This window comes from Fodinibius sp. Rm-B-1B1-1 (assembly GCF_038594945.1).
In the GTDB taxonomy this organism is placed as follows: domain Bacteria; phylum Bacteroidota; class Rhodothermia; order Balneolales; family Balneolaceae; genus Fodinibius; species Fodinibius alkaliphilus.
The window spans coordinates 1,499,457-1,614,799 of the sequence record NZ_JBCFYD010000001.1 but is presented as its reverse complement, the minus strand read 5'-3'; the positions used below and the strand labels follow the sequence as shown (position 1 = coordinate 1,614,799).

At 43.0% G+C, this 115,343-nt stretch carries 86 protein-coding genes, 1 tRNA gene, 1 pseudogene and 1 riboswitch (2 of these 89 cut by a window edge); of the genes and pseudogenes, 51 read left to right on the top strand and 37 right to left on the bottom strand.

The genetic code is table 11. The annotated features are described in order from the left end of the window. The 6 genes from AAFH98_RS07215 to AAFH98_RS07190 form a co-directional block, all read right to left on the bottom strand. Positions 1-228: the 5' portion of a rhodanese-like domain-containing protein gene (locus AAFH98_RS07215; RefSeq protein ID WP_342522025.1), read on the bottom strand. The gene continues 183 nt to the left of window position 1, outside the view; only the first 228 of its 411 coding nucleotides appear in the window; it begins with the start codon at positions 226-228; its stop codon lies beyond the left edge, outside the window. 18 nt (positions 229-246) lie between these two features. After that, positions 247-549: a rhodanese-like domain-containing protein gene (locus AAFH98_RS07210; protein ID WP_342522024.1), complete on the bottom strand. Its 303-nt coding sequence runs from the start codon at positions 547-549 to the stop codon at positions 247-249. A gap of 106 nt (positions 550-655) precedes the next feature. Continuing rightward, positions 656-1,414 (bottom strand): sulfite exporter TauE/SafE family protein, encoded by a 759-nt coding sequence (locus AAFH98_RS07205; protein WP_342522023.1) that lies wholly within the window; start codon positions 1,412-1,414, stop codon positions 656-658. A 61-nt stretch (positions 1,415-1,475) separates the two neighbouring features. After that, positions 1,476-2,888: an MBL fold metallo-hydrolase gene (locus AAFH98_RS07200; protein ID WP_342522022.1), complete on the bottom strand. Its 1,413-nt coding sequence runs from the start codon at positions 2,886-2,888 to the stop codon at positions 1,476-1,478. Positions 2,889-2,924: 36 nt separating this feature from the next. Next, positions 2,925-3,350 (bottom strand): DUF6691 family protein, encoded by a 426-nt coding sequence (locus tag AAFH98_RS07195; RefSeq protein WP_342522021.1) that lies wholly within the window; start codon positions 3,348-3,350, stop codon positions 2,925-2,927. 19 nt (positions 3,351-3,369) lie between these two features. Then, on the bottom strand, positions 3,370-3,930 hold the full coding sequence (locus AAFH98_RS07190; RefSeq protein ID WP_342522020.1) for a YeeE/YedE family protein: 561 nt from the start codon (positions 3,928-3,930) through the stop codon (positions 3,370-3,372). 148 nt (positions 3,931-4,078) lie between these two features. On the opposite strand from AAFH98_RS07190, the gene AAFH98_RS07185 reads away from it, so the two are divergent. The 6 genes from AAFH98_RS07185 (at position 4,079) to AAFH98_RS07160 (ending at position 15,144) form a co-directional block, all read left to right on the top strand. After that, positions 4,079-4,867 (top strand): GntR family transcriptional regulator, encoded by a 789-nt coding sequence (locus tag AAFH98_RS07185; RefSeq protein WP_342522019.1) that lies wholly within the window; start codon positions 4,079-4,081, stop codon positions 4,865-4,867. Between the two features lie 153 nt (positions 4,868-5,020). After that, entirely contained in the window at positions 5,021-8,221 is a 3,201-nt protein-coding gene (locus AAFH98_RS07180; protein ID WP_342522018.1) for a PAS domain S-box protein, read from the top strand. Next, entirely contained in the window at positions 8,214-8,867 is a 654-nt protein-coding gene (locus AAFH98_RS07175; RefSeq protein WP_342522017.1) for a response regulator transcription factor, read from the top strand. The genes AAFH98_RS07180 and AAFH98_RS07175 overlap by 8 nt, the downstream gene beginning before the upstream one ends. 193 nt (positions 8,868-9,060) lie before the next feature. Next, positions 9,061-9,450 carry a response regulator gene (locus AAFH98_RS07170; protein ID WP_342522016.1) on the top strand — a complete coding sequence of 130 codons (390 nt, stop codon included), beginning with the start codon at positions 9,061-9,063 and terminating at the stop codon, positions 9,448-9,450. 105 nt (positions 9,451-9,555) lie between these two features. Further along, positions 9,556-11,736, top strand: coding sequence for a PAS domain-containing sensor histidine kinase (locus tag AAFH98_RS07165; RefSeq protein WP_342522015.1), 2,181 nt, complete (start codon positions 9,556-9,558; stop codon positions 11,734-11,736). 228 nt (positions 11,737-11,964) lie between these two features. Then, a complete protein-coding gene (locus tag AAFH98_RS07160; RefSeq protein WP_342522014.1) occupies positions 11,965-15,144 on the top strand; it encodes a S41 family peptidase in 3,180 nt (1,059 codons plus the stop codon). Positions 15,145-15,226: 82 nt separating this feature from the next. On the opposite strand, the gene AAFH98_RS07155 is transcribed toward AAFH98_RS07160, so the two are convergent. Beyond that, positions 15,227-15,730 carry a cupredoxin domain-containing protein gene (locus tag AAFH98_RS07155; RefSeq protein ID WP_342522013.1) on the bottom strand — a complete coding sequence of 168 codons (504 nt, stop codon included), beginning with the start codon at positions 15,728-15,730 and terminating at the stop codon, positions 15,227-15,229. A gap of 247 nt (positions 15,731-15,977) precedes the next feature. Between AAFH98_RS07155 and AAFH98_RS07150 the strand changes: the two genes are divergently transcribed. Next, complete coding sequence (locus tag AAFH98_RS07150; RefSeq protein ID WP_342522012.1) at positions 15,978-16,991, top strand: hypothetical protein; 1,014 nt, start codon at positions 15,978-15,980, stop codon at positions 16,989-16,991. Positions 16,992-17,541: 550 nt separating this feature from the next. Here the strand turns inward: AAFH98_RS07150 and AAFH98_RS07145 are convergent. Beyond that, positions 17,542-18,330: an anti-sigma factor gene (locus tag AAFH98_RS07145; RefSeq protein ID WP_342522011.1), complete on the bottom strand. Its 789-nt coding sequence runs from the start codon at positions 18,328-18,330 to the stop codon at positions 17,542-17,544. After that, entirely contained in the window at positions 18,327-18,869 is a 543-nt protein-coding gene (locus tag AAFH98_RS07140; protein ID WP_342522010.1) for a sigma-70 family RNA polymerase sigma factor, read from the bottom strand. Before AAFH98_RS07140 ends, AAFH98_RS07145 begins: the two co-directional genes overlap by 4 nt. Positions 18,870-19,222: 353 nt before the next feature. On the opposite strand from AAFH98_RS07140, the gene AAFH98_RS07135 reads away from it, so the two are divergent. The 11 genes from AAFH98_RS07135 (at position 19,223) to AAFH98_RS07090 (ending at position 33,398) form a co-directional block, all read left to right on the top strand. After that, positions 19,223-19,780, top strand: a complete 558-nt coding sequence (locus AAFH98_RS07135; RefSeq protein WP_342522009.1) for a YceI family protein — start codon at positions 19,223-19,225, stop codon at positions 19,778-19,780. Positions 19,781-19,783: 3 nt separating this feature from the next. Then, the gene (locus tag AAFH98_RS07130; RefSeq protein WP_342522008.1) at positions 19,784-20,650 is read left to right on the top strand and encodes a DUF5777 family beta-barrel protein; all 867 of its coding nucleotides are present in this window, start codon (positions 19,784-19,786) and stop codon (positions 20,648-20,650) included. A 311-nt stretch (positions 20,651-20,961) separates the two neighbouring features. Next, complete coding sequence (locus tag AAFH98_RS07125) at positions 20,962-23,349, top strand: TonB-dependent receptor (protein ID WP_342522007.1); 2,388 nt, start codon at positions 20,962-20,964, stop codon at positions 23,347-23,349. Between the two features lie 50 nt (positions 23,350-23,399). Next, entirely contained in the window at positions 23,400-24,137 is a 738-nt protein-coding gene (locus AAFH98_RS07120) for a DUF4198 domain-containing protein (RefSeq protein ID WP_342522006.1), read from the top strand. 16 nt (positions 24,138-24,153) lie between these two features. Then, complete coding sequence (locus AAFH98_RS07115; RefSeq protein WP_342522005.1) at positions 24,154-25,371, top strand: PepSY-associated TM helix domain-containing protein; 1,218 nt, start codon at positions 24,154-24,156, stop codon at positions 25,369-25,371. Between the two features lie 3 nt (positions 25,372-25,374). Continuing rightward, the gene (locus tag AAFH98_RS15080; protein ID WP_407935480.1) at positions 25,375-25,698 is read left to right on the top strand and encodes a DUF6686 family protein; all 324 of its coding nucleotides are present in this window, start codon (positions 25,375-25,377) and stop codon (positions 25,696-25,698) included. 22 nt (positions 25,699-25,720) lie between these two features. Further along, positions 25,721-26,842, top strand: coding sequence for a PepSY-associated TM helix domain-containing protein (locus tag AAFH98_RS07110; protein WP_342522004.1), 1,122 nt, complete (start codon positions 25,721-25,723; stop codon positions 26,840-26,842). Positions 26,843-26,989: 147 nt separating this feature from the next. Beyond that, on the top strand, positions 26,990-29,284 hold the full coding sequence (locus AAFH98_RS07105) for a TonB-dependent receptor (RefSeq protein WP_342522003.1): 2,295 nt from the start codon (positions 26,990-26,992) through the stop codon (positions 29,282-29,284). Between the two features lie 21 nt (positions 29,285-29,305). Continuing rightward, positions 29,306-29,959, top strand: coding sequence for an HmuY family protein (locus AAFH98_RS07100; RefSeq protein ID WP_342522002.1), 654 nt, complete (start codon positions 29,306-29,308; stop codon positions 29,957-29,959). A 98-nt stretch (positions 29,960-30,057) separates the two neighbouring features. Beyond that, positions 30,058-31,032: a sirohydrochlorin chelatase gene (locus AAFH98_RS07095; RefSeq protein ID WP_342522001.1), complete on the top strand. Its 975-nt coding sequence runs from the start codon at positions 30,058-30,060 to the stop codon at positions 31,030-31,032. Positions 31,033-31,199: 167 nt separating this feature from the next. Beyond that, on the top strand, positions 31,200-33,398 hold the full coding sequence (locus AAFH98_RS07090) for a TonB-dependent receptor (RefSeq protein ID WP_342522000.1): 2,199 nt from the start codon (positions 31,200-31,202) through the stop codon (positions 33,396-33,398). Positions 33,399-33,404: 6 nt separating this feature from the next. Here AAFH98_RS07090 and AAFH98_RS07085 read toward each other — a convergent pair whose 3' ends face one another. From AAFH98_RS07085 to AAFH98_RS07075, 3 genes are all read right to left on the bottom strand, one after another. Beyond that, positions 33,405-34,061: a metal-dependent transcriptional regulator gene (locus AAFH98_RS07085; protein WP_342521999.1), complete on the bottom strand. Its 657-nt coding sequence runs from the start codon at positions 34,059-34,061 to the stop codon at positions 33,405-33,407. Positions 34,062-34,140: 79 nt separating this feature from the next. Continuing rightward, positions 34,141-34,650, bottom strand: coding sequence for a thioredoxin family protein (locus AAFH98_RS07080; protein ID WP_342521998.1), 510 nt, complete (start codon positions 34,648-34,650; stop codon positions 34,141-34,143). A gap of 8 nt (positions 34,651-34,658) precedes the next feature. After that, complete coding sequence (locus AAFH98_RS07075) at positions 34,659-37,262, bottom strand: PP2C family protein-serine/threonine phosphatase (RefSeq protein WP_342521997.1); 2,604 nt, start codon at positions 37,260-37,262, stop codon at positions 34,659-34,661. Positions 37,263-37,364: 102 nt separating this feature from the next. Here AAFH98_RS07075 and AAFH98_RS07070 point away from each other — a divergent pair, with 102 nt between their 5' ends. Next, positions 37,365-38,135 carry an NRDE family protein gene (locus AAFH98_RS07070; protein ID WP_342521996.1) on the top strand — a complete coding sequence of 257 codons (771 nt, stop codon included), beginning with the start codon at positions 37,365-37,367 and terminating at the stop codon, positions 38,133-38,135. A gap of 90 nt (positions 38,136-38,225) precedes the next feature. Here the strand turns inward: AAFH98_RS07070 and AAFH98_RS07065 are convergent, their stop codons facing one another. Next, positions 38,226-39,956, bottom strand: a complete 1,731-nt coding sequence (locus AAFH98_RS07065; RefSeq protein ID WP_342521995.1) for a Na+/H+ antiporter NhaC family protein — start codon at positions 39,954-39,956, stop codon at positions 38,226-38,228. 266 nt (positions 39,957-40,222) lie between these two features. Beyond that, positions 40,223-41,707 (bottom strand): glutamate--tRNA ligase, encoded by a 1,485-nt coding sequence (gene gltX / locus AAFH98_RS07060; RefSeq protein WP_342521994.1) that lies wholly within the window; start codon positions 41,705-41,707, stop codon positions 40,223-40,225. A gap of 182 nt (positions 41,708-41,889) precedes the next feature. Between gltX and AAFH98_RS07055 the strand changes: the two genes are divergently transcribed. From AAFH98_RS07055 to AAFH98_RS07040, 4 genes are all read left to right on the top strand, one after another. After that, the gene (locus tag AAFH98_RS07055; protein ID WP_342521993.1) at positions 41,890-42,567 is read left to right on the top strand and encodes a WbqC family protein; all 678 of its coding nucleotides are present in this window, start codon (positions 41,890-41,892) and stop codon (positions 42,565-42,567) included. A gap of 60 nt (positions 42,568-42,627) precedes the next feature. Next, positions 42,628-43,788, top strand: coding sequence for an aminotransferase class V-fold PLP-dependent enzyme (locus AAFH98_RS07050; protein ID WP_342521992.1), 1,161 nt, complete (start codon positions 42,628-42,630; stop codon positions 43,786-43,788). 649 nt (positions 43,789-44,437) lie between these two features. Continuing rightward, positions 44,438-46,363 (top strand): methyl-accepting chemotaxis protein, encoded by a 1,926-nt coding sequence (locus AAFH98_RS07045; RefSeq protein WP_342521991.1) that lies wholly within the window; start codon positions 44,438-44,440, stop codon positions 46,361-46,363. Positions 46,364-46,400: 37 nt separating this feature from the next. Continuing rightward, a complete protein-coding gene (locus tag AAFH98_RS07040; RefSeq protein ID WP_342521990.1) occupies positions 46,401-47,099 on the top strand; it encodes a DUF5020 family protein in 699 nt (232 codons plus the stop codon). A gap of 118 nt (positions 47,100-47,217) precedes the next feature. Here the strand turns inward: AAFH98_RS07040 and AAFH98_RS07035 are convergent, their stop codons facing one another. Next, entirely contained in the window at positions 47,218-49,710 is a 2,493-nt protein-coding gene (locus tag AAFH98_RS07035) for a zinc-dependent metalloprotease (protein ID WP_342521989.1), read from the bottom strand. Positions 49,711-49,942: 232 nt separating this feature from the next. Between AAFH98_RS07035 and AAFH98_RS07030 the strand changes: the two genes are divergently transcribed. Further along, on the top strand, positions 49,943-50,554 hold the full coding sequence (locus AAFH98_RS07030; RefSeq protein WP_342521988.1) for a class I SAM-dependent methyltransferase: 612 nt from the start codon (positions 49,943-49,945) through the stop codon (positions 50,552-50,554). On the opposite strand, the gene AAFH98_RS07025 is transcribed toward AAFH98_RS07030, so the two are convergent. The 5 genes from AAFH98_RS07025 to glmS form a co-directional block, all read right to left on the bottom strand. Next, positions 50,555-50,872, bottom strand: coding sequence for a phage holin family protein (locus tag AAFH98_RS07025; RefSeq protein WP_342521987.1), 318 nt, complete (start codon positions 50,870-50,872; stop codon positions 50,555-50,557). Positions 50,873-50,934: 62 nt separating this feature from the next. After that, entirely contained in the window at positions 50,935-51,300 is a 366-nt protein-coding gene (locus AAFH98_RS07020; RefSeq protein WP_342521986.1) for an Hpt domain-containing protein, read from the bottom strand. Positions 51,301-51,675: 375 nt separating this feature from the next. Beyond that, on the bottom strand, positions 51,676-53,928 hold the full coding sequence (locus AAFH98_RS07015; RefSeq protein WP_342521985.1) for a heavy metal translocating P-type ATPase: 2,253 nt from the start codon (positions 53,926-53,928) through the stop codon (positions 51,676-51,678). 124 nt (positions 53,929-54,052) lie between these two features. Further along, positions 54,053-54,625: an AraC family transcriptional regulator gene (locus AAFH98_RS07010; RefSeq protein WP_342521984.1), complete on the bottom strand. Its 573-nt coding sequence runs from the start codon at positions 54,623-54,625 to the stop codon at positions 54,053-54,055. A 109-nt stretch (positions 54,626-54,734) separates the two neighbouring features. Beyond that, a complete protein-coding gene (gene glmS / locus AAFH98_RS07005) occupies positions 54,735-56,579 on the bottom strand; it encodes a glutamine--fructose-6-phosphate transaminase (isomerizing) (RefSeq protein WP_342521983.1) in 1,845 nt (614 codons plus the stop codon). A gap of 134 nt (positions 56,580-56,713) precedes the next feature. Between glmS and AAFH98_RS07000 the strand changes: the two genes are divergently transcribed. Continuing rightward, positions 56,714-57,922 (top strand): putative sugar nucleotidyl transferase, encoded by a 1,209-nt coding sequence (locus AAFH98_RS07000; protein ID WP_342521982.1) that lies wholly within the window; start codon positions 56,714-56,716, stop codon positions 57,920-57,922. 19 nt (positions 57,923-57,941) lie between these two features. Here the strand turns inward: AAFH98_RS07000 and AAFH98_RS06995 are convergent, their stop codons facing one another. The 12 genes from AAFH98_RS06995 to nagB all read right to left on the bottom strand — a co-directional run bounded on the left by AAFH98_RS06995 (position 57,942) and on the right by nagB (position 75,269). Further along, positions 57,942-59,417 carry an SLC13 family permease gene (locus AAFH98_RS06995; RefSeq protein WP_342521981.1) on the bottom strand — a complete coding sequence of 492 codons (1,476 nt, stop codon included), beginning with the start codon at positions 59,415-59,417 and terminating at the stop codon, positions 57,942-57,944. Positions 59,418-59,451: 34 nt separating this feature from the next. After that, positions 59,452-62,133: an exo-rhamnogalacturonan lyase family protein gene (locus AAFH98_RS06990; protein ID WP_342521980.1), complete on the bottom strand. Its 2,682-nt coding sequence runs from the start codon at positions 62,131-62,133 to the stop codon at positions 59,452-59,454. A gap of 11 nt (positions 62,134-62,144) precedes the next feature. Next, positions 62,145-63,023, bottom strand: a complete 879-nt coding sequence (locus AAFH98_RS06985) for an ROK family protein (protein ID WP_342521979.1) — start codon at positions 63,021-63,023, stop codon at positions 62,145-62,147. Positions 63,024-63,041: 18 nt separating this feature from the next. Next, positions 63,042-64,307, bottom strand: coding sequence for a sugar MFS transporter (locus AAFH98_RS06980; protein WP_342521978.1), 1,266 nt, complete (start codon positions 64,305-64,307; stop codon positions 63,042-63,044). A gap of 226 nt (positions 64,308-64,533) precedes the next feature. Beyond that, the gene (locus AAFH98_RS06975; protein ID WP_342521977.1) at positions 64,534-65,394 is read right to left on the bottom strand and encodes a PIG-L deacetylase family protein; all 861 of its coding nucleotides are present in this window, start codon (positions 65,392-65,394) and stop codon (positions 64,534-64,536) included. A gap of 126 nt (positions 65,395-65,520) precedes the next feature. Next, complete coding sequence (locus tag AAFH98_RS06970) at positions 65,521-66,930, bottom strand: RagB/SusD family nutrient uptake outer membrane protein (protein WP_342521976.1); 1,410 nt, start codon at positions 66,928-66,930, stop codon at positions 65,521-65,523. 26 nt (positions 66,931-66,956) lie between these two features. Beyond that, on the bottom strand, positions 66,957-70,541 hold the full coding sequence (locus AAFH98_RS06965; RefSeq protein ID WP_342521975.1) for a SusC/RagA family TonB-linked outer membrane protein: 3,585 nt from the start codon (positions 70,539-70,541) through the stop codon (positions 66,957-66,959). 57 nt (positions 70,542-70,598) lie between these two features. Beyond that, positions 70,599-71,657, bottom strand: coding sequence for a FecR family protein (locus AAFH98_RS06960; RefSeq protein WP_342521974.1), 1,059 nt, complete (start codon positions 71,655-71,657; stop codon positions 70,599-70,601). Between the two features lie 93 nt (positions 71,658-71,750). Further along, positions 71,751-72,275, bottom strand: a complete 525-nt coding sequence (locus AAFH98_RS06955; RefSeq protein ID WP_342521973.1) for an RNA polymerase sigma-70 factor — start codon at positions 72,273-72,275, stop codon at positions 71,751-71,753. A 196-nt stretch (positions 72,276-72,471) separates the two neighbouring features. Beyond that, positions 72,472-72,717, bottom strand: a complete 246-nt coding sequence (locus tag AAFH98_RS06950; protein WP_342521972.1) for a hypothetical protein — start codon at positions 72,715-72,717, stop codon at positions 72,472-72,474. Positions 72,718-72,786: 69 nt separating this feature from the next. Then, positions 72,787-73,332, bottom strand: a complete 546-nt coding sequence (locus tag AAFH98_RS06945; RefSeq protein WP_342521971.1) for a PIG-L deacetylase family protein — start codon at positions 73,330-73,332, stop codon at positions 72,787-72,789. Positions 73,333-73,358: 26 nt separating this feature from the next. Beyond that, a complete protein-coding gene (gene nagB, locus AAFH98_RS06940) occupies positions 73,359-75,269 on the bottom strand; it encodes a glucosamine-6-phosphate deaminase (RefSeq protein WP_342521970.1) in 1,911 nt (636 codons plus the stop codon). 196 nt (positions 75,270-75,465) lie between these two features. Between nagB and AAFH98_RS06935 the strand changes: the two genes are divergently transcribed. From AAFH98_RS06935 to AAFH98_RS06915, 5 genes are all read left to right on the top strand, one after another. Further along, positions 75,466-77,682 carry a carbohydrate binding family 9 domain-containing protein gene (locus tag AAFH98_RS06935; protein ID WP_342521969.1) on the top strand — a complete coding sequence of 739 codons (2,217 nt, stop codon included), beginning with the start codon at positions 75,466-75,468 and terminating at the stop codon, positions 77,680-77,682. 149 nt (positions 77,683-77,831) lie between these two features. After that, positions 77,832-78,047 (top strand): cold-shock protein, encoded by a 216-nt coding sequence (locus tag AAFH98_RS06930; protein WP_342521968.1) that lies wholly within the window; start codon positions 77,832-77,834, stop codon positions 78,045-78,047. A 327-nt stretch (positions 78,048-78,374) separates the two neighbouring features. After that, positions 78,375-79,817 (top strand): Ig-like domain-containing domain, encoded by a 1,443-nt coding sequence (locus AAFH98_RS06925; RefSeq protein ID WP_342521967.1) that lies wholly within the window; start codon positions 78,375-78,377, stop codon positions 79,815-79,817. Between the two features lie 261 nt (positions 79,818-80,078). Then, positions 80,079-83,096, top strand: coding sequence for an Ig-like domain-containing domain (locus AAFH98_RS06920; protein ID WP_342521966.1), 3,018 nt, complete (start codon positions 80,079-80,081; stop codon positions 83,094-83,096). Positions 83,097-83,215: 119 nt separating this feature from the next. Further along, a tRNA-Leu gene (locus AAFH98_RS06915) sits at positions 83,216-83,300 on the top strand. 124 nt (positions 83,301-83,424) lie between these two features. Here the strand turns inward: AAFH98_RS06915 and AAFH98_RS06910 are convergent. Further along, positions 83,425-83,674, bottom strand: a pseudogene (locus AAFH98_RS06910) (transposase); the annotation flags it as partial. Between the two features lie 169 nt (positions 83,675-83,843). Here AAFH98_RS06910 and AAFH98_RS06905 point away from each other — a divergent pair. The 3 genes from AAFH98_RS06905 to sigJ all read left to right on the top strand — a co-directional run bounded on the left by AAFH98_RS06905 (position 83,844) and on the right by sigJ (position 85,838). Beyond that, positions 83,844-84,296, top strand: a complete 453-nt coding sequence (locus AAFH98_RS06905; RefSeq protein WP_342521965.1) for a hypothetical protein — start codon at positions 83,844-83,846, stop codon at positions 84,294-84,296. An 84-nt stretch (positions 84,297-84,380) separates the two neighbouring features. Next, positions 84,381-84,959 (top strand): carboxymuconolactone decarboxylase family protein, encoded by a 579-nt coding sequence (locus AAFH98_RS06900; RefSeq protein WP_342521964.1) that lies wholly within the window; start codon positions 84,381-84,383, stop codon positions 84,957-84,959. A gap of 12 nt (positions 84,960-84,971) precedes the next feature. Continuing rightward, positions 84,972-85,838, top strand: coding sequence for an RNA polymerase sigma factor SigJ (gene sigJ, locus AAFH98_RS06895; RefSeq protein WP_342521963.1), 867 nt, complete (start codon positions 84,972-84,974; stop codon positions 85,836-85,838). On the opposite strand, the gene AAFH98_RS06890 is transcribed toward sigJ, so the two are convergent. After that, positions 85,829-87,424: a bifunctional aminoglycoside phosphotransferase/ATP-binding protein gene (locus AAFH98_RS06890; RefSeq protein ID WP_342521962.1), complete on the bottom strand. Its 1,596-nt coding sequence runs from the start codon at positions 87,422-87,424 to the stop codon at positions 85,829-85,831. The genes sigJ and AAFH98_RS06890 overlap by 10 nt on opposite strands. 208 nt (positions 87,425-87,632) lie before the next feature. On the opposite strand from AAFH98_RS06890, the gene AAFH98_RS06885 reads away from it, so the two are divergent. Together AAFH98_RS06885 and AAFH98_RS06880 are read left to right on the top strand one after the other, a co-directional pair. Then, on the top strand, positions 87,633-88,553 hold the full coding sequence (locus tag AAFH98_RS06885; protein ID WP_342521961.1) for a DUF4412 domain-containing protein: 921 nt from the start codon (positions 87,633-87,635) through the stop codon (positions 88,551-88,553). A gap of 83 nt (positions 88,554-88,636) precedes the next feature. Continuing rightward, positions 88,637-88,978: a DUF3127 domain-containing protein gene (locus tag AAFH98_RS06880; RefSeq protein WP_342521960.1), complete on the top strand. Its 342-nt coding sequence runs from the start codon at positions 88,637-88,639 to the stop codon at positions 88,976-88,978. 5 nt (positions 88,979-88,983) lie between these two features. Here AAFH98_RS06880 and AAFH98_RS06875 read toward each other — a convergent pair whose 3' ends face one another. Beyond that, positions 88,984-89,172 (bottom strand): hypothetical protein, encoded by a 189-nt coding sequence (locus AAFH98_RS06875; protein ID WP_342521959.1) that lies wholly within the window; start codon positions 89,170-89,172, stop codon positions 88,984-88,986. Between the two features lie 141 nt (positions 89,173-89,313). Between AAFH98_RS06875 and AAFH98_RS06870 the strand changes: the two genes are divergently transcribed. Then, complete coding sequence (locus AAFH98_RS06870) at positions 89,314-89,709, top strand: DUF805 domain-containing protein (RefSeq protein WP_342521958.1); 396 nt, start codon at positions 89,314-89,316, stop codon at positions 89,707-89,709. Between the two features lie 225 nt (positions 89,710-89,934). Here AAFH98_RS06870 and AAFH98_RS06865 read toward each other — a convergent pair whose 3' ends face one another. After that, entirely contained in the window at positions 89,935-90,516 is a 582-nt protein-coding gene (locus AAFH98_RS06865) for an NlpC/P60 family protein (protein WP_342521957.1), read from the bottom strand. A gap of 94 nt (positions 90,517-90,610) precedes the next feature. Between AAFH98_RS06865 and AAFH98_RS06860 the strand changes: the two genes are divergently transcribed. The 10 genes from AAFH98_RS06860 to AAFH98_RS06815 all read left to right on the top strand — a co-directional run bounded on the left by AAFH98_RS06860 (position 90,611) and on the right by AAFH98_RS06815 (position 107,649). Continuing rightward, a complete protein-coding gene (locus AAFH98_RS06860; protein WP_342521956.1) occupies positions 90,611-91,339 on the top strand; it encodes a pyridoxine 5'-phosphate synthase in 729 nt (242 codons plus the stop codon). A 45-nt stretch (positions 91,340-91,384) separates the two neighbouring features. Further along, a complete protein-coding gene (gene era, locus AAFH98_RS06855; protein ID WP_342521955.1) occupies positions 91,385-92,272 on the top strand; it encodes a GTPase Era in 888 nt (295 codons plus the stop codon). 470 nt (positions 92,273-92,742) lie between these two features. Beyond that, a complete protein-coding gene (locus AAFH98_RS06850; RefSeq protein ID WP_342521954.1) occupies positions 92,743-94,458 on the top strand; it encodes a M1 family metallopeptidase in 1,716 nt (571 codons plus the stop codon). A gap of 38 nt (positions 94,459-94,496) precedes the next feature. Continuing rightward, the gene (locus tag AAFH98_RS06845; RefSeq protein ID WP_342521953.1) at positions 94,497-95,570 is read left to right on the top strand and encodes a sensor histidine kinase; all 1,074 of its coding nucleotides are present in this window, start codon (positions 94,497-94,499) and stop codon (positions 95,568-95,570) included. Positions 95,571-95,852: 282 nt separating this feature from the next. Further along, positions 95,853-95,966, top strand: a riboswitch (SAM riboswitch). Between the two features lie 125 nt (positions 95,967-96,091). Next, positions 96,092-96,589: a CoA-binding protein gene (locus AAFH98_RS06840; RefSeq protein WP_342521952.1), complete on the top strand. Its 498-nt coding sequence runs from the start codon at positions 96,092-96,094 to the stop codon at positions 96,587-96,589. An 18-nt stretch (positions 96,590-96,607) separates the two neighbouring features. Further along, a complete protein-coding gene (locus AAFH98_RS06835; protein ID WP_342521951.1) occupies positions 96,608-97,939 on the top strand; it encodes an O-acetylhomoserine aminocarboxypropyltransferase/cysteine synthase family protein in 1,332 nt (443 codons plus the stop codon). Positions 97,940-98,002: 63 nt separating this feature from the next. Beyond that, positions 98,003-99,049 (top strand): homoserine O-acetyltransferase MetX, encoded by a 1,047-nt coding sequence (gene metX / locus AAFH98_RS06830; RefSeq protein WP_342521950.1) that lies wholly within the window; start codon positions 98,003-98,005, stop codon positions 99,047-99,049. 2 nt (positions 99,050-99,051) lie between these two features. After that, a complete protein-coding gene (locus AAFH98_RS06825; RefSeq protein ID WP_342521949.1) occupies positions 99,052-101,463 on the top strand; it encodes an aspartate kinase in 2,412 nt (803 codons plus the stop codon). A 92-nt stretch (positions 101,464-101,555) separates the two neighbouring features. Next, on the top strand, positions 101,556-106,115 hold the full coding sequence (gene gltB / locus AAFH98_RS06820; protein WP_342521948.1) for a glutamate synthase large subunit: 4,560 nt from the start codon (positions 101,556-101,558) through the stop codon (positions 106,113-106,115). Positions 106,116-106,164: 49 nt separating this feature from the next. Further along, a complete protein-coding gene (locus AAFH98_RS06815; RefSeq protein ID WP_342521947.1) occupies positions 106,165-107,649 on the top strand; it encodes a glutamate synthase subunit beta in 1,485 nt (494 codons plus the stop codon). A 471-nt stretch (positions 107,650-108,120) separates the two neighbouring features. On the opposite strand, the gene AAFH98_RS06810 is transcribed toward AAFH98_RS06815, so the two are convergent. Further along, positions 108,121-110,511 (bottom strand): S9 family peptidase, encoded by a 2,391-nt coding sequence (locus AAFH98_RS06810; RefSeq protein WP_342521946.1) that lies wholly within the window; start codon positions 110,509-110,511, stop codon positions 108,121-108,123. Positions 110,512-110,902: 391 nt separating this feature from the next. On the opposite strand from AAFH98_RS06810, the gene mraZ reads away from it, so the two are divergent. The 5 genes in view from mraZ to AAFH98_RS06785 are tightly spaced (at most 19 nt apart) and all read left to right on the top strand, a layout consistent with a single transcriptional unit that may run on beyond the window. Then, entirely contained in the window at positions 110,903-111,373 is a 471-nt protein-coding gene (gene mraZ / locus AAFH98_RS06805; protein WP_342521945.1) for a division/cell wall cluster transcriptional repressor MraZ, read from the top strand. Beyond that, positions 111,360-112,295 (top strand): 16S rRNA (cytosine(1402)-N(4))-methyltransferase RsmH, encoded by a 936-nt coding sequence (gene rsmH, locus AAFH98_RS06800; protein WP_342521944.1) that lies wholly within the window; start codon positions 111,360-111,362, stop codon positions 112,293-112,295. Before mraZ ends, rsmH begins: the two co-directional genes overlap by 14 nt. Before the next feature lie 19 nt (positions 112,296-112,314). Continuing rightward, on the top strand, positions 112,315-112,728 hold the full coding sequence (locus tag AAFH98_RS06795) for a hypothetical protein (protein ID WP_342521943.1): 414 nt from the start codon (positions 112,315-112,317) through the stop codon (positions 112,726-112,728). Then, complete coding sequence (locus AAFH98_RS06790) at positions 112,729-114,891, top strand: penicillin-binding transpeptidase domain-containing protein (protein WP_342521942.1); 2,163 nt, start codon at positions 112,729-112,731, stop codon at positions 114,889-114,891. It abuts the gene before it with no gap. Continuing rightward, positions 114,888-115,343, top strand: partial view of a UDP-N-acetylmuramoyl-L-alanyl-D-glutamate--2,6-diaminopimelate ligase gene (locus tag AAFH98_RS06785; protein WP_342521941.1) — the 5' portion only. Its footprint extends 1,026 nt past the window's final position; only the first 456 of its 1,482 coding nucleotides appear in the window; its start codon is at positions 114,888-114,890; the stop codon falls past the right edge of the window. The genes AAFH98_RS06790 and AAFH98_RS06785 overlap by 4 nt, the downstream gene beginning before the upstream one ends.

Genomic DNA, 115,343 nt, shown 5'->3' with positions numbered 1-115,343 from the left:
CAATAAATTATAATGACGATCAACTTCGGCTAAATGCCCGTTATCATACTCTTCCTGCGTTCGCACATCAATGATAACACCCGCCTGTTGTTCTTTCTGCTGCTGAAATTGCTTACCAGTTAGTTCCTTGACTTCTGTTTGAGTTTGCTGCTCACCTTCTCCACAAGCTTGGATTAAAAGTATTCCTGAAATAACCAAGGCAAAAATTACAAAAGTACGTTGTATCATAATATTATCAATTCATTATTATTGCTTTTCAAATCCAGCTTCAATTAAAGCTTCAAGTCCACCAACATTATACACATTTTCAAAACCTTTTCGTTTCATAAGTTGGGTTGCCCTTTCGCTTCGAGCTCCCGAACCGCAATATAAATAGTAGGTATTATCCTTATTCAGTTCCTCAATATTCTGTTCGAAATCAGCTGATATATCAATATTGAAATCTACTTTTTTTAGATAGCCTTCCTCATACTCCCTTGGTGTTCTTACATCAATAATGATCCCCGGTTTTTCTTCAAGCAGTTCTTTAAATTTTTGTGGGGGGATCATGTTTGTGGAATTCCTCAGTTTATTTAAATAAAAAAGTGTGAAAGCCACTACAAATAATATTATTAGCGTTATGGTGTCCATTGTTTCAAATACATAATTGTTAAACTCATATATTCATTATTATGATGTAGCCTCCCATCAGAACCAAAAACACAGCAAATCCTTTCTTGAGATTATTATTGGATATCTTTGCTCCAACCGTTTTACCTACTAAACTTCCTACTGCTCCTATTAAACTGAATATAAAAATGAGCTCCCAGTTCATTGACAGATTAAGGTTTTCAAGCACCTCAATATATTTAAAAAATCCGCTAAAACTCTTCATGGCGATGATAGCCAAACTCGTTCCCACAGCAAGATGCATGGGTAATCCGCCAAGCAGTACCAAGGCAGGAACAATCAAAAAGCCACCCCCTACTCCAACGAGACCTGTTAAAACCCCTACGACGAGACCTTCTAAAACAATCTTCCACCAAGCGTGTTGAATTGATACCCCTCCTGATTGATTCATCTCTTTTTTATCCCGAAACATCATCACAGCCGCTATAAGCATTACAGCAGCAAATAGCATCAGCTGAAAAGTACCGGAAACATATCCCGCAATAATAGCCCCGCCATACGTACCGACCATCCCGGGAAGCCCAAATAAGATAACGCTTCTCCAATGCACCTGCTTTTTAAAAGCATACGGGATAAAGCCTGCCAAGCTGATGGCTCCCACAATACCTAATGACTCAGCAATCGCTACCTTTTCTTGCTCTCCGGCCAAGTAAATTAAAACAGGAACGGTCAAAATTGACCCCCCTGACCCCATCAAACCTAACGAAAGGCCTACAAGCAACGCCCCGATCCACGGTAAAATCATAATACTATTTCTTAAAGTAGGATAGCCAAAAATTGCCTTGGCTATCCTGTTTATAATTGATTTATTTAGCTGTTAATACGACCTCTTGAGGATAGCTTTCTTCCCAATCGGCAAACAGATCATCAACCCATTGGATATCATAACCTTCTTTGGCTAACAGCCCACTGGCGTATGAGGCTCGCTGACCACTTCCACAGTGAACCAGCAACTTTTTGTCCTTAGGTAATTGATCTAACTCATCAGCCAAACGGGTATGCGCAATATTGATCGCCCCGGGAATATGCCCTTCCTCATATTCGGTTGCTTTTCGTACGTCTAAAACCTGCACATCATCCTGATTTCGATTTTGCTCCAATTCATCAAAATCAATGGTCTCAATGGTTTCCAACTCACCAGACCAGTGTTCAAGCTCATTAGGGGTCGCGTATCCCTTAATGTTATCAAGTCCCACACGAATTAAGTCACGCACAGCTTCTTCCAGCTGATCTTCATCAATAATCAGATAGAGATCTTGAATAGCATCTGCATACGAACCTGCTATCGTATTGAAGTTGTTGTCAAAGGTGGTAAGGAGCGATCCCTTAATATGACCGTTCATAAACGCATGCTTCTGACGAGTATCAAGGATTGTTCCTTCTGCCTCTACAATGTTATCAATAGTCATTTTCTCAGGTTCAGGCAATGCTCCCAGTACAGCCGGTCCCTCCTTATTCACTGTCTTCATTCGCCCAAAGTACAGAGGCGGTTCTGGCTGACCATCCAAAATAAAATCGACAAATGCATTTTCGCTGGTGGATGCTTTAAAAGCAGGACTAAATCGAAGTTCGTACCCTACTGTTGATTCCGGTACTGCTCCAAGTGCTTTACCACAGGCACTGCCCGATCCGTGTGCAGGCCAAACCTGCAAATATTCGGGTAGGTTTTTAAAGTCCTGAACTGATTTGTATAACTCTTGGGCTGCAGGCTTCATCGCCCCTGTTTGACCAGCCGCCGTTTCTAATAGATCGGGACGACCGACATCTCCCACAAAGACAAAATCTCCCGATAATATCCCCATTGGCTCTTTGGCTGCAGCTCCATCCGTTACCAAAAAGCTGACTGATTCGGGAGTATGCCCCGGCGTATGAATAGTATCAAACTTGATATTTCCAATGCTAAAGGTATCGCCCTCGGTGATTAACTCGTAATCATAATCACTGTTGAGTAACCATTCGTACTTCCAGTCGGCGTCTCCTTCGTTTGAGGCATATACTTTTACCCCCTGCTCTGCCAGTTCTCGCAATCCAGACAGATAATCTGCATGGATGTGGGTGTCGGCCGCAGCCGTAATTTTTAACCCCTCTTGCTCTGCTATTTTGTGATACTGATCCACATCTCGCATGGGATCAATAATAATAGCTTCGCCCGCAGCTTGACATCCAATTAGGTAAGCATATTGGGCCAACTTTTTATCAAAAATTTGTTTGAAATACATAACGTTACCTTTTTTTGTTTAAAGTTCTGTTAGTTCTTAATGAGGTAATTTCGGTCGTAGCATACCATAGACATACGTTCCAAGGACAGCAGCTGCTATAGGCACAACCATCACCGTAAGTCCGCTACCAAATAATGCAAACATTGGTCCCGGACATGCACCAAGCAGTGCCCATCCCAAGCCAAAAATACTTCCCCCCACCAAATATCGCGTTACCTGCGATGAATCCTTGGGAGGAATCGATATGGGATTACCTTGGACATCTTTTATATGATACCGTTTTATCATTTGAACGGATATAATGCCTACCACTACAGCTAAGCCAATAATCCCGTACATGTGAATAGAATCGAAACGAAACATCTCTTGAATACGAAACCACGATACCACCTCTGATTTAACTAATACAAAGCCAAAGCCGGTACCTATGAATAAATATTTTAGATATTCTGTAAATCTCATTGTTGTTAAAATCTTTTCGTTATAAAATCAGTGGATATATGAAGTAGGTCATAATTAGTCCGCCAATGAAAAATCCGATGACGGCCAATAGTGATGCCAACTGTAAATCTGACAATCCGGAAATAGCATGGCCTGACGTACATCCCCCTGCATAGCGAGCACCAAAACCAACCAAGAATCCGCCCAGTGCCAGAACGATTATGCCCGCTGTTGAACCAAGTGATTTCCAAGTAAATAGATCGTTGGGAACGAGTCCGCTAAAATCCTGGATACCCATAGCCTGCAAATCTGCAATAGTTGCTGATGCCAGGTTAACCGGTTCAGGATTGGCAAAAACATATCCCCCCAGAAAACCACCAAGCACCGTCCCAGCCAAAAAAGTTAAATTCCACTTACCGGCCGACTTCCAGTCGTAATTGAAGAATGCTACATTCCCAAAATTACAAGCTGCACAGGTATGTCGAAGATTGGACGAAATACCAAACATTTTTCCTCCCAGAAATAGCAAAATGGGAACCGTTAAACCGATAACTGGTCCGGCTATATACCATGGCCACGGTTGGGATAATAAATCAATCATAATAATTCGCTTTTGTTACCTATGTAAATTTCAATATGAAATTAATTGTTCTTACTTGTAATTACAAGTATTGATAAATAGATACTTTCGAACTAACTTATAGAGAATATTGAACAAGCAAATAGCAAGAACCGTTACCAACAAGCTGATGAAATTAAAAGAAGGGTCGCCACGGCACGTACAAATAAGCAACTGGCTTCGCAAACAACTTGAGAATGGTGTTTACAAAGCCGACGAAAAACTACCTTCTGAAAATCAGCTCTGTGAAAAGTTTGATGTAAGCCGTGTAACCGTACGTAAAGCGTTGCAAACACTTGAAAATGACGGACTTATTTACCGTTCTCAGGGATTGGGATCGTTCGTGAGTGATGACCGTACAAGGCAATCATTAATGCAACTCACTGACTTTGAAGAAGATATGAAACGGGCTGGACTGGAATCCTCATCAAAGGTTATTCAGTTTAAGCCCGTTTCTGTTACAGAAAAAGTAGCGAGCATGCTCAATGTAGACCCAGACAGTACAGTCATTCGTCTTGATCGCTTGCGGTTAGGTGACAATCAACCTATTGCTTTTGACATTACCTGGCTGCCTATGTTTTACGGACAACTTCTGGAAGGATATAATCTACAAGAAAAAACAATTTATGGTATTCTTGAAGAAGACTTCGACATTCCTGTTAAAAAAGGTTTCTTTCGAATTGAAGCGGGAAATGCTGCTACTGATATAGCCGAACACCTTGGTGTTAAAAAAAGAGCTGCCTTACTTATAATTGATCGCCTTTCACTGACTGTTGGCGAAAAACCTATTTACTATCAACGACGATATTACCGAAGTGACCGTATTGTATATGAACTTACTGCAGAACGAGATTCTAAAACCAAAAGTAGTCCTGGGAATATGCCGCTTCGAGAATTTTCTCCCGTAATTAATAAATAACCTGCCCAAGTTGCAGTCATTAATTTAAGCATGCCAGCCCATCTCTGTACTATCTACAGGACTTCCCATCTAAATTAATTTACCTCTTACAAAAAAAACTCTTACACTATCATTTGACATAAAAGTCTAATCGACGTTAACCTGCAGGGATTTATGTCAAATGATGATCAATATATATCGCTGTCTCCGCTTAAGATAACCGCCATTTATCTTATTATTGCAATCTTATGGATTGCCTTTACTGACCGGCTTCTTGGGTCATTTGTTTCCGACACGAGTACCCTTTCTACCCTGCAAACATATAAAGGCTGGTTTTATGTACTAATCACTTCGCTGGGATTATACTATCTTATCAAGCGAAATGTGGATCAAATTAAAGAGAAAGAAAAACAGCTGCGTTCATCAGTTCAAAACCTGAAATCAGAAAAAGAGCTAACTGAAATTCTGTTCGAGCGTATCCCTATTCTCATTACAATTTATGATCCCGATCTGGAAAAGTTTGAAGTCAACAGAGAGTTTGAAAAAGTAACCGGTTGGACAAACGAAGAGATTGAAAACGAAGAGGTTGACCTAATGGAGGCGTGTTACCCGGATTTAGAAATACGGGAAGAGACTGTAGAATTTATGAATAATCCTGGCCTTGGCTGGAAAGAGTTTCCCCTACGAACGAAATCAGGTGAACCCATACCCACATCATGGACTAACATTAAACTCACCGATAATACCTCTGTAGGCATTGGTATCGACATGAGTGAAATTAAAGCCTCTCAGGCCAAGGTTCGCAAATCCAGGGAACTCCTTAAAAAAACATTTGAAAGCTTACAATCAAGCATCATTGTACTTGATATGGAAACCCGTACTATCGTTGAGTGCAACAAAGGTACCGAGGAGATGTTTGGGTATTCTCGCGATGAACTCATCGGTAGTTCTACACGCAAACTATACGAAAGTGCTGCCAAATTTATGCTCTTTGATGAGCGCAGCAAGAAAAAATTACTGCGAGAAGGAATTTTTGAGACCGAATTTACTATGCAACGGAAGGATGGCAGCATCTTTTATACTGATCATACCGTGTCGCTGGTTCGAGATGAGGATGATAACATCGAAAAGGTCGTTAGTGTTATTCGTAATATTAATGAACAGAAAAAATATCAGAGACAACTGGAACAACACAATGAGTTCATTAAAACGACTTTCAACAATTTACCTATTGGGGTTATTGTAACAAATATTGACACAGGAGAAGTCACCCTAATGAACGAACCGTACAGTGATATCCACGGTTGGCCGGAAGAGACCTTAAAAGATGAACAGGCATTTTATCATAACGCATTTCCAGACCAAGAATATCGCGAAAAGGTTCGTACTCAGATCCAACAAGATATAAACAGTCATAATCCTGATCGCATGCAATGGGATGGGTTAAAAATCCAAACCCAGGAGAAAGAACAACGAATTGTAAACGTCAAAAATATTCCCCTCTATGACCAAAACTTGATGATATCTACGGTTGAGGATGTCACCCAACGTAAAACGCTGGAAAATCAATTACTCCTTCAAAATAAAAAGCTGGAACGTACCCAAAAAGTGGCGGGTATCGGATATTGGGAATATGAGCTTCAGAGTAAGGAGCTTTTTTGGTCAGAAAACTTAAAACACATCTATGGCCTTTCAGCAGAATACAAGCCAGATATCGACACCTTTTTAAATATGGTGCCTCCAGAAGATCAGCCCAATTTTGACCACTTTGTTCGCAGAGTAATTGACGAAGAGATTATTCATGATATGTTCCGCCTTATTAAACCCAATGGAGAGGAGGGCTTCTATCACAGCCGCAATGAATTAATCAAAGATAACGAGGAACGTCCTAAGAAGATTTTAGGGATTGTCCATGAGATCACAGATTTAAAGCAAGCAGAAAAAGAACTTTCCAAAGAAAAACAACGATTCGAACTTGTTGCCCAAACAACCAGTGATGTTATCTGGGATCTGGATTTTAAAAAGAACGAGTTATGGTGGAGCAAGGGTTTTGAGGATACCTTTGGGTATCAACGACATAGCTTAAAAACAAATTATGAGATCTGGGAAAAATATATTCATCCTGATGATCGCGAAAAAGTAAGTGAAAGCTCAAAGAAAGCATTAGAATCTGATGCCCAAGAATGGGAAGAAGAGTATCGGCTAATTAAAGCTGATGGAACCATAGCCCATTTGATAGATCGTGCTATTATCATCCGTGATGAGAAGGGAGCCCCACTTCGCATGATCGGTACAATGGATGATATTACCGAACGAAAAAAAGCTGAAAAACAACTGCGCGAATCGGAAGAAAAGTACCGACACCTGTTCGAAGATAACCCCGAACCCATGTGGATTTATGATCCCAAAACATTACAACTTATAGAAGTAAATCACGCAGCGATCGAACATTATGGTTATAGTGAAGAGGAATTTCTGAACATGACCCTGCTGGATATTCGTCCCCATGAAGATGCTGAGGCCCTAAAACAAAATGTGAAAAAGAATGCAGGTACCAAGTCGTACTCAGAAGAATGGGTTCATATAAAAAAGGATGGAACTGAAATCATTGTTGAGATTTCGGCTGCAGATGTTAGATATAAAGAAGATAAAAAATATCGGCTGGTTTTAATTAATGATGTAACCGAGCAAAAGAGAATGCAAGAAAAAATTATTCAATCGGTGATTGAGGGAGAAAACCGTGAACGAAAGCGCATTGCCCATGAACTACACGACGGGCTTGGGCAATATTTGGTAGCCGCTAACATGAACCTTCAGTCTGTTCAAAACAACGCTGACCCCCTGCCTGAAAAACGGCGCAACCAACTTGAAACAGGTGTTTCTCTGTTAAAAAATGCCTTATCCGAAACACGAAGTATTGCTCACAATTTGATGCCCAAGGTCATTGCTGACTATGGACTGATTGCCGCCATCGACAATCAGGTTAAAGATTTGCAGAAAAGTAGTGATGTAACAATTCAATTTGAACATAACTGTGCGGAACTGGATCTAAAAAAACAGGTAGAAATTAATATCTACCGAATTGTTCAGGAAATCCTTTCAAATGCTATCCGCCACGCAAATTGTACGACCATCGACATTGAGTTGCAACTCAAAAAAGATACACTTACACTGGTTGTTCAAGATGATGGGATAGGAACAAACATAGAAGAAAACCACCAAGATAAAGGCCTTGGTTTGCAAAGTATTAAAACTCGTGTCAGTAATTTAAGGGGTTCTTTAGATATCGACTCCGAACACGGTATGGGAATGGTAATAACAGTTACTATCCCTAATATTGATAACCTAAAATCGGGTAGTTCCAATAATGGCTAATGTTAAAATTTTATTGGTTGACGATCACGATATTGTTCGGGATGGAATTCAAATGCTACTGGAAGATGAAATAGGCATTGAGATCACGGCTGAAGCCGAAAATGGCAAAGAAGCTATCGAAACATGCAAGAATCATGATATTGATCTTGTTATCATGGATATTAACATGCCGGAAATGGATGGTATAGAGGCTACAAAAAAGATTATCGAAGATTTTGACGAGATCAAGATTTTAGCCCTAACTATGATGGACGAAGACCAGCATATCCGGCAAATGATAAAAGCCGGAGCTTCGGGTTATATCCTAAAAAGTTCTAACAAACTTGAACTGGTTGATGCTATTACTACCATTTTAGATGGCAAACATTATTTTAGTGATGATGCTACCCATAGCGTTATGATGGATTTGGTGAAAGGAACTACCACAGAACAAAATTCAGATCCCGGTAATCTCACAGGCCGCGAGAAGGAAATACTCGAACTGATTGTAAAGGAAAATACCAATCAAGAGATTGCAGACCAACTATATATCAGTACTCGAACAGTAGATGCCCATCGGCGAAATCTATTGCAAAAAACGGGAGCAAAAAATACAGCTGGACTGGTTACCTATGCCATTAAACATAACCTGGTCGACATCAACTAACCTGAAGATATTATCTTCCTCCCTTCTCAACATAATAGTAATTGCACGCTTTACTTTTCCTTGTAGTAATTGTATCCCCATTCAATAAATCTGCTTATAGGCTTTTTCACCTATATCATATTTAGGCTTTTTTTGCGATATCAATCACCCACTAAATAAGATACATTAGGGCATATCATCTTAAAATAACGGCATGGAAATATTACTACTGGGGAAAAGCTCCACAATCACGGCTACCGTTAAAACAATGTTACAGTCGATTGACGATTGGATTGTCAGGTCGAACGTGGAGTTCTCTCCGTATCCCCAACTATCTACAGAACCCTATGAATATGACATTCTGATAGCGAATTTAGAAGATTTTAACACTTCTCCAATCCCTTTGATAGAAGAGATTTCAAAACAGTATCCCCAAACTCCACTGCTTATTATCTATTCCTATCGCAATAAAGAACTTATTACCCCTATACTTGCAGCTGGGGCCACGGGATATATCCAACAGGAGATGTCTGAAGAAGATCTCTTTAAAGCCGTCAACAAAGTATCCGAAAATCAAGAAATTGTAATAGCAGATTTCACCTAATCGCCCATACGCTTTTGACGGGATAAAAAAATTAGGTTTTTCACGTGTTTTAAAAACCCAACCAATTGATGATTATAATCCCAGATTATCATCAATCAGAAAAGTATGACTGACTCAAATAAAAAGACAAACGCAGACTCACCTCTCCTCGATAGCTTACTTGCTCATGTTGCTATTTTAGATACAGAGGGAACTATTCTTAAGTCGAATAAAAGCTGGCAATCGTTCAATAGCGAAAATACATTATTGAAACGTGCTAACATTGGAGACAACTATTTTAATGTTCTCCAGCATGCTATTGAAATGGGTGACGATTATGCCCTGAAAATATTACTTGGGGTCAAAAAGGTAATAGATAGAGAAAGTTCCTCTTTCTCCATTACTTATCCCATAGAAACCGAAACCAATTCATTTTGGTTTAAGCTTACCACCCGTCCTTGCAACACCGACCATACGCAATTTGTGATGATCCATGAGGATGTAACCCCCTCAATGAAAGCAAAGTACGAGAAGCAAGAGAACGAAGATCGTTTCCAGGTAAAATTCGAACAAAGTCCTGATGGTATTTTCATCACAGATTTCAATGGTAATATTATTGATGCCAACCAGACGGCAAGTACTATCTTGGGATGGTCTCGAAATCAGTTAAAGGAAATATCGATGGGAGCAGTAACCAACGTAGAAGATCCCAAATACAGGGAAGCCCTTAAACAACGCGATAAGTCCGGCACCTACGCTATGGAACTGGATTTCTTTGATAAAAATGGAAATATCATTCCCACTGAGGTTTCTTCACGAACCTATCGCAACCCTAATGGCAAGCTTCGCGCCATTGTAACCTTTTATGATATAAGTCGCCGAAAAGAAATTGAGCAAGATCTCTCCAATACAAGAAAATTCACAGAATCGGCATTAAATAGTATTCCCGGCGTATTTATTGTACTCGACCGCAAAGGTAATTTTGTACGTTGGAATGAGAATATGGTAACAACACTCGGATACAGCGCTGAGGAACTCACAAAGAAAAAAGCCACCGATTTTGTTATTGATGAGTACAAAGATCGCGTTCAAGAAACCATCCAGCGATGTATTGAAGAAGGTGAAGTTTCTATTGAAACGAAATTGCACGCTAAAAATGGGCACATTAAAGAGTATGCTATATCTGCCAAACGGTTTGTAGAAGATGGCAAAGTATATATTGTGGCCACAGGCATTGACATTACCAAACAGAAAAAAATTGAGCAGGAAAAGCAACGTCATCAGATAATGATGCAACAGCTTTTCGACAACTCACCCGTTGGTATTGCGATTGTTGATAGAGACAATAGCATTCAAAATGTCAACAGTAGTTTTAATGATATTTTCGGATATGCCCGCAATGAAGTAGAAGGAAATGATATTAATGAACTATTAGCACCAGAGAATAAGAAAAAAGAAGCTAAAGCTATTTCACTTGCCACACGAAATGGCGAAAGCCTTCAAACTGAAACAATCAGAATGAATAAAGACGGGGAAGAAATTCCTGTTTTGATTGGTAGTGTGCCCGTTGAGCTACAAGGTGAAATTATCGCTATTTACGGGATGTATGTTGATGTTTCTACACAACATAATTATCGTGAAAAACTTGAAGCTGCTCTAAGTGAAAAAGAAGCCTTGCTTTCTGAGCTACATCACCGGGTTAAAAATAACCTTGCCCTCATCAACAGTCTGGTTGAACTACAGCTTTTTGATGCCCAAAATGCTGAGCTGCAAATGGAGCTACAGAATATCAAGAATCGAATAATGACCATTGCTTCTATACATGAGGTACTTTACCAAAATGGTAATTTGACCAATATTCCATTTAACACCTTTATTGATGAACTTCTCAATCAAAGTGTAATAGAAGACTCAAAAACTGAAAACAAGGTACAGCTCAACACCTCTTCCAAAAGTATTTACCTAAATATAAATCAGTCTATTCCAACGGGATTACTTCTTAACGAGTTACTTTCCCTTATCTTTGCACATACCAATAAAGACCAAATGTCGGAAGTCAACATTCAACTTAAACAGTATGGACAAAACGTGCATTTAGTCGTTGAAGGTAATCATCTTATTCAGTGTCCTAAAGAAATGAAGCAAAATCAATCGCTGCATAACATCCTCATACAAACACTGGTGGTGCAGTTAAACGGAACACTTCTGTGGCCAAGCCCTGATACAGATTATCAAAAATTTGAGTTTTGTTTTACTAAAGAAGAGGGCACCAGTCCTGCAAGTGATTTCTTACAGGCAGTTGAATAACGTACCTCCCATCATATTACAAATTGATAAAAGGATAGCCCAAAAAGCTATCCTTTTTTAATTCTTCCCATCAGAACAGTATCTTCTCGAAACTGATTTTTACGTCAGTTATAGTTTGATTATGTAATAATTCTCTCACATAATACAACAGCAACAATAAATTAGACGTTGCCCATATTCATCAATTAGCGTATTGCGCAACCCTGTTTTTAACAAAATTATTTCGTTATGAAGAAACTACTGCTTATCGCAGCATTGGCTTGTCTCGGTTTTTCTACTTCATTTGCTCAATCGGATGAACCCTTTGCCCGTTTCCCATCAATAAGTCCCGATGGATCTACTATTGCCTTTTCATACCAGGGAGATATCTGGACTGTTCCTGCAAAAGGCGGCCGGGCATGGCGACTTACCTTACATGAGGCCTACGAAGCTTATCCAAAATGGAGTCCCGGCGGCAGTCAAATTGCCTTTACAAGTGACCGCCATGGCAACGATGATATCTTTGTAATGCGTGGAAATGGCAGCAATATTAAACGCCTTACCCACCACTCTACCGATGATCACTTGACAGGCTGGACGCCCGGAAATAGCCTTATTTTCACAACTAATCGATTATTTAACCAAGTAGAATGGGAACCGGAGATCCATACCGTAGGTGCTGAAGGGGGAACACCAACACGCTTTTTCGATTCTTTTGGGATGATGGCTGAAATGAGTCCCGATGGTCGTTTTCTTGTTTTCGTACGGGGTTATAACAAGGAATTCCGTAAGCGTTATCGCGGATCAGCCAATAAAGATCTGTGGCTCTATGATGTTAAAAATGAACGTTACCGTCAGCTCACCAACTTCAAAGGTAATGACATGTATCCCACATTCACCGATAACCGAACGCTATATTTTCTGAGCGAACGTACCGGTGCACATAACATCCATAAAATGAACCTCAATGAAGAAGGCAAGCCAAACTACTCTCCTATTGCTGTTACAGAGTATAAAGAAGATGGTATCCGTTATTTTGATATTAATGATGACGGACAACGAATTGTCTACGAGCGTAAAACAGGACTCTACGTTTTAAACCCACAGGAAGGGGAAGCCCAACTACTGGAACTCGATGTTACCCAAGACCAGCGATTCTATAACATTGAACAAAAAACATTCACAGATAATGCCAGTGAATTTTCCGTTTCACCGAGTGGCGACTGGCTGGCGTTCGTAATTGAGGGAGAAATTTTTATCAAACATAATGACCCCTCAAAGCAACGCTCTGTAAAAGTTACCAACCACCCTTATCGTGATCGTGACGTCACATTTCTGAACGATTCCACTTTGCTTTTTGCCAGCGACCGAAATGGACAATACGACCTTTTTTCAATTAAACCATCCCAAAAAGATGTAAATGACCTTTTTGAAAGCCTGCAATTTGAAACCAGGCAACTTACCAATACGGAACAGGCAGAGCGAAATCCTGTTGTATCCCCAAATAGCAAAAAGGTTGCCTTTAATCGTGGCCGTGGTGGATTAGTCGTTGCAACAGTTAGTGGGCGCGACAGTCTGGGCAAAGAAACAGTTTTAATGGACAACGGATGGGCTACTGCCAGCGATGTTGCATGGAGCCCTAATAATGAGTGGCTTGCATATTCCAAACCAGATCTCAACTTTAACCATGAGGTCTATATTCATCCGGTTGATAATTCTCAAGAGCCAACAAATATCAGCAAACATCCACGGCCTGATACTAATCCGGTATGGAGTCCCGACGGCAGCAAATTAGCATTTCTGTCTAACCGCAATAATGGCGATGATGATGTATGGTTTGCCTGGCTCAACAAACGCGACTGGCAACGCACCCAACTTGACTGGGATAAAAGTGAAACGCCTGAAATTGTTTCTCCTGAAGATACCGTTGGCGTTAATGTTACTATCGATTTTGATGGCCTCTACCAACGCCTACGTCAAGTAACTTCGATGCCCGGCGATGAATCCAATATTGCTATATCCAAAGACGGACAAACCTTCTACTTTGTGGGCGACGATGCTGATGAAGATATTTATAAGACCAAATGGGACGGCACTGGAGTCAAAGCCCTTACCGATCAAGGAGTTGATCCTTCCGACCTCCGTCTAAATACTACATTGAACAGCCTGTATTTTAGGCAAGGCGGGGGACAAATTGGCCGATACCAATTAGGTAAAGGTAACCTTGAACAGTTGGGATATCGTGCTCAGATGGAAATAGATCACCAAAAACAGCAAGAACAAATCTTTGAAGAGGCTTGGCGAAAACTTAATATCAATTTTTACGATCCTGACTTTCACGGACAAGACTGGTCGGCCATCAAAGAGCACTATAAACCCTGGGCTGAAAAAGCTTCTACGAACCGAGATTTCGAGGACGTCATGAATATGATGCTTGGTGAACTCAATGCCAGCCACATGGGGTTTTATGGATCTGATCGGGCTGAAACCCAGGAATCCAGAACAGGATTTATCGGTGCCGAGGTTGAACCGGTATCGGGTGGTGTAAAAATAACGCGAGTTGTCCCTCATTCGCCTGCCGATCGTGAGATGAGCAAGTTACATTCCGGTGAAGTAATTACTGCTGTTGGCAACCGCCAAGTCTCGGACGTTGACAACTATTATAGCTTACTATCAAATAAAGTAGATACCCCTACCCTTCTGAAGGTTCAAAATACCGAAGGAGAAACACGAGATGTTGTTATTGAACCAACCGGAAGTTTAGGAGACCAGCTTTACAATGAGTGGGTAGAAAAGCGTAAACAACTTACTGAAGAATACTCTGATGGACGCTTGGGATATATCCATGTTGAGGGCATGAACTGGCCCAGCTTTGAGCGTTTTGAACGAGAACTTGTTGCAACTGGTGAAGGTAAGGAAGGAATTGTTATAGACGTCCGTTATAATGGCGGCGGATGGACGACCGACTACCTGCTAACAGTACTCAAATATCGGCAACATGCCTATACTATTCCGAGAGGAGCAACATCAGATCTATCTGAAAACAAAACAAATTTCCGAGAAAACTATCCCTACGGAGAACGCCTTCCGCTTTCGAGCTGGACGAATGCTTCAATAACGCTGGCTAACCAAAACAGTTACTCCAATGCGGAGATATTCTCTCATGCCTATAAGCAACTCGATTTAGGGACCCTTGTTGGTGAACCTACCTTTGGGGCGGTAATTTCTACAGGTGGAGCTGGCTTAATGGGCGGCTCTTACGTGCGTCTCCCGTTCCGCGGATGGTTTGTTAAAAATACCAATGCCAATATGGATCGCGTTCCGGCTGTGCCTGATATCGAAGTTCAAAACGCTCCGGATTATCGGAGTGGCGAAGATACACAGCTAAAGCGAGCCGTTGATGAATTACTTAAACAAATAGACCAATAATATAGGTGATACATAACATCACGGAGGCACCGATATTTATATTCGGTGCCTTTTTTTATTAATACTTAGCTTTAAAGAAAATCTATTCAACCACATTTATTGATCCATTCATGGGGGGATGAAATGAGCAGATATAATCAACCATATCATCCGATAGGTCAGGTGTCAACGTAAATGTTATCTTATCCCCTTCTTTAACAACATTTACTTCACCATTTTCAGTATACGTTCCATCACTATTACTCTGACCAAGAAGCTTATTACCATCACCATCTCTAAAATCCAATGGATGACTTGAAGCACCACTTTTATTGTCAAAGGTATATCGACCTCCAATAGTAAGAGTTATTTCCACGTTATTAACATTTACATCTGCTTCAATTCCTTCTCCATTTATCTCTGTTATCACATAAGCATTTGAACCAGAATTATTGAACTCAACAGATCCTTCGTTCCTATCTGTCATTGTTTCTGATTCCGCATTATTATCTGTCACCCTGTTTGTACAAGAGAATGCGAAAGCGATCAGAAGTAATGGAATGATAACTGATATTTTATATAGAAATACATTTCGTAAATAAATCATAATTTAATCTCAATTCATTAGCGTGTTAGTTGTTTCTATTGATAAGTACGTAGATAATGTCATTTCAGATTGGAAAAAATCTCCCCTTTTTCATTCTTATTTACGTTTTGCTCCTTTTTTTACCCTGATTCAACTAATTTGTGATTTATCCAATCCGGTTTTGGTTTTGCTTCGTAGTGTTACATAGCGGGCGGACAATCACATACCGTTCTGCCTAACACCAAGTTTAAACCAAATTTATCTAATCATGTTTTACAGAAAAAAGTTACGACTATCGATACCTTCTCTTTTGCTGATATTATCTGTGGGCCTGTTTTCCGCTTGCGGTGACTCCCCAACAGAAACAGCTGAAGAACTCCAATCCCAAACAGCAGACTATGCCTTTAACGAAGGACAACTGCTGGATGACGTAAACACCGCTTATCGCGGAGAACACGAGCGAGATGTCTCTTCTGAGTTGATGATCGAAGAGATGGATAATGGAAACGCCGCGATTACCGTAACACTAACTAATACAATGGATGGGATGGAATACCCGGTGCATGCCCATGATGCAGCTGATCCTGCTACGACTGAAAATGGGACGCCATATAATGAAACGCCTAATGCTGATATTTTAGCATCAGTTATGACTGGTAACGGAGGTCAAGTAAGTATGACTAACGAAACCTCTATGTCGTATGATGAGCTAACCAATGAGTATGAAGGATTTTATGTTGTCCATGATCCCACCCAACCTATTAGTACTACCGATTTAACCACTTATCTGGTACTCGGAAGCTTTGGACAAGATCTGCCTGAAGGCGAATTAAACTTACGCTCAGAAACCTTCCAATACGACTTTAATGAAGGGCAACTGCTCGACGATCCCAACACAGCATATGACGAAAATGGCGATCATCCCCGCGACTTGATGGCCGAAATGATGGTGGAAGAGTTGAGAACCGGACAAGCCCAGGTTACCGTTACGCTTATGAATACCTTGGACGGCGAGGACTATGCGGTCCATTCTCATGATGCGGCTGATCCTGATACTACTGAAAATGGGACGCCTTACAATGAAACACCCAACGCCGATATTATGGCAAAAGTCGTTACTGGAAATGGAGATTCAATAAGTACTATGAATGAAACTCAAGAAGCGACATATGTCGAACTCATCAATGAGTATGAAGGATTCTTTGTCGTTCACGATCCCACGCAACCAATCAGTACTACTGATTTAACAACTTATCTTATTTTAGGTAATACAGCACGGTAACATAGCCCTACCATGCACTGATTAAGGCCAGAAGCTTATGCTTCTGGCCTTTTTTAATTGGTTGAAATTTCTTTTCCTACCTTCCCTATTCGTTTATATAAATACCCACAGTTTCTGACCACCTACGTCATAACAAATCAGGGAGTGAGCTCATCCTTAAAACCTTTACTCATTTCACTTTCTAAAACGCCAACCATTGATCCCATGCTACAATCCACCGTGGCTTTAAGTATTTGTCGCTGCTTACCCTATTCTACCTATCCATATTTTTCTGATTCAGCTGCTGTTTCTGATTTTATTCCATAGGCAAGCCTGTTCCGAGCCCTCTCCTCTTACGCTTATAAGCATATTTCTTGTACGATTATAAGATCATAGCAAATGAGCTAAAAAATCTCCAAATAGCTCATCAATATCAGACTATCTTTGTCCTAACACATCACAGAGATACACTTATCTGACGACAAGGTATAGCAAAGTATACGTTTAGGAACGACCAACCACGAGAAAGGAATCGGGAAAAGCCAACTCAATTGGGAACTACTAACAATCGTTAGCTCTGCTTGCCAACCAAGAACATATCTCCGGTAGGCTGGGGAACTCCGCCTTCAGGCTCGAGCGTTACAGCAAACGTATTTTCTTGGGGGGAGGGAGATTCATTCAACTGCTCAACTTTAAAGAAAAGATCACTCGAAGGCTGCTCAAAATTAAATACTCCTGCTGATATAGGATTCTGATTCCCTTTGATCAACCATAACTGGTAATCTTTACCTTCCGGCGGGGCTGGCAAATTAGCAAGCTGTAAAATAGCTTGTCTCTTTTCAGGATCCCAAACAATTTTACCATATCCTTCTGGACTCGGTTCAAGCCCTCCCATCTTCACTAATCTCACTTCTTTAGCCGCCAACACACTCAACAACTCATCCTGCTGTTCAAGCTCGCTTTTTAGTTGTGTTATCTGTGCTTCTTGCTGCTCAATAGTGCCTGATAGGTTTGAGGTATAATATGACAACCCAAGAAATCCAATTAACAACACCGCAGCTGCCGCCTTGTAGACCCACATCGGAATGATATTGGCATCAGATTGACCATCCTCATATTGATCAGTACTCTCAATACTTTCAAAAATACGACGTTCCACATCAGCGGATGGTGATACCGGTTCAGTAGCCAGTGCAAGCTCATCTTTGGCTGCTTTCATATCTTCATAAATTTGACGCTCCTCTTCAGTAGCATCTTCAAGCATCTGCTTAAACTGCTTCTGCTCATCATCCGTTAACGCACCGAGTACATAGCCGGCACATAGAGATTTGAAATCGTTATGTTTCTCCTGCTCACTCATCTAAGTTCGTCGGGTATCAAATTTTCTCTGAGCTTTATCATTCCCTGCCTCATTCTATATTTTACTGTTCCAAGTGGAATATCCAGCTTTGAAGCTATCTGCGACTGACTTAACCCCTGGAAATAGGCAACCTGCAACACTTTTTGCTCTTTATCACTAAGTTTTTGTAATGCCTTACGGACGACTGATGCTCGTTCTTCCATCTCTAAATCCTCATAAGGATTGTTTTTATTACTCTCAGGGGTCAGTGTAAAATCACTTATGGTATGGTCCTCTTTTTTCGAGTTTTTATAGGCACGAGAGCGTGTTCGGTCGATGGCCTTATTGCGGGCCATGGTTACCAAAAAACTGTACACTTTTCCACGACTCGCATCAAACTGTTCCGCCTTTTCCCATAACTGGGTAAACACTTCCTGCAGGCAATCCTCAGCTTCTTCTCGATTTTTAAGGATTGATGCGATCATACTAAACAAAATTCTATTGTACTTACGATATAATAAGCGCAACGCGTCTTTATCTCCGTTCTGTAAACGGTTCATCCATTGCCGCTCCTCTTCTTCAGATTGAACGGCAAAGCCTAAAATATATAGTATCCAAAATAATAACACGTGCTATAAATATATACGAAGTTAAATCCCAATCAGATGGAATTTATTTCAATAAAACCTTCATAGAAAGAGTTGTTTTCAACTTCTAAGGGTAATCAATTTTGAAGGATTTATAAAAAGGAATCATTGATTTATTGACGTAAGGTCAACATTTCCTTCCCCTTCTTAATTTTTTGCAATTCGAGACCATCCAATCTGCATTTATCTTCGTAGTTAATAATGAATACCCACATAACCTTCTATGATACTACGACCATCGTGAACCCAAAAAATTATTAGCACTTATGAATAAGCTTACCATTTCTACCTTCGTATTGCTTCTTTTGTTTTTAGCTGCTAATACCTTACATGCCCAATCTTATATAGCCAAAAATGGCAAAGCTGAATTTCTATCAAATGCACCAATGCTTGAATTCAAGGGGACCAGTAATCATTTAGCAGGCCTCATTGATCTGGACCAAAATCTGGTTGACTTTTACTTGGATCTGACGACTCTTGATACTGGTATTGAGCTTCGCAATCAGCATATGCGAAACCGCTACCTCGAAACAGATGAATACCCCTATGCAGAATTTACCGGACAACTTATCTCCTCATTTGATCCTGATTCTTTTACTACACAACAAGTTACAGCACAAGGCTCATTTTCTATACACGGCACTGAACGTGAAATCACCATCTCTGGCACGGTAACCCCCACCAAAAAGGGAATACAGCTTGATGCCAGCTGGTCGATACTACTTGCAGACTATAATATAGAACGCCCCAGTATTGTCTTCTATAAACTTGCAAATGAACAACAAATTGACATCTCAATTTTACTAAAACCTAAGACCAACTAAATTATGAATAAACAGCTATGGTATACAATAGTATTCGCTCTATGTTTATTGATCCCCGTGCAAGTATATGCTCAGCTCGAGCGTGAAAGGGCCAATCCAGAACGTGATGTAGAACTCACCTTCATGGCTCCCCGGAACATCAATCTTTATACTGTCGAAACCCTTGGAAAAACAGAACTCCACTACTCTATTATGCATACTTTTGGAGAAGTACGAAGCGGTATTCAAAATCTTTATGGAATAGACCGAGAGGCTAATGTTCGGTTTAGTTTTGAGTACGGACTCACTGATCACCTCTCCATAGGTTTTGGTCGATCAAGTTTGGATAAAATATACGATTTCACCAGCCGTATTAACTTATTTCGGCAAAATACGACTAATAGCGTTCCTGTGTCCATGTCATTAATCCCCACATTGGGAATTAACACCACAGAATTTGGATTCCTTGATACCCCTTATTCATTTATTGAACGATTTAGCTACGGGCTGTCTTTACCTATAGCCCGAAAATTTAACGACCAACTCAGTTTGCAACTAAGTCCCATGCTGGTACATTTTAATCGGGTCGGAAATGAACTAAGCATCGCTAATCCTCAAAACAATAACTACTATTCATTAACCTTAGCAGGCCGATATAAAGTCACCCCGTATACAGCCCTTTCCTTCCAATTCATTCCTCCTATAAATGACAAACGCAATCCCAATATTGCAGTGGGTATTGATATTGAAACGGGCGGACATGTTTTTCAGATGTTTTTTAGCACATCCAGAGCACTAAATGATCAATATCTTCTTGCTGGAGATAACGGAAATTTCTTTAAACGTGAATTTCGCTTTGGTTTTAATATTAACCGATTGTTCAAACTCTGACATTTGTACACGAAAGTGGAAAGGCATTCAAAATATTACCCTATGAGGCATCTCTCTAATATTTAGCCCAAAATAAGTCCAGCTAATATAGGAAGGACAACACCATTTTCGCTCTGCCCCTCTAACAAAAAAATCGTTAATTTTTCTTGCTATATAGAATTAATCTAAATAGTTTCAGCCCTACTATTTAGAAATAGTCAAAATAAGCATTAATGCATTGGGGAGCAACTTTTAACAACCCAAAATACAGACATTTCTTTTAGCTAACGAACCGAAAGTCTAATATTTAGAACACATCTGTAGGAAAATTTATGAAGTACCAAGAACATATTAATCAGCTTCTATTAACGATGCTCTTCTGTTTTAGCTTGACTGCTTCAGCTTTTGCACAGTCAGCTGTTATTGAAGGCCAAGTTACCAACACCGAATCAAAACCAATTGCTGATATCAATGTTGCCCTTCAGGGTACGCAGTTTGGCTCTGCCAGTAATGCCCAGGGCTATTACTCCATTACTGATATTCCTGCCGGCGATTATACATTGGTGGTCTCGGCAGTGGGATATGCCAACCAACGAAGATCTATCTCCGTTGAAAGTGGTGAAGAACTGTCTATCAATATTACCCTTTCTGATGCCAATGAGTCGCTCCAGGAAATCACCGTTGAAGGAGCTCAAATCAACAAATTTGGTACTGAATTCAGTGAATATGTCGCCAAGCTTCCTGTTCAGGATTTAGAAAACCCACAGGTTTATAATACCATCAATACTGAACTTATTGAAGATCAGGTTATTACTGACTTTGAAGACGTTCTTAATAATGCTCCCGGTGTATTCAAGCTTTGGGAATCTACAGGTCGCGGCGGTGATGGAGCTGGCTATTATACCATGCGCGGGTTTACGATACAACCAAACATGTTAAATGGTCTTCCTTCATTGACAAATGGCTCACTTGATCCCGCAAATGTAGAGCGTGTCGAGCTTATCAAAGGTCCCTCTGCTACACTCTTTGGAAGTAGCGTTACTTCTTATGGTGGACTCATAAATGTAGTCACAAAGAAACCTTCGGATAATTTTGGTGGTGATATTTCATACCGTACAGGCAGCTTTGGTCTTAACCGTGTTACCGCTGATGTTAATACGCCCATTAGCACTGAAAAAGACGTAGCACTTCGCATAAATGCCGCCTACCACAAAAGTAATAGTTTCCAGGATGCTGGATTCAATGAGTCTTATTTTCTTGCTCCTTCCCTTTCCTACCAGGTTAATGAAGATCTCTCATTCCTGATCAATACTGAGCTTTATCATTCTGAGGGAACAAATCAAACGATGTTGTTTCTGAACCGTAGTGCACCATTGGAAGACAACAACATTTCGGAACTTAATTACGATAATGAGAACTCGTACACCACAAATGATTTAACCATCAGCAATCCTGTATTTCGCCTACAGGGAGAAATGAACTATCAAATTTCTGACAATTGGAGTTCTCAAACCGTTCTGTCACGTAGCTCAGCACAGTCAGATGGCTATTATAGCTACATATCTACAATCGGAATTCCCGGCAATAACTATGCACGCTATATCAGCGATCAAAACTCCACAACTATTGGTACCAATATCCAACAGAACTTTAACGGAGATTTTGAACTTGGTGGACTCCGAAACCGCGTAGTTGTTGGGCTCGATTTCTTGCAAGAAAACCTGATCGGTAACAATACAGGATATATCGGTTACGATATGTTTAATCTGGACAACGACAATTCCGTACCCGGCATCTCAAAAGCTAAAGTGGACACTATGTTGGCCAGTGCCGGAGTTTCAAAAAGCCGTACGGAGCAACAAGTATATTCCGCTTATGTTTCAGATGTGGTAGATGTATTGCCTCAGCTTTCGGTAATGGCCAGCGTTCGCCTCGATCACTTTGTAAACAACGGCAGCCTCGAAACCGAAGCTGATGACTACGAGCAAACGACCCTCTCTCCCAAATTTGGATTAGTCTTAAAACCAATTGAAGATAAAGTATCTATTTTTGCCAACTATATGAATAGCTTCAACAACGTCGCTCCTGTCACCCAGGGTGATGGTTCGGTAGAAAGCTTTTCTCCAGAACAGGCCAACCAATGGGAAGTGGGGGTTAAATCAAGCCTATTCAATGATCGCCTGACCGCCACAGCAAGTTATTACGATATTACAGTCTCCGATATTGTTCGCTCGGATCCCAACCGTGCCCAATATTCTATTCAAGATGGCGAACAGTACAGCCGCGGTTTTGAATTAACGGTAAATGCTTCACCGGTAAACGGCTTAAATATTACAGGCGGATACAGCCATAACGAGAGTAAGATTACACGTACCAGCACCGCAAGCCTCCAAGATCGTCGTCCCGAAGAGGCCGGTCCCTCAGATCTATTGAACGGCTGGATTAGCTACCGATTTACTTCCGGGTCACTCAGAGGATTTGGACTCGGATTCGGCGGTAATTATGCAAGCGATAACTATGTCATCAATCGCTCAAACACCGGACAATTCACCATTCCTTCGTACACCGTTCTTAACGGATCTATATTTTATGATGCAAAGACCTATCGCCTTAACCTGAAGTTCAACAACTTCACCGATGAGGAATACTACAAAGGATGGTCTACGGTAAATCCCCAGAGTCCTCGTAATATCACTGCCGGATTCACCTACAAATTCTAACTCCATAACAAAGCCCCTCATTTGAGAGGGGCTTCTTATTTCATTTTATCATGAAAAAATTAACGATACTATTTCTCCTTGTATTTGGTATTATCAACCAGCTATCAGCCCATAATCTCTGGCTGGAAACCGACGCAACGGGCACTATTGGAAAAACGCAGCAAGTACATGTCTACTATGGAGAATACACCTACAATTATTATGAAAAGGTGGACGAAAATTTTAAGGATGTTGACGATTTTGACCTTTGGCTTGTTGCCCCCAATGGCGACAAAACAAAACTTGAACCCGTAGCAGGTAATCAACGTTACACGGCCGAATTTACCCCAGACCAAAATGGGAGCTATACTATCATTCTCGAAAGTACACGCAATAATGTTGTTGACTGGCGGGAATATGATCTCGGCATTTTGAAACCTAATTTTTATGCCTCTACCTCGATCGCTATAGGAAATCCTGGTAAAACAGAAGCTACTATTTCCAACCAGCCTAAACTTTTTATAAAAGATAACAGTTCTGGCGGATATCAAGCTGAAAACCAAGTCAATCTTACCGTTCTATTCAACGGCAAACCTGTTGCTAAACAAGAAGTAATCGTTACCATTGCCGATCAATGGACCAAGACGGTTACTACAAATGAAAACGGAAAAACTACATTCAACTTGCCTTGGAGTGGCCAATATGTCTTGGAAGTTATTTATACCGAGGAACAATCTGGATCATTCCAAGGAACCGACTTCGAGGCTATACGTCATACAGCTACTTACACTATACAAGCTAATAAATAGATCTAAATAACCTACGATGGATTTCAAAGGGATTGTCTTATTTCTTCACCGTTGGCTCGGTCTCATCACGGGACTGGTGGTACTCATCTTAAGTATTACCGGCTGTCTTTATGTATTTCACCAAGAAATTTCCGACTGGGTGCGGCACGACACCTTTTTTGCGGATCAAGTGCCCGAAACCCAGCAACATTTACCCATCGAAGAACTCCAATCCAAAGCAGCCGATGCACTTGGTGTCGAACAGCTTTCCTACGGGATAACAACCTACAAGAATCCCCAAAAAAACTGGTCGGCCATGTACTATGAAGCCGGTGCCGACTCTTGGTTCTACTTTGGGAGCATGAAATCTTACAAAACGGCGTATATCAATCCCTATAATGGCAAAATAGAAGGTATTGTCAACGAGAAGACCGATTTCTTTCAGATCATTAAAGGTATTCATTGGAGTCTGCTTTTAGCTACCCCTATTGGTCAACCTATCGTAGTTTGGAGTACGGTAGTTTTTATCATTTTGCTCATTAGCGGGATGATTCTTTGGTGGCCTAAAAAATGGAATAAGGCCGGCAAGCAAAAAAGCTTTAAAATAAAATGGGGCTCAACATGGCGACGTGTCAACTATGATCTACATAATGTATTGGGGTTTTATTTCCTAATGCTTTCGCTCATTATTGCTTTTACCGGGCTTTACTGGTATTTCCCTTTTGCCAAAAAAAGTATGCACTTTTTAGGGACCGGTGAATATGCATTACCTGCGGGTCCTGGAGAAAAAGTGGTATCTACTATTCCAGATACTAAAACCACTGATAATCCCATGGATAAAGCATACAACAATGCCTGGAATCAATACCCCAAAGCCAACAGTATTGCCCTTGTTGCTCCAGCAGATTCTCAGGCTACGATTAGCGCTACGGTACGTCCCGATGGGGAAACGTATTACGGACGAAGTTATCTCGAATTTGACCAATATACAGGCGAACTGCTTGCAGCAGATCGGTATAAAGATAAAAACGCCGGCGAAAAGTTGGTGGCCATGAATTACGACATCCACATCGGGGCCATTGGCGGATTGCCTGGTAAAATTATTGCTTTTTTTGCCAGCTTAATTTGTGCCAGTCTGCCCGTTACAGGATTTATCATCTGGTGGGATCGCAAAAAACGCCAGTGGGCTCGGGAAGAGCGCTTAGCCAAACGAAGAAAAAAATCAGACGCTCCCAAAGAACGAATACCTGCATGACATATGGAGAAAACAAATACAATCTTAAGTCAGAGAGAAAACTTGAGTGTTGAACAATGCCATTGCTGTGATAACATAATCCTTCATTATCAAAACTTGTTACTAAAGTTTAGTCCCAAAAGCTTTAAAGAGTTTACTAATACTCTTTTGGACGTGAATTTCAATAAACGATCGATATCCTTTGGCAACGGTACAGAAAAGATGATCATCAATACACAGTTAAAAGAAGTACAAATGTGCTTTACAAAAACTGAATACCATACTATTTGTCACGCTTTAAAAGAAGCCTCTGTAATGCTGGAGGTTAATGATATCTTGAATAACTAACGTTTAACGGGCAGTGCTGTAAATGGGGATATCAAAGAAAGATTTACTGGGCATTCATAAATGGCTCGGTCTCATTGCCGGGCTTTTTATATTGGTGATGGCTTTCTCTGGCTCACTTCTTGTATTTGATGATGAGATTGAACATTACCTTCAAAGAGATGTTATTTACTTAGATAACAGCCAGGATTCTGTCAATATTGATGCAGCTTATCATGCTGTACAAGAAAAGTATCCAAACTGGGGCGTGCGAATTTCACATATTCCTGATACACCAAATCGGGCTATCGAAGCTCAAGTACGAAGGCCTGATTTAGGAAGACGTATTCTATATATACATCCCACAGAAGCAACAATTTTGCGTGACCTGCACGGCAACGAAACCTTTTCCTACTGGCTGTTAAACCTTCACTATAAACTTCATGCAGGATTTTGGGGAGAAGTATTACTCTTTTTCGCAGGCCTTTGTTTTATCGGCTCGCTCATCACAGGATTTTGGTTCTACCGAAAATCTATTTGGCGGGTACTTACCTTCAAAATACGTCCCCGTTTTCGAAACCTTCACAGCGGTTCATCCGAGCTTCATCGGTGTGTGGGCGTATGGGTTTTATTAATGAATTTGTTAATGGCCCTAACTGGCATTCTACTATCTCTGATTGTAGTTGGGACAAATGTATATCAGCTCGCGAAAGGTGAACAAAAACCTATTCCCGATCCTCCCTCCGTTACTGTTTCACTCGATAACCTTATCGATAAATCAACAACTGACCTTGCAGGTTTTACCCCCACCTACATCGAAATGCCACCTACTGCGAAAGAGTCCATCACCATCTTTGGAGGTATGGATACCGACTGGCCAATCCATTACGAATTCTCCAATCATATTGAATACAATCCCCAAACAGGTGAGGAAACCGAACGTTTCTTAATTCGAGAAAAACATTGGAGCTATCATATTTTAAGCGTTGCGTATCCTCTCCATTTCGGAAACTGGGGTGGCGTACTAACTAAACTAATTTATTGCGTAGCCGGATTAGCCCCTCCCATCCTATCTATCACAGGCTTTATTATTTGGCGACGACGTAGAACGCAGCGGATACAAGTAGCTGAAAATAACTTCAGTTCTAATCCTATCCGATCGAAATAACCTCCAGCCCTTCTTTCCCATCCGTTCCAAATAGGGACAGCTCCTTTCAGCAAATAAATTACACTACCCTCCTTGCTATTTAGATCCATTCTAAATAGATTCATTCATTATTTAAAATCATTATAAATAAAATAGCCTGATTATTGTATGCTTGGTTTAATGATGAGAGCTCTGCTATTCACGGCCTCTGTTTTTCTTTTAACCCAAACTGGTCTCGCACAAAACAGTCAAATTAAAGGACGGATTGTTAACAGCAACAATGATCCGGTAACTGATGCATACGTGATCTTAGGAAATAATAACCAGATAGACATCACTGATAAAAATGGGAGATTCTTTTTGTCTGATCTGATGGCCGGCACTCATTCCATCACAATCAGTAAAATAGGGTATCAGACAACCGAGAAACAGGTAGAGGTAAAACATAATGCTACAAAAGAACTACAGATTATGCTTCATACCCGTCGTTACCAGGCGCCCAGTGTTGTAGTCACTGCAACCCGTACTCGAAAAGATATTGAGGAAGTGCCCACCCCAGTTACGGTTATTAAGAAGGATGAAATAAGAAATTCTGGCAATACACGACTCAGTGATGTTCTTGCCGAACAAACCGGCCTCGTATTAACCTCCGACCACGGTACCGGGGTTCAAGTGCAGGGATTTGATCCTGAATATACACTCATCATGATTGATGGTCAGCCGATGATCGGAAGAACAGCTGGTACGCTTGACCTCTCTCGCATAAGTGTGGGGAATATAAAGCAAGTTGAAATGATGAAGGGACCTTCTTCTGCATTATGGGGTAGTGATGCCATGGCAGGGGTTATCAATATCATCACAGAAAAAGGGAATCGGCCTTTCGAGATGGATGTCACTTCGCGCTACGGTACAAACCAGACTTTCGATATCGGTACTAACATTTCATCGAACAGTAGTAACTGGCAAAATGATATTTCATTTAATCGCAACAGCTCTGCCGGCTATAGCCTCGTACCCGGATCTATTTCGCAAACTGTGCCCGATTATGAAAATTATACCGGCACCTATCGTACTGAGCTCGCTATCAGCGATCGAATTCAAACAGCCTTACATGCGCGGTATTATCATGAAACCCAGCAAAGCACGGACTTTATTGGTTCGCAAGATAATCCCACCTTGCTAAATGATAAGGCCATCCAGGAAGACTACAGCTTGACACCATCCTTCCACTTTAACGTGAACGCAAAACTAAATATTGATACAGAATATCACTACAGTGGCTACCGAACCGAGCGTGAATTTGTATATCAAGAAAATGATCAACTTTATCAGCGCGATACCTTTAAACAAACCTATCAAAAAGCTGAAATCCGTGGGAATTATTCATGGGATGCAAACCATATTTCAACTTTTGGAACCGGCTTAAATTGGGAACAACTGAGGGCAGAACGATATAAAGGCAATCCCGACTTTCAAAACATCTTCATTTTTGGACAGCACGAATGGCTTCCATCCAATAAGATGGATCTCATTGCCGGGTTCCGATACGATGCTCACAGTGAATATACTAATCAGTTTAGCCCCAAGTTTTCGGCCCGATATGAGCTTTTCGATTGGTTTCAGCTTCGCGGTTCGGTTGGCCGTGGGTTTAAAGCGCCCGACTTTAGACAGCTCTTCCTAAACTTTTCTAACCCCACGGTAGGTTATACGGTATTAGGTTCGAGTACGGTTAAAGAGGAACTTACCCAGTTAGATAAGGAAGGAAAGATTGACCGCATTCTACTTCCCCTGGACAACCTTAGCGAGATTACTGCCGAGCGATCCTGGGCATATAACGTGGGCTTCGATCTTTACCCTCTGCCTGATCTACAGCTGCGCATCAATGCATTCAGAAATAATGTGGATGATCTTATTGAAACAGCCCCCATTGCTGAAAAAACAAATGGACAATCGGTATATAGCTACTTTAATCTCGAACAAATTTATACTCAGGGTATCGAGACACAAATACGCTGGAATCCCATTTCTGGACTAAATGCATCACTGGGATATCAGCTTTTAGATGCTCGACGCCAAATCCAGCAAACCCAAACCGTTCAGGATGAAAATGGGAACCCTATCCAAAAAGAGATTAGCAAGTATGAGCCTATGTTCAATCGGTCTAAACATTCAGCAAATATAAAGCTGTTTTACCATTACAAACCTTGGGATATCGAGACTAACATTCGTGGTCGGTGGCATGGTCGGTATGGTCGGTTTGATGCTAACGGCAACGGATTTGTGGATTCCGGCGAATATGAAGAGGGATATACGCTGTGGAATTCCGCTGTTGCAAAAACATTCGCCGACAAGTATAAGATTCAGTTTGGCATCGATAACATCTTCGACTTTACCCGACCACAACAGCTTTCGTACCTGCCCGGACGCATTTATTACGCACAGATTTCACTCCAACTATACTAACACTAAACCAAAAGCGATACTATGTACACACTTAACGACAAACCACTATTCGTAATCACACTTATTGCAAGTAGCCTATTACTATTTTCTGCCTGTAGCGACGACTCCACGGGCCCTGATGTTCCGGAATCACAACTTGAGCTGCACACTGCCGAAGATGTTCCGGCTAATCCCAATGCAGAACGTGGTGCACCTGCTAATTATACATTCTATGACCTTCAAAATGGTGAGGTCGTTGCTGATGAAGATTCCGCGTCAAGTGAATGGGACTTGGCATTCTCAAGTACTACTGTATTAACCAACAGCGGAGTAAGTGGACCTGGTAACGGTGGTGCAGTTATTCTTGATATCCCCTTTGATGAGGTTACCATTGCCCCTTCTGAAGGATATAACACAGATACGGAAGATTCTCTTGCTATTCCTACTGGTGATGAAAACGGTTGGTACAACTATACGGGAATGGAACAAACACCCAATCATGCAGTTCTCCCCATTGAAGATAAAACTATTGTTGTACGCACCGGTGACGGCGATCATTATGCAAAAATCCGCATCTTAAGCTACTACAAGGGCAATCCAGATATTTCGAGCGACCAACAGTATCCTCCAGAAGATGATCGTTACTACACCTTTGAATATGCCATCCAAATGAATGGTACCCGAGAATTAAACTAAAACGTTTCTTACTTGAAGTCACCTATTACCTTAGCAAATGACTTTCGGAAAATTTTATCACTAACATCAATCGAACGATTTAAAATAACTTTACACACATGAAATTATCACCTCGAAAAATAGCTGGCGTTTTAGCAATTTTTATTATCACTTTTTGCTATTCCCAATCTCACGCCCAAGATACCGGGATACTTATCATGGCGCACGGCGGTGGTGAGGAATGGAATCAACATGTTAAAGATGCCGCTGACCCATTAGAAGAGACCTATCCCGTAGAATTTGCCTGGGGAATGGCCAACTATGTCACCCTCCAAAATGCTATTCAGCAGTTGGAACAACAGGGCGTATCGCACATCGTAGCCATACCACTTTTTATCTCCAGTTATAGTCCAATTATCAGGCAAAATGAATATCTCTTTGGGATGCGTGATTCCCTGGCCGACCGCGCTATGCCCCTGATGCATCACACCGAGGAATATGTAGAAATGACTGAAGCCAAGATTGATTCTTCGGATTACATGCATGGCATGCTGATGCCTCCAAACCTTCCACAACTTGATATTAATACCGAAATTACCATGACTTCGGCTCTGGATAATCACGACATTGTGGCCAAAATTTTATATGATCGTGTTAGCACGCTAAGCGAAAATCCCGCTAATGAAACAGTAGTTATTGCTGCCCACGGTCCCAGCAGAGAGAGTGATAATAAAATGTGGCTCCAAAACATGGAATCACTTTCACAAAAAGTTCAGACAATACAACAAAACAAGGGCAAAGAGTTTAAACAGATCTTTTCCTTAACCGTCCGGGATGATGCAAGAGAGGTTATTCATGACCAAGCAAAGGAAAACTTCCGAGCCATTGTTCGTCAGTCGAGCCAATTCGGCGACGTAATTGTAGTTCCACTTTTTCTTTCATCCAGCGGACGTGAAGATGCCGTCGCTGAACGTTTATCCGGACTCGATTTTAAATGGAGTGGACGAACGTTACTTCCCGATGAGAAAATCAGTGCATTTCTGATCAATTCTGTAGAAAATGCTCTATCTGACACTTCCTCAGCAATGAGATAGTGTACTTAACAGCCCACAAGAAAAGCCTGACTGATCCAATTCAGTCGGGCTTTTTTATTGCTGTAGATCTTGAGAGATACTCCAACACCTAAATGAATTTAGCCTTGGCTAAATATTTATTATGTCTTATATTATTTTTAGTTAAGGCTAAAAAATATTTTCACCCAATGAAATTCCTCGGTCAGTGCTTACTCATTCTAATATTAACTCCTCTGCTATCCCTTGCACAATCATCTTCGGGTACCATCAAAGGACAGGTCATCAGTAAAGGCGAGCCTGTTGCCGGTGCTAATGTTACCATTGCTGATATACAAAAAGGTTCTCCAACAGATGAGATGGGATCATTTATCATCAAGGATATTTCGGTTGGTACATATGACTTAACCATTTCTGCCGTTGGCTTTTGGCCCCATTTACAAAAAATATCCATCAAAAATAACGAGACTGTTACCGTACAAATAAACCTTAAACCTAAAACAGAAGAACTGGGCCAAGTAGTCGTTACGGGATCTATGCGTGAGACCTTCGTTAAAGAAAGCCCCGTAAAAGTTCAGGTTCTCAGCAATGAGCATCTTCAAAAAACAGGGGCTGCCAATCTTATGGAATCGGTCAACTTTTTGAATGGGCTCTACCAAGAAGTTAGCTGCGGGGTATGTGGTACCAATAGCGTACGTATCAATGGTATGGATGGACCTTATACCGCCATCCTGATAGATGGTATGCCCATAATGGGTTCACTGGCTTCTGTATATGGTCTTAATGGAATTAATACCAGTAGCATCCGTAATATTGAAATTATCAAAGGTCCCAATTCTACACTTTATGGATCTGAAGCCATGGGAGGAGTCATCAATGTAATTACAAAAAATCCTGCTACAGCAGCTCCTTTAGAAATAGACGGTTCTTTTTCTACCCATGAAGAAGCCAGTCTTTCCCTAACCGGATCGCAAAAACTGGGAAAAACCCAAACACTACTGGGAATCGATGGTCTTTATTTTGATAAATTCCTCGACCATAATGATGACGGTTTTGCTGATATCACAAAGCGGAAAAAGCTTTCTATTTTCAACAAGTGGAGTTTTGAAAGATCAGAGGCACGGCAGTTTAACCTGGCATTCAAACTTTATCTTGAAGACCGGCTGGGAGGTACCAAGAAATATTCTCATGATCAACGCGGCAGTAATCAAATATATGGAGAATCAATTAATACGCACCGGTTCGAGATGTTAGGCACCTACGATTTGCCCATTTCATCACAAGATATCCGCGCCGAATTTTCGTACAGTTACCACAGTCAAAACAGTTATTACGGGACCTATCATTACACTGCCGACCAGCAAATTTATTTTACAAACGTAATATGGGATAAGCGCTTTACCCCCTGGCGTCAATTACTGGTAGGAGCCACTTCCCGAGTTGATGCTCTCAACCAAACCTTTGACGATATACGCCTCGACGAAGGTTCACGAGATATACGATTTATCCCAGGTGTTTTTAGCCAATATGAACATACCTTTAACGAACACATAAAAGCGCTGGGCGGCTTACGAATTGACCATTATAAGCAACACGGCTTTATTTTTTCGCCTCGCGCCAATGCCAAATTTGACCTTTCTGACCATACGACCCTTCGACTCAATGGAGGCACGGGCTTTCGGGTTGTAAATCTTTTTACCGAAGAACACGAGGCCTTAACAGGTTCACGTCGTGTCGTTATTGAAGAAGAGCTAAACCCCGAACGATCGGTCAACGGAACTATAAATTTGAACCAAATTATCGATATTGGCACCAGTGTGCTTAATATTGATTTGGATCTGTTTTACTCCCATTTTAGTAATCAGATTATTCCCGACTATTCGCAGGCTAATGAAATCAGGTATAAAAATTTAGAGGGATACTCTGTTTCACGCGGCATTTCTGTAAGTGCTGCCCATAACTTTCCGTCGCCACTGCAGTATTCCATAGGATTTACCTATCAAGATGTCTTTGAATCTAATCATGGTATTCAATCAGCCATTCATTTTGCCCCAAAGTGGTCTGGTGTTTTTACCGCTACATATACCATCCCCAAAACAAACATTAGCATAAACTATTCGGGACGTGGGGTTGGAAATATGAAGCTGCCGGAATATGATGGCTATATCAACGAATCTCCTGTATTTTCTGAACATAACCTTAAACTAAGCCGCCCGTTCGGATCATTTATTACCGGCTATATCACTGCCAAAAATATCGGGAATTATACGCAACCCAACCCTATTATTGCAGCTGATCGTCCTTTTAGCGATGACTTTGCCACTGACCATGTATACGGCCCCATACAAACACGTCGCTTTTTAGTGGGAGTTCAGATTAGCCTTGAGTAGAATAAATTATAACTCGGCCACAAATATATTTTTAGCTACATCGTTGCCAACGACCTGCTCATCATTCTCAACCAATAAAGTGATAGGTCCCTCAAACGGCGCTTTTTCTTTAATCGTAACTTTTATGCCCGGCAGTAATCCAATTTTTTCGAGGTAGCGTAACAGTTCCGGATCCTGATCCTTGACCCGGCTTACCATGTATTGCTGATCGGGTTGTCCGTCCACAAGAGGCTGACCTTCAATTTCGGGCATCAGTCCATCTTTTGTGGGGATGGGATCACCGTGTGGATCATGGGTAGGATCGTCAAGTAGTTGGGCTATTTTATCTTCAAATTGCTCTGAAATATGGTGCTCAAGCTTTTCAGCCTCATCATGCACCTCATCCCAAGAATAACCCATAACCTCCAACAGATAAAGCTCCAAAAGTCGGTGATGACGTATAATCTCAAGAGCAATCTTTTGACCTGATTCCGTAAGCCGTGCCCCTTTATAAGACTGATAGTCTACCAATCCCATTTGATCAAGCCGTTTAACCATATTCGTGGCCGAAGCCGAAGAAACTTCCAACGATTTAGCAATCTTGGTCGTTGAAGCCCCCGTTTCCTCAGTTTGAAGGGTATAAATTGCTTTTAAATAATCTTCAACTGCTTGACTTAATACCATACCTTATCTAATGCCATATTAATAATTTTAGGGGCTAAATATAGCATATATCCCAATTCTATAACACCTTACTTATAGTCTAAATCTCCACATCATGCTTTTTTAGATACGTCTTGAACGACTCTTTACCCGTCAAATCCATACCTACAAAGGCAACTAACTTATCAAATATCTCAGCAGGTAAAAATCCTGGTTGACCACCGATAATACTACCTCCAGAATCTAAAAAGATAAAAGTAGGCGTTGAACTTACTCTGAACTGTCTTGCCAATTGTTTTTCTGTCATCAAGTCATTATTGAAAGTGATCTTTCGATCAGATTCAATATCTAACTTCACAGAATAAAAATACTTCTCCAGACTGTCCTGCACTGCCTTCTCTGGAAATACCTCTTTGTACATTTTTTTGCAATACCCACACCACTCAGCTTCTGCAAAAATCATCACTTTTTTTTCATTCTCCTCCGCCAACTCTTGTGCTTCTGTAAGTGACTTCCAATCTATTCCCGACTGAGCCTGCCCCATTATGGTTCCTAAGCAAAAAACACTAATTACTGTTGCAAGTATTTTTACTCTTATATTTTTATACATTCGATAAATTATTTACTGTTTTTGCCATTCAATTTCATAACCATAATCGTCATATCATCATGTTGCTTCGCATCACCAATAAATGAGTGCACATCATGAGCCAGCAAATCTAAAATTTGTTTGGCAGACTTTTTAGCATTTTCGCTAACCATTTTATTAAATCGCTCGCTACCATAAAATTTGTGATGTTCATTTAAAGCTTCCACAATACCATCAGTATAGAGAATCAATAATTCATTATCACTAAGCGACACCGAAACCTCTTCTATATGTTCGTCAAATGAATCTCTGGATAGTCCTATTCCAATACCACTTGGTTTCAGCTCCTCAATACCCAATCCGTTAGATCCTACTTTTAAGATGGGATTATGTCCTGCCCTTGCAAAGGTAAACGTCTGTTTTTGGAGATCTATTATCCCATAAACCAATGAAATGAACGTCCCCCGTTGGGCATTGTCATAAAATAGCCGATTTACTTTTTTGAGGATCTCAGCCGGCGAATCTATCTCTCGGCATAAGCTATGAAGTATACCTTTAATAAAGGTCATATAAAATGCAGCTTGAAAACCCTTGCCACTTACATCCCCAATCGTTATTGCAATACGGTGATCATCTAACCGAATAAAATCATAATAATCGCCCCCTGTTTCGTAAGCCGGCTTACAGATAGCCGCCATATCGAGCCCCTGAAAGTGAGGTTTTCGAGTTGGTAAAAATGACTGCTGAACTTCCCGGGCAATTTGTAATTCCTGCTTAATACGTTCTTCCTGAGCCAGCGCTTCTACATAATCAGGTACATATTCTGATAACGATTGCTGAGTGACCCCCTTGGTCAAGAATAAAATACCCGCTACAATGTTAAAACCCAGAAATCCACAAAGAATTAAAAAGATATAAAGGTCTGGAGAGTCCGGCACAATCCACCCAGTGGATACTTCTATCATCAGCAAAAATACCAAGTGGCTAAAAAAAGTGGTTAACAGATCCCATTTAAGGAAAATGGTTGTCAAAGCAATGCCCATAATTCCAAACACAGCGGCCTCTTGCAATGCCGGACCTACTGCTTGTTCCGTGGGCGATATTAGTAAAATAGCCACAACTATTATCCCACTGGTAACCCATTCATTCTTGAAAAAATCATACGCCTGTGCTCCAATAATCGAAAAAGCAATAAGGACGACCGACAAACTATAAATGCCACTTTGCAAGAGTGAATACAGAGGGGGCCATGCTGCCTCATAAGTCAAAAATGTACGTTCAACATCAAATGAAAGCTCTGGAAACACATACAAGGCTCCCGACCAAATCCCGCAAAGGATAAATGCCAAAACAGTGGACCGAAGGATCATTTCACCAATAGGCTTGTTAAATAGCATGCCCTGCCGCAAGTAGTCATAGCTGTACAATTTTTCAGGCCAATACTGGCGCATCAAAGAATCTCCCACTGCAAATAGGGTGAAAAATATGATAGATGAGAAGGCACCGGCAAAACCCATCTGTAACACCAGACTTAACAAATCCATCGATTGCGAATCTCCAAACAGGGATGTCTCGCGCCATCGCTCTAAAAAGACCATTGCCGGAATTATAAGTCCCGCTAAAATACCAACTACCAATGCGGATTTCGTATCAATTGCACGAGACCTAATCCGAAAGAAAAACAGTACAACAACTGCTAATCCGAATATGAGCACTCCTGCCAGGCGCGACATATCCAACACCCCGGGGAATTCCTCTTCACTTTCAGGATTATTGTAAACCACATCAAGATTTACCAATACCCCTGTAGACAATAACTGAAGATCCACCGTTATGTCCTGATTCATTGACGGCTCAACAGAGGTAAATGACACATCGGCAACAGGTTGCGAATGAACAGTCTCAATCTGGATATTGGACAGTTCTAATCGATTAACATCCCATCCACTATTTATTAAATAATATGTCGCCAAGTTGTTAATATTTGACCGTGTGAACATATGCACCTGCGAGTCATCACCAGATTGGGCAACAGAATCATCCCTAACAATTTCTTGATACCCCCTATCAGTATCAAACCGTAGGACCCGATCCCATGCACTGTCTGGTAATGTTTTCCACAGCTCCAAATTAGCATCCGCATCAAACGCGGCAATAAGTGCTTCCCTATTTACCCTATTTGCAGGGATTTTATTAGTCGGATTTGCAAACTCTATTAGCTTTCCCTCTTCATTGAGCCTAATGATAGTATACTCCTCCCCATCACTAAAATTTGAGGATTGTTGCTCATTAGAATATCGAATCTCCCAATAATAAGGATATATATTATGCTCTTTATCTCTCTTCAACCTTTGAATTACCTGTTGCCTTCCATAATCGGCCTGCAGGCTATCAAATAGCTTCTTATTTGCATTAAAACTAACATTAGCATATTTCGCAGACGAATACCCAAGTGCATTGTATACAGAATCAGCTTGCCCTTTTGCAGTATGTTCACTTAACTCTGTATGTATTGCGCTGCGCGGCTCCTGACTTGAATAACTTAGAAAAAAACCAAACACACATAACAAACCCACGGCTATAAAAATAAAGTCGGAAACGTTAAACGCTTGATTTTTATTTAGTAACGACATGCACCTCAGGTCAACCAATATTATAGTTGTGTTCCTTCACGCACGAATATCCCAAATTGTTTCGTAAATTTCTGCACTAACTTAAATTCAGCATTTAACTCTATGTGTCTGATCGTTTTCTCATACAAACAACATCCTCAATATCCCCTTATTTTTGCTGCCAACAGGGATGAAAATTATGAACGCCCTACCCGATCTGCGGAGTTTTGGGATGAAAACCCCAATATTTTAGCGGGCAAGGATCTAAAAGCCGGGGGTACGTGGATGGGGGTCAACAAAAGCGGAGAGTTTTCGGCCATTACCAATTATCGGGACCCAAATATCAAGAAAGAAGATCCACCAAGCCGGGGACAGTTAGTGCTGGACTTTCTAAAAAATGATGTCCCCCCTTCATCCTATCTTAAAAAACTACAACACCGGGCCGGGCAGTTTATGGGATTTAATTTATTAGCAGGATCTCTTAATGAGCTTGGCTACTACTCCAACCAACAAGACAAAATTCTTTTTCTGGGTGAAGGATTATACGGGCTCAGCAATCACCTTCTTGAAACTCCCTGGCCAAAAGTGCGGCGCGCAAAAGATAAAATGCGGACGATCATTTCAAACAATAACATTGCCCCTGCTCCCCTTTTAGATTTACTGGCTGATGATCGCGAAGCCCCTGACAATGAATTACCAGACACCGGTATCCCAAAAGAGATCGAAAAGAAAGTATCTCCCATCTTCATCAAAAGTGATGGTTACGGGACCCGCTGCTCTACGGTTTTACTGGTTGACCATAATGGCACAGTCACTTTTGCTGAGCGGCGATTTAAAACTGGCACCATGGAAGTAGAAGAAGAGAATCGATACGAGTTTTCTATTATTCAGTAGTTACGCACCTCAATCCAAAGCAATACGTTAACATAGCGCGAGCATCCGCTCGTGCTATTCCTATTACTTCTCACACAATACTTTAAGATATTAATCCAGCGAAGTGCTCGCAGCTTCTTTTCCTTCGGGCGTATATTCTTTGGGATCGGGAGTTTTACCGAACTGGAAAATAATGGCTACAATAACTGCTACACCAGTGGGATAAATTATCCAAGCGGGAACACCAAGCACCATTATGGCAATCAAGCTTAGGATACTGATTCCCCCTACAATCATCGCATATGGAAGCTGAGTATTGACGTGCTCCACATGATCACATTGTGTGGCAATAGAACTGAGAATGGTCGTATCCGAAATAGGAGAACAGTGATCGCCCCACACCGATCCGGCCAGTACAGAGCTCACGCTGGCATAAATAATTTCTGCTGTAATAGTATAATCCAGCCCGGTATTATTGCTGATCTCCCAAGCCAACGGCACCACCAGTGGCATCAAAATACCCATCGTTCCCCAGCTGGAGCCCGTTGCAAAAGCCGTCAGTGCTGAGAGAACAAACACAATAGCCGGTAACCAGTAAGGATTCAACGTTTCTCCGAACACACTCATTAAATAATCGGCGGTACCGAGCTCCACAGTTAGTGCACTCAATGCCCAAGCCAAAACAAGAATTAACAACCCATCAAACATGGTATGCATACCCTCCATCATACCCTCGAGCATGTCTTCAATTTTGAGCAATTTTTGGGAAAGTGTCATAATAATAGCTACCGTAATGGAGAGCAGTGATCCCCAAAGCAATGCTTTGTATGAATCTGCAGTTTCAATAATTGACTGTATAGAATCGCCAGATCCTGTAAGAAACAACCCTGTAATCGTGCCTAATACAAGGGTTGCAATAGGTATTACCGCATTCGCCCAGTGGGATACTTTCTTTGTTTTTTCATCATCCTCAATTTTGTCCTTCCACAAGTTATAGGTATCAAGCTCTGGATTGTGCTTAGCTTTGTAAAGATTGATGCGCGCTTTGAGCATCGTTGAGAAATCGCGTCCCGACCAAGCAATAAGAATCACAAAAAGAATTGTAAAGAAAGCATAAAAATTATAGGGCAGCGAGCTTAGAAAAATACCATAGGCTGATTCATTAAAATTTGGCATCCGCGAAGAGGCATCCGCAATAAAACCAACCATAGCACCAATCCATGTACTGACGAGGGCTACCGTTGCAATGGGAGCCGCAGTCGCATCCACTAAGTATGCAAGCTTAGCACGAGAAATACGAAGTTTATCGGTAAGTGGACGCATGGTGCTACCAACGACCATGGTATTGGCGTAGTCATCGAAAAAGACCACAAAACCCATTAACGCTGTCATCAACTGTCCACGGACTTTCGTACGTATATACTTTGTTACACGTTCAATGACGCCACGCGTACCACCGTTGTCAGTAATAATACCCACCATCCCGCCGATAAGAATAGTAAATATGATGATACTCATGTGACTTTCATCGGCCGTTGCGGGGACGATATATCCATCAAGGGCTGTAAAAAAACTGGTGAATACTCCTCCAAACGAAAGATCGCCTGCTAAAAAAGCACCACACCATATCCCCAGAAACAAGGCAAAAAGCACCTGCCGAAAAATGAGAGCGATCCCGATTGCTACAAGAGGGGGCAAAATACTGAACCAACTACCGCTTTCGATACCTGTATTGACCGCTTCTCCTGCAGCTTGGGTAGCATCGGGTGAAGCGTATCCAAAATTGATTAACAGCAATACTGAAAATAATCCTGCTAAAACAAATAGTGCTTTACGCTTCATAAGTAGGTTTTTAATTAATTTTGGAGTGATCTATACCAAACGCATATTTGATCAATGAAAATACAATCTCTGAGATAATTTGCCAGAAAAAATTCATGGATATCTTTATTAGCACAAGTAGGTGCTTGCTCCATGTTATTTCCTTATAAGAACGCGTACTTCTATATATTATATGATCGAATAAGCGCACATTTCGTAAGAATAAAAAAACCCTGCGGGTTATGTAAAACCTGCAGGGTTTAATAGACTATTTTATTTGATAAAAATTATCCCAACTTTTCGATCGCTGTATTAATGCGACGAACAGTCGTTTCTTTACCAAGTAATTCAATGGTGGGCGTAAGGTCAGGGCCGTAACCCATACCCGATACGGCCACACGAAGCGGCATCATTACTGGACCAAAACCAACATCATATTCTTCAATCACTTCTTTAATTTTATCTTTAAGCGTTTTGGCTTCGAACTCGTCCTCGTCGAGACCTTCAATTTTCTCGATATACGCCTCGAGTAGCTCAGCACTATTATCATTCCACTTTTTGGTCGCCTTATCTTCGTACTCTTCGGGATCCTCAAAGAAAAAGCGTCCCATAGTTACAAAGTCTTCAATCTTGCTCACACGATCTTTCATTAGAGGGATAATCTCCTTCATATACTCTTCATCGGGATCAAGGTCGTGTTCTTTGGCAATCTCCTGAACCCGTGGCCATAACTCATCGGCCGGTTTTTCTCGGAGATAGTGCTCGTTATACCAAATCAACTTTTTGTAATCAAATACTGCCCCGCCCTTACTTACACGATCCAACGAAAATAATTCGCACAGCTCGTCGAGTGAATGTATTTCTGAATCGTCACCGGGACTCCATCCCAGATAGGCCAGAAAGTTCACCAGTGCTTCGGGCTCAAACTTCTGCTCAATATAATCTTTTGTGTTAATAGGAATGCCCTCAGTTTCTGCTTTACGCTTGGAGAGCTTCCCACCGCTGGGCGACATAATAAGCGGTAAGTGCGCCATCTTAGGCGGCTCCCAGCCAAAATATTCGTACATCAGAATGTGTTTAGGCGTACTGCTGAGCCACTCCTCACCGCGAATCACGTGCGAAATCTCCATCAGGTGATCATCCACCACATTCGCTAAATGGTAAGTTGGCATACCGTCCGACTTCAACAGTACCTGGTCATCAAGCCCCTTACTCTCGAAGGATACAAAGCCACGTACTTCATCTTCAAAACGGATGGTTTCACGTCGCGGGACTTTGAGTCGAATTACATACTCTTCTCCTTCTTCCAGCTTGCGCTCTACTTCCTCTTCGGGCAGCGTCAAGCTATTTTTCATCGACATGCGAGTAATAGCATCGTACTTGGGTGATGGGTTACCCGATTTCTTAAGTCGTTCCCGCATCTGATCAAGTTCCTCGGTGGTATCAAAAGCGTAGTACGCATTGCCCTGTTCCACGAGCTGTTCAGCATACTGCTCATACATATCCTTGCGTTCACTCTGTCGATATGGGCCTACATCACCCGGATTTTCGGGACCTTCATCAACATCCATCCCAACCCACTTCAACGATTCTTTAATATCATCTTCGGCGCCCTCTACATAGCGGGTCTGATCCGTATCTTCAATACGGAGCACGAAGGTTCCATCATTTCCTTTGGCAAATAAATAATTATACAGGGCCGTTCGCAGTCCACCGATATGCAATAATCCCGTGGGCGAAGGCGCAAAACGTACGCGTACACTACCTTCCATAAAGCTGGCTAATTGGATTAAAATAATTTCTGTTCAATGCGTCGAAAAATAAGGCTTATAGTGCACTTGTGCTAATAGTGATACATGATCCGTAATGCGGTAAGAAGTAATTTTTAATTCTTAATTTTTAATTCTTAATTCGACATGATAGATCTAAATTCACTCGATCCGTTTTTTACTCTATGAAAATTGCGCTTTTAACACCTCAATTCGCTCCTAATCTTTATGATTTGGCTGCCATGCTGCAGGCCGACCGCGTTATTTTGCAGGATGTAGAACGATGGTCGCGCAAAAGCCGAATTCACCGCGCCCAAATTCGAACACCCGAAGGTACGCAGTGGATTAACATTCCGATCCGTACCAAAGATCGTAAAAAAGCCATTACCGATGTGCGCATGGATCATTCCGAAGACTGGATATCTCCTTTACTACGCACACTGGAATATAACTATCGCAACAGCATTTACTACGATTTTTACGAACCGGAAATCAAAGCCGATTGGAAATCTGCTTATGACTATACCTACCTGATGGAATTTATTCTATACATTCAAAAACGGCTGTTTCGTTTTATGGATATTAATATTGAATATGAGCTGGCCAGTGAGCTTCCGGAATATGATTCTAATCCCAACTTACTGGCTCAAAAGCTGGGCACTGATACCTTATTTCAGGAACACAATAGCCGACATTACCAACGGCAGGCGGAGCAAAAAACAGATCCCGATTTTGAACACCCTAAATATCACCAGCATTTTGAAGGGTTCGAGCCATGGTGCTGCATTTTAGATGTGCTGTTTCAATTTGGGCCGGAAAGCTTTCGAATTACCGATCAACTTGTTGAAAAAGTTGAAGGTTAAATGTTAAAAGTTTACCCTTAAAAACCTTCAACGTTTAACCTTGTAACATTCAACCTTAAGATGGACTGCCAAAAGCATCTTTTTTCTCTTCCAAATGATCACCATTACATTAACTGCTCGTATCTTTCACCATTGTTGAAGTCTGTTGAAGATGCTGGTATCGAGGGAATTAAAAGTAATAACCGTCCTTGGAAAACAAAGCCCAATCACTTTTTTGAAGATAGTGCTACCTTACGATCTCTCTTTGCACAGCTTGTCCATGCCCCCAAAGCTAACGATGTGGCTATTATGCCGGCTGTTTCGTACGGCTTGGCAACGGTAGCCAAAAATATCAATCCCGATAAGGGGAATACTATTATCATTGCCGGTGAGCAATTCCCCAGCAACGTGTACGCATGGCGACGGTTTTGTAAGGAGCACAATTGTCAGATTAAAACAGTTGATGCACCCGGGGAATTTAAGAACCGAGGCCAACGGTGGAATGAGCGTATTATAGATGCCATCGATTCGGATACGCTCTTAGTAGCACTGGGTAATGTACATTGGACCGACGGCACATGGTTTGATCTTAAAACGATTGGAGAAAAAGCTCGAAGTAATAATGCCTATTTTGTAATTGATGGCACGCAATCGGTGGGCGCTTTGCCCATCAACGTGCAAGAAATTCAGGCTGATGCGCTCATCTGTGCGGGGTATAAATGGCTGATGGGTCCCTATGCGATGACGTTGGGGTATTTCGGTCCACGCCTGCAAGATGGTATTCCACTTGAGGAAGGCTGGATTGTTCGCAAAAACAGCGAGGATTTTAGTGGGCTTGTAGATTATGAGGATGGCTACCAACCGGGTGCCCAACGATTTGATGTAGGGGAACGCAGCAACTTTGTGTTGGTACCCATGATGATTGAGGCACTCAAACAGATCCTGAAATGGAAACCTAAAAACATCCAGGCGTATTGCAAGCACCTGACTGCGAACCTGGAGAAAGGTTTACCCGACCACGGATATCAGATTGAGGATTCGGAGTGGAGAGCCGGGCACATGTTTGGCATCCGGCTGCCAACATCTGTATCCCTACAAAAATTACAACAGCAACTCGATGAACATAATATCCACGTTTCGGTACGGGGCTCGGCGGTGCGCATTTCGCCCAATGTGTATAATGACAAAACAGACATTTCTATGCTCTTTGATGTACTTAAAGAAGTAGCCGACAACACATAAATTACTAACAAACTTCAACAACTGTAAAGAGTTTGGAACGGCTTTCCAATACCTTCTTGAGATATAGTACAGTCATCATTTTAGTATTGATGTATATCCTTTAATGTTTTCCCGCTGCGATTGTTTTTACCCCCTTCTATCTCGTTGCCCTTAGGAACAAGGGCAATCAATAACTGGTGGCTCAACTGGAAACCCATTGACAGTTTTAAATCCACAATCCTAATCAAAAAATAAAACCCAACTCCCCGATATTGTAAAAAACATCTCCTTACTTAATTTCACTGCACAAGTTTACTATTCCTGTTCGGTCAGAATCTTTTAATATCTGTCCTTCCCCCCTCATCTCATACTTCCCTTTTCTTTTCCAATTACTTGCGTCCCATTCTGTTATAAAATTCTATCCTCTGTGGGGCTCATATTTTTAATATCGTTTAAGTGCTTTAAACAATCAGCGATAACATAACACTGCGTTATCCTGCTTTCCTTTGATTTAGCACCAGCAAATTCAAGAGTAATGGCTGTCAAGCAAACTCTTAACAGTACATTAAGCTGGGACTATTTAAGTACAGGGTGTGCAAACAGATAAAAATCAACTGAAATAAAACTGCATTTAAAGGTCATGGGGTTCTTAAAAGAATTTTTAGGGGATATGAGAATGAAAAAAATGAATAACAATAATGACAGTAACTGGACCATTGGGAAACGTATTTTCACCCTTGGAGCTATCAGTACCCTCATTACGCTCGTCTTGGGATTAGTCGCAATTTATGCTCTTACAACTATAAACAACCATTCCAACAAGCTTGAACAGGCCTATCTGCCGGAGTGGAAGCTTTCAACTGAATTAAAAGAGCACGTCAGCGAAATTGGATTTACACAACTGCGTTACGAAATTCAATACGATGAGCAACTGTACAATCACATGGTGACCTATTTCGGAAAAATTGACAGCGTCATAAATGAGACAGATAAACTTTCCCAAAACCAGGAACTAACGCAACTGTCGAACAGGATAGGCGAACTTGAAACTAAGGCCGATACCTATCGCAATGCCATTGCCAACTTCCACGAAACTTCGACCCAAAATATTGAGAGCCGAAATCGCTCGCAGCAATCCGCCCAAAAAGCCCTGCAGCTTCTCAAACAATCTCTTGACGAAACATCGGGAGCTGAAGCTCTACAAATTAGTCAAATTCGAAGTACGCTTTTGGATGCCCAACGAATGTTGTGGGTTGATATCGGAACCAATACAACTGAAGGGCTTCAACATGTAGTGCAAAAAATTGAAGAGGCAAAAGGTATGCTCGAAGGATTGGCCGACTCTACCGACGGCAGTTATGATCAAGTATTATCAGAAATTGATAATAATATTGCTGCCACAACAAATTTCATTCAATCAACTAACGAACTTGTTGACCGCAGAGAAGATGCCTTTAATGGGAATCAAGGAATATACTGGGCATCACAAGAAATAAATAAAACAGCCCGAAAAAGTACGGATGAACTTGGTAACTTAACCAGTGCCACTGTCTCTCAATATATCTGGTTCCTTGGAATCGGAGTGGCCCTGGCCGTTATTATCAACTTGGCATTTGGTAGCTGGAGCAGCCATTCAACCACATCCATATTACGAAATCTTATTGATCGACTGAGAGGAGGAGCTCAACAAGTTAACGCATCTTCTGATCAACTTTCCGGGGCCAGCCAAGAGCTTGCCGAAAGTGCCAACCAACAGGCAGCCAGCCTTCAGGAAACCACTTCCTCCCTTGAAGAAATGTCCTCACAAATCAAACAAACGGCCGAAAATTCCAGCGAAGCTGAAACAGCTATGAATCGAGCCAAACCCCTGGTTCAAGACGGAGTTGAAGCAATGGAACGGATGAATGAGGCCATGGAAGAAATCAAAAAATCATCAGAAGAAACATCCAAAATTATTAAAACTATTGATGACATTGCATTCCAAACAAATCTTCTTGCGCTGAACGCCGCGGTAGAAGCTGCCCGAGCGGGCGAAGCAGGTAAGGGATTTGCAGTAGTAGCCGAGGAAGTCCGAAATCTGGCTCAACGAAGTGCAGAGGCCGCTAAAGATACCGAAGAACTTATCCAGCAGTCCCAGGAAAATACCGAACGTGGTAGTGATGTAGCCGATGAGGTCTCTGAAAACCTTGTCAAGATCAAGGATAGTGTTTCGGATGTAAGCACCCTGGTTGTTGAAATTTCAGCGGCATCCAAAGAACAGGCAGCAGGGATCCAACAGATGAACTCCACGATGAACCAAATGGACGAGACCGTCCAACAAAATGCCTCGGCATCTGAGGAATCTGCAAGCTCTGCGGAGGAACTGTCTTCACAGGCAAGTGAACTCAAAGTACTTGTTAATGCACTTACCGAACTTGCCGGTGGCCAAAATGAAACATCCCGGAGATCTACTCCAAAAACACTGGGCCAAAATGGCAACCAGTCTCAACATGCAGTTCCAAATAATAAACCTCATCGACAAAAAGACACTCAAAACGATGCTGAATTAGAGGAATTGATTCCTTTCGGAAGCAATGATGATTTCAGCGATTTTTAAGCCCCATTTTTCAACCTAATATTTCTCAGTTTTCACCATGAAAAAAACATTATTTACTACACTCATTCTCTTTATCACATCTGGAGTTTATGCTCAGCATATCCAAACTCACTATGATTTTGGAAAAGACCGACAGATGCTTACTACTACGCTTGAGATGTTCAAGGCTGATGCTTACGGAAGCTCATTCTTTTTTGTTGATTTTGAATATGGTAGCAAAACATCCAATGTAGATGGCGTTTCCCTTGCATATATGGAAATAGCCCGGGAGCTAAAATTTTGGGACCCTCCGGTTGCCATCCGGGCCGAATATGACGGCGGACTATTTCGGACATCCGAATTCTCTGCTCCTATCAATAGTGCTTACCTGCTCGGGGGAAGTTATACCTTTAGTAACAGTACCTTCTCAAAAATGCTGAATCTTCAAGCAATGTATAAATACATCGAGGACAAGCATGATGCTTCTTTTCAAATTACGGCTGTATGGGCACTACACTTTTTTGACAGGAAACTATCATTCAACGGTTTTGCAGATTTCTGGCGGGAAGATAATGTCGTATTCGATAACAACGGTAACGCATCCAGCACCAACTTTGTATTTCTGACAGAACCGCAACTTTGGTATAACTTTACGAAACATTTCTCAGCGGGTAGTGAAATAGAAATAAGCTCTAACTTTAGCGCCAACAAAGGATTTAAGGTAAATCCCACACTGGGACTAAAATGGTTTTTTTAGGAACTTATTTTCTCCCATGATATCCGGACATTGAATATATTCGGGAAGTACACAATCTTTTCCAATAAAAAAAGCCCCGACAATATGCCGGGGCTTTGTAATTTAATGTGATGATGTATTAGTCATCGGGATTCAAAATATTATCAATCCGAACTTCTACATCCGCCAAGTGCGCGCCTGTTGCACGATCACTTACCCGATTCTTAGTATTTTGCACATCATCCTGCAAGATTTGCAACTGATTGCGAACAATGGGCCGAATATCTGACTGACTTACATTTACATCCGTCCACCCAAGGAAATCCTTAAAGGCATCTGGAATGCTTGGAAGCTCTTCATTCATCAAGTATTCCATGCGCTCGAGATATGCACGCTGTAGATTACGTCGATGTACATCAATAGTGCGATTATTGTCGAGCTCTGACCAAATACCGTTCCGGACATCATCCATCATTTCAAAGGCATCGTATGTATCATCTGATGAACGAGCATCAAACTCGATAAGTCGAGCTATCCGCTGCGGATCAGTAAGATCGTTAAGAACTCGTACCTGTGCACTTCGCATGTCATCAACAACAGTAGATTGGTTTATGCGATCAAGAATATCTTCTTCAAGCAACCAATCGGGCGTCATAAACCCATAGTCGATGAGGAAATCCATGGCACGCTGTTGGGTTTCTTGGGGCACAAAGGTGTATACAGGACCGTCTTGGTTGTAGGTTTTGTGATCTTCGTACACACCACCTACGTTTTTAGTTACGTGTCCCATATAGCGATTCCACTGTGCCACTACATTATTATAAAGCTCTTCCAGCTCAGCAAAGTTGGCGCCGTCGCGGTCGGTCCATTCCACCAAGTTTGATGTTATACGCTTCAAGTTGGCAATTCCAAGTTCACTGGCTTTCATGGCATCATTTCCGAGATCCTCATTTTGTGACCGCGGATCTATTTTGTTACCGGTCTGCTGACCATAAAAATAACGGGGATCATCTGCGCGTTCTCGGGTCCACTCGTTAAGGGTGGCAACTTTATCTTCTTCGCTCATATCTTTAGGGAACCATGTGTATCCCCATTTTACAGCCCACTTGTCATACTCACCTACAGCTGGATGAAAATCTTTCACGCCATCTTCGGGCTGGGCAACGTAATTGAAACGGGCATAATCCATAATGGATGGAGCCGTACCGTGCTCCTCGGTAAATGAAGGAGAACGAAGCGAATCTACCGGATAAGCATAACTTGATCCGTAGTTGTGTGGCAGTCCGATTGTGTGTCCAACTTCGTGGGCCGAAACAAATCGGATGAGTTCACCCATCACTTCATCTTTAAATTGTACCGCTCGGGCATCCGGATTGGCGGCCGCTGTTTGTACAAAGTACCAGTTGCGAAGCAAATTCATTACGTTGTGATACCAACCGATATCGCTCTCCAGAATCTGGCCGGTTCGCGGATCATGTACATGCGGACCATATGCATTCTGAATATCGGAAGCGAAGTATCGAATTACCGAATACCGTACATCTTCGGGACTCCATTCAGGGTTTTCCTCCTCAGAGGGGGGATCTTTAGCAATAATAGCATTTTTAAATCCAGCGGCCTCAAAAGCTTTTTGCCAATCCTCTACTCCCTGCTTCAAATATGGGCGCCATTTTTGGGGCGTAGCAGGATCAATATAGTACACAATAGGATTTTCGGGCTCTACGAGCTCTCCATTCAAATAAGCCTCCTTATCACTGGGCACCAACTTATAACGAGTAACATACTGTACATCGTTGGCCTTGTGACGCTCCGTGCCATAATCTGTTTGCTGAACGCTAAAATATCCTACCCGCTGATCATAAGAACGTGTTTCCCATTCCTCATCAGGTAACAACACCATACTATGGTTAATCTCTAACGAAATGGTACCCGTTGATGAACTTGAAGGCGGATTTGCAGCATCATACGTCATCCAGTTTCGTGCCTCAATATTTTCTGGATAACTATTAATATGCTCAATAAAAGAACGTTCCGTATCTAACCTCCGTACTCTGTATTCTTCTCGCTGATAACTTTGGAGTCCAAGCGAGGGAATATCACTGGCATATAGTTTAGTTACATCGATAACCACCCCGGCCGAGTCCTTTCCGAGGGATTTTACATCAAAAGATGCAATAATAGGCTCAAAGTTTGAGTTTTGAACCGCCTCGTAGACGGGAAGTGAATCGCTGGCTACATTCTCATACGAGACATGTCGCAATAATACCTTGTCGTCTTTCTTTTGCCAACGTACAACTTGCGTGTTTAACTTTTCGCCACCGTAACCAATTTCGTCTTGTGTTTCGGCAATACGCGAAACAAGTAACATCTCCCGACTTAGTAATGAATCCGGAATTTCGTAAAAATAATCCGTATCGATTTTGTGGACGTCAAATAATCCCGAATCCGTTTCCGCTTCACCAGTGATAACTTCACTGTACGGCTTCATTCCGTTATCTGATTTAGCAGATGGCGGGCCATCGCTTTTTGATTGGTCTTGAGCACTTTGAGTACTGGCACATGCCCCTAACAAACCGGCACATAACACCATGATACTCAAACGCTTCAAATCCTTGAAGATAGAATAACTCATAGATGGTTTTTTAGTTTAATATTAGTTAACAAAAATGCTCTCTTAAAGTGAGAGCTGTAGCGAAATGAATCAACTCTAATTATAGATTTAGATGTAAAAAGATATTTTCCCGTGAATTTCACAAACACTTTTAACGTCATAGAATATATTAAAGTAATTCTACCTGTACTGATTAGTCAATTTGCCTAAGCTTTATTACCTTAATTAGCTATACGTAATTAAAGCAATATCATTGGAACACCTACTTTACTTTCTGAAAGATTTAAAACGGGTTGGAGCAGTAGCTCCCAGTTCTAAGTTCTTAGCCAAAGATCTTGTGGCCCAGTTACAGAATAAACTTGCTGATTCGAACTGCGCCCCCTTGAATATTCTTGAAGTTGGTGCTGGTACGGGTTCGCTGACAAAACAAATAGCAAAACAGCTCCGCCCACAGGATTCGTTAGACATCGTTGAGATTCATAAAAAGTTCTATCAAATAATTGGTTCCAAGTATCGCCTCAATAATAATATTCGTATCCATCATGCTGATATCTTAAACTTTCATCCCCAGAAAAAGTACGATTTTATATTTTCAAGCCTTCCCTATGAAAATATGCCCGAAGAAATAACCAAACAGATTTGGGAGAAAAAGCTTAGCCTCTGCTCTTCAGAGGCATATATCAGTTATTTCAAGTATCTGAAATTTCGAAATTTTAAAAGTGATTTTGAGGAAAAGATTGTTAATAGTTTCAAACATGACAAGAAAATTGTCTTTTTAAATATTCCTCCCGCCAAAATTTACACCCTCGAAATCAACCAGGCAGATAACAAGCAGGCTGCGATAAAAAGCTCAAACGTGGCATAATTAAAAGAATCCCAAATTTAGCACGGCCAACAGCAAGCTAAATAAGAACGCCCATCCGAAGTTTTTGATCTTCATCCCCTCAATTAACGCATCTACCAACATCAGCATTAGAGCGTTAATTACAAGTATAAATAAACCAAACGTAATAATTGTAACAGGCAGCGTTAGAAAAACTAATATAGGCTTTACCAAGGTATTTACGATAGCCAAAAGAATGGCGACCCCTACTGCCGTAAAGAAGCTTTTTATTTGCACACCCTTTAAAATATAGCCGATAAGAAAGATCCCAATGCTATTTATTAATAATGACCAAATCATACCTTTGTCTGTTTTGATTAAAGAGAGGTAGGCTATACGAAGAACAGGGACAAAAGTTGGGATCAGTTGTTCTTTTTTAAACTCTCAAGCTTAGAGGCCAGTTCATCAAAAGCTTGATCTGAAAGTTGAACGAGCTCATCTATTTGGTGATCTAAATCTGCTGAAATATCTTCCGATTTGGCCTGTTGCTCAATATCTACAATAATCTCACTTGCGCGATCCATACCCATATATTTAAAATTGGGTTTAACCTTATGTGCAACTTTCGCAAGGGCCGACCAGTTTCTATCCCTGGAGTGTTTTTTGATTTCTTTCAGTGCATTGGGTGCATCTGAAAGAAACGTTTCCGTTACTTCAATTACTATAGATTGATCACCCATAGCAATTTCATTCAAGTAAGAAAGGTCAGAAACGGAATCAGTATCCACAGTGTAACAGCAATAAAATTAGATGATATTTCTATTATAACACTATGCTATTGCCTGCAGTGCAATCTTATATTTCACCCAGTAAACAATACAATGCCCACTAAAACCAAGAGCGTAATTTTTAAAATTAATGCCTTCCAATCTTTCATTATGATATCCCCAAAACTTAAAGTTGTATTTTGTAGGAAAAGCAACTAAGTAATAACAAATACTTGATTTAATATCAAGTTATCAACACCACTTATAATGTACGTATCTGTAATTGCCTTCCTTATTTTGGTTTTCAAGAGATATGAAAAGGCATTTTGTTACAAATTTTTTGAATATTTCTGCCATACATAAGTTTTCCACATAGTTATCCACACTTATTTTCCGCTATGTTGAAAGGTCGGTCTTTTGGAGTCTTCTGGAGTTGAAAACAACATTTACCGAGCTAAAAGCCATCGCCGCTTCCGCCAATACCGGATGCATCATACCCAATACAGCCAGCGGAATCATTACTACATTATAGAAAAATGCCCAAAACAGGTTCTGTTTAATCTTTTTAAAAGTAGCTTCGCTCAACATTATCGCTTGAACGACCGATTCCAGATCGCCCTTCACAAGTACAATATCACCAGATTCAATAGCCACATCAGTCCCCGTGCCAATAGCGATCCCAATATCAGCCTGAGTCAATGCCGGAGCATCGTTAATTCCATCTCCAACCATGGTCACTCGTTTACCGGATTGCTGTAATTGTTTTATCTCATCTGATTTCTGATCAGGAAGCACGCCAGCTATCACTTGATCGATTCCTACCTCTTTAGCTACAGCTCGCGCCGTACGTTTATTATCTCCGGTCATCATTACGGGTGTAAATCCCATCTCCTTAAGTTTTACAATAGCTTGTTTACTATCTACCTTAATGGGATCTGCAATGGCAATAATACCTACTAACACTTCATCCACCCCAACCAACACTGTCGTTTTTGCCTGCTTTTCATAGCGTTTAATTTCTCTACCAACATTTTCATGTACTTCAATATTACGTTCTTCGAACAATGCCTTCTTGCCAATGACAACTTGCTGGCCATCCACCTCAGCAACAATACCTTTTCCTGATAAGGCGTGGAACCCCGAAGCATCCCATAGATCAATTTTCTTCTCCTGAGCATAGTTTACTATCGCCTGTCCCAATGGATGCTCGGAACCTTTCTCGGCTGATACCGCATATTTCAATAGCGTATCCTCATTAAGATCAGCAGTTGTCATTACACCTGTGACTGAGGGCTCCCCTTTGGTAATCGTCCCCGTCTTGTCGAGCACAATTATATCAGTCTCGCGCAACAACTCTACAGCTTTCCCTTGGCGGATCAGGATTCCATTTTCTGCCCCGAGGCCCGTTCCTACCATCAGGGCAGTAGGCGTTGCCAATCCCAATGCGCAGGGACATGCAATAACTAACACCGCAATAGCCGCATAAAATGCCAAGGCTATCGATCCCATTTCGGGATTTATCCAGGGAACAAAATCGGATGCCCACACAGCAATTTTACCAAAGAATCCGGGAAACAGCATCCAAGCTGCCCATGTTGTAACAGCCAACCCAATTATTACCGGCACAAACACGGCCGTAATGCGGTCGGCCATCTCCTGAATAGGCACTTTCGATCCCTGTGCCTCTTCAACCATCCGAATAATTTGGTTTAGAAAAGTCTCGCTGCCAACCTTCGTAGCCTGTACTTTTAACGTACCATTTTTGTTAATTGTAGAACCAATAACCTCATCCCCCTCCTCTTTTTGCACCGGCATCGATTCGCCCGTAGCCAGTGACTCATCTACACTGCTTTCCCCGTCAATCACTTTACCATCTGTCGGTATCTTTTCGCCGGGACGTATGACCATCACATCATTTACCTGCAAGTCTTTTACCGGGATGGTCATTTCCTTGCCATTACGAATAATTGTGGCTTCTTTGGCTTCAAGCGTCATTAAATTTTTGATCGCTTCCGAAGCTCGACCTTTGGCCTTCGTCTCCACATACCGACCTGTTAAATGGAAGGCCATAATCATGCCTGCAATACCGGCAAAGCTGTGAAACGATGGTGCCATTCCTAACACATGAAGTAATGCTACAAAACCCGTTGCCAATGCAGCCAGAGATCCCATGGCAATAAGCACATCCATATTGGGTGAGCCATTCTTTGTTGATTTCCAAGCACCCTGAAGTGTTTCCCAACCGGGATAAAAAATAACTCCCGCCGACAGGCCAATCACCAACAACTGATAAGTCAGCTCCCCTCCAACGGTATAGCCGACCAACATTTCAGGAATCATAAGTAAAATAATAGGTACCGTCAGTGCCCATGACCACCACATCTTATTATAGGCCAATCCAAGCTTTTCTTTGCCAGTGATATCAGTATCTCCTTCCTCCGTCTTCTCCTTTACCTCATAGCCAGCTCCCTCTACGGCAGCCTTTAAATCTTGCTCAGCAACACCACCATTATCAAATTCAACAAGCGCTTTTTCCGTAGCCAGATTCACCGAAGCTTTCTTAACACCTTCAACACCTGACAAAGCTTTTTCTACGCTATTAGCACAACCGGCACAGTGCATGCCTTCAATTTGTAGGGATTTTTTCATAACTGTTTTATGATCAGGTTTAAATACTGTTTTATGATCAGGTTTAAATTAGGTCTAAAGATAATCCAGATCACCGTACCAGATGTAACAAACGGTTGGGAGAAATGTGTAAAATTTTTGGATACTATGATATAGAGTCCAACGATTGTCGACTTTGCTCATCCATGTGCTTTCGAAATGAACTGACCGTCTCTCCGGTAACTCTTTTAAACTGATTCGATAGGTATTGGACACTACTGTAATTAAGCTTCCAGGCAATTTCGCTGAGCGTTAACTCCTCGTAACTAAGTAATTCTTTAACACGCTCAATCTTCAAATTGATAAGATATTTCTCGATGGTACTACCGGAATTCTGAGAAAAATAATCACTTATATACGCATAATTATAATTCAGCTTATCCTCTAAATAAGCTGAAATTTTTTGAACCTCTTCACCCTCTTCAATGTAATCCAAGTAAGTAATAAGGTGCACTTTAATCTGCTCAAGAAGTGCATCCCCTTTGTTTGTAATCAGCTCAAACCCTTTATCATTGAGCTTTTCCGCAATATCCTCCAGATTTTCCAAGGTTGGAGACTCTTCAATTTTCACTTCTCCCAACGAAACAGTATTTACGGTATATCCAAGCTCGGAAAATTCATCGCGAACCGTCATAATACAACGGTCGCACACCATATTTTTAATTTTTAGCGTAGCCATAGAAATAAGAAAACGGTGTAGAACGCTATTTCGTTTACTTCTGACATCACCCTAAAATACAAAATCCTATCAAGGTTTAGAATCCTGACAGGATCAATTATAGCACTCCCTACTCAACCGTCACGCTTTTCGCCAGGTTTCGAGGTTGATCTACATTACATCCGCGATTAACCGCAATGTAATACGATAGCAACTGCAACGGAATAGTTGTTAATAACGGTGACAGGCAATCTTCGGTTTCGGGAATGGGACAAGAAAACTCTGACAAGTCAATAACTTCATCATTGTCTTCACCCGTAATTGAAATAATACGTCCCTGGCGCGCCTTCACTTCTTCAATATTGCTAATCATCTTCTCATTGGTATGCTCCGTAGCTGCAATAACCACGACTGGCATCATCTCATCAATAAGAGCAATGGGACCGTGCTTCATTTCTGCAGCGGGATACCCTTCGGCATGGATATAAGAAATCTCTTTCAGCTTCAATGCTCCTTCAAGCGCAACGGGAAAATTGTATGTACGCCCCAAATACAAGAAGTTAGGAGCATAGGTAAACAGCTTTGCCATCTCTTTTATTGGTTCACTGTTATCCAAAATTTGCTGCACTTTTCCGGGAATGCGATCAAGCTCATCAATAAGCCGGGCTGCATAATCCTGATCCAGCACACCCCGCTTTTGTCCCAGTAAAATAGCCATCATTGCCAGCACCGAAACTTGTGTCGTAAATGCTTTGGTTGATGCTACTCCAATTTCCGGTCCGGCATGTGTGTATACTCCGGCATCAGTATCACGGGCAATAGTTGATCCCACCACATTACAAACGCCGAGTGTAAGTGCGCCGCGCTCCTTCGCCGTACGCAGGGCTGCCAGCGTATCAGCGGTTTCACCACTTTGCGAAATTACCAGCATTACATCATCCTCATCGATGAGTGCTTCACGGTATCGAAATTCAGAAGCATACTCTACCTCTACCGAAAGCTTGGCAAGGTGTTCAAACAGATACTCGGCTACCAATCCAGAGTGCCAGCTGGTGCCACAAGCCGCAATAATTAGTCGTTTGGCATTCACCAATTTATCAAGCACATCAGCAATACCCCCCAACTGAATGGAGTGATCTTCGACGTTTATTCGACCTCGCAAACAATCCGAAATAGCACGCGGTTGCTCAAAAATCTCTTTGAGCATAAAGTGCGGATAGCCGCCCTTTTCAATTTCCTCGATGCTCAGTGCCAACTCGTGCACCTTCTTCGTCAGCGGCACATCGTTAATTGTTTTGACATCATATCCATCCTTGGTAACGATGGCCATCTCACCATCATCCAAATAAACAACCTTCTTGGTATGCTCAACAATAGGCGATGCATCCGAAGCCACAAGCATTTCATCTTCCCCGATACCAAGCAACAGCGGCGACCCTTTTCGGGCGACGATAATTCTGTTCGGCTCTTCCACATTCAAAATTGCCAAACCGTATGTCCCCACCACTTGCTGAAGGGCCATCTGAACAGCTTGTTCAAACGTAATGTCTTCACCATTGCTGTTCTCGTAAATCTCCTCGATGAGCTGAGCTATAACTTCGGTATCCGTATCAGTATTAAAAGTACGTCCTTTATTCTGTAATTCTTTCTTCAGAGTATTATAATTTTCAATAATACCATTATGAACCAAGGCAATTTTGCCAGACTCACTCACATGGGGATGCGAATTAATATCATTGGGGGCCCCATGCGTAGCCCATCGGGTATGACCGATACCAACAACACCGTCGCTGGGCTCCATTTTTAATTTCTTTTTAAGATTCTGAACTTTACCCTTACCTTTTTTGATATCCAACTTACCATTCAATAGGGCAATACCGGCAGAGTCATAGCCACGATATTCGAGACGCTCAAGTCCCTTAACGATAATATCACTCGCTTGTTTATTTCCTATATATCCTACAATTCCGCACATAGATGTCTTGTATTATTGTATTTGTTTACTGATTCTTATACTGTCTCTCCAGAACAAGATTTGACTGAAGGTAAAGTTATCATTCTGACAGATATTTTAAAACAATTATAAAAACCATTTAATCAAGAAAAAATATGCAGCTATGTTTCTTCGAGGATGAAAAGCTTACAAATCTGCATCCCCTGACCCTTACCCGTCCTATTGATGACCTCCGAATTGGAGTTTTAACGATCTCAGAAAAATGGCAAAAAGCATTAGAATCTTCTAAAGAGAGTCGAATATTACGTTCAGAATTGGCTGGAGTCTTTGAGAGCGGACAAATCACACCTGACCAACAGTGCATCTGGATCAACAGCCGATACCTGCCTACGGATAAACTTATCCAGCAGATACATACTTTGAGCGAGGGACAATCTCTTCAATATGAGGATACAGTGATTGCCGCCAAGGCCGATGGTGCCCTTTCCAAAACCTGGCTGAAAAATGGTTCTCCAGATTTTAAGACCCTTTTTGTACTTGAATCAAATGATTTTTCAGCGATACATAACCTATGGGATCTGTTTCAGTTTAATGGCAATGAAATTATTCGAGATATCGAGCTAATGGATCCCCCGAAAAAAAATAGCACAAACATATCAAAACATGCTGTGTTCGAAAATCAGGAAAATATTTATATCGAAGAGGGAGCTACTATTGAAGCTGGCTGTGTACTCAATGCGAGCAAAGGTCCTATCTACATAGGAAAAAATGCAACGATTATGTCAGGCTCTCACATTCGGGGTCCGGTAGCAATTTGTGAAGATGCTATTGTGAAGTTGGGAGCACGCATTTATTCTGATACAACCATCGGTCCGGTTTGTAAGGTGGGCGGCGAGGTAAGCAATACCGTATTTCATTCCTATTCCAATAAAGCGCACGATGGGTATATTGGAAATTCTGTTGTGGGACAATGGTGCAATTTTGGCGCCGGTACTACCGTATCCAATCTCAAAACAAACTACAGCAACATTAAGTTAGCGGATTGGGAAACACATGAAGAGCAAGATACCGGTCAGCAGTTTGTTGGGGTTATCTTTGGCGATCACTCAAAAACAGCTATTAATGCGGTTATCAATTCGGGAACTGTTTGTGGGGTAAACTGCAATATTCTCTCAAGAGATTTCCCACCGAAAATGATTCATTCTTTTAGCTGGGTAGGCTCTAATGTTATCCAACCGTATAAGTTGGAAAAAGCGTTGGAAACCATGGAAATCATGATGGCAAGACGTGATGTATCTATGACTGATGGCTACAGCAAGATGATGGAAGCCATTGAAAAGAATAGCAGGCATCCCTCCCATTAATCTGTTAGACGCCAACAATTTAATTGACCCATTCGGGAAGTACCCCCACTTGAACCCCAAACACGAAATTCATCAGTGTAAAAGCACCTACCGTCAAAAGCACGATAAATACGAGATTCAACCATAATCCTGCTTTTGACATTTCGGGAATACTTATTTTACCACTTCCATAGACAATTGCATTAGGTGGAGTGGCTACCGGCAACATAAATGCGCAACTTGCACCCAATGCTGCAGGCACCGCCAAAAGCATGGGGTTTTCGCCAAGTCCAATTGCTACCGAAGCCAAAATTGGTAAAAAGGCAGCAGTGGTTGCTGTATTGCTCGTAATTTCTGTTAAGAAGACAATCAATAACACTACAACTCCTACCAATAACATTATTGGCCAGGTACCTATCACACCGACGCCCTGACCAATCCATTCGGCCAGGCCAGTGCTACTTATAGCTGATGCCAAACTTAGTCCACCGCCAAAAAGAATCAGAACGCCCCAAGGCAGCTCCTCGGCATCAGACCAGGAAAGGAGAAACTGTCCCTTCCCTAAATCAACCGGAATCATAAATAGAGATACCGCAGCGGTAATAGCAATACCCGCATCTGAGAGACCCGGTATATAATTGGTTAACAGCGGACGCGTAATCCATAACAAAGCTGTTCCAATAAAAACTAAGGATACTTTTTTTTCGGCGTTTGTTATAGCACCCAGATTGGCTAATTGTGTTTCAATTAATTTTTTACCGCCCGGCAACTCCTTCAACTTTATAGGATAGATTACCTTCACTAACAAGAAATACAGAATGGGCAGTGACACTAACATGATTGGCACTCCAACCATCATCCATTGGGCAAAACCTATTTCAAACCCATAGTTTTCACTCATAAATCCAGCCAATAACGCATTCGGTGGCGTACCAATAATAGTCCCCATTCCTCCCACATTACAACCGTAGGCAATACTCAACACCAGCACAATTTCGAAGTTCAGTTTGTCGGTACTTTCTTTCTGATTTTCTACCAGCTTTAGTACCGAGAGCGCAATGGGCAACATCATCAAGGCAGTGGCTGTATTACTCACCCACATGCTTAGAAAGGCAGAAGCTATAATAAATCCCATTATGATAGACGAAGGTTTAATACCTACAAAGCTGACAATATTCAGAGCTATTCGTTTATGAAGATCCCAACGCTCCATGGCCTGAGCAATCACGAATCCTCCCATAAAGAGAAATATCAGGGGGTTTGCAAAAGGCGTTGTAGCCTCATCAATAGTGGTAATATTCAAAACAGGTAATAATACGATAGGCAAAAGTGCTGTTGCTGCAATAGGCAGGGCTTCGGTAATCCACCAAATAGCCATTAATAACCCCACTGCAGCCGTATGCCATCCTTCAGGAGGCAAGCCTTCTGGGGCGGGAAGAGAATATATAATTAGGAAGACGACGATACCGGCGATAAAACCCAGTCGTTTTCTCATCCCAAAATAACCTTCACTCATAATGTCTGTAGCTGATTAGTAATAGTTGAAATTTTTACTGTTCAACGGAAGGCTCATTTCCATCCATCCAATATAACAGATAAGGCACATTGTAGATATGTGTCCACCCAAAAACTCGCAGACCGTTCGATATTTTCCAAATAGGCGGCCGACTGCCTTCACTGCCGGGCAGGTTACTCACCGACTCTAAATCCTGAACCAATAACTGCTGGTTTTGATAGTCTTTGACAGGCTGGGGCAGTTCTCCTGTTTTCAAATATTGGGCTCGATTTTTCGCTGCTTTCAGAAAACTTTCGTTTCCTGATAATTCATATCCCAACGTAAGACTGCTTATAGATGACAGATACGACTCCATATCATGATTATAAGGTGGTACATCGCGAACACGGGTGGCATGTTTAACCAGTGCATCCTTAACACGTTCATCCCCGGTAATTTGATAATATTTCCGTAATCCATTGGATGCATAAACCTGTGCATAGCCATATCTATTGATAATCAAAGATCCGGCTTGGTCATTATCTTTTTGAAGGGAAAGCATCAAATCAACCCGATCATCGAGCTCTTTTTTATACTTTTCTTTTTTGGTTGCATCCCAAATCTCAGCCAAATTCCATACCGACAAGTATAAACGCCGCCCCCTGAGTCCGTGGTCTCCAAATACTCGTTTTATATAATAATCGCCCGTTAATTCTGCGACCTCAAGTCCCCGGTGGTACCCATCTAAATAATAGGATGCAATCCAGCCCGCATTCCAGATATGCGCTGATAATAGGGACGTCCAATGTTGCGCAGCATGCCGGCGTCCCATTCCTACATAGGGCGAACCCTTGGGCTTACTTTCCGTTTCAAAAAAGTCGAGTGAGGGATTCGTATCTCCTACATATTCGGGATCTTGCGGCCAGTGCACATTATCGATATCCATGGTATGACGACTCACGGCTTGGGCCGTTTTATAGTAATCCGGATTGCCGGTTCGCATAAATTGTATCCACCACATGAAGTCGATAGCCGGTTCGTTATTAGTCCACTGATACCAATCATCGCCATAATAATAGGCTTTCATATCGCCATAGTCCCACATTCCATACCACGGCTCCCAATCCTGATTAAACTGCATCCACTCAAACTTATAATCCAGTCCACGCTCATATTCGGCGTACTGATCACTGGAAGCTACCATCTTTCCATACACTTCACTGTTCGCATACCATTCTGGAGATGCGTGAGCAACCGAAGGATCTAAAAAGTAATCTAACAATTCAGTTGTGAACTCATCAGCATTTTCATTTTGATGAAAGTTATACACCAACTCAGTCGTTTTCGTTAGTCCCTGGGCAAAATTGGCAATCATTCCGCTGTCTTCTTCCCTATTTGATCGTACAAATGCCATAGGATCTACGCGTGGACTCCAGATATAAGCCGTTGCCGTAGTATCATCTGGTGATACACGTAACTCTTTGGGGTACTCCTTGAAAAAGTTACGGATGCCAATACTAACGCCCCACTTCTCATCCGATATATCGATCCATCCCGAAGCACGTTCACTATTTATTTGCTCTTCCGAATCCATTGCCAATGAAGCCTCAAATCCCTCAGCCAATCGCTCTTCCGGTGTCGAATTTGCTACCGGCGGTACGCGATCAATATCCGGCCCCGTCTGTAAAAGAGAAATCTGCTGCGAAGAGAGCCCCTGTTCCAGCATCTTGGCTTCTGTCGAATCGGCCTTCCACCATTTCCCCTCATAAAAAGCCGTTTTGTATGTCACATTATCCGAGAGATTATATTTCAGCGACAGCCCCGTTGATGCTATACGATCATTAGGCTCTGTCCACCCAGCATCTTCTAACAACTGGCTCTCATCCAAAATATCACCTTCTTTAGTTGCAATAGCAGCATATTCATCTTCAGATTGCTCGTGCTTGTCCGGATTGCCGGTATAGGTAAGCGTATGCTGTACTTTTACATAACTTTTGCCGGCATACGTATGAATGCGCGTAATAAAAGGAGAAACATTATTATCATCGCGACTATATTGGTACTCCCCTTCAACCCTGATAATAGAATGCAGCGGCCCAGAACCAAGCTCTTTTACCGTCTTCGTTATCACGGCATTTGACCGATCAATACCCGCGTCGTCCAAGATATCCAGGAACGAACTTCGTCCCTCTGTACCGGTAGCAATCACATCATTTTCGTCAAAACCGTCTCCATCGGTGTCAAGCTGAACTTTATCAAAAAAGCCACTTCCTCCGCGTTCAATCTCAAATCGGAGCGGACCAGTATCAACCGTTACCCCACCATACGATCGCTGGTTATTTTTAACATATAATTCCTGATCATAATTACGAGCATTACTTACATTCTTGCCGTACTCCACGGTGTAATCTGATCCATCATCACTAAAAAAGAACACCCATATCCATTTGATACTGTCATCCGCAGGTTCCCAAGTAGACACTTCCGTTATCTGCGATGGGATCTCTTCATTATCACCATTGAGCACACGGACGTTATCTGAAGAATATAATTCTCCCTTTGGTATGGGAAGCCCTAACAATTGGGGAGAGCCTGGCTGATTCTTTTCTACCGTTACCGGGATGGTTTCTCCGGATCCTGACACAGCACACCCACTAACCACAAACAGTGCTGACAATATAAAAAGTGTACCAAGACGTCTAAGTGACAAGAAGTTCATAACGCTGTGATTATTCATGTTAACAATATTTACTTGTTCGTTAATTTTTGTGGGTTAAGCGCCAGTGCTGCAGCCCCTAAAACGGCTACTTCATCCAACTCAGAGACTTCAATTTTGAGTGACTGTAACGAGTTTGGGTAAGCAAAGCTTTGCATCTCACGATACATGCTTTCCTTAAAGTATGAGAAAGCTTTTCGGATAGAACCGCCCATCACAATAAGCTGAGGATCATATGCATACATCACTGTTTTAATAGCATTACCCAGATGTTTTCCAAACTCTTCGTACATCCTTTTTGCTCCCGGGTTATCCTGTTCCGCCTTTTCAAAAACCTCGGTCCCCGACTTGCCATAGACCTGTTCAAAAAACATTCCCGAACAGTAGTGTTCAAAAATTGAATCCTGATACGGAAACATGCCCACTTCACCGGCTCCGCAATTTGCGCCGGCATATAGCTTGTTATCCAAAATTAATCCAGAGCCAAAACCAGAACCCAGTGTAAGTCCAACAATTGACTCATAACCTTGCCCCTTACCAAAAAACTTCTCCCCAAGCACAAAACAGTTTGCATCGTTATTGACATATACTGGCTTATCAAACGCCTTTTCTAAAATGCTCTTTACCGGTACTTTATTCCACGAAGGAATATTCTGCACATCGTAGACAATCCCCTCTTCGACATCTACCACGCTGGGTACGCCAATACCAATGCTTTGAACCTCTTCTTGGTCAACCTGTTTAATCAAGCTCTCGATCTGATTGAGCAGATCATCAGGGTCATCACTGTGGACAATTTTTTTTGATTTGACCTGCTCAATGGTATTCCCACGTATTCGGGCAACTCGTACATTCGTGGCACCAAGATCAATACCAATAAGTGTGTGCTGTTTCAATTCGTTATGATCCACTGTTGTAATTTCCTCAGACTAACTAACATTGGCTTCTTCTGCTTCACTACCGGAAAATTCAATGGTTTTATTCGTAACCAGTGGATCAGCCCAAAACCCAATACTCAGGATATATCCGAAGGTGATGTATATAAAAAACAGGCCGAATTTGAGACCCAGCCAGTCACCCAACGACCCCACAATAAGCGGGACAACTGCCCCACCGGCAATTCCCGTAACCAAGATACCTGAAAATGAACCATGATTTTCGGTCACTGAATTTAATGCCAAAGAAAAAATGACCGGCCACATCACAGCGATCAGAAAACCAATCGCAGGAAATGCATAAAGTGCTACCTGTCCACTGCCAAACAAAGCCAGAGTTAAAGAAAGAAGCGCACCTGTTGTAAATGATATTAATACCTTTCTACTATCCATCACTTTTAACAACAGCAATCCAAGTACGGTACCAGCTGTCATCATTCCCCAAAACCAGGAAACGGTGCTGGCACCCGTAGTTTGTGGGTCATATCCATGGTAGGTAGAAAGAAATTCTGAAATCCAGTTGGCTATCCCCTGCTCCGATCCGACGTAGCAAAATATCCCAAGAAAAAATAACCACACCATCGGACGCTTAAGCAGCTCGAGTGTTTCAAGTGTTCCTACCGTTTCATCCTCTTTACGTTCTACTTCTGGAAAGTGGGAGAAAAATATGATAACGACCATCAAAAGCGAGACCAAGGCAAAAATCCAGTACAACGAAATCCACGGCAGATCTTGAGGAACCACTGCAGCAGCCATCGACAAAATAAGGCCTTCGGTAACACCGCTATCCAAATTTACCACCAGGTAAGAATATACCAATGGACTCAAAAATGAAGCTAACCCAAAAAATAGTTGGCCCAGCTGCGAATTAAAGGCGAAATTCTCCTCCCCTCCAGCCTCTCTGAGCAAGGGATTGATCGCTACCTGAAGCATGGCCATCCCCGTACCAATAAGGAATAGGGAAATAATGGCGATTAAATAGTTTGGAAAGAGGGCAAACAACTGGGCGCCTCCAAAGGCAACCAGGAAGGCACTTATCATTACCGTTTTCTCGGTATAACGCTCAATAAGTAACCCTGCCGGTATCGACATGGCTCCATAGGCAATAAAGAATGCAAATGGCAGAACGGCTACCATCGTCAGGCTAAGGTTGAAGTCCTCGATAATTTCTGGGACTAACGGACCAATGATATTCGTAAGAAATGATATAACAAAGAATATGACTAAGATTAATCCAACGAGGTAATAGTTCCGCTTCATAATATTTAGCTACGATTTAATGATTTAAGAAAAAAAATTATTAAAACTATAATTACCCTGTCTACCAGTTCAGAACAGGAATCCAATCTCCCTAAGTCCCTCTTATGCCACCGAATTACTCGGGGCACGCAAGAGGAATTTTTGGTAGTTACTTCTTAAAAGATGAATAACTTCAATCGGCTCCACATAACATATATAAAGTCATTAACTGGCAAACACCTCACAATTATTTATTTCCACCAAGCATCGGGAAAATAGTTTTCAACTCTTCATCCGAAGGCTGATGGCCATATTCACACACTTCAAATGATTCAGCATAATCAAATGAGTTTGCCTTATCTGAACCATACCATTTTTCTAACCCCTGCTGTTGTTCTTGGGATAACTCTCTGCTGGTCCAGCGTTTTCCAAGCCATTCTTTACGTTCTTTCTCCCCTTCGGGTACCTGGTCTAAATCTCCGCTTACCCAAGGCAACCACTCATACATTTGCGATTCGTGAGCATCCAAGGCATTTACTTTTTTATCAATAACCTTATCAATGCCTACTACAATATCATGGCTAAAGGGATTCGGCTTTTCAAACCGATCATTCATATACAGAAATACGGGGTTCTTTTTCAACGGTGGAGTATCGGGTGCTACATTGGGTACGACTACCATATATGCCGCATCCTGCATTAATATTCCGGCATAGCGGTGATCGGGGTGATAATCATTGGGTCGTAATCCAATAACGACATCGGCATTCCATTCCCTGATCTCACGAATTACCTGGTTCCGGATATGCAACTCTGGCATTAATTCTCCATCGTGATTATCGAGCACTTTATACTCATCAATGCCAAACCGTTTAGCCGCTTCTTTTGCTTCGGCCCTGCGTCGTTTCGCCAACGCGCCGCCACCTTCTTCGTGATGACCTGCATCGCCATTAGTGAGGGAAAGAAACTTAACAGCATGTCCATGCTCGGCCATTAGCGCAGCCGTACCCCCCATCTTAACATCCCCATCATCGGGGTGAGCAAAGACCGCAATGACTCGCAGTTGATCATCACTATGATCTTGTGCCTTGGTTATTGAAACAGACATAAACAAAGCTAACGAAACAAATAATATTCTTTTTAACATACATTATTCCTCTTTTCAATCATTAATAGAAATAAGCAGCCGGTAACTTAAACAAAAACCGGCTGCCTATAATTAGTATTTAGATACCTATTGATGTTCAGGATTTTGTTCCATCTGGTCAGGCGCAACGCTGATCTCCTGTTGTGGAATAGGAAACAGAAGTGTAATGCGACTTTCCGGCAATCCAAGATGATTCGACATTACTGCTTTTGCCACCCCGAATCTTTTCAAGTCTGGCCAACGTTTGTTTTCAAACGCAAGCTCTCGGCGACGTTCATCAAGAAGTTTTTCTTCGAACGTGCCAGGCGTCGCGGCACTAATATCCCCAAGGCCCGCGCGATCTCGTACGTCATTAATATACCCATAGGCCTCCGGGCTTTCCCCAATAGCTTCTGCAAGCATAAGCAGGGCATCAGCATAACGAAGCTCAATCCAATTTAAACCGCCATCTAATGGACCAGCAATGGTGCCATCAAACTTTGCCACATAGATTTCATTCGGATCGTTGTTATTATCTGCGCTTGTAGTATCAAAGGTGATATCAAACCGTTCATCACCGGCTTCGTAACCATTATTGAGTAGATCCTCAGTAACATCCTGGGGAATATTACCGCCACCCACGGCTGTTGACGTAACCGTATAGATATCGGTAAAAGCACTCCCTTCACCAATACCCCCGCTTTTGAACTGTATCTCAAAAATGGACTCGGCGTTATTTTCATTGTCAACACCCCAAAGATCAGCATAGCTATCCAAGAGTTCATATTCTCCCAGCACATGGTCACGCAATACCGTTTCGGCACTGGAGTTTTCTCCCATGGTCAGGTATATCTTTCCAAGCAAGGTAGCTGCCGCACCGTGGGTAGCTTTACCAACATTAGTCCCACTATAACTACTTGGCAGCATTTCTCCATCGACTACCGACTGGAGATCACCTGATATCTGATTATAGATCGCCGATGCATCAACCTGATTTATTTCAACCTCTGGTGAGGAAACGGGCTCCAGCTGAAGAGGAATATTTCCAAACATTACCGCCAGCTTATAATAGAGCAATGAGCGTATAAATAACGCTTCGCCACGAATACGATCGGCTACATCAGCACTAATATCAGGCCCGGCATCAAGCGATGCGAGCAGCTGATTGGTTCGAGCAATCCCCTTATAGGATGCCGACCAAGCCTCACCAACCTGGCCATTATCATTTAGCTCATTAAAGTTATCAATGCGTTCCATTGCTGCAGCCAGGCCAGTAGCCCCGCCGCCATTGAAAGCATTATCTGCTCGCATCTCGAGCATTAGAATATAGTTCTTGTTAAAGGTACCATCAGCTTGGAGAGCATCATACGCCCCATTAATGGCTACTTCAAAATCTGATTCAGATTTATAGAAGTTTTCCATGTTTCGCTGCGATAAAGGAGCTAATGATGTAAACTCTTCACCACAGGAAATCAAAAGAAACGCGGGTATCAGAAATAATAGAATTCGTTTTTTCATGTTAATCACCATGTATATTTAATCTTTTAGAAAGAAATATCTATTCCAAGCTGAATAGTTCTGGACAAAGGATATGCGCCATAGTCTTCGCCAGGCGTAAGACTGTTGCTGGCCTGAAGACTTACCTCCGGATTAAATCCGGTATAATCGGTAAAGATCGCAAGGTTGTTAACGGATCCATACACTCGTACACTCCGTGCATATTTTCCGATCAGATTATTTGGCAAGTTATATCCAAGCGTAACTCTTTTTATTCGAAGGTATGACCCATCTTCAACTTGGTAAGATGAAGGGCGATTATTATTCCCATGTGTTCCCGTCAAGCGGTCGGCCCTGGGATGTTCGCCATTCCCGGGATTATCAGGTGAACGCCAGCGATTATTTAACACGGCATAAGAGTTAAAATTAGCCTCACCATTTCTCATGTGTCGAGCGGTGAGATTCAGGATCTCACGTCCCTGCACCCCTTGGATAAATACGTTCATATCAAACCCTTTGTACGCAAAACGGTTTGTAATTCCGTAGGTAAAGTCTGGATGATAACTCCCGGTAACGGTCCTGTCATCTGGCGTGATCTGACCATCGCCATTCACATCCTTAAACCGGAAATCTCCCGGACGCGCTCCTCCTGAACCTGCTTGGGTATCATTAGGAGCATTATCTATCTCTTCCTGTGATTGATAGATTCCATCAACGACGTATCCGTAGTAGCTACCAATCTCATCTCCAATTCTGGTAATATGACGCTGACCAGCACCACCGGCACTTATAATAGGGTCACCTTGGGGACCTAATGCCTGTACTTCGTTTTGATTACTTCCAAAGTTCAAGTCGGTGGACCATTGAAAGTCTCCTACAATGTTCCGTGATGTTATCTGGAACTCAAAACCTTTGTTCGAAACCTCACCAATATTTGTAAGAGCCGTGGTGTAACCGGTTACAGATGGTACCGTGACATCTAACAGTAAGTCTTTTGTAATACTGTCATAATAATCTACTGAGCCATAAATGCGGTCTTCCATCAATGCAAAGTCTAAACCCACATCCATTGAATAGGTTGTCTCCCAACTTAGGTTTTCATCACCAATCGTTTCAGGACCAAGCCCACTCACTTCAGAGTCATTCAATATATAGTTGGCTTCTTCGAGCAATCCAACAGAACCATAGTTTGGAATGCTGAAGTTACCCGTCACACCATAACTGACACGAAGCTTAAGTTCGTTGAACAGATCTTGTCCGCTCATAAATGATTCTTCCGTTAAACGCCAGCCCAATGAACCAGATGGGAATATACCCGTTTGATTATTAGGACCGAATCGAGAAGAACGATCAGACCGTATGGTCGCAGTCAGTAAGTACTTATTCTGATACGTATAATTAACACGTGCCAAAGCCGAAACTAATGACCATTCTTCTTTTACCTGATCACCACTGGTAACCACACCACCGCTGATAGTTTTTACTTGATCATCAGGAAAGTTTTCCGCAAAAACCATGTTACGTTCGTCTTGCTGCATTTGAGCAGTATATCCTGCCAGTGCATTAATAGAATGGTCACCAAAGGTATTAGAGTAATTCAACGTATTCTCCCATACCCAGTTAAAACCCTGAGCAGCAGAAGACTGTGCATAGGGATCGGGTTCGGTTGCCGTTCTGTAAAGAAGATCGTTACCCAGATAAAAAGAACGCTGGTAATCATCAATATCATAACCGAGCATCGATTTAAACTCGAAGTTGTCAGAAATTGTATACTGACCATATACATTCCCGAAGATGCGATTATTTTTAATCGTTTCATCAACAGCATCCATTATTGCTAATGGGTTACTGGCTGTTGTAGTACCGCCGCCAAGATACGACTGTCCATTTAACTGGTTTGGAGTTCCATCAGGATTTCTTGGCTTAATAACCGGTGAATGCACCATGGCCGAATAGATGATACCCGGAGGACTCGCAAAATAAGGAGCACCAGCAGGTAAACGATCGTGCTGTGAAAATGAACTATTCACATTCACACCCAGTTCCACAGCATCCGATACATCAGCAATAACATTTGCACGTAAGCTGTATCGATCAAAGGATGAGCCTTCCACAATACCACCTTGGTTGAGATAGCCACCAGAAATGGAATAACGAATATTCTCGCTACCACCGCTTAGTGATAAATCATAATTTTGGATTGCCGCATCACTTAATACAAGATCCAGCCAATCGGTGTCTGTACCATCCCAATTAACATATTTATCCGGCAGTAAATAGTTTGTACCCAACTCATCACCAGTCTGTGGATCAATACGTCCCTGGTTCGACTCGGCATCATAGTTTACATTCGGGTAGTCTTGATTCAAGGCATTATTTCTTGAATCCTGCGTATATTCAATGATTTCCTCCGCATTCATCATGTGCGGCTTATTCATCACGCTCGATACCCCTCCATAAGCACTGAAATTAACCTGGAAATCATCTTTACTACCCGATTTTGTAGTAATTAAGATAACACCATTGGACCCTCGCGATCCATAAATTGCAGAAGCAGAAGCATCTTTAAGAACCTCAATAGACTGTATATCTTTCGGATTTATAGTCGCCATTGGATTAGCTTTCTGTGGCTGAAACGAGGCCCGACGACTTTCTAAATTCCCCTGTAAATCGGAATTCTTTGATAACGGTACCCCGTCAACAACAATTAACGGATCATTCCCGGCCGAAATGGAACCGGTTCCACGAATAGTAATCTGGGGAGAAGAACCGGGCTCACCAGTAGGCGAAGCCACATTAACACCGGCCATCTTTCCCTGCAAGGCACTTTCGAAACTGGATTCAGGCACAAGTTGCAGATCTTCGGCCTGTACCGAAGTAATAGATCCAGTTACCTCATTTTTCTGTTGTGTACCATATCCTACCACAACAACATCTTCAAGGGCTTCTACATCCGGAGACATCTCTACATTAAAAGTAGTGCGATCTCCAATTTCTACTTCAAGTCTTTCATATCCAATAAAGGAAAAGACCAACACTTCAGAATCATCCGGAATAGTAAGTGAAAACTCACCATTCTCGTCTGAAGTTGTTCCCGTATTGGTCCCCTCAACAAATATATTAACACCCGGCAACGGTTCCCCGGTTTCAGCATCAACAACACGACCAGATATATCCTGTAAGGCCTGCTCGGTATCTTTCACATCCAAAGGTGCTTTTTTCACCAACACAATTTCTCTTGTCCTGGTGATACCTGCCTGGTAGCCGGTCCCTTTTAACACTTCTTGCAAGGCTGTTCCAACTTTCACGTTCTTAAAACTGACGTCCTTTTTCTCTTGCAAGAAATCCAGATCAGCATTAAAAGCAATGCCCAACTCCCCTTCTTTAGCAACACTTTGCAATATACTTTTTATCGGTACTTGTGTTGCTTCATAAGAGATCGTCTTACTCAGTTCTGATATATTATCTGAGTATTGTTCAACAAGATAGTATGAATCATTCTCATATACCTGGCTTGTGTTAGACGTATAGTATTGCGCATTGGCTTCATTTGTCATCCCAATTAGTAGAAATGACGCTATTGCCATAAATAAACATCGGCGCCACTTGTTATCTGTCCCTTTCCATTTCATATATGTGCCTCCATTATTGGATTTATCATGCTATTTTTGAAGTTCGTTAACTCTCATTTAGTCTTCCCTGTTTTTCTCTTGATAAAATGTTGCCACCTCCTGACCTACGCTATATTCTATTCCAAGTGAAATTGATATCACTTCCAGATTTCGCTCGAACGATCTGCTTTTCAATTCTGCGGTAAGCTTTAAATCCTTTAATTCTTCATCTGCAAATTTGATCTCTACGTCATACTTTCGCTCTAAATCACGGGCCACTTTCTCCATATTGGTATCCTTAAATTTAAGCCATCCCTCTTTCCAGCCGAGAAACAGATCCATATCGTCAACAACTTTCTTTACAATACGATGATCATTCATATAGAGCTGCCCCATCTCACCGGCTGCCAACACGGCATTACTGGTTTTCGACTTTTCATTGGATCCCAGCGAAACCTTCCCATCACTCACAACAACCTGGACGGATTCATCATCGGGATAAGAGCGAACTCCAAAAGAGGTACCCAATACTTCTACGACCGCATCATCGATAGTAACGACAAATGGGCGATCGGGATCATGGGCAACATCCAGAAAAGCTTCTCCCTGTAGCGTTATTTCCCGCTTGTCGGACTTAAAGACATCAGGCAATACAATCTTACTCTCAGCATTTAAAATAACTTTTGTGCCATCAGAAAGAGTGATATTTCCCCGTTGCCCCTTATCCATAGCAATTTCTCTCAAAACAGGCTTCGTAACTTCGGGCTTTGGGCTGATGTCTTGCGACGTATAAACCACAACGCCAATTAACGAACCTATTAACAACACTGCTGCCACACGCAAAAGCTGGGTAAATCGCGTTTTTGTGAATTTCAAATAGTTGCTGTTAAGATGGGTTACTGTTGTAGTACTACCCGACTCGCTTTTCATGCGTTTACGCAACTCCTGCAGTCCCTCATCCAAATCAAACTGATTATGGAACTCATCACGCTCTTCTCCAGAAGCCTTCCATATCTGTTTGAATTCATCCATAAGCTCTTCATTTGAGGGATCAGCCTGCATCCATTCCTGAACTTTTTCTTCTTCAATGGCATCAGCCTCTCCAGCCAAATACCGGGCAATTAATCGAATTTCCAACTTGTATTCGTTTTTGTTTTTAGCAATAAAGATTTGTTCTGTTGTATAGACAGCCCTAAAACACCCTCCCCCTAAAATTTTCTTAGATTTTTTTCAGGCGTCCAGTTTCTCTCGAATATCCTGTAGTGCTTGGCCCATATGGTTCTCAACAGTTTTGCGGGTAATATCCATAACGTAGGCAATCTCTTTGTAGCTTAACCCATGCTTGCGATGCAGCTCAAAGACCATGCGCCTTCGCCTTGGCATGGTTTCAGCAACCTCCCAGACTTTGGCAACCAGCTTGGCTTTCTCCGGCGATACTTCCTCTTCTTCTCTCTCGTGAAATCCTTGCTCATAATACTTTTGGGTATAATCCCTACTTGTATTTCGCTTTTCAATTCTGTTAAGAGCCTGGTTACGAACGGCTTGATACAAATAAACAGATACAGAATAGTTTATTTGCCAATTCTCCCTGTTTCGCCAAATCTTTAGAAAAACCTCCTGAACACAATCCTTGGCCAACTCTCGGGAATCCAGAATATTTACAGCAAAAGCACATAATTGCGGATAGTACTGCGAAAAAAGCTTTTCAAAAGCTTTCTCATCACCATTACGTATTCGCCGTAACTGTTTATCCATATAGTAATCCCTGTTACAACCTTTGCGGTCCAAGAAATGCTGTTTCTGTAATGGAACAGGTCAACATATTTCCCCATCCCTTTTTGGTGTCCTTACTTTTCCTATACCTCATTATACTAAAAAAATACAAATGTAAAAGGCAGCCCGACTATTATTCCGACTGCCTTTTCATCTATTTTAAAATAATTAACAATTTTTACCGCCGAACACCGATCCCGTCAGGAATTCCCTTATAATACCGGAAGGTCTCATGGGGGTCGCCATCCTTCACATCTTCCCCTTCGTACACACTTTTACGGAGCCGCTCCAGAAATTCTTCCCCTTCATTGCCGGGCAAATCATCTAAATTTGGCCCCTTATAATCATCCCAGCCAGAAGTAAACTGACTGATATACTTTGAACGCGACTGCACCTTGTTTTCAGCATAATCAGCAATATTCACCCACGTATTTGTAGCTTCTTCGGGTTCACTAAAGAACAGGTAATCGGTTATTTGGTGAGCCTCGAGTCCCTATTGTGTTATCTGACCTTGAAATAACAATCGCCATTCTGCAGCACGAGCAGCATCAGCAGCCAAATATGAAGCTGATCGGTGGTCGGTCTTATGCCACTTTTGATATCCCCAACCCGGATCAAACGCCATCAACGTAGTCGGCTTCAACTTTCGAATCCAATAAACAATTTGCTTGACTACTTCTTCACGATCGGCAAACTCCAGCATACCATCAGTATAGCCGAGATTAATATAATTTTCTTCCGGGATTCCAAGCTCTGCTAAGGCATCAACCTCTTCCTGATACCGAATTTTTGCCAACCTTTCCCGGGTCATATCAGGATCTTTCGTTCCTACATTACCCGTGGTAAGCAATAGCACATACACATCATTTCCATTGTCTTGGAGCATCGCCATTGTACCGTGAGATTGTTGGTCATCATCGGGATGAGCCCCAATTAGCAACACCGTACGGTCGGTCCATTCCTCAACAGGCGTCTCGGGCTGAGCAAAAAGCAAAGCCGGTAAAATCATCAAAGCAAGCAGTACAGATAGTTTCTTCATAGTTATTTGTATTAGTTGTATTAATGTTAAGCGTTAAAATCATTCCAGCGGACAAACCCCTCAATGGCCTCATATTCAGCAAGCCCCAGCGCATCATAACTATCAGCGGTACCCCTATTACGTTGGTCAACCCGCTCCCAGAACTCCCGACTGTCATTCCCCGGATAAAGGGGGCGATCTTTCTGGGATTTGTGTTTAAAAATGGCATTGCGTTTTCGGCTCAATTCACCGGGACTTAGCGGAACCGCCATGCGAATTTCATGAATCTCCCACTCCTGCCAAGCCCCTCGATATAGCCAGATATAACAATCATTAAACCAGGATTCATCTTTCACTTTCTTAAACGCCCTTTTCAGAGCTTCAAGACATATCCGATGGGTACCATGCGGATCAGAAAGATCACCAGCCGCGTATATTTGATGGGGTTGCACCTCTCTCAACAAAGACACAATCAGATCAATATCATCCTCACTAAGCGGCTTTTTTCGGCTGCCTCCGGTTTCATAGAAAGGCATATTCAAGAAATGCATTCGATCTTGCGGAATGCCCATGTACCGGCACGCAGCCTTGGCTTCTCCCGCCCTGATCAGCCCCTTAATTTTACGCAACTCATCCGTATCCGCATCAACCTGAGACTTTTGGGAAAGATACTTTTTTACCTCGCTAAAAACCTTTTGTACACCACCCGTTTCCATGCCAAAAGCAGTATGATAATCCATCACAAAATCAGCAAATCGAATCGCCTCCTCATCATATACGCCATTACTTCCGGACGTCTGGTACGCTACATCTACCTCGTGGCCGTGCTCAACCAGGCGCATGAGGGTTCCTCCCATTGAGAACGCATCATCATCGGGATGCGGACTAAACACGAGTACTTTTTTGGGAAACGGCGCCGACCTTTCGGGTCGATTCGTATCATCCGCCGAGGGCTTACCTCCGGGCCAACCCGTAATAGTATGCTGAATCTGATTAAAAACCGCCAGGTTTATATCATAAGCTGGCCCCTCCCGAGTCAATAAATCACTCAACCCATTTTCGTTATAGTCTTCATCTGTAAGCTTTAGCACCGGCTTTTGACACATATCCGAAAGCCACACCACCGCCTTTTTAATCAACTGTTCCGACCAATCACACTCTCCCACAAGCCAGGGCGTCTTTTCGCGCGTTAACTCGAGCGCAGCAGCCTGATCAAGAATAACTTGCGTGTCCGTATGATCCTGAAGGTAAGTCGCTGGAACCTGCTCCGAAATTTCCCCTTCCAACGTACGGGCAACGATATCAGCCTTGTGTTCGCCCCACGCCATCAGAATAATTTTTTTGGCATCCAAGATCGTACCTATGCCCATGGTGATAGCCTGGCGCGGCACATTCTCCTCTCCATAAAAATCGGGGGCCGCATCTTTGCGCGTCAATTGATCCAGCGTAACAAGACGCGTTCTCGTATTTTTTACCGAACCCGGCTCATTAAAACCAATATGCCCCGTACGACCAATGCCCAAAAGTTGGAGGTCAAGTCCACCGGCATCTCTTATCTTTTCCTCATACCGGCGACAGTATTCTCCCACCTCATCCCGGTTCAGCGTTCCATCCGGGATATGGATGTGTTCCTCCTTTATATCGATGTGGTTAAATAGATTTTCATCCATAAACCGTACATAGCTCTGCACGGCTGTAGGCTCAATGGGGTAATACTCATCAAGATTAAAAGTAATAACATTCTTAAAACTCACCCCCTCTTCACGGTGATGGCGAATAAGCTCATCATAAACGCGGATAGGGGTAGATCCCGTTGCCAATCCAAGTACCGTTGGTTCCCCATTCTCGTTATTCTTCTGAATAAGATTAACGATTTGCTGTGCCACAAATTCCGAAGCCTCATCAGGATTTTCATATACATCTGTTGAGAGGCACTCATACGCATTCGAATCGGCCATTAAATTCTATAAATCTATTATTGGTCCCTGTTACACTATATAGACCGCTGAGAATGCCACTACCCCTAATTTTTTTTCATATTCCTTATAGCTTTGTCGAATATTTACCACATTTTTGAAATAATGATAGGGGCTCTCCACTTCCCGGCTGTCATATAACGTTCTGAATGGAAAAGCCTTAAGCATAAAATTACGGATGGGAAAACAACAACTACGATTGACGAAAACTCTTACAGCTATCATTTTCCTATGCCTGTCCTGTTTCCACCCCCATATTCTTCTGGCCCAAACCCCAACCTCAATTCCCAACATCAGCAATCAAGACCTCATTTTTGACGGCCAGCTAAACGAGTCGTTCTGGAAAGAACTATCTCCCATTAATATGACGATGTACCAGCCGGTCTACCAGGGAACAATGGCCGAGGAGAATGAAATCTATCTCGTATATAATCAGGATTACATCTATCTGGCCGCTAATCTTTACTACGAAGATCTTGACGATATTCGATCGAATTCCCTATATCGCGACGAATACAGCGGCGATGATACTTTTGCCCTCATCCTCGACACCTTCAACGACAATGAAAATGCGCAGTGGTTCTTTACCAATCCCGCCGGCACCCGTTTTGATGTTCTCATTTCGGACGATGCCGAAACCATCAATTTTGACTGGGATACCTATTGGGATGTTAAAACCGCCCGAACCAACTGGGGGTGGTCGGTAGAAATGAGAGTCCCTTTTTCCACTCTCGGCTTCCAAAGTGAAGATGACAAAACCATCATGGGCGTCAGCATCTATCGATATCTGGCAAAGCTAAATGAGCGATATATCTATCCCGCTGTTCCCCCTACCTGGGATAACGGATTCCGCAAACCATCGCAAGCCCAAAAAATTGTCCTCGAGAATATCAAAAGTGACGATCCCATTTATATTACCCCGTACCTTTTGGGTGGATTAGAACAAAACACCCAACTAAATAGTAGCGGCACTGCCTACAAAGCCACCCGCCAATGGACCTACGAACCCGGCGTTGACGTTAAGCTCAATCTTACCAGCAACTTAACCATGGATGTAACCGTCAATACTGACTTTGCACAGGTCGAGGCCGACGACGAACAAATAAACCTTACGCGCTTTCCCCTCTTTTTCAGCGAAAAAAGACGCTTTTTTCAGGAGCGTTCCTCTGTCTTCAATTTCGGCTTTACCCAAAATGGGCGCCTCTTTCACAGCCGGCGTATTGGCTTATCTAATACCGGAGAACCCGTTCGCATTTATGGTGGAATCCGAACCGTAGGCAAGCTCAACAATACCGACGTAGGATTCATCAACATGCAAACCGCCCCGGATGCCGGTTTGCCGTCCGAAAACTTCAACGTGATACGAGCGAAACGCAAAATCTTCAATCGCTACTCCACCATTGGCGGCATGTTCACCAGTCGTATTAGCAATAAAAACAGAAACAATTATTCCTACGGCACCGACGCCATCATCCGTGTTATCGGCGACGAATACCTGACGCTGAAACTTGCCCAAACCTATCAAGAGCAAGGTTTTGACCTCCTAAAAAACTCCCGCGCCCTCATTCAGTGGCAGCGACGCCGAAATGACGGACTCAGCTACAGGCTCGACTACGACCGCTCCGGCAACAACTTCAATCCCGAAGTTGGCTTCACCACCCGAAACGGCTTTTCCCTAATTCAAAACAACATCCAGTACAAGTGGATTACCGACCGCTCCCCCATTTTTCAAAACATTTATATTTCCAACTTCACTAACGCTTACAGGCGCCATGACGACGCCCAAATCGAAAGTGCCGTTATCAATCCCCAAGCCGGAACACGCACCAAAAACGGATCCTCATTCGACCTCCAAACTAATATCCGATACGAACATCTCCTGCGCTCTTTCCAGCTTTCCGATAATGCCATCATCCCGGCCGGCGAATACTGGTACCAAAATCTATCGATAAGCTACGGCGCACCAGACGGCTGGAAATTCCGCCCCGAAATGAACCTCCAACATGGTAACTTCTTCGACGGCAACCGAACCATGGCCTCCATTTCAACCGTCTGGAATCTCTCCAAACACTTTGAAATCAACAACGAATACGAATATAACAAGGTACAATTTCCCAGCCGGAACCAACGATTCGACGCCCACATCGCACGCTTTCGTCTCAAGACCGCACTTAACACCAAATTATCCCTCAACTCCTTTATACAGTACAATAGCGAAGTCGAAAAAACCAGCATTAACGCCCGTTTTCGATACAATATTGCCGAAGGCGACGACCTATGGATTGTCTACGACAACGTCATCAACACCCAGCGGCAGCAAGTCAATCTGCCCACTCTGCCCCTCTCCGGCTACCAAGCATTGCTGGTTAAATTTACCTACTCATTTAAGTTATAAGAAATTAATAGGTATTGTCCCTAATTACCCCTACCTTGCAGCGTTACATTTAATAACCCACCTACTTTAGTATATTTTTTGAAACGACGCGTTAGTACAACTCCTTTCTCAAGATAAAATTTAGTGGTGTACACAAATACAGTTCTATTATGACACAAGGAAAAGTAAAATTTTTTGACACTAAAAAAGGATTCGGATTCATCGCACCAGAAGACGGTAGCGGAGACATCTTTGTCCACCGAAACAACGTAGAGGGACTCGACTACAACGAGGGACTCGAAGACGGCGAATCCGTCGAATTTGAAGTTGAAGAAACACCCAAAGGCCTGAGCGCGATAAACGTTACAAGCCTCGATTACAAATAGTGTTTACCAGATTTTTATTTGGAGAAAAGCTCGCTTTTTAGCGGGCTTTTTCTATTTATAGCCCTTTATTCCCCTTCAAACAATCATTGCATCAGTACTCTCCCTTTTTTGCGGATGCTTATTAATCTGCAAAACCCCATCAATACAAAAATCACACCTCCCCAATTCCATTCCACCAGTAAACCAAATAAAAACAATGTGATACATTCATCTACAAAGATTCCCTACAAATCCCTTCTGGCACTATTACCGTAACAGCACTTAACTTCTTGACCGAACTATTACATATAACTGTGATCAACAATTATTAACCAAGAGGGTATGGGCATGGATCACCAACAGGGAGCCTCACAAACCATTCATAATCATGTCAAGAGAACAGCCATAACAGCGGTTATTCTTGCAACCGTCATTATAGCAGGCTGTAAAGACCCTCAGTTACCCGGCTTTTCCGACTCACTGGCCGAAAACCCATCCCCCGTACAGGTAATAGAAACTTCGCCCCCCGAAGATGCACAAGACGTAGAGCTAAACACCTACATACAAGCCATCTTCAACACCACTATCGACTCGACCAGTATTACCGACTCTACCCTTATCATTCGACAAGGCAATACCATCGTAGAAGGATCGCTTTCGCCCACCGACAGTGCCCTTACCTTTTTTCCTGCCAACGAATTTCAACGAGACCAAACCATTATCGCAACCATATCATCAACTATCGCTGATAGCCAAGGCAACACCATGGACCAAGATTTTGAATGGAGTTTCACCACCCGCGAAGCTACAACCCAAGAAATCACCCCTCCCACAGTTGCATCTACCGAACCATCCCCTGGCACTACCGACGTATCAGCCGAAATTAGCATCTATGCCCGTTTCAACAAAGCACTGAATCCATCTACCGTAAACAATAACACCTTTTTACTACGCACAAATAACAACAACATTTCAGGGTCGGTGAGCTACGAAGACTCAACAGCTATTTTCAACCCATCGGAAAACCTGCAAGATGGAACCGTATATACCGCTACCATTACCGACGACATCCGCGATCTGTATGGCAATGCGCCCAGCAATAACTATAACTGGAATTTTATCACCAAAGATGTAGATCGCACGCCGCCCCACGTGTCCTCCACCCGGCCGCGAGACGATGAAGATGACGTACTCTTTGACATCCAGATAACAGCGACCTTTAGCGAACGTGTAGACCCCGCTTCCGTCAACAGCAATACCTTTAGGCTACGGACAAACAACGGCAACGTCTCCGGATCAGTCCGTTATGAAGATGAAGACTCAACAGCTGTTTTTAATCCCTCAGAAACCCTGCAAGACGGCACCTTATTTACAGCCACGATCACTGATGGCATCCGAGACCTTAACGGGAATGCGCCAAGTAATAACTACAACTGGAATTTTACGACCAAAGAAATAGACCGTACTCCGCCCCGCGTGGTATCCACTAATCCTCGCGACGACGCAGATGAAGTATCCGATGATATTCAAGTAACAGCGACATTCAGCGAGTCCATGGATGCCTCTACCATCAACGAAGATACGTTTGGACTTTATCAATGGCGATTGGGGCAATACCGTCAGATTTCGGGATCGGTAAGCTACTCGGGAAATACGGCCACCCTTACTCCTCTAAGTGACCTCCGTAATGACCGACATTATGTGGCCATTATCAGTTCAGACGTTACCGACCTGGCCGGCAACGAACTGGGGGAAGTCTACCGCTGGAGTTTTAATACCGAGGACGACTAACAGCCTATCTACGCTATACAAACCGAAAAGACAGGGAGATACTAATAAAAATTCCAAAACGTGTTTCAAATAAATTATGAAATTTCATCAACACAAAAGTTTACAAGCCTCAACCCAAAGACGCCAGTTCCCTATAGACAGTGTGATAGATTCATCTACACATATTCCCTACAAAACCCCTCTCCCGCCGGTATAGTCATTGAACTTATGTTGATGTACTACAATAATTGGCCACTAATTTAACTAAAAAGGGAGAAAGGTATGTGCCACAAACAGGGAGCTCGACAAGCCATCTGCTATTATTCGACGAAAATTGCAATCATTATCGTGGCAATCGTTCTTGCAACAGGCTGCAAGAAATCAAATCAACCCGGCTTTAACGACTCGCTGGGGGAAGTCCCATCTCCCTTACAAGTGATTCAAACAACCCCCGATGACGATGCCACAAATATCGATCTCGACATTTCTATACAGGCTACCTTCAACACCTCCATCGATTCTACCACCATTAACAACAATACCTTTATTGTTCGCCAAGATACTACCCCCGTCTCTGGCTCATTCTTCTTTAGAGACAGCTCTGTTACCTTTGCTCCCACAAATGAATTTCAAAGAAACATGCTCATCAGTACAATCATCACCTCAGAAGTGGCTGACGTTAATGGCAACATTATGGAGCAGGATTTCAAATGGAGTTTTACCACCCGTCAAGCTACAACGGATGAAATTATCCCACCTGCCGTTACGTCTACCGAACCATCCCCCGGAGCTAGGGAAATATCAGCCGATATTAACATCTATGCCCATTTCAATAAAGCACTCAATCCATCTACCGTAAACAACAATACGTTTTTACTGCGCACAAACAACACCAGCATTTCCGGATCGGTTAGTTACAAAGATTCAATAGCTACTTTCAACCCATCAAAAAGACTACCGGACGGGGCCGAGTTCACCGCTACCATTACCGAGAACATCGAAGATCCTTTTGGCAATGCTCTGGACAACAATCACAGCTGGAGCTTTACCACCGAAGAGGTCGACCGCACTCCACCCAGCGTAGAATCCACCACCCCGCAAGATGGCCAGCAAGACGTGCCGGTGGATATCCAACTTACCGCCACCTTTAGCGAGCAGCTTGATCCGGCGACCGTCACCACCAACACCTTCCGGCTGCAATCCAGCAACGGCCCCATTTCCGGATCCGTTAGCTACTCCGGGACCACGGCCACCTTTACGCCGGATAACTCTCTGGCAGACGGTACCGACTTCACCGCCACTATTACCAATGGCATTGAGGATCTTAATGGGAATTCTCCCAACAATTACAACTGGAGTTTTACGACCAAAGAAATAGACCGTACCCCTCCGCATGTCATATCCACTAAGCCGCAAGATGGACAACAGAACGTTCCCGCTGGTATTCAACTGTCGGCCACCTTCAGCGAGCAGCTTGATCCATCTTCGGTAAACAATAATACGTTTAGACTACAAAGCAGTAACGGTAATATTTCCGGGTCGGTCAATTATTCCGGCACAACCGCGACCTTTATACCGGATAACCCTCTGGCGGACGGTACTACATTTACCGCGACTATTACCAATGGCATCGAAGATTTTAATGGCAATGCCCTGGACAACAATTATAGCTGGAACTTTACGACAGAAGTAATTGACCAGACGCCACCCAGCGTGGAATCGACCAATCCCCAAGACGGCCAGCAGGATGTGCCGGTGGATATCCAACTTACCGCCACCTTTAGCGAGCAGCTCGATCCGGCGACCGTCACCACCAACACCTTCCGGCTGCAATCCAGCAACGGCCCCATTTCCGGATCCGTTAGCTACTCCGGGACCACGGCCACCTATACCCCGGATAACCCTCTGGCGGACGGTACTACATTTACCGCGACTATTACCAATGGCATCGAAGATCTTAATGGCAATGCCCTGGACAACAATTATAGCTGGAACTTTACGACAGAAGTAATTGACCAGACGCCACCCAGCGTGGAATCGACCAATCCCCAAGACGGCCAGCAGGATGTGCCGGTGGATATCCAACTTACCGCCACCTTTAGCGAGCAGCTCGATCCGGCGACCGTCACCACCAACACCTTCCGGCTGCAATCCAGCAACGGCCCCATTTCCGGGGCGGTCAGCTACTCCGGGACCACGGCCACCTTTACCCCAGATAATCCTCTGGCGGACGGAACCTCGTTTACTGCGACTATCACCAATGGTATTGAAGATTTTAATGGCAATGCCCTGGATAACAATTATAGCTGGAGCTTTACAACCGAAGTCGTTGATCAGACGCCACCCAGCGTAGAATCCACAAACCCCCAAGACGGCCAGCAGGACGTGCCCGTAAATATTCAACTGTCGGCCACCTTCAGCGAGCAGCTTGATCCATCTTCGGTAAACAATAATACGTTTAGACTACAATCCAGCAACGGCACCATTTCCGGATCCGTTAGCTACTCCGGGACCACGGCCACCTTTACGCCAGATAATCCCCTGCCAGATGGAACCGACTTCACAGCCACTATTACCAATGGCATTCGGGATCTTAATGGAAATGCCCTGGACAACAATTATAGCTGGAGCTTTACCACAGAAGTAATTGACCAGACACCACCGAGCGTAGAATCGACCAATCCCCAAGACGGCCAGCAGGACGTGCCGGTGGATATTCAACTCTCCGCCACCTTTAGCGAGCAGCTCGATCCATCTTCGGTAAACAATAATACGTTTAGACTACAAAGCAGTAACGGTAATATTTCCGGGTCGGTCAATTATTCCGGCACAACCGCGACCTTTATACCGGATAACTCTCTGGCGGACGGAACCGACTTCACCGCCACCATTACCAATGGCGTCACGGATCTTAATGGCAATGCTCTGGGCAACAATTACAGCTGGAACTTTACAACCGAAGTCGTTGACCAGACACCGCCCACTGTCGAATCCACCACCCCGCAAGATGGCCAACAGGACGTGCGGGTAGATATCCAACTTACCGCCAGCTTTAGCGAGCAGCTTGATCCGGCGACCGTCACCACCAATACCTTCCGACTACAATCCAGCAACGGCCCCATTTCCGGGTCGGTCAATTATTCCGGCACAACCGCGACCTTTATACCGGATAACCCTCTGGCAGACGGAACCGACTTCACCGCCACTATTACCAATGGCATTGAGGATCTTAATGGCAATGCCCTGGACAACAATTACAGCTGGAACTTTACGACTGAAGACGAAGAGGAAGATGACTAACAGCCAGATTGCTTAACACAAGTCGAATACTGGGTGGGAATCAAATAAAAATACGGAAGCGTGTTTCAATTTAGTGATGAAAACCCCTATATTTGTCACGCTAAAAATCTGGCGAAATTGCCCAAGTGGCGGAATTGGTAGACGCGTATGCTTCAGGAGCATATGGGGATCTTCCCCGTGGAGGTTCGAGTCCTCTCTTGGGCACTTAACCCCTTGTAAGTTATTGACTTACAAGGGGTTACTATGTTAGGTGCAAATATTAGTACAAACATTTCGATATTCGCGCATGTAAGTAACCATCTTCCACCTGCGTTCAGGGGTTACAACTTTTTTCGACAGTGTCTTTGAGGGCATAATGGACCAGACTCAGGTCCGCATACATGCGCTTAAGTCTGGAATTTTCTGCTTCAAGCTCTTTAATACGGGCCAGCTCACTCACGCTGAACCCCGCCATACTTGGCTTTCCAATTGTAGAAGATCGCATCACTGATGCCATGCTCGCGACAGATGTCTCGGACCTTCAATCCCTGCTCCTGTTTGTTGAGGATCGAGATGATTTGGAAGATATAGTCCTCGATTTTGGAAAAAGCCTCCCAAAGTTTTCAAAGAAGTTATTAGAGGATATGGGAGAAGATACGACCTACTGATCAACAAAATAATATCCAAAGAGATACCTACTATCCCTATTTCTCCCTTTCTAAAATTGTAGTACCTTATTATCTGTTATCAGAAATCAACTTCGGGGCTATGAGAATTATCACTATCAGTTTTCTTGTAATTTTGTTAGCATCCTGCAGATCGTCGCTGCCCCCGGCGGAACCGTCCATCAATATGATGGACAATGCGGACACGATCATTCTCACCTTTGATGAAGCTCCTTCCCAAGCCTATCAAAACTTTGAGGTGCACCTTGGCAACATGGGCTTTACAGTACTCCGATCCAACGAGCAGCCTATGACGCTCGAAACACGGTACAAGCAATTTGATCCCACCATCTTAAGGCTTTTCGGCAGCTATTCTATGAAAATAAACGCCTCAGTAAAAGATTCCGCTCTCCATATCACGGGCACCTTGGCCAGTGGAACGGAAGTAGAAAATGCGGGCGGCAAAAACAGTCCCGTTAAAAGCGGATGGAACCAGCTGGTCTCTATAGCCCGCGAATTTCCCCACCGTCAACTCTTTTTCAGCCGCAACGAATAACTTCTACCCACTCTTCCCTTCTGATGTCACATTCCGGCCGGCTATTTCGTCTTATAATGTTACCTCGAATTAAAACACATTATCATGGACGAGCTGGAATTAACTACAACAACCGAAAATAGTAGTAACCAAAGCCCGCGCATAGCACCTATTGAAAATCCACGGAGCATCAAGCTTAAGCTGGCCTACTGGCTCACAAAGAAAAAGATGGGTAAAGTCATTACTCCCATAAAAGTAGTTCAGGCGCGGATGACAGATACCCTCTCACTCTCCCAAAAACTAATGAGCATCGAAAAAAATCTATCGCTGTCAAAAGACCTGGTGTTTTATATCAAAAGCTATATAGCAACACTCAACGGCTGTTCGTTTTGCATCGATATTGCCAAGGCTGCGGCCGAAGATGAGGTCGAAATTCAAAAATATGAACAGTTGCTCAACTATCAATCTTCCGACGTTTTTAGTAAGGCCGAGAAGACAGCACTCAGATATGTGGAACAGGTTACCCTTGAAAAAGAAGTGGCTGATCCTCTTTTTGAGGAACTGCAACGCTATTACAATGATACAGAAATTGTGGAAATTACGTGGCTCAATGCCACAGAAAACTATTACAATCTTATCAACAAACCGCTGCAGATAGGTACTGACAACCTCTGCTCTGTATAGCATAATACTATTATGGATGCTGATAATAAGACTACAATCTTTAATCGACATCGGGCAGAACTCATCAATATTGCCTACGGAATGCTGGGGAACCTACCGGATGCTCGAGATATTGTACAGGATGCCTACATCAAGTGGAATGAGTCCGACACGGAGGTTCACAATCACGAAAGTTATCTAAAAACGATTGTCTCCCGACTTTGTATTGACCGATACCGGTCGGCGAAAAGTCAGCGGGAGGAATATATGGGACCATGGCTGCCCCAACCTGTTGTAGATTCGGACTCCAATCTTCCAGATTCTAATATTGAACTCCACGAAAAGCTGACTGTTGCCCTACTGTATCTTTTAGAAAATCTGTCCCCCGATCAGCGAGCCATATATCTGCTCCACGACGTTTTCGGCTACAAATTTTCTGAAATATCAGAACTGGTTGACAAAAAGCCGGCAACTTGCCGGAAGGCCGCGCAGCGGGCACGCCAAAATATCCAGCATAGCACGATATCCAATATTACCCCTAACCCAGAATCCCAACAAATCGTAGATGAATTTATCGAAGCACTCTACCTCCGCGATATGGATAAGCTTCAGGCAATATTAACGGACAATGCTGTTCTGTATTCCGATGGAGGTGGAGAAGTAACGGCAGCTCCTAAACCCATCGATAGCATGAAAAAAGTAAGCAAGTTTTTGATCAGCATTGCAGAAAAAAATGAGGCCGATATTGATCTTGAGATGACTTCCGTTAATAATTGCCCCGGCTTTAAAGTATATCAACGGGAAACACTCCACAGTATCTGGACCTTCCATATTCACAGAAGTAGAATTTCTGCAATCTTTGTGATATTAAACCCATCAAAGCTCGAAGCTTACGAATAAGTTATAATATTTCGTTCTGCCAACGCCCGGTATAACTGCTCAATCGTATTCGTCAAGTCGCGGTCCGTAGCTACCTCAACAAGCTGCTTACCCTCCAACTCTGCGGGCGGTTCATAGCGACGATCCAATTTATCAAAATCTTCAATGCGCGCATCGGAAATAACATCATCCTGATTTTCACGGGCTTTAAGCCGCTGTTTTATAATGTTCTCAGGAGCCTGAGCCTCAACAAATAACAGCTGCACATTGAGAGACGTCAACTTCTTTATCAGCTTTTCTCTCGATGATCTGCTGCTGAATGTGGCATCCAAAATAATACTTTTCCCTGCCCTGATGTTAGACTCTGCCTTATCCAAAAGCTGTTGATACGTTTGCTCTGACATCTTTTCAGAATATAAAGTATCCCGTTTGGTAGAAGGCGTCCGTTCTTCGAGTGGCAAACCAGCCAACCTTTTTCTGATTTCATCGGTAGAAAAATATTCGATGCTAAGCTTTTTGTGCAGGTGACGAGCAAGCGTACTTTTGCCTGTACCCACCTTCCCCATAAATATAATTGCCGATGGCCGCGATCCCAGTAACGCATAGCGCAGTGAAAGATCGAAATATTGCTGGGCGGTTTGCCGGGCTCGCTGACGATCCTTTTTGGGTACTTCCGGTTCCCCGCTTTGCAGACTTTTTACTTTGCCCTTTACGTAGGCGCGGTAACACTTGTAGAAATCAATAATCTTGGGCAGGTCGGGGTCATCCAACTTCTCGGCCATCTGATCAATAAAATAGCGCTCGTCACTCCAGCGATCATTGAAATCCAAGTCCATAGCCAAGAAAGCTAAGTCCACGGCCAAATCACCATACCGAAATCGATCATTGAATTCGATGCAATCATAGATCTGCACGCTGTCAGGCGTAATGTGGATGTGCTCAAGGTGCAGATCACCATGGCCGTCAACAATGCGCTTTTGAGCAACCCGTCGCTCAAAAAGACCACCGCGTTTTTCAAAATATTGATTCGTAAAATATTGAATGGCCTTATAGGCATTCTCTGCTATGGTTTCGTCCACAAAATCGCGGGTCTGCTCAAAATTTTCATCCGTATTTACTTTAATGCTCTCGATCTCTCCGTATTGTAAGATCTCTTCATCAGGCTGCTGACTCAAGTAAAAATCAGCCAGCTTGTCGGCCACTCGATCGAGGTGTTTTTTACTGAGGGTATCCTGCTCAAGATAACTGTGCAGAAAATACTCTTCCGGCAGCTGCTTCATTTTTACGGCGTACTCAACGACTTTATCGTCCGCCGCTTTCTCATCCGTCAACTGGTACGAATCCCCATCTTTTACAATAGCAGCTACTCCAAGATATATACCATCTGACAGCCGGCGATTTAGTTCCACTTCTCGGTCACAAAATTTCCTACGCTTTTCGAGCGAACTGTAATCCAAGAACCCAAAGTCGACCGACTTTTTGCATTTATACACGTATGGAGAAGCGATAAAAACATGCGAAATATGCGTCTGTACATGGGTCACTGAATCCGGGCTATGGGCATATGCGTCGGGCGATTGTAAGAACGAAATGAGTGGTGAATCCATGGGAGACAACCATATGTTGTTAAAGCCAGTGATAATACTTTCTCTGATATGTAAAGTACAAAAATCCCCTATCTAACATTCAGATATCATTGATTACTTTTGACATATTAATGAGATAATTTTTCGCTGTAACTATATGTTTTTACAGTAATTTGAAGTAAATTTTAAAACTACCAACAAAAACAGTGAGCATAACGGAGCATACATCATGAGATTTCTAATTGGCCTTATCACGACTATTCTATTGACAAGCCTGAGCGTAGATGCAGAGGCGCAGCTATTAAATCGACTTAAAAAGAAGGCGCAACAAGCCGCAGAACAAAAAGCCGAAGAAAAACTGGCAGAGCAGGTCCAACGGGCCGCCGAGCAAGCCGTAGAACGATCTTGGAATTCGATCTTTGGGGAATGGGAGGCCGATAGTTCCAATGGAATGCGGGTCCCGTTCGCGATGAGCAGTAATATTAAAATGGAGGATCAATATGCCTTCCAAACAGTAACGACGATGGAGGTACAATCACGCGATAAAAATGGCAAGGAAGAAGAGCCACTTATCATGGATATGCACTTTAGTGATGACGGTACTTATACTGGCACCAAGTTCCGCTCCGAGGAGATGGAAAAACAGGAAGGCGACCTTTTCATTATTTACGACTTCACGAACGAAGCGATGCTCATGCTAATGGAAAATGAAGGTAACAAATTTTCTTTTGGCTATGCATGGGATCAGCATGTTACTGCAAATGACAGCCTTTTGCAGGACGATACCAATTGGGATGAGCTCGAAGAGTGGCGCGGATATGAGAAGATTGGCAGCAAAAATATTTTGGGCTATGCTTGTGATGGATATCGATCTCAAACCGATGAGGAAACCGTGGAAGTTTGGGTAACCCGCGACGAGGATTTTGGGATGACGCAGCTTTTTAAAGCGCATGCCAATGCCAAACAGATGAGAGGCAAAATTCCCGACGAGTATCCCCACGGCATGGTTATGGAAATGAAAAGTGATAATCATAACACCGGAGAACAGGTTACCATGACGGTGACAGACATCAAGAAAAATGAAAATATTTCGTATCTCATGGCCGACTATCCTCCCATGAGTTTAGGCAAAACCTCATCCGACAAATAACCCATATTTTAATTGATATAAATGGCAGGCATGCCTATCCTCATTGACGCAAAATGTAAGGCCGAAAAGAGCGAACAGATATTATGGATGAGTTGAAAGTAAAAGGAAAAGTCGCACAAATCCTCGAAGAACAGTCCGGAACAGGTAAAAACGGGGAATGGCGTAAGCAGGATTTTATCTTGGAAACGCCGGGCAAGTATCCCAAGAAAATTTGTATTACCCAGTGGGGCGATAAAATTGACCAGTTTAATGTTCAGGAGGGCGAAGAAGTAACAGTGTATGTAGATCTACAGAGCCGAGAGTACAAGGGCAATTGGTATACCGATGTCAAAGCCTGGAAGGTGGAACGTGGGGACGGAGACTCAGACGATCCCGAGGAAAATGTCATTGATATGTCGGATATGGACCACGACGTACCCTTTTAATTGGGCTATAGAATAGTTGCTATCAGGTAGATGCTAAATCCCATAGCCGATGTGAGAAATAAAATAATTCCATAAGCCTCGGCAGCACTACTTCCATTTCTTTTTATGGCGGTAACTGTGTTTTTTACCGGTCCCTTCCAAAGCCAAATTAAAAGTCCTAAACCTAATACAACCGCCAACAGAATAAGTACCATTTATCTAAACTATTCCTTGTCGTGTAATTCAATCTCCCAATATAGAAGCTAAACTTGCAACTTATGGGTATTCTTCTATTCTTAGTCATGTTAATTTTATTAGGGGTACATTAAAATACAAAATTAAACCAAGGAGAGCTTATGGAATGGTATGTTAAAGTATTAAAGCAGTATGCTGAATTTGAAGGCCGTGCTCGTCGTAAAGAGTTCTGGATGTTTTCACTGGTTCATTTCTTAATAATTATGGCGCTACAAACGGTTATGATAATGTTTGGAGGAATGAACCCCGAATCAAGTATTGGCTTAGTTATTATGAGTATTCTGGGCTTGTATTCGTTGGCCGTTTTCATTCCCAGCTTAGCGGTAAGTGTTCGCCGGTTGCACGATACGGGACGCAGCGGATGGTGGCTCCTTATCGGCTTTATCCCCGTAATCGGGACGATTGCCTTAATTGTGTTTTATGTTCAAGACAGTCAGCCGGGCGCTAACCAGTACGGCGAAAATCCCAAAGAAGTGGGATCTACGGCCGTGGCGTAAATACGCTTTTTATGTTGATTTGATAACCGAGCTTGTTCACTACATGGACAGCTCGGTTTTTCTATTTCTAATCGTCCTTAATTTACCCTTGTAACAATGCAACGCATCGTCACGTGATTTAATTAAAAAAGAGTTGTACCCTCGATCAACCATCACGGAAGGATTTGCCACTACAGGCTAAGAGTCAACTCTTTTCTGAAAAAAACAAATATTTACCCCTGATTATTAAAAAACACGTCGGGCCGCTAAAAACCGATTGCGCCAATAGCTTTTTCCGAGTTTACTTATCATCACCCCATTTGAGGTTGAGGCATGTAAAAATTCTCCACTATTAACAGCAATGCCCACATGCAGTGTTTTTCGTCCCGTTTTAAAGAATACGAGATCGCCCGTTCGCACAGCACTTCTTCGAATTTTATTGCCCACACTTAACTGCTCTTTGGTATTCGTTGGCACATCAATCCCAAAGTAATCATCAAGTACAATATTGACGAGTCGTGAGCAATCAACCCCTTCCTGTGATCCTCCTCCCAGCACATAGGGAGTGCCCTGCCAGTCACGATATGCCTGCATTAATGAAGCTTTAACCTCATTCAGGGAAGATACTTTCATAGCAGGTTGAACTGCCTCATCAGCTGAAGACGGTGTAGAACTTTCAGTAGCCGTTGAGGTATCTGAACCTGATGACGTTGAAGGTCTATCAGAAGCAACAGGCCTTGATGGCGGCTGTGAGGAACGCGGCACCACACCACAGGCTACGCCCATCAATCCTACCAATACCACAACTAAAACCGTCTGTATTTTCATTGATAACCTTCTCATAATTTCAGCTTAAACTCTTCCTTAAATGATCTATATTTAAGGGTTTAAAGACAACCACAAATTAAGCGTTTATTGAACAATGCAACTTCTGGTAAATGTTGATCATATTGCCACCTTGCGCAACGCCCGCGGCGAAGGGTATCCTAATCCCGTTGAAGCAGCCAAGGTATGCGAACACGCTGGTGCCTCTGGAATTGTGTTTCACCTGCGCAAAGATCGTCGACATATTAAGACCGAGGACGTATATCAGTTAAAGAAATCGGTTCAGGGCGATCTCGATTTTGAAATGGCCGCCACCGACGAAATGCTCGATATCAGCAAGGATGTTAATCCCGAACTGGTAACTCTTGTTCCCGAAAGCCGTGAAGAACTCACCACCGAAGGCGGACTGGACATGGAAACGGTTTTCGATGACTTTCGAGATCGTGTCTTCCCGGCTTATGCAGATACCAATATTGCCATAAGTCTCTTTATCGATCCCAATAAAAAAGACATTGAGTTAGCTGCCGACTTAGGCAGTGATGCCATTGAGCTACATACTGGTACATATGCCAACGCCACGACTGAATCCGATAAAAAAGCAGAATTGGATCGACTTAAAGAAGGGGCCGAACTGGCTCACGAGCTGGGCATGAAAGTGAACGCCGGCCACGGACTGAACCTCGATAATCTGGAACCACTGGTAGATCAAGTGCCCCACCTGAATGATATCAGCATTGGTCATGCATTGGTTTCCTCGGCTCTTTTTTATGGATTGAATAAAACTGTGAAAAAATTCTTGCGCATCATGAAAAACCCTAATAATTAATTGCATTAATCCTCGGAGCTAAGGCTCCCTATATTTCTCGTATCTATGGAAAACACAGAAAATCATCGCTCAGGATATGTTGCCATTTTGGGCAAACCCAATGCCGGTAAATCTACGTTGATGAACCGACTGCTTGGTAATAAAATTTCGATCACCACGCACAAGCCACAAACTACGCGACATCAGATTATCGGGATTCATTCGGAAGAAGATATGCAAATTATTTTCCTTGATACGCCCGGCGTCATCGATCCCAAATACGAGCTCCAAAAAGCAATGATGAAAACGGTAGATCGCGCACGTACTGATGCCGACATTTTGCTGCTCATTGTGGATGTAAAGGATCACAAGATACCGGGACGCATTTACAAGATGTTTTCCTCGATGAAGGGAAAAGATATATTTCTAATCCTCAACAAAATCGATAAAGTCACCGATCAGGAAGCCGAGGGCGTAGCTCGAAAACTTGAGGAAGAATTCGATTTCGACGATACGTTTTTTGTTTCAGCACTCAATGGAGATGGGCTCCAAAATTTGATGGATCACATCAAGGAGCATATCAAACCGGGTCCGCCCTTTTATCCAAAAGATATGCTCAGTGAGCAGCCGGTACGCTTTTTCGTCGCCGAAATGATTCGCGAGCAGCTCTTCCTGCTTTATCACCAGGAAATCCCCTATTCTTCTACTATTGATATTGTTCAGTATGATGAACGCGACGACCTTGATTACATCAGTGCCGATATTATTGTAAATCGCAATTCACAAAAAGGCATTTTAATAGGAAAGGGCGGAAAAGCTATCAAAAAATTGGGGAAAAGCGCACGCGAAGTCATTGAAGCTTTTGTGGATAAAAAAATCTACCTGGACCTGCATGTAAAAGTACGCGAAAAATGGCGCGAAGATCCCAGTAGAGTTCGGCATTATGGATATTAGTAGATGATAATCCGCAAAGTTTTAGAAAGTTTGCGGATTCCTATCAATCTGTTTTATGAGCATGAATAAAATCTTGCCTTCCGCAAACCATTTAAACATTTCTTCGCATTTTAAATTCGCTTATTTACTCGATATGATACTGTAGTATGAACTGTAAGACCAATCCATAATGCTATCTACAAAACCATGTTTTATTGGGTTTCGAAGACCCTGAGGGTTTTTCTTATGATAAAACTCCACCAATTCCTCCCTACTTTTTACCCGTACCATAACATGAAAATGATTTGGCATCAGACAGAATGCATATGTATCAGCGATGGGTGGAATATAGTTTTGAAATCTCTTTAAAAAGAATCCGTAATTTGTATCTTCTCTGAAGATAAGATTTTTGGCATTTCCATGATTAAAGACATGGTAAACTGTATTCGACTCAAAAAGCTCTCTATTATTTCCCAAAACAGCACTCTTGTATGAATATTTTTTCCAAACGATATAATTCTACTTTAACGAAAAAGAAAAACGCCCCCTTTAAACTTGGACTGACAATAGTATTACTGTTGTTTTCGGCAACTTCTTTTGCTCAAAGCTCCGGGGTTCTGGCCACAACCAAGGATTCTCTTCGCGGCTCTATAACTGCTGAACGCGGCTGGTGGGAGGTCGTTTATTATGACTTGAACGTTACCATCCAGCCTGCGGATTCTTCCATCACCGGATACAACCATATCACCTACCGCGTTGTTGACAAGCCAAAGCGTATGCAAATTGACCTGCAGGATCCGCTCAATATTGACCAGATCACGCAAAACGGAAACCCACTCGAATATCAGCGGGCTGAAAACAGTTATGCCTATATGGTAAATATGCCAGATAGCCTTCAAAAAGATTCTCTTTATACGATCTCTGTTTATTACCAAGGAAAACCAAAAGTAGCCGAAAATGCGCCCTGGGACGGCGGTTTTGTTTGGGAGCAAGATTCACTCGGCAATCACTTTATTGCTACCGCCAATCAAGGACTTGGTGCCAGCGTGTGGTGGCCCAACAAAGATCATCAATCCGCAGAGCCCGACAGTATGAGCATCAATATTACGGTGCCCAGTAAAATCAAAAATGTCTCGAATGGACGGCTACGCGACACCACCAAGCATGACAATGGCATGACTACTTGGCACTGGTTCGTATCCAATCCCATAAATAATTACAATGTAGCAGTAAATGCTGGCAACTACGTAAATTTTAGCGATACGTATGACGGCAAAGACGGAACCCTTGATCTGGATTACTGGGTGCTGGAACACAACCTCGACAAAGCGAAACAACAGTTCGAGCAGGTAAAGCCTATGATGCAGTGTTTTGAAGATTGGTTTGGCCCCTACCCTTTTTATGAGGATAGTTTTAAACTGGTAGAAACGCCGCATCTGGGCATGGAACACCAAAGTGCAGTAGCTTATGGAAACGGCTATCAAAATGGCTATCGCGGCACTGACTTATCAGGTACCGGCTGGGGATTAAAGTGGGATTTTATCATAATTCACGAAACCGGGCACGAGTGGTGGGGCAACAATATCACTACAAACGATGTTGCCGACATGTGGGTACATGAAGGTTTTACCAGTTATTCAGAATCCATCTATACCGAATGTCGCTTTGGCAAGGAAGCCGGCGCCGAATATACACGTGGAATCCGTGATGGTATTGAAAATGAGGAACCCATCACAGGAAAATATGGATTGAACAATGAAGGTTCCGGCGACATGTATAACAAAGCACACAATATGTTACACATGATTCGCCAGATTATTGGTAACGACAGCCAATGGAAAGAAATCCTCCGTGGAATTCAAAGAGATTTCCGCCATCAAATTGTGACTGCCGACCAAATTGAGCGCTATATCATCGAACAATCCGGGAAAGATTTAGATGACGTTTTTGATCAATATGTACACTATACCGACATCCCAACCTTCGAATATCATATTAAAGATGATGTGCTTTATTACCGATGGAAAGCCGACGTTGACCATTTTGATATGCCACTCGAAGTAACACTTAACGATAATGGATACTCTGTGATTCATCCAACCTCTGAACGATGGAAACGCACAAAGCTGGAATTATCTGACCCGTCAAATTTTTCATTACATGTAGATTATTATGTGAATAAAGATTTGGTGAAACATGTTGAATAGTTGATGCTGAAATCCACCAACCCAAAAAAGGGAATACAATGAAAAAACAGGCCATAGATAAACTCCAGGAAAATGTTGTGGGTGACAAAAACTCCAATGGAAAGATTTCAGATATCTTACTCAAAGCTATCGAAACAACCAGTGAGATGGTTGTCATAACAGATGCTCCGGAAAAAATTGGCAACGAACAAATTATCTTTGTAAACAAAGCATTCGAACGTATTACCCAGTATTCAAGAGATGAAGTTATGGGCAAAACCCCGTCTCTTTTGCAAGGGCCTAAAACGGATCGCCAAGTTATTGAGAAGCTTATTCATAAGCTTAATGTCAATGAACGATTCGAAGGAGAAACCTTCAATTATAAAAAGGATGGTACACCCTATCGTGTTCGATGGAGCATTGATCCCATTTACAACGAAGAGGGAGAAGTAACCCACTATGTATCCGTACAAAATGATCTTACCAAAGACTGGAAGCGGAAACAAAAAATGAAGGAGATAATAGAAGAACGCGAAACACTGATTAAGGAAACCCACCACCGCATTAAAAATAATTTGGCTACTATTACCGGCCTGCTCGAGCTGCAAATAATGAAGACCGATTCGCAGGAAGTAACGAATGTACTCTCTGAAAGTATGAATCGCGTACAGTCCATTGCCTCCATTCACCAAAAGCTTTACCAAACAGATGGCTTGGCAAGCATTAAGCTGGAAAGCTATATCCACGACCTTGTAGATCAGCTTAGCGAATCAATGGAGACTCTGAACGGAAACTCAAATATCTCCTTCGACTTGAACCTTGATCCTGTTTCGCTCAATACCAGGCAAGCCGTTCCATTAGGATTAATTTTAAATGAACTTATCACTAATGCCAATAAGCACGCTTTTGAAGATGAAGGTGGCACGATCTCTATCTCCTGCTACAAGAAAGACGATCAATTTTATGTTGCAGTTAGTGATAATGGGAAAGGCCTTCCCGACGGTTTGGATATTTCAAACACAACATCCCTGGGGCTCAAGCTTATTGAATCGCTATGTAACCAATTGGGGGCAGAATACTCCTTCCGTTCTGACGATGGCGTCCATTTTAACATGAGCTTTAGTATTGATTAATAGCTTGACATACATTTGTAACTAACAATTATATCCCCACACATTTAATACTTGTTTGATTTAAAACAATCACTTATGTTAGAATTGAAATTCAAAACAGCTCAAGTCATGAAACGAATTAACACATATTTTTATCGCCTCTGTTGCATGTGTATGCTTATGTCGCACCTGCAACCGAAGGACTGATTCGTTTTACACTTGTAAAACAGATTCAAAGCCCTTCGGTCGATCCCGAAGGGCTTTTTTAGTTATTGTACGATTGTTCTTTTGATTTAGTGAGCACTCTTATCCAGAAAAGCTGAGGGATCAGGCCCGAAGACGCTTTGGCAACCATCCTGCATTTTTATGCACGGAAAGGTGCCACTTCCTGCTCCGTATTACGGGGAAAGATGAGAGAACAGGCCATACTTTTAGCAAAGTAGATATCAAGCCTCTTCTTAGATCTGCCCCCTACGCGGCGCAAGATCTTGGAAGGGGCTTTTTTATTTGATGTGATAAACAAATTCAATCACGAAAATTTCATGAAATCTACTTTTAACAGCTGGTACGACAAAAAGATGCGGGCGACCGAAGCGCTCGAAGCAGAAACAAACCGCGCTGAGAAAACACTCAATACTATCTCGACCATTGCCATAGTTGGTCTCTCACGCAGTTTTCACAAGGATAGTCAGTTTGTAGCTCGCTATCTGCAAAATGCCGGCTACAACATCGTACCCGTAAACCCCAATGCGGATAAAATCTTAGGCAAAAAAGCCTATCCGGATTTGAAAAGCATTCCTCATCCCATTGATATCGTGGATGTATTTCTACCACCTGCTCATATCCATAAAGCCGTTGATCAGGCCCTGGTAATAGATCCTAAGCCAAGAGCAATCTGGCTGCAGCTTGGTACAGGAGAACAAACCGATGAAATAAAAAAGGTACAAGGAACAGGAATTGAAATTTACGAAAACCGATGTATCAAAGTCGATCACCAGTTTTTAATTCGACCCAAAAAGGAATCAACCAATAACAACTAATACACAACCACCAACACTATGAGTACTAACGGAAAAGAAGAACGCAATCTAAAATTTGAAACCCTGCAACTTCATGCCGGTCAAGAACCTGATCCCACCACGGGATCGCGCGCCGTGCCCATTTATCAAACCACCTCGTATGAGTTTGATGATACCGAGCATGCGGCCACACTTTTTGCCCTTAAAGAATTTGGCAACATCTACACCCGAATCATGAACCCCACCAGTGATGTTTTTGAAAAACGCATCGCTGCTTTAGAAGGTGGAGCTGCCGCTGTTGCTACGGCATCAGGACAATCAGCTCAATTTATGACCATCGCTACCATCGCCCAAGCCGGTGACAATATCGTCTCTACCAGTTTTCTCTATGGAGGAACCTACAATCAATTTAAAGTTACTCTTCCGCGACTGGGCATTGATGTAAACTTTGCTGAGGATGATAAAGTCGAAAGCTATGAGGCCCAAATTGATGAAAACACCAAGGCTATTTATGTAGAATCAATCGGGAATCCCCGTGGCAACGTACCGGATTTTGAAGGTCTCTCTGCCCTGGCTGATAAACATGGCATCCCACTTATTGTAGATAATACCTTTGGTGCTGCAGGATCTATAGCACGTCCCATCGAATATGGTGCTAATATTGTTACCGAATCAGCTACCAAATGGATTGGCGGTCACGGTACCAGCATTGGCGGTGTTATTGTAGATGCCGGAAACTTTAACTGGGGTAATGGGAACTTCCCGGTCTTCACGGAACCTTCTCCAGCCTATCACGGGCTCAATTTCTGGGAGACTTTCGGTCCTGATGGTCCGTTTGGCAATATTGCTTTTGCCATTCGTGCTCGGGTAGAAGCACTGCGCGATTTCGGTTCAGCCCAGTCGCCATTCAACAGCTTTTTGCTGCTTCAGGGACTTGAAACCCTCTCACTACGTACCGAACGACACTGCGAAAATGCACTTGAATTAGCTAAGTGGCTTCGCAAACAAGAAGTCGTAGATTGGGTCAATTATACCGGACTCGAAGATCATCCGTATCACGAACGCGCTAAAAAATATCTAAATGAAGGGAAATTCGGCGCTGTTCTCACCTTTGGCGTAAAAGGTGGACTTGACTCGGCCCGAACCTTTATCGAAAACGTAGAAGTTGCCAGTCACCTGGCGAATGTAGGTGATGCCAAAACGCTCGTCATTCATCCTGCTTCTACCACCCACCAGCAGCTTAGCGATGAAGAACAGGCGGCCAGTGGCGTAGAACCGGATCTTATCCGCGTTTCGGTAGGTATTGAGCATATCGATGATATTAAAGAAGACTTCGAAATCGCATTCAAAAAAATCAAGCAACCAGCATAATTCAAAGCCATCGGATGGCTGAATTGGCCATCCGGTGGATAATTTGCATTACTTGACAACAATATGAGCAACAAACAATCACATACTTTTGATCAGCCTTTTGTTACGGAGGGCGGAGCTACGATTCCCGAACCAACCATTGCGTATCAAACGTGGGGGACCTTAAATGATACAAAAGATAATGTCATTTTGGTTTGCCACGCTTTGACCGGCAACACCTCCGTTGATGAATGGTTTGGTGGAACATTTGGCCAAAACAAGACCCTTGATCCCAACAAACATTTTATCATCTGCCCCAATGTACTTGGCAGTTGTTACGGCACCAGCGGGCCGACATCCATCAATCCCGAAACCAATAAACCATACCGTGCTGATTTCCCTAAGGTCACGATCCGTGATATTGTTCGCCTACAGCAAAAACTATTGGATAAACTCGATATTAATGCGATAGAACTGGTAATTGGAGGATCCATGGGCGGCATGCAAGCACTGGAGTGGTGCATCATGGATGAGCGTCCGCAATCGGCCGTACTTATTGGGATGGGGGAAAAACATCGCCCCTGGGCCATTGGCATTAGCCATACTCAACGACAGGCCATTTACAACGATCCCAACTGGGAGGATGGTTTCTATTCCAAAGAACAGCCCCCAAAAGACGGATTGGCACTGGCACGTATGATTGCGATGAACAGCTACCGCCATCCCTCTGATTTTGACAAAAAGTTTGGCCGCAGGCTCCAAGACGGGCAATCACAATACGAAGTAGAATCGTATCTCAACTACCAAGGCGAAAAGCTCGTAGACCGCTTTGATGCGGTTTCATATGTGCGGCTTACCCAAGCTATGGATTCTCATGACATCAAACGAAGTCGACCGCGAATCGGAGAAACACTGGCCGGACTCACCATCCCTGTAAAAGTTGTTGGTATCAACAGTGATATGCTTTATCCCCCTGGCGAATGCCGCGAGCTGGCAGAGCTTTTACCCAACGGTCGTTACGAGGAAATATCGTCTCCACACGGCCACGATGCCTTTTTAATCGAATTTGATCAACTGAATCCGATCATAAAATCATTACAATCAGAACGATCTGAACAAGCAGTTTCATAACAATGTCACAGGCAGAAACACATATCCTAAAATTTGGCGGTTCATCTCTAAAAAATACCGCTCTCATTCAACAATCGGTAAAAATCGTTGCTAATAGATTGGACGAAGCAAATCCCGTTGTGGTTGTTTCAGCTATTGGCGGTGTTACAAATACGCTTATCGAAATAGCTGAGAACTACCGCGATGACAACAGCTATATGTATCGAACATTAAATAAACTTGAACGTCGCCACCGTCAACTGTTTGACAGTTTGGTATCTATGAGCCATCCCAGCCGTGGGTACCTGCAAGACCTGTTCATTGAACTTCGAACAACCCTGAATAATCATGAACTCAAAACCAAAAACTACCGGGCGTGGAAAGACCAAATTTTATCGATTGGGGAACGAGCCTCTGCCCTTATTTTTTCGGCCGCACTTTCTGAAAAAGGATATCAGGCTCAGTCGTATGAAGCACATCACTTTATTAAAACTGATTCTACCTTCGGTCAGGCCAATGTTGATCGCAGTTTAAGCAGAAAACTTATTCGTGAATTTATCCTGCAACAAAAAGCCATTCCGGTGATAACCGGCTTTATTGGCTCTGATGAAAAGCAGAATATTACCACGCTGGGCCGATCCGGTTCTGATTACACGGCCGGACTCGTTGCCGATGCACTACATGCCGACCACCTCGAGATATGGACCGACGTCGACGGCGTCTTGTCGGCTGATCCCCGCTGGGTTGACAACACCGAGTCGATTGAACAGCTCAGCTTCGGGGATATCTCTGAACTTTCTGCTCACGGAGCCAACGTCATTCATCCCAAAACCATTAACCCCATTCAAAAACAAGATACTACTGTGTTAGTTAAAAATAGCTACAATCCTCAACACCCTGGTACACTTATCACATCAGATTATAACACAAACGGATCCTTAAAAACTATCACCATCACCGGTCCCTTTGTACGGCTACAAATTGATCAAAAACATGCAGTAGAGTTATTTACCAAGCTCAACAGCTGGGGTGAAAACTATCCCGATGCCAAACCCATTGGCTTTACGCAGGAGTCTGATTTCGAAGCTGCACGTTTTCTTTTAAAACAATCATTTTTTGAGAAAATAAAAGAACAGTTAGCTGCCTGGGCGTCCAATCGTAACACCATTTTCAACCTTACCGACAACCTTTATAAGGTGAAAAAGTTCAGCAATCAGTTTAACAAGAATGAACAACTTTCTGCCCGTATTGTTTCGTTACTTGCTGAGCATAAAATTCGCCCCTTACACACTGAGCGAAATTATGACGAACGGTTTATCTCGTTTTTGTTTTCTGAGGATGATGCTCGCAAAGCCGCGGCCCTTATCAACAACCTGACCTCCCAAAAACAGCCCACGGTTGACCTTTTTGTAGCGGGCACCGGTGCTGTAGGAAAAACGCTGCTCGACCAACTCAAAAATATAACCACGAATGAATTTCAATTTCGCCTACTGGGCACCTGCAACAGCCGCCAAACACTGTGGGATGATTCGGGAATAAAGTTACAACAACCATTATGCTGGGAAAAATCTGATCAAACGAATTGGGATGCATTAATAGATAAGCTAACAGATGCCACTAATCCCAATTTAATTTTCGTAGATGCTACCGGCAGTAAAGATGTTGCCCAACTATATCCCAAGCTGTTTGCCAATGGTATCCATGTCGTAACACCCAGCAAGTTAGCTAATACCTTCGAACAATCATTTTTCGATGAACTACAATCATTGATCCAAAAACAAAACAGCTCCTTCAGATACGAAACCACCGTTGGAGCGGGACTCCCCGTTATTTCAACCATTAAAGATCTACATTCTGTGGGAGATGACATCACTGAAATATCGGGAGTTGTTTCAGGAACCATGACATATCTTTTTAACCAGCTGGAACAAGGCACTCCTTTCAGTAAAGCTATCGTGGATGCCCGCGAAAAAGGCTACGCCGAACCCGATCCACGTGATGATTTATCCGGCGAAGATGTAGCCCGCAAATTTTTAACACTGGCACGAACCCTGGGTATCACCATAGAACGCGAGGAGCTGGAAGTAGAATCACTCATTCCGCAGGAACTAACAAATGTCGACAAGGAAACCTTTTTAGAAAAATTGCCGAGTTATGACAGTACCTGGAAGCAGCGTATTGATTCAGCTAAAGAACAAAACAGAACACTGCGATATACCGGCAAACTGCAGGATAGGAAAATTAAAATTGGCATTGAATCGGTCCCTAAAGATTCTCCATTGGGACAACTACAAGGCACCGATAATATCATCCAGATATTTTCGGATTTCTATAATGATACGCCTCTGGTCATTCAAGGTCCGGGTGCTGGCAAAGAGGTTACCGCAGCGGGAGTACTGAGTGACATCCTAAAAACTGCAAAATCGCTCTCATAATCACCCATTCGACAGAACTAAAACAATAATCCTTAAGTAATACCCAGATTTATCCGAACTACTATTTCTTAAACTAAAATCACACATATACTATGGCTTCCGATCAAGGTTTATACCAATCCAAAAACGAACACGATGCGTGCGGAATAGGATTTATCGTAAATATAAAGGGCAAAAAATCCCACAAGATCGTACATGACGCACTGGATGTTCTCCATAACCTGGATCACCGGGGAGCCACGGGAGCCGAAGCCAACACAGGAGATGGAGCCGGTATCCTGATGCAGATTCCTCACCAATTTCTGGATCACTCGTGTCGGGGTTTGGGGATTGACTTGCCGAAACCGGGACAGTACGCAGTGGGAATGATTTTTCTGCCTCCTGATCGCGATAACCGTCTACCCTGCGAAAAAGTTGTTGAGGAGATTGTTGAAGAGGAAGGTCAGGAAGTGCTTGGATGGCGGAAAGTCCCGACAAATAATTATTACCTGGGCCAATCAGCCATAAGTGCCGAACCGGCCGTGCGGCAAATATTTATCGGACGAAATTCCAACTTGCAGACCGATCTCGATTTTGAACGAAAGCTGTATCTCATCCGTCGTCGGACCTCCAAAGCCATAGCAAACAGCGATCTGACGGATAAAGACTATTTCTACATCCCCAGCCTTTCATCGCGCACCATCATTTACAAGGGGATGCTGACGTCTACCCAGCTCAAAGATTATTACCCGGATCTCTCCGATCCCCGCATAAAATCGGCGCTGGCCCTGGTACACTCCCGATTTAGTACCAACACCTTCCCCAGTTGGGAGCTTGCCCATCCCTACCGCTACCTGATTCATAATGGCGAAATAAATACACTGCGTGGTAATCAAAATGCCATGCACGCCCGTGAAGCTCAGCTGGGCTCTCATCTTTTTGGGGATGATCTGGATGAGATTACACCTATCATTCAAGAATACGGAAGTGACTCCGCCAAATTTGACAACTGCCTTGAATTTCTGGTGCTCAGCGGACGCTCGCTGCCTCATGCCATGATGATGATGATTCCCGAGCCCTGGGAAAAGCATGAGAACATGGATGATGACATGAAAGCATTTTACGAATATCATAGCTGTCTTATGGAACCGTGGGACGGACCGGCCTCGATCGCTTTTACGGATGGTAAAGTTGTCGGCGCTACACTCGATAGAAACGGACTTCGTCCATCTCGCTATTATGTGACTAATGATGATACCGTGGTGCTCTCCTCCGAGGTTGGAGTTTTGGATATTCCCCCGGAAGAAGTTGTATACAAAGATCGCTTGCAGCCGGGCCGGATGCTGTTAATTGATACCGAAGAGGGACGAATCAAAAGTGATGAAGAAATTAAACAGGAGATTGCCAACGAACATCCCTACCGGGAATGGCTGGAAAAAAGCCTTATCGATCTTCAAAACCTGCCTTTTGAGTTCAAAGACGAGTTCGATCTCGAACACGAAGACATCATCCATCGGCAAAAAGCCTTTGGCTATACCTATGAGGATTTAAATATCAATGTGGGACCCATGGCAGAAGATATGCTGCAGCCCGTGGGTGCGATGGGCAATGATGCTCCTATCGCGGTGCTTTCCAATGAGCCTCAACTGCTTTACAACTATTTTAAACAGCTTTTCGCGCAGGTTACCAATCCCCCGATTGATCCTATCCGCGAGGAGCTCATTACATCCACCGAAATCACGCTGGGTTCAGAAGGCAATATTTTGGATCCCCAGCCAGAGTCATGTCGACAGATCAGGCTGGAACATCCCATCCTAAAAAATAATGAGCTTAAAAAGCTTAAGACGATTGATGAATCCGGCTTTAAAAGCAAAACGCTGCCCATCCTTTTTGATGTGAATAAAGGAGGTTCCGGGCTCGAGCAGGCACTCGACGATCTGTTTGACGCAGCCGATAAAGCCATCCAAAACGGAGCAAATATCCTGATTCTCTCGGATCGTGATTTCAATGAAGAAAAAGCACCCATACCTGCGTTGCTTGCGGTGGCCGGCCTGCACCACCACCTGATTCGATCAGGCACGCGAACACAGGTCGGAATAGTACTGGAATCGGGAGAGCCCCGCGAAACTCATCATTTTTGTACGCTTCTGGGCTACGGCGTGGAAGCCGTCAACCCATATATGGCGTACGAAAGTCTCTATGATCTCATCGAGCAGGGACATCTTGACCTTTCTTTTCAGCGCGCACAGAAAGGCTACAACAAGGCCATCGTTAAGGGTATCGTAAAAGTGATGTCAAAAATGGGAATCTCCACAATTAAGTCATACCGTGGCGCACAGATTTTTGAAGCTCTGGGTATCGACAAAGAAGTAATTGATAAATATTTCACATGGACCGACTCGCGTATCGGCGGTATTGGATTGGATACCATTGCCAAAGAAGTGAAACTGCGTCACCAAAAGGCCTACCCGAATTATAGAACGAACGGACAAGTGCTGGACGAAGGCGGCGAATACAAATGGCGAAAGGGTAGTGAGTATCACGCGTATAATCCCAAGACGGTACATACCTTGCAGCTGGCAACCAAAAATGGAGATTATGAGCTTTATAAAGAATACACCAAACTAATCGACGAGCAGGACGATCCCCCGCCAAACTTGCGATCACTCTTGGAATTTAATCACGATGAGTCGGAATCGATCCCCATTGAAGAAGTAGAATCAGTGGAAGAAATATGCAAACGTTTTAAAACCGGGGCGATGTCCTACGGCTCGATCAATGATAAAACCCATGAGGCACTGGCCATTGCCATGAACCGCATCGGCGGCAAGAGCAATACCGGCGAAGGTGGCGAAGATCCCTCGCGGTATGAACCCGAACCCAATGGCGATTCGAAACGCAGTGCCGTTAAACAGGTAGCGTCGGGGCGATTTGGGGTAACCAGCGAGTATCTCACAGAAAGTGAGGAAATTCAGATTAAAATGGCACAAGGGGCTAAACCCGGTGAAGGCGGTGAGCTTCCCGGTCGAAAAGTATACCCATGGATTGCGAAAGTTCGACTGTCCACACCCGGTGTAGGATTGATATCACCACCGCCGCACCACGATATTTACTCGATTGAAGATCTGGCTCAGCTTATTCATGATCTCAAGAATGCCAATAAAAACGCAGATATTAATGTAAAGTTGGTATCGGCCGTTGGGGTAGGCACCATTGCTGCGGGCGTATCAAAAGGACGCGCTGATGTTATATTAATTAGTGGTCATGATGGCGGCACGGGGGCTTCTCCCCAAACCAGTATTAAGCATGCCGGCTTGCCTTGGGAACTCGGGGTCTCCGAAACGCACCAAACCCTGGTGTTGAACAACCTGCGAAGCCGCGTTGCCATCGAAACAGACGGGCAGATCAAAACCGGTCGGGATATTGCAGTGGCAGCCCTGCTCGGTGGAGAAGAATTTGGCTTTGGTACCAGCGCACTGATTACCCTCGGCTGTATCATGATGCGGGTTTGTCATCTCAATACGTGTCCCGTCGGCATTGCCACGCAAGATCCCGAACTCAGCGAAAAGTTCACCGGCGATCCGCAGTATGTGGTTAACTTTATGAAATTCGTAGCACGGGATCTGCGCGAATATATGGCTAAACTGGGCTTTCGCTCGGTGGATGAGATGGTCGGGCGCGTTGATAAACTGAAGCAAAAAGAAACTGATCACTGGAAAGGCAAAACGCTGGATCTGTCGCCTATTTTACACCGACCAGACAATGCCGATGAGGTGGGAACCCACTGCATCATCAAACAAAAACATGGGCTTGGAAATGCTATGGATATTCAGACGCTGATGGATATTTGTGATCCGGCGCTTTCGGATGGCAACCCTGTTGAGGCTGAACTCTCGATCAAAAATACAAATCGCGTGGTCGGTACCATTGTAGGCAGCGAGCTCACGCGGCGATACGGTTCGGAGGGACTTCCGGAAGACACCATCCACCTGAAATTCAACGGTTCGGCGGGACAAAGTTTTGGTGCATTTATACCCAACGGAATGACACTCGAGTTGGAGGGTGATGCCAACGACTATTTTGGTAAGGGACTTTCGGGTGGAAAGCTGATTCTCTATCCCCCTGAAAACTCTCGCTTCGATCCCGCTAAAAATATTATTGTGGGTAATGTCTCATTTTATGGCGCCACCAGCGGACAGGCGTACATCCGTGGAAAAGCCGGCGAACGTTTCTGTGTTCGCAATAGTGGTCTCCACGCTGTGGTGGAATCGGTCGGCGATCACGCCTGTGAATATATGACTGGCGGACGCGTAGTCATACTCGGCGAAACGGGACGAAATTTTGCAGCGGGAATGTCCGGAGGTATTGCCTACATCCTTGACTCAAATGGAACCTTCCACGAGCGCTGCAATACTGAAATGGTAGAACTTACTGATCTCCGCGATGAGGATGAGATCGATGAAGTCTATGAGATGATTCGCCGACACGCTGAATACACCGACAGTCATCGCGGCTGGAAAGTGCTGGCCAAGTGGCAAGAAATGATTCCCCACTTCGTAAAAGTGCTTCCAAAGGATTACAAAAAGATGCAGGAATCGATTAACAAAGCTAAAAAGAATGGGCTTGATCAAAAAGAGGCCGAAATGGAAGCATTCCTGGAAAACAAACAGTAAGGGGCATCATTCAATAATTTTAAACTCACATTAAATCAGCAAAAATATTATGGGTAAGCCAACTGGATTCATGGAGTACGAGCGGGAGGATGCTCCAAGCCGAAATCCCCAAGAACGAATTGAGGACTGGAACGAATATCATGAACATCAATCCGAAGAAAAACTAAAAGAGCAGGGAGCGCGATGTATGGACTGTGGCGTCCCTTTTTGCCAGACCGGTGAAGAGAAAGAAGGGAAAACCATGGGATGTCCCATCCATAATCTTATTCCCGAATGGAACGACTTGGTGTACAAAGGCAAGTGGAAAGAAGCACTGGACCGGCTCCACAAAACAAATAACTTTCCCGAGTTTACCGGAAGTGCATGTCCGGCCCCGTGTGAAGGCTCGTGCGTACTTGGCATCATTGATAAGCCGGTAACGATCAAAAATATTGAACTGGCTATTATCGAAAAGGGATTCGAGGAAGGCTGGGTTACGCCAGAACCTCCGGAAAACAGAACAGACAAAAAAGTCGCCATTGTGGGCTCGGGTCCGGCAGGATTGGCGGCAGCCGACCAGCTTAATAAAGCCGGTCATAACGTAACGGTCTATGAACGTCACGATAAAATTGGCGGCCTGTTGACTTATGGTATCCCCAATCAAAAGCTGGAAAAATCGGTAGTAAAACGACGTGTGAACCTGCTGGCGGATGAGGGAATCGAGTTTATTACAAACACCGAAATCGGTACCGACGTGCCCGCCACCGAGCTCACCAAAAATTTTGATGCCGTTGTACTGGCCGGTGGCGCGACGAAGCCCCGCGACCTTGATATTGAAGGGCGTGATCTTGACGGCATCCACTTTGCGATGGATTTTCTGCACGCCAACGTGGAGAGCCTGCTGGATTCAGATCACGAAAATGGAAACTATATTTCAGCCAAAGATAAAGATGTGATCGTCATCGGCGGCGGTGATACTGGCACTGATTGCGTAAGCACTTCCATGCGTCATGATTGCAAAAGCCTGACTCAATTCGAAATTTTGCCCAAACCGCCTGAGAGTCGATCGGATGACAATCCCTGGCCCGAGTGGCCCCACATTTACAAAGTGGATTATGGACAGGAAGAAGCCAAGGTCCGTTTTGGAGAAGATCCCCGTAAATACCAGGTGATGACGAAAAAATTTGTCGGCGATGGAGATGGCAATGTCAAGGAACTTCATACGGTGGAAATAGAATGGGAAACCAACGACGATGGTCGAAAACTTCCCAAAGAAATCTCTGGCACCGAAAAAGTCTGGAAAGCAGACCTTGTACTTTTGGCAATGGGATTTTCAGGTCCCGAAAATCCGGTGCTGGATCAACTTAAAATTGAGCGCGATGAACGCTCGAATGCCAAAGCTGAACACGGTGACTATCAAACAAATGTGGATGGTGTTTTTGCAGCCGGCGATATGCGTCGGGGACAAAGCCTTATTGTATGGGCCATTAACGAAGGGCGTGGGGCTGCGCGCGAATGCGATCGGTATTTGATGGGCAGTACGGAGTTGCCATAAGTTCGAAATATAATTACACCGAGAAGCCGCTAACTATAAGAGTTTTTAACCAAGGTTAGATTGCTCTTAATAACAAGCTTTTGTGCTAAAATATATATAACATGATTTTAGAATCTTGACAGTGATGCTGTTTAACAAGCTATCTCAAGAATTCATCAACATGCGAGAGCAAATATTCAAAAAGAGATCAAATATAATCAAGAGTACTGAAATAAAATATTCATCGGGGATAACAGCTAAAACTGTCTATAAATAGATATCTACAGCAGCTATTTACATCAATGATAGAGTGGCTATTGGGGTAGTCATCTCTGTAAAATTAGAGGGACCGGTCGGAAGACTGGTCCCTTTTTATTTATATAGACCTTTGCAGAAGAACCCCGTCCAAACGCTGTATATACAGTCGGACGGATTCACAAGTCACCAGATATCCATCAGCCGATCGATGGACATTACAAAGTCCTTGCATAACTATCGAATGTTATCCTCAAAATTATATTTAGGCGGTTCCATTCCTTTTAAGTGCTTCACAAAATAATCCCACCGCATATTCATGAAGTACCGAGAATTGCCAAAACCATGTCCTGCATTGGGAAATACCATCAGATCAAAATCTTTATCGGCTTTAATCAAAGCATCGACCACAAGCAACGTATTTGTAGGCGGCACGTTACTGTCCATCATGCCATGGGCGATGAGCAGTTTCCCTTCCAGGTTTTCAGCTAACAGCTGGTTTGCCTGCTTATCGTAATTATCGCCCTGCTCATAGAACCCCAGCTCTCTTTTATTCACACCTTCCTTTTCTTCGAGGAGCCCGTGCCATTTTTCTCCCCAATCATCCTCGTAATTTCGGTTATCGTGATTTCCCGCGCCGGAAACGGCCACCTTATAAAAATCCGGGTACTCCAGAATGGCACGGGTCGAAGCAAATCCACCGCCCGAATGTCCCCAGATGCCCACACGTGATGTATCCATCCAAGAATGACGATCTACCAACTGCTTAATGGTTGTTATCTGATCGGGCAGTCCATTGTCACCCATATCTCCATAACAAGTGTCATGAAAAGATTTTGAACGTCCGGGCGTACAGGTTGCGTTGACTTCCACAACAATAAATCCTAATTCAGCCAGCGACTGCTTATCGGATCGCGACGCACTGAATCCAAATGAACGAATACTGCCCGACTGCGGCCCCGGGTATAAGTAATTCAATACCGGATAGGATTTCGTCGAATCAAAATTAGTGGGCTTGTACATCAGTCCATATAGGTTCGTTTCCCCGTCACGCGCTTTCACCGTAAACGGTTCGGGAGCCTGCCACCCCGTTTCTTTAAGCTTACTGATGTCTGCTTCTTCCAACTCCATCACCACATCACCATCTACATTTCGGACGACGGAAACAGGAGGCGCATCAACGGTAGAATAGGTATCCGTAAAGTATTCTTTTGAGTCAGACCATGTGATTTCGTGATGCGCAATTTCGGGCGTTAAATTCGTCAAACCACTGCCATCAAAACTCACCTTATATAAATAGTGGTAATAAGGGTTTCCTTCCTCTTTGTTGGAACCCGTAAAATAAATCGTACTATTCTCCTCATCCACATGATGGAGATCCAGCACACGCCAGTTACCTTGAGTTATCTGCCGTTTTAATTCACCAGTCTCCAGATCATATAAATAGAGATGTCCCCAGTTATCGCGCTCAGAAAACCAAATCACTTCATCGGAATCCTCCAACACCGTCCAACTCTCCTCACTATATCCTGACTCGTAATAAGTATTGGTTGTCTCTTTTAATATATCACGTACTGCTCCGGTTTCAGGATCTGCCTCCCGAAGCTCCGCCACCTTGTGATCACGGGATGAGGAAACAAAATACAGCTGCGATCCGTCGGCACTCCACTCGTTATCCAGAAACTGCCCGCCCCAACTTGCAATGTGATCCGAAATCGTAGAGCGATGGTAATCTGGCTCCATGTCCAAATCAACCACTTCGGGATTTTCTTCATTGGCATGCACTACTACGCGCTCAATTTTGAATACCGTACTGTCACCGGGCAACGGGTACTTCCATTTCTCTAAATCGGGGTGCCCCACTTGGGTATCATACAGATACATCTCTCCAACACCACGGCTATCATGACGGAAAGTAGCAATCTTCTCCGAATTCGGTCCCCACAACACAACAGGATTATCACTTCGAATCCAACCGGCATTATTGGTAGCGTATCCATAATACTGTTCGCCATCGGTCGTCAGCTGCGTATGCTCATCGGTTTTGGTATCCCGCATCCACAGGTTATAATTTTTAATATACACCGCTTTTTTACCGTCTGGCGAAAGAATTTCATTGTCTCCTTCTTTATCTGATAACTTATTGGTTTCATACGATGACAAATCCGTTTCAAACCGTTGTCCGTTGATTTGATAGATCAACGTATTCTCTTCCTTGGAATATGAGACATTGCTCAGCGGTAAGTTTTGGGCATCAACATCCTGATCTACGTTAGCAGAAAGCGTGTCCGCTAATCGACCGTGATCAAAAGCTTCTTTCTTTTCTTCGGATATGATATCAGCCAAAACATATTTTCTGCCCTCTTCTGTGCGGGTATTATAAATAAGGACATCGGAGATCCAACGTTGTCCCGATACCATGCTCAATACTTTATGATACGTATTTTGCCACAAAAACTGCTCGGCTCGCTGATAGTCTTCGGCAGTAACCGTTTCCTTCGTTTCTGTGTTTTGTTCTATCCGGCCAGGCGACTCTTGCTTGATTGCAGACTGTTGAGAAGAGCATCCCACTATTAATAGTGTGGCAGATAAAAATACTCCCCAAATAACGGATGTTAATCGTATCATATCACAAAATAGATTTTGTCGGCATTGAAAAATTGAGAGGATAAGGATAGCTGAAAAATTACTTGTAGGCAAAACGGCTTGTGGAATTTATTTGTAAACTATCCATATAATCTCTCCCACACTCTACCACACCTCACCCATTTTCTAATATCTCAATATTAATATAGAAGCAAAACTCTCTAATCCACTTTCAGGCCCCCAAAAAGGCGCTTTTATTATCCAACCTCGAACATCAAACTTCCAGAAATTTAATCTTCTAAATCTTTCTGCAATAAGTGCTTGACAAATTACATCCTTTCGGGGTACATTGTGGAGTGAAGTGGGAGAATGTGGGAGTTCATATCCACTTATCGAATTCGATAACATTTGCTGTTAATTCTGGGGACCATATATGCCGAGTTTTAAAGGGCAATACGAACATAGTGTTGATAATAAAGGACGCGTTAGCTTCCCGGCTAAACTGCGTAAAGCCCTCAACCCCCAGGCACAAGAGCGTTTTACTATTTTAAGAGGTCTCGAACCCTGCCTTTATCTCTACCCAGAGGATGAATGGCAAAATGTAGAGGATCAGCTCTCCCAGATCAACAGCTTTACTAAAGAAGGTCGCACGGTAAAACGTAATTTCTTGCGTTTTGCCGAGGATGTGAATCTCGATAATCAAAACCGTATTGCTCTCCCTTCACAACTAACAGACTGGGCCGACATCGACGGAAAGGCCATTTTCATAGGCAGTGGCGAACGCATTGAAATATGGTCGCCCGAGAAACTTGAAGAAATCGATGCTGGTCTGGACTTCGAATCGTACCAAGAACTTTTTGAGCGCGTGATGGGTGACGATGACAACCATAATGAAGAACAATGATACATATCATGAGCATCAGCCGGTACTGCTGGAAGAATCCGTAGACTACTTAATTACGGATGCCAGCGGGATCTATATCGATGCGACGTTAGGCGGTGGTGGACACAGCCAGGCATTGTTATCTCATTTAAATGACGACGCGCAACTTATTGGTATTGATCAAGACGACGAAGCACTAACCGCAGCAAATAATCGTATTGGCGACGATAAACGTTTTTCTTCTATAAAAGGCAATTTCGGTTACCTCTCCAGGCTATTACCCCCAGAACTTAGTGGAGAGGTGGCCGGAATCCTTCTTGACCTGGGCGTTTCAACCCATCAGATAACAGAAGCCGATCGCGGATTCACCTTCCAGGAAGAAGGTCCCCTGGATATGCGCATGGGTAACCTGCGTGGTATTACAGCATACCAAGTGGTTAATGATTACTCCTACGAAGATCTGCGCGATGTCATTTATCATTACGGCGAAGAGCGAAATAGCCGAAAAATAGCAAGTGAAATTATCGACCGGCGTCCCATTGAAACAACGACTGAACTTCGCAATGCCGTAGAAGCTGTTGTAAAGGGCCAATACCAGATAAAAAGTGTGGCTCGTGTTTTTCAGGGTATTCGTATCGAGGTTAATCGAGAACTGGATATGCTCCGAAAAATATTGGAGCAATCCCTTGAAGTACTCAAAGAAAATGGACGTATTGTAGCTATCAGCTACCACTCGTTGGAAGACCGTATCGTTAAGAAATTCTTTAAAGCCGGCAATCACGAGGGCAAAATAGAAAAAGATTTTTACGGTAACCCGCTGTCTCCCATAGAAGAAATTTCTGGCGGAATTATTCGTCCCACAGAAGAAGAAATCGAGCGCAACCCCGCTTCACGAAGTGCAAAAATGCGCGTTGCCCAGAAAATAACTCCACCGGAGGTGTAGTATGCTGATAAAATCTCCGATGAAAAAAGATAAGGTGAAGCAGAATCGACGGACGAAAAAGAACAAAAACTCGTCGAGAGATTCAAATCGCATCCTTATTAATGGCAATAATGGGCAAAAGAAAAACTATGGATCAGCAAAATCAAAGAAGGGATTATCTCTTCCTAAGCTGAAACCATGGAAAGTAATAGTAGGTGCAATAATTCTTGGTGCACTCGGCATCATTTATCTAAACCATGTGTTTGCAACACAGGAATTGCTACGTGAAGTCAACCAGCTTGAGGCTGAATATAATCGTGTTCAGCGGATGCATACCGATTATAAACTCATTTATGATCGGATGATTGGCCCAGCTGAAATTTATGAAAATGCCCAAAATGCCGGCTTCATCAATGGTGGTCCGGCCGAAAAGGTAATTGAGGTGAAAAAGTAGATGAAGAATCATTCTGCCATACTAAATCGCATGTTTATGGTCTTTGGACTGGTACTGCTGGTTCCATTTACCATTGGACTACAGCTGGTCCGCGTTAATTTTGTGGAGGGCGATGAGTTACGTCAACTCTGGAACGAACAAGCAATTGATTATATCCCCATACCGGCGCAGCGGGGCAACATTTATGATGAGGACGGCAGTCTGTTAGTAACTAACAACGTAGTATATAAAGCTGCAATCGATCCCAAAATAAATGGCTTAACTTCTGACCAAATTTCTCAGGTTTGTGATTCATTGGCAAAATATACCGGACAATCTGCAAGATTTTATCGACAAAAAATTAATCGTGCCCCAAACCGATCACGATATGTCGTCTTGAACAAACGAATTAATACTGAAGCCTATCAGGCACTGCAACAGCTCGACATTCGTGGAGTCATTTTGGAAGAAGAATATAAACGCAAATATAATTTCGAAACTTTAGCTGCCCATACCCTTGGTTTTGTAAACCACGATCTAACTGGTATGTCAGGACTTGAAAAGGAATACAATGAGAAACTTAGCGGTGAAGATGGTGTGCAGCAAGTTCGACGAGATCGAAATGGGCGCATCTATGCCTATTTGGGTGCACCACGTAAACAACCACGCCAAGGGTATTCGCTGCATACTACGATTGATTCACACATTCAAGCTATTGTAGAAGAAGAACTTAAAGCCGGGATTGAGAAAACCAGATCTACCAGCGGTTCTGCTATTGTCATGGATCCCCAGACAGGTGCCATTAAAGCAATGGCGAACTATCCCACATTCAACCCTAACAACCCTGCATCCCTTGACAAAACAAACCGCAGGAATTTTACGATCTCGGATATGATCGAACCCGGCTCTACTTTTAAACTCGTAACAGCTATTGCCGCAGTTGAACAAAACAAAGTCAAACTTAATGAACAGTTTGAGACTCCTGAGGATGGTAAAACATTGATTCACGGCCAATGGATGCGTGACCACGATCCGCTTGGGACCCTTTCATTTCCCGAAGTTATTCAAAAATCATCAAATATTGCCACGGCAGAAATTGCTATGCGCCTTTCCAAGGATGCATTTTACCAGTATGCCCGTAATCTTGGATTTGGAACTCCTACAAATATTGATCTTCCAAACGAAAAAAGTGGCCGCTTATCTAAACCCTATGAATGGAGCCAGGTCTCATTACCATGGATGTCGATAGGCTACGAATTACAAGTCACTCCTATTCAGTTGGCGCAGGCTTATGCCGCCTTTGCCAACGGTGGTACGATGATGCGTCCCTATCTGGTAAAACAGATAACTAATGGGCAAGGAAATATCGTTTCCAGAACTGAGAACGTACCAGTCCGAGAAATTGCCAAGAAATCTACGATCGAAAAACTGTATCCTATTTTTAAAGACGTTGTTTCTGATTCGGGTACTGCTAATTACGCGCAAGTACCCGGGCTTTCCATTGTTGGCAAAACCGGAACGGCACAGAAGTATATTGACGGGCAGTACCGTAATGAGTACCGCTCCTCTTTTGTAGGGGTATTTCCGGCTGAAAATCCCAAATATGTAACACTCATTGTATTAGATGATCCCGATACCTATCCCCCTTATGGAGGTGTTACGGCTGGACCTATTTTTAGAGAAACAGCCAATCGTATTGCCGGCCTGGATGATGATATTGAAAAACAGATTTTGCAACAGGAACAAGACAACGATGTTTGGGCTTATACTCCTAATCTTAAAGGATTAACGAAAGAAGATGCCCAAGCCCTGCTGACCAACCAAAATCTCTCCTACGAATTTGATGGAACCGGGGACTGGGTTGTAGACCAATCTCCTGACAGCGGAAACGAACTATCACCAAAAGATAATATTACCCTATCACTGTCGAACAGTATCTCACAAAACGAGGTTAAAGAGCTGTCTGAAGGATATTCAACCATTCCTGATGTAGGCGGTATGAGCATGCGAAAGGCTTCTGTACTATTGAACAGCCGTGGTTTTGAAATAAAAATGATTGGCTCAGGAACAATTTATACCCAATTTCCGCGTCCCGGCGACACGATGAAGCACGGTCGTACTGTAACAGTACGTGGAAAGGCTAAGCCATTGGAATCATTAACCACAAATGGTGTCAGCGAATGAATCTGAAAAAACTAATAGCACTTTGCAAACCAATTGAGGTCTCTGGTCCGGAACCTGACACCATCGGTATGCTCTGTAACGACTCTCGCAAAGTAACACCTGGTGATGTCTTTATTGCTATTGAAGGATTCCAGGCTGATGGACATACCTTTATTGATGATGCCATTGATAACGGGGCTTCGATTGTAATATCAGAAAAGCCTTTCCATACCGATAAAGAAGTTTGTGTTATCCAAGCTGAAGATACACGAGCTTTGATAGGACCATTGGCTCAAGAATTTTACGATAATCCAGCTCAAAGACTAACGATTGTTGGTATTACCGGTACAAATGGCAAAACCACCGTTGCAAACTTGGTGTACCAAAGCCTACAGAATCTTGGAGCGAACCCTTCCCTTCTGGGGACGGTTGCCAAACACATTGGTAATCAAAAAATGGATAGTACGTTGACC

What these genes read in the sequence shown, in the direction of transcription:
- AAFH98_RS06825 (WP_342521949.1), top strand. Translation starts at nt 99,052, where the DNA reads ATGTCACAGGCAGAAACACATATCCTAAAATTTGGCGGTTCATCTCTA.
- AAFH98_RS06880 (WP_342521960.1), top strand. Translation starts at nt 88,637, where the DNA reads ATGGATGAGTTGAAAGTAAAAGGAAAAGTCGCACAAATCCTCGAAGAA.
- AAFH98_RS07170 (WP_342522016.1), top strand. Translation starts at nt 9,061, where the DNA reads ATGGAAATATTACTACTGGGGAAAAGCTCCACAATCACGGCTACCGTT.
- AAFH98_RS07080 (WP_342521998.1), bottom strand. Translation starts at nt 34,650, where the DNA reads ATGTATAAAAATATAAGAGTAAAAATACTTGCAACAGTAATTAGTGTT.
- AAFH98_RS07025 (WP_342521987.1), bottom strand. Translation starts at nt 50,872, where the DNA reads ATGATTTGGTCATTATTAATAAATAGCATTGGGATCTTTCTTATCGGC.
- AAFH98_RS07010 (WP_342521984.1), bottom strand. Translation starts at nt 54,625, where the DNA reads ATGGCTACGCTAAAAATTAAAAATATGGTGTGCGACCGTTGTATTATG.
- AAFH98_RS06905 (WP_342521965.1), top strand. Translation starts at nt 83,844, where the DNA reads ATGAGAATTATCACTATCAGTTTTCTTGTAATTTTGTTAGCATCCTGC.
- glmS (WP_342521983.1), bottom strand. Translation starts at nt 56,579, where the DNA reads ATGTGCGGAATTGTAGGATATATAGGAAATAAACAAGCGAGTGATATT.
- AAFH98_RS07000 (WP_342521982.1), top strand. Translation starts at nt 56,714, where the DNA reads ATGCAGCTATGTTTCTTCGAGGATGAAAAGCTTACAAATCTGCATCCC.
- AAFH98_RS07210 (WP_342522024.1), bottom strand. Translation starts at nt 549, where the DNA reads ATGATCCCCCCACAAAAATTTAAAGAACTGCTTGAAGAAAAACCGGGG.
- AAFH98_RS07160 (WP_342522014.1), top strand. Translation starts at nt 11,965, where the DNA reads ATGAAGAAACTACTGCTTATCGCAGCATTGGCTTGTCTCGGTTTTTCT.
- AAFH98_RS07075 (WP_342521997.1), bottom strand. Translation starts at nt 37,262, where the DNA reads ATGTCGTTACTAAATAAAAATCAAGCGTTTAACGTTTCCGACTTTATT.
- metX (WP_342521950.1), top strand. Translation starts at nt 98,003, where the DNA reads ATGAGCAACAAACAATCACATACTTTTGATCAGCCTTTTGTTACGGAG.
- AAFH98_RS07070 (WP_342521996.1), top strand. Translation starts at nt 37,365, where the DNA reads ATGTGTCTGATCGTTTTCTCATACAAACAACATCCTCAATATCCCCTT.
- AAFH98_RS06790 (WP_342521942.1), top strand. Translation starts at nt 112,729, where the DNA reads ATGAAGAATCATTCTGCCATACTAAATCGCATGTTTATGGTCTTTGGA.
- AAFH98_RS06920 (WP_342521966.1), top strand. Translation starts at nt 80,079, where the DNA reads ATGTGCCACAAACAGGGAGCTCGACAAGCCATCTGCTATTATTCGACG.
- gltB (WP_342521948.1), top strand. Translation starts at nt 101,556, where the DNA reads ATGGCTTCCGATCAAGGTTTATACCAATCCAAAAACGAACACGATGCG.
- AAFH98_RS07130 (WP_342522008.1), top strand. Translation starts at nt 19,784, where the DNA reads ATGAATAAACAGCTATGGTATACAATAGTATTCGCTCTATGTTTATTG.
- AAFH98_RS07155 (WP_342522013.1), bottom strand. Translation starts at nt 15,730, where the DNA reads ATGATTTATTTACGAAATGTATTTCTATATAAAATATCAGTTATCATT.
- AAFH98_RS06890 (WP_342521962.1), bottom strand. Translation starts at nt 87,424, where the DNA reads ATGGATTCACCACTCATTTCGTTCTTACAATCGCCCGACGCATATGCC.
- AAFH98_RS07125 (WP_342522007.1), top strand. Translation starts at nt 20,962, where the DNA reads ATGAAGTACCAAGAACATATTAATCAGCTTCTATTAACGATGCTCTTC.
- AAFH98_RS07140 (WP_342522010.1), bottom strand. Translation starts at nt 18,869, where the DNA reads ATGAACCGTTTACAGAACGGAGATAAAGACGCGTTGCGCTTATTATAT.
- AAFH98_RS06845 (WP_342521953.1), top strand. Translation starts at nt 94,497, where the DNA reads ATGAAAAAACAGGCCATAGATAAACTCCAGGAAAATGTTGTGGGTGAC.
- AAFH98_RS07200 (WP_342522022.1), bottom strand. Translation starts at nt 2,888, where the DNA reads ATGTATTTCAAACAAATTTTTGATAAAAAGTTGGCCCAATATGCTTAC.
- AAFH98_RS07110 (WP_342522004.1), top strand. Translation starts at nt 25,721, where the DNA reads ATGGGGATATCAAAGAAAGATTTACTGGGCATTCATAAATGGCTCGGT.
- AAFH98_RS07095 (WP_342522001.1), top strand. Translation starts at nt 30,058, where the DNA reads ATGAAATTATCACCTCGAAAAATAGCTGGCGTTTTAGCAATTTTTATT.
- AAFH98_RS07065 (WP_342521995.1), bottom strand. Translation starts at nt 39,956, where the DNA reads ATGAAGCGTAAAGCACTATTTGTTTTAGCAGGATTATTTTCAGTATTG.
- AAFH98_RS06965 (WP_342521975.1), bottom strand. Translation starts at nt 70,541, where the DNA reads ATGAAATGGAAAGGGACAGATAACAAGTGGCGCCGATGTTTATTTATG.
- AAFH98_RS06970 (WP_342521976.1), bottom strand. Translation starts at nt 66,930, where the DNA reads ATGAAAAAACGAATTCTATTATTTCTGATACCCGCGTTTCTTTTGATT.
- AAFH98_RS07055 (WP_342521993.1), top strand. Translation starts at nt 41,890, where the DNA reads ATGAAAATTGCGCTTTTAACACCTCAATTCGCTCCTAATCTTTATGAT.
- AAFH98_RS07135 (WP_342522009.1), top strand. Translation starts at nt 19,223, where the DNA reads ATGAATAAGCTTACCATTTCTACCTTCGTATTGCTTCTTTTGTTTTTA.
- AAFH98_RS06935 (WP_342521969.1), top strand. Translation starts at nt 75,466, where the DNA reads ATGGGAAAACAACAACTACGATTGACGAAAACTCTTACAGCTATCATT.
- AAFH98_RS07115 (WP_342522005.1), top strand. Translation starts at nt 24,154, where the DNA reads ATGGATTTCAAAGGGATTGTCTTATTTCTTCACCGTTGGCTCGGTCTC.
- sigJ (WP_342521963.1), top strand. Translation starts at nt 84,972, where the DNA reads ATGGATGCTGATAATAAGACTACAATCTTTAATCGACATCGGGCAGAA.
- gltX (WP_342521994.1), bottom strand. Translation starts at nt 41,707, where the DNA reads ATGGAAGGTAGTGTACGCGTACGTTTTGCGCCTTCGCCCACGGGATTA.
- AAFH98_RS07045 (WP_342521991.1), top strand. Translation starts at nt 44,438, where the DNA reads ATGAGAATGAAAAAAATGAATAACAATAATGACAGTAACTGGACCATT.
- AAFH98_RS07165 (WP_342522015.1), top strand. Translation starts at nt 9,556, where the DNA reads ATGACTGACTCAAATAAAAAGACAAACGCAGACTCACCTCTCCTCGAT.
- AAFH98_RS07150 (WP_342522012.1), top strand. Translation starts at nt 15,978, where the DNA reads ATGTTTTACAGAAAAAAGTTACGACTATCGATACCTTCTCTTTTGCTG.
- AAFH98_RS06980 (WP_342521978.1), bottom strand. Translation starts at nt 64,307, where the DNA reads ATGAAGCGGAACTATTACCTCGTTGGATTAATCTTAGTCATATTCTTT.
- AAFH98_RS07015 (WP_342521985.1), bottom strand. Translation starts at nt 53,928, where the DNA reads ATGAAAAAATCCCTACAAATTGAAGGCATGCACTGTGCCGGTTGTGCT.
- AAFH98_RS06875 (WP_342521959.1), bottom strand. Translation starts at nt 89,172, where the DNA reads ATGGTACTTATTCTGTTGGCGGTTGTATTAGGTTTAGGACTTTTAATT.
- AAFH98_RS06840 (WP_342521952.1), top strand. Translation starts at nt 96,092, where the DNA reads ATGAAATCTACTTTTAACAGCTGGTACGACAAAAAGATGCGGGCGACC.
- era (WP_342521955.1), top strand. Translation starts at nt 91,385, where the DNA reads ATGGAAAACACAGAAAATCATCGCTCAGGATATGTTGCCATTTTGGGC.
- AAFH98_RS07190 (WP_342522020.1), bottom strand. Translation starts at nt 3,930, where the DNA reads ATGATTGATTTATTATCCCAACCGTGGCCATGGTATATAGCCGGACCA.
- AAFH98_RS07090 (WP_342522000.1), top strand. Translation starts at nt 31,200, where the DNA reads ATGAAATTCCTCGGTCAGTGCTTACTCATTCTAATATTAACTCCTCTG.
- AAFH98_RS06930 (WP_342521968.1), top strand. Translation starts at nt 77,832, where the DNA reads ATGACACAAGGAAAAGTAAAATTTTTTGACACTAAAAAAGGATTCGGA.
- AAFH98_RS06860 (WP_342521956.1), top strand. Translation starts at nt 90,611, where the DNA reads ATGCAACTTCTGGTAAATGTTGATCATATTGCCACCTTGCGCAACGCC.
- AAFH98_RS06810 (WP_342521946.1), bottom strand. Translation starts at nt 110,511, where the DNA reads ATGATACGATTAACATCCGTTATTTGGGGAGTATTTTTATCTGCCACA.
- AAFH98_RS07105 (WP_342522003.1), top strand. Translation starts at nt 26,990, where the DNA reads ATGCTTGGTTTAATGATGAGAGCTCTGCTATTCACGGCCTCTGTTTTT.
- AAFH98_RS07085 (WP_342521999.1), bottom strand. Translation starts at nt 34,061, where the DNA reads ATGGTATTAAGTCAAGCAGTTGAAGATTATTTAAAAGCAATTTATACC.
- AAFH98_RS07100 (WP_342522002.1), top strand. Translation starts at nt 29,306, where the DNA reads ATGTACACACTTAACGACAAACCACTATTCGTAATCACACTTATTGCA.
- rsmH (WP_342521944.1), top strand. Translation starts at nt 111,360, where the DNA reads ATGAAGAACAATGATACATATCATGAGCATCAGCCGGTACTGCTGGAA.
- AAFH98_RS07180 (WP_342522018.1), top strand. Translation starts at nt 5,021, where the DNA reads ATGTCAAATGATGATCAATATATATCGCTGTCTCCGCTTAAGATAACC.
- AAFH98_RS06900 (WP_342521964.1), top strand. Translation starts at nt 84,381, where the DNA reads ATGGACGAGCTGGAATTAACTACAACAACCGAAAATAGTAGTAACCAA.
- AAFH98_RS06955 (WP_342521973.1), bottom strand. Translation starts at nt 72,275, where the DNA reads ATGGATAAACAGTTACGGCGAATACGTAATGGTGATGAGAAAGCTTTT.
- AAFH98_RS07040 (WP_342521990.1), top strand. Translation starts at nt 46,401, where the DNA reads ATGAAAAAAACATTATTTACTACACTCATTCTCTTTATCACATCTGGA.
- AAFH98_RS06835 (WP_342521951.1), top strand. Translation starts at nt 96,608, where the DNA reads ATGAGTACTAACGGAAAAGAAGAACGCAATCTAAAATTTGAAACCCTG.
- AAFH98_RS07050 (WP_342521992.1), top strand. Translation starts at nt 42,628, where the DNA reads ATGGACTGCCAAAAGCATCTTTTTTCTCTTCCAAATGATCACCATTAC.
- AAFH98_RS07120 (WP_342522006.1), top strand. Translation starts at nt 23,400, where the DNA reads ATGAAAAAATTAACGATACTATTTCTCCTTGTATTTGGTATTATCAAC.
- AAFH98_RS07175 (WP_342522017.1), top strand. Translation starts at nt 8,214, where the DNA reads ATGGCTAATGTTAAAATTTTATTGGTTGACGATCACGATATTGTTCGG.
- AAFH98_RS15080 (WP_407935480.1), top strand. Translation starts at nt 25,375, where the DNA reads ATGGAGAAAACAAATACAATCTTAAGTCAGAGAGAAAACTTGAGTGTT.
- AAFH98_RS07205 (WP_342522023.1), bottom strand. Translation starts at nt 1,414, where the DNA reads ATGATTTTACCGTGGATCGGGGCGTTGCTTGTAGGCCTTTCGTTAGGT.
- AAFH98_RS06975 (WP_342521977.1), bottom strand. Translation starts at nt 65,394, where the DNA reads ATGTCTGTTTCAATAACCAAGGCACAAGATCATAGTGATGATCAACTG.
- AAFH98_RS06870 (WP_342521958.1), top strand. Translation starts at nt 89,314, where the DNA reads ATGGAATGGTATGTTAAAGTATTAAAGCAGTATGCTGAATTTGAAGGC.
- AAFH98_RS06925 (WP_342521967.1), top strand. Translation starts at nt 78,375, where the DNA reads ATGGATCACCAACAGGGAGCCTCACAAACCATTCATAATCATGTCAAG.
- AAFH98_RS06990 (WP_342521980.1), bottom strand. Translation starts at nt 62,133, where the DNA reads ATGAATAATCACAGCGTTATGAACTTCTTGTCACTTAGACGTCTTGGT.
- AAFH98_RS07185 (WP_342522019.1), top strand. Translation starts at nt 4,079, where the DNA reads ATGAAATTAAAAGAAGGGTCGCCACGGCACGTACAAATAAGCAACTGG.
- mraZ (WP_342521945.1), top strand. Translation starts at nt 110,903, where the DNA reads ATGCCGAGTTTTAAAGGGCAATACGAACATAGTGTTGATAATAAAGGA.
- nagB (WP_342521970.1), bottom strand. Translation starts at nt 75,269, where the DNA reads ATGGCCGATTCGAATGCGTATGAGTGCCTCTCAACAGATGTATATGAA.
- AAFH98_RS06795 (WP_342521943.1), top strand. Translation starts at nt 112,315, where the DNA reads ATGAAAAAAGATAAGGTGAAGCAGAATCGACGGACGAAAAAGAACAAA.
- AAFH98_RS06815 (WP_342521947.1), top strand. Translation starts at nt 106,165, where the DNA reads ATGGGTAAGCCAACTGGATTCATGGAGTACGAGCGGGAGGATGCTCCA.
- AAFH98_RS07145 (WP_342522011.1), bottom strand. Translation starts at nt 18,330, where the DNA reads ATGAGTGAGCAGGAGAAACATAACGATTTCAAATCTCTATGTGCCGGC.
- AAFH98_RS07035 (WP_342521989.1), bottom strand. Translation starts at nt 49,710, where the DNA reads ATGAGTTATTCTATCTTCAAGGATTTGAAGCGTTTGAGTATCATGGTG.
- AAFH98_RS06945 (WP_342521971.1), bottom strand. Translation starts at nt 73,332, where the DNA reads ATGAAGAAACTATCTGTACTGCTTGCTTTGATGATTTTACCGGCTTTG.
- AAFH98_RS07195 (WP_342522021.1), bottom strand. Translation starts at nt 3,350, where the DNA reads ATGAGATTTACAGAATATCTAAAATATTTATTCATAGGTACCGGCTTT.
- AAFH98_RS06850 (WP_342521954.1), top strand. Translation starts at nt 92,743, where the DNA reads ATGAATATTTTTTCCAAACGATATAATTCTACTTTAACGAAAAAGAAA.
- AAFH98_RS06995 (WP_342521981.1), bottom strand. Translation starts at nt 59,417, where the DNA reads ATGAGTGAAGGTTATTTTGGGATGAGAAAACGACTGGGTTTTATCGCC.
- AAFH98_RS06885 (WP_342521961.1), top strand. Translation starts at nt 87,633, where the DNA reads ATGAGATTTCTAATTGGCCTTATCACGACTATTCTATTGACAAGCCTG.
- AAFH98_RS06865 (WP_342521957.1), bottom strand. Translation starts at nt 90,516, where the DNA reads ATGAAAATACAGACGGTTTTAGTTGTGGTATTGGTAGGATTGATGGGC.